This window comes from Psychrobacter muriicola 2pS (assembly GCF_904846535.1).
In the GTDB taxonomy this organism is placed as follows: domain Bacteria; phylum Pseudomonadota; class Gammaproteobacteria; order Pseudomonadales; family Moraxellaceae; genus Psychrobacter; species Psychrobacter aquimaris.
Window position 1 is genome coordinate 288,358 of sequence record NZ_CAJHBC010000003.1, and the last position, 115,343, is coordinate 403,700.

Here is a 115,343-nt window from a genome sequence, read left to right on the forward strand (position 1 = left end):
AGGTTTGCTTAGCTTGTTAGATTCTCACAACAAATCACTTTGCAGGATAAAAATAACAAGACCCATGCTATAGAGAAATGCTTTAAGTTATAAAGAAACACGATAGAGGGATATTATAAAACCAACCCTAACGCCTTTTCACGCTCATCTGAGATTGCCAAATAAGCAGTAATCCATTCTAAAACTGCTTTCACCTTATGCGATTGCCCCGAAGAAACAGGATAAGTCACATAATAGCTGCCGCGACCCTTTGCCGCATAATCCCACGCCATGACTAAAGCGCCTGATTGTAGTTCGGGTTCCACCAAACGTAACGGCACCAAGGCAATACCATAGCCAAGTAAGGCAGCAGAAATGCAGGCATGGAAGGTCTCAAAACGCGGGCCCACAAACGTGCCATCGACGCTAACATCTTGTTGTTTGAAATACTCATACCATGCACTTAGGCGCGAGCTTATTTGCAATAATACATAGTCATTTAAACACTCGGTACTCGGTGTTTTATCTTGCAAATACTGCGGCTGACAGACCGCAACACAGTATTCATCGAACAACTTTACGGCCTCCATGTTACCCCACATGCCATCGCCATATAAAAAAGCAATATCGACATTTTGGTCTTCAGAAAAAAACGGCCCCGCCAGCTCTTTAATATCCAAGTTAATAAGGGGATATTCTTGACTAAAGCCACTGAGTGCTGGAATCAACCAACGAGCACAAAATGTCGGATGCGAGACTATTTTTAGCAGCTCGGTATTACTGCTATGCGACATTAAGTTGGTGGTCGCCACCTCAATATGTTTTAAAATCTCTAAGACTTCAAGATAATATGTTTTACCAGCAGGGGTCAGTGAAATCCGATGCGGCGTGCGATAAAACAAAGAAAGGTTTAACATCTCCTCTAACTGCGCCACTTGCTTACTGATGGCGCTTTGAGTCATGTGCATCTCGTGCGCGGCATTGGTAAAACTCAAATGACGAGCAGCGGTCTCAAAACATTGCAGTGCCGTTGTTGAAGGATATCTTCTAAAAGCTAATGGTTTATTGGTGTCTGTTTTCATAGATTGTTTTTCTTTTATCCTATCTCAGTAAAATATCAATAAATATTTGAACTTACGCTATCAAGCATCCCTAGCCGATGGGGTCATCATACCCATATTCAAGCTTAAATAGCGATCTCTCACTATAAGTGCTATGTAACTGGCACTGATGCCATCATTAGGCTTATTTGAGCATTTATTTGACAATTCATTTAATTATTTAGTTGTTAGTTTTAAAGACTCTCCTACAAAAACAACATCGATTGCTGATAAAATACAGCTGTCTAATGATAGGCTCTGACATACTGCGATTGATTTGCTATCTTGCCCTCCTTCTCTTCATCATTACGACCTATTTCCGCCATTATTCTTAAGTTAATGAATTATTTTTAAGCTAATTTTTACTATTAGCGCCTTCTTTATTTGTATTGGATCATATGAAACATAACCTTGAGGTGAGCTCAAACGCTCGCCGAACTCAGTATTTCCAAGTATTTTTGATGGGCGTCAGCGCCTTTATTATGAATACCACCGAATTTGTCCCCGTTGCCCTATTAAGTGACATCGCCCAAGACTTTTCTATCACCACGGCTGAGACTGGCTGGATGTTGACACTGTATGCGTGGATTGTCGCGGCTATGTCATTGCCGTTAATGCTGCTCACCAGTCGTTTTGAGCGTAAAAGCTTGCTCTTGGGCTTGTTTGTGGTTTTTATTGCCAGCCACGTATTGTCAGTATTCGCATGGAGCTTTGATGTATTACTGATTAGTCGCGTGGGCATTGCGCTTTCGCATGCGATATTTTGGTCGATTACGGCAGCGATTGCGATACGTGTAGCACCGGAAGGCAAAAAAGCACTGGCACTTAGTGTACTTGCGACCGGTACTTCATTAGCGATGGTATTGGGTGTACCGTTAGGGCGCTTAATCGGTCAATGGTTTGGCTGGCGGGCGACATTTGGCGGTATCGGTGTGATTGCTTTTATCGTATTTATCCTACAAGCAAGGCTATTGCCAACGTTGCCGAGTATGTTTGAAGGCTCGTTTAGAAAGATTCCAGAACTGCTCAAAAACCCTTTATTGGTTTGTTTGTATCTGCTTATTTTACTGGTTTTTACCGCCCACTATACCGCTTACTCGTATATCGAGCCTTTTATGCGGCAGGTTGGCGCTATTAGTGAAAACGCCGCAACTGTCGTCTTGCTATTGTTTGGAGTGGCAGGGATTGCGGGCAGTGTGATATTCAGTCGCTGGGGTGATCGTTTTAATACCAGATTGATGCTGATATCGACGATATTGATGCTACTCTCTATGCTCGTGCTACTGTTTGCCGTCACCTCTATCTGGGCGCTAAGCTTGATTGCATTACTGTGGGGCGCGGCGCTTATGCTGCTGATTATCTCTATGCAAGCCAAAGTCATCATGGTTGATGTCACGGCGCAAGACATGCTGATGTCAATGTTCTCAGGTATTATTAATTTAGGCATTGGTGCAGGTGCGCTGTTCGGTGGTTATGCAGTGACGCATATATCCATATCGAGCGTGGGCTATGTCGGCGCGGCTATCGCAAGTGTGGCGCTGATATTGATGCTGTTTATGATAAAGCGCTTTCCTGAATTAAGCAGAAGGCTTGGATAGCTAAAAACCTGATAGTAAGTAAGCCTATAAAAAATGCCAGCCACTTAGATGGGCTGGCATTTTGCTGTTTGGTTCATTTAAAAATAGAAAATAAGTAGCCTATTTAAAAATCTACCTTACCACGTAAGGCTTTGGTTTTGCCGCGCTGAGTTTTCTGATCCACTCGTTTGCGTTTGGCATTTCTGCTAGGTTTAGTGGGCCGTCTGGTTTTATTGACATGAGTGGCTTTTGTGATAAAGCTTTGCAGTCGCTCAATCGCATCTATTTTATTGCGCTCTTGCGTGCGAAACTGCTGTGCTTTGATGACGAGCACGCCTTCTTTAGTTATACGGCTGTCCTTGCTGTCTAGTAATCGCTGTTTGTACTCGTCACTCAGGCTTGAAGTATGAATGGCAAAACGTAGATGGATAGCAGAAGATACTTTATTGACATTCTGCCCGCCTGCGCCTTGCGCGCGCATGGCGCTGATCTCCACTTCATTATCATTGAGGCTGATATGGTTGTTGATAAAAATCATAGTATGCTTTTATAGAGTTAGTTAGATTTATGATAGCTCATGATAAAGCATTATAGATTTGTCTGCTACTTTGCCAAGAGTTGACGGCTTCGCTCAATCACTGGCGCATCGACCATTTCACCATCTATTTTAAACACTGCTTGTCCGCTCCGCTCGTATTCCTCTACCACACGCCGAGCAAACGACAATGCTTCGTCGGTCGGTTGTAACGCTTGTTGGACGATCGCTACTTGCTTTGGATGAATACAAAGCATTCCTGACATGCCCATTTGTGACCACAGCTGTACTCGATTAGCTAGCCCTACTTCATCATTGAAATCAGGATAAATGGTATCGATAGACGGCGACAACTGATGTACTTTTGAAGTCAGAATAAACTGATAGCGAATCTTATTGGCAACTATCTCCGCTGATGGCGTCCCTACTTGTACTTGCAGATCATTGCACAGATCCAAAAACCCATAGCTAAACGCGACCAACCCAACTGCTTTTGCCATCTCATCAATTTGATACAATCCAATAGCGCTCTCTATTAGCGCAATGATAGGTAGATTGGTAAGCTGATGTACGCTTTCAATATCAGCTACTTGCTCAGCCTTAGCCAATAACACGCCAGCCAAGCTAGGCATTTTCTGACAGAGCACGATGTCTTTGAAAAATTCTTCGCTGCCGGCTTTATTGATACGTAGCCAAATGGGCTGATAAGTTTGTTTTTCATTCTGATCATCATAGTATTTTTTTAAAGCTTTTCGAGCCTCCGCTTTGTCTTTTTTGGCAACGGCATCTTCTAAATCTACGATGACTGCATCTGCACCACTGGCAAAGGCTTTTTCTATCCTGTCGACTCGCGTCGCTGGCACAAATAGCCATGTTTTATTGTGAGCAATGCTATTTATTTTATGATTAGTCAATGAGTCCACGATTCACTCCTTTTAATTATTTGGACTTATTATGCCACGTTGCAGCCTGTTCTTGCTTCCCACTAGCAGCCAATTCAATGGCAAAGTACGCAGAATAGCTATGCACTTCATTAAAAATAAAATCAAAAAAACCGCATGAAATTTACTCTCATGCGGTTTTCAATAGTAACTCTTATTTTGCGAATCACTTTCTATAAATTGTTTTTATAGATGAACCGATTAAGCCAGCATACCACCATCGACAACGATAGTCGCGCCTGTGGTATAGCTTGATGCATCGGACACCAGATATAATACAGTACCTGCCATCTCATCAGGCTCTGCCACCCGTCCTAGCGGAATCGAATGTAGTGCCATTTTTAAGACTTTATCATTGGTAGTCAATGCAGAGGCAAACTTGGTATCAGTCAAGCCTGGTAATAACGCATTCACACGGATATTAAGTGGACCACACTCTTTAGCAAACGCTTTCGTCATACTAATGACTGCCGCTTTGGTGATTGAGTAGATACCTTGCTTGTCACCTGCTACTAATCCGTTGACCGAAGCTGTATTTAAGATAACACCGCCGCCTTGTTCTTTCATCATCTTGCCAGCAGCGGTCGACATAAAGAAGTAACCACGAATGTTTACCTCCACCGTTTTATCAAAAGCGGCTAAGTCTGTGTCTAATATATGACCGTAATACGGGTTGGCTGCAGCGTTATTGACCAAGATATCAATTTGACCAAACTCACTTTTGATATGTTCAAAAATCGCGTCAATTTGTTCCATGTCGCCCACATGACAAGCAAATGCACTGGCCTTGTGACCGTCAGCTTTGATGCTATCTGCGACTGCTTGGCAAGCATCAATTTTGCGGCTAGAGACAATCACGTGTGCGCCCCTTGAAGCCAGCAAACGGGAAATAGACTCACCAATACCGCGACTGGCACCTGTCACTAGCGCAATTTTACCCGTTAAATCAAATAAATCCTTCATCGTTATTCCTTATATTTTTGCACACTATATACGTAAGCGTAAAAGTCAATCTTATGCCAACATGCCACCATCCAGGGTAAATGCATGACCATTCATAAAGCTACTCTCGTCGCTAGCTAACCATGCAATCGCTGCAGACACCTCATCCACCTCTCCCAAACGGCGCAGTGGGCTGGCCTTAACGGTTGCTTGCTGCGCACGTTCATTCATCATTGCCATGGTATTACGCACCATTGGCGTATCAATGAAGCTCGGACATACCGCATTAAAACGGATATTGGCGCGCGCATATTCATGGGCCGCAGATTTGGTCAGCCCCATCACCCCATGTTTAGCGGCACTATAGGCTGAGATCATAGGTGCGGAACGCAGGCCTGCAATAGATGCCACGTTAATCACATGACCACCGCCATTCGGTATCATACAATTGACAGCGGCACGCATACAGTGCCAGACCCCTTTTAAGTTCACAGCGACATTACGGTCAAAGTCATCATCACTTAGCTCATGCATAGGCGAGGGTTTATGGTCGATACCTGCGTTGTTTACCACCACATCTAGGCCACCTAATGTCTCCATCGCAAAGTCGAACAACGCACGTACCTCATCACCGCTGGTCACATCTACCTTTCTAAAAGTGATGCTGTTGCCTGCATCTTGACCTTGCTGGGCAACAGACTCACCCATTTCTTCTGCCATATCACCGATCACGACTTTAGCGCCGCGACTGGCCAATAGCAATGCGCTTGCAGCACCAATGCCTGATGCGCCACCAGTGATCAAAATACGCTTACCCGTTACATCTGATGCAATTCCGTTTGTATTCAGTGTCATGATTTATCCCTCTACCTTAAGTACCAGTTTGCCGAAGTTCTCACCTTTAAAGAGCATCATAAGCGTTTCAGGGAACGTCTCGATACCCTCAACGATATGATCTTTTACTTTGATATCGCCTGACTGAATCCAGCCAGCAATCTCTTTCATGGCGATTGGATATTCTTTGATATTATCGAACACCACGATGCCTTCCATGCGAGCACGATTGACCAATAGCGATAAATAGTTCGATGGGCCTTTTACCGCTGTCGTGTTGTTATACTGGCTAATAGCACCGCAAATAACGATGCGTGCACGTAGATTAATTTGAGTCAGCACGTCATTTAAAATATCACCGCCAACGTTGTCAAAATAGACATCGACCCCATTTGGACAGGTTTTCTTTAGGGCTTTTTTCACGTCTTCGTTTTTATAGTCTATCGTTGCATCAAACCCAAGCTCGTCGACTAAGAACTTACATTTCTCAGCACCACCTGCGATACCGACGACTCGGCAGCCTTTGATTTTAGCGATTTGACCGACCAAACTACCAACGGCACCCGCAGCGCCTGATACCACGACTGTCTCGCCTGCTTTTGGTTGACCTGTTTTTAATAGACCAAAATAGCCTGTCATGCCCGGCATCCCAAGTACGCCCAAATAGTAAGACAATGGTGCTAAGTTTGGATCGACTTTATGTAGACCTGTACCATCACTGACAGCATATGACTGCACGCCATTATGACCTGCAACATAGTCACCGACAGCAAATTTTTCATGCTTACTTTCAATCACTTCACCCACCGTACCAGCGCGCATGACGTCACCAATTTGTACTGGTGCGATATAAGATTTGGCATCGTTTAACCAACCACGCATCGCAGGATCGATAGAGATATAATCAATTCTAATCAGCAACTGACCATCGGTGATAGTCGGTAATTCTGTCTCAGTATAATCCCAAGTTTCAGCACTTGGTTCGCCGACTGGTCTTGCTTTTAGTCGCCACTGCTTATTTATTGTTGTCATTACTCTTTCCTTAGAGTTGTTCTTAAAACCAGTCCGCTTGCATATCAGTACAAACAGCATTGGTGTTGGTTAAAATTGCTATATCACGGTTGATCAACGGTAGTTCCCAATCAATGAAATATTTGGCCGCTTGTATCTTACCTTTGTAGAAGTTCTGTTTATCAGAATCTTGCGTGGTGCTGCCCTGCTCTGCAATTAATAGTTGCTCGGCTTTACTGGCTTGGCGAATCCAAATCCAACTCAGCACGATTGAGGCAAAAATATTCATTAGCGCTTGGGCGTTACCTGTGAGCGTAATTGCCTCTTCTGTCTGCAACACTTTGCTCAAATGCACCAATACTTCATGCAAATGACCCATATAAGGTGTTAATTTACCCGCGAGTGCAGCAGTCTCAGGCGTAGTGATACTTTCTAGATCTTGCGTAATTTCACGTTTTAGAATCTGAATACCAAGACCACCTTTTTGCCATAACTTTCGGAATGACAAATCTAATGCCTGTACGCCGTTTGTGCCTTCATGAATAGGATTCAGACGATTGTCACGCCAAAACTGTTCGGCATGATATTCACGTGTATAACCAGCACCACCCAATACTTGAATACCCAAATCATTGGCTTTTGGCCCATATTCAGACGGCCATGCTTTTAGTACTGGCGTCAGCAAATCCAATAGTTCGGTCAGCTCGTTTTTTAGGGTTTCGTCTTCACAGGTATTGATACGGTCAATTAGGTTTGAGCCGTATAAGCACAATGAAATACCGCCCTCAGAATAGGCTTTTTGTGCCAACAGCATACGCTTGACATCACCGTGCTGAATAATAGCCGTTGCATCATCTTCAGGCTTGTTGTTTGGTGCGATTCGACCTTGTGTACGGTCTTTTGCGTAATCGAGCGAATACTGATAACCGCGATAGCCAATCATTGCAGCGCCAAATCCCACCGCAATGCGTGCCTCATTCATCATTTTGAACATATAACGCAGACCAAAATGCTCATCACCGATCAGGTAACCGTAGCATTCGCCCGCATCACCGAAGCTCAATGCCGTCGAGGTCGCCCCTCGATAGCCCAGCTTATGAATCAGACCTGTCAAATGCACGTCATTGCGCTCGCCTACAGACATATCATCGTTCAAGCGATACTTAGGTACGGCAAATAAAGAGATGCCTTTTACCCCACTAGGGCCACCGGGAATCTTGGCCAATACCAAATGGACAATATTTTCAGATAGCTCATGATCCCCTGCTGAGATATAAATCTTGCTGCCTTTGACGCGATAGGAACCATCGTCTTGTTTAACTGCGGTGGTTTTGATGTCGGCAAGTGACGAGCCAGCGTGTGGCTCTGTCAGTGCCATGGTTCCAGTAAACTCACCTGTTAGCATACGCGGCATAAAGGCGGCTTTGATATCCTCACTGGCAAAATGTGAGATAACATTAATTGCAGCAGTGGTCAAAAATGGATAGGCCGTCGTTGATGGGTTGGCTGCCATAAAATAGCCTGCCACAGCTGTCATCACCGTTTCGGGCAGTTGCATGCCGCCATCTTCAAAACTATAACGGCCAGCGATAAAGCCCGACTCGCGAAACGCATCAAAAGCGACTTTGACATCGCTTATCATGCTGACTTTTTTGCCATCGAACTGCGGTTCATTCTTGTCTGCCAAGTGATTGTGCGGCAAAAATAAATCCGTCGCGATCTTATTTGCGGTATCTAATACCGCATCAAAGGTCTCACGGCTGTGCTCTGAAAACTTCGAGTGCTCAGTGAGGGTTTCTGTTCCCAATACATCGTAAAGCTGGAACGGTAATTCAAAGTCGTTGATCAGGGTATCTGCTGCCATAGTCGTCTCTTTTAGTAAAGTTCAAATATCGTAAGTCATGAAAATCCGTTTATCTTACTGCCATCTGTAATGACTCTATCTCTTCTATTTACTGCATCGTTGAGTAATGCAAAACAAAGGTCATAAATGCTTATCAATTGATATTAATCTAATTTAGCGCTTTGCCGTATTGTCATTTATGACATATTCATGGTCAAATGAGACAAAAATTTAAGAAAAATTCATTAAGAACACCCTATTTTTAACAAGCGCACCTAAAGACACGAGAGACTTATGCCTTATTTCAAACCGTTCAAAGTAATCATTCTTGGCTTCGATGGTGTGCTAGGTAGTGTGCTCGCTGGTGCATTAGACCTATTTTCATTCACAGGGGTGAGCTGGCAGCGATTTTTAGATGAAGACGTAGAGCCTAGATTTAAGGTACAGATCGCAAGCTTGGGTGGCGGTGCTATCAGATGTAGCAATCGCTTAATGGTTAATGCCCATTGTGATATCCGAGACGTGACAGAGTGCGACTTGTTACTGGTGCCAACCATTGGCGATTCCATTGATAAGGTGCTCAGGCAAAATAGTGAGCTACTCCCGCATCTAAAACGACTGGCCAATACCAACGCTGATATTGCGAGCAACTGTAGCGGGGCTTTTTTCTTGGCGGAAGCAGGATTATTAGACAATAAAATAGCCACAACCCACTGGGGCTATGCCAATAAGTTTAAGGCAGACTTTCCACTGGTGGACTTACAAGAGAACCAGTTTGTTACCCAATCGGATAACATATTTTGTGCGGCAGGCGGCAGTGCCTTTTATGACTTAGGATTGTTACTAATAGAGCGCTACTGCGGACGGGAGATCTCTACACAAGTGGCAAAAACTCAGATTATTGACAGCAAGCGAGGCAATCAGAATAGCTATACCAACGTGACTTTGCACAAGCCGCATTCCGATCAGTTGGTCAAACAAGTCCAAGAATTCATTGAGCAAAACTTCCAGCAGCCCATTCAAGTCAGTAGCTTGGCTGCCATGGCAAATATCACTCCACGCACCTTGAATAGGCGCTTTCAAGCCAGTGTGGCGATGCGACCAGTTGAGTATATTCAGGCCGTCAGAATTGAGCAAGCCAAACGCTTACTCGAGTTGGGTAATGTGACCATCAAATCGCTTGCCGATCAAGTCGGCTATGAGGACATCTCTTCATTCACGCGCTTGTTCAAACGTGCGACAGAATTGACACCCAAAGAGTATCAAGACAAATTTTCGCGGCTAGCGATTTAGTAACGGCAATCATTAGTGCTTAGCATTTAAGCAGTCTGCCATAAACCTTCTACATTGATAGCATCAGCCTTGATGGTTGGATAATCGGTAAATGACAATTGATAGCCGCTCACTGTATTAGGAATCAGCTGGCAAGTCGCCCCAAGCGGAAAGCTGTGTTTTTTCCCGATATGACCAAAACGCATGCCACTATAAATCGGTAACCCTGTCAGCTTATGCAATTGATGAATCACCGTGGCGACATCATAACGCTTGTCGTAGCTATCTTCGCCTGTACTGGACAACGCGCCAAACACAATTGCTTGTTGATCTTTGAACACACCTGCCAGATACAAGTCATACAGCATGCGCTCAATGCGATACGTTTGCTCGCCCACATCTTCTAAAAACACGATACCGTCATCAATACGTGGTAAGTACTCACTACCTGCCAGCGCCGATACGACGCTTAAGTTACCGCCCCAAATAGTACCAGTTAATACTTTGGGTTCACCCGTTGTCAGTATGGTAGGCAGTTGCTGACTGGTTAAAGCTGCATCTCGTATGGTGATAGTGAGGTTAGGATTGCTCAAGGCCTCAGCAAATTGCCGACAACTGACTTGATCGGGTGCTGTTTTGCCAAACTCACTATAGAGCATCGGTGCTGCAAGTGAGCTCATCGACCCTTTCGCCAGTAGCGCACATTGAATAGCGGTCACATCACTGAACCCTGCGAGTATCGTGCCGCGCTCCTTCATAATCCGTCCTAGCGTTGTCCAGTCAACCATGGGTAATATACGCATAGCGCCATAGCCACCGCGCACGCCTAATAGCAGTTTTGGGGCGGCTATCGCACCAGTAGCGAGGTTTTGTAAATCACTGGCTCGCTGCGAATCAGTACCTGCAAAACGTAAATACTGCCGCGTGGTAATCGTAGGATTATCGACTTTAAAACCAGCACAAACCATGCGATCCAATGCTAATTGATTGCGCTCGTTGCTACCACCGACATTGGAACTGGCAAAAAGCCGCGTCTCAATCGTTGGCGTTATACAACTTGTCTGTGTTGGAAGCGTTTGTGATGATGAGCGCTCATCCAATAAAGAAGTTGGCAGATCATCCTTGGTAAGTTGCGTACTATTATTTTTCTCAATGACATCGGAGGCCAGCGACTGAGTCATATTTTGGGTTATTAATAACCCTGCCCCTGCGCTGAGACCTACTAGACGTAAAAACTGGCGACGATTCAAGCCAGCTGCCGTTTCAATCGCTGTATGACCATTTTTATTTTTATCATCTGTTAATAACTGACTCTTGGAAACCATCTCTCGCTGCCACCTTATCGTTTTTATTTTGATATATTTTTAACCCATCTTTATCTTTGCAATCTGCTTGCTTAAACATCACAGCAGCATATTGTAGACGTTTTTTTGGCCATGATAGTTGCCCAACCCTTGCCTATATTTAATTTTTCGCTATGGTACATAGCAAAAACCTAGCCGTATTGGCACATCCCGCGACTTTGTTGTAGTATGAGAATACCGATTTCGGTTAAATAAGGATAATAATAATGGCTGAGAAAACGACTGATAAACAGAAAAAAGATGACATATTGGACACCGATTTAGAGTACCTCATCAACGAAGAAGAAAAACTGCAAGAAAAGCTAAAAGATAGCAGCCATCTTGAGCGTTTTGCCAAAGATTTGATGCTATTCATGAGCTTGATTAAAGATTATTATCAAGGAAACTATCGCGATATTCCCTACAAGACCATTTCAGCGGGCGTGGTTGGACTGCTTTATACTCTCAACCCGATTGATATCATTCCCGACTTCATTCCCTTTATCGGTCATATTGACGATGCACTAGTGCTAACCTTTTGCTTGAAGTTGGTCGAAAAAGATTTGCAAAAATATCAAACTTGGAAGAAAAGACAAGCAGCTGCTAAAACCGCTACTAACTTGAAGAAAAACACGTAGTCTTGTGCAAGCTATCATACTGAAATGATCATTCTAAAAAGCCACGACTGATAATCAATGTATAAGCCGTGGCTTTTTTATTCACTAATAGCAACTATCTACGTGCGTTAATCTGGAACATCATAACGCGCTTTTTCTGGATTGAGACCGAACGAATAAACAAAGGTTGCAACGATGCTATTGATGATAATAAAAGGCAAATCGATAGCAGCATGTCCGAGTAAATAACGCCCAATCAGCCACGAGACAATCAGCATGATAATAAAGAAACCACCCAAGTAAGCTAAGATGGCGGGATGCTTAAGATTATAAGGCTGCTCAGGTTCAGGCTTATTATCCAGTACATAGGTTCTGACGGCCCAGCCTGCTGCATAAGAAAATCCGCCCAATACCACATAACTAAAAAAATTCATATTGCTTAACTCTAATGGCATGTCTGTTTATGGCAAAATACTGTTTAGAAAAATACTATCGATCATAAATACTGTTTATGAGCCATGCTTATTTAGATGCTCTCATTAACATTATCAATCACAATATTGGCATGCGGATTGGCTAAAATATCGGTATTAACATCATCACACTCGACACGATAGATGGTATTTGCACCGCGATAAATATAGGATAAATATTCACTGTCTAATAATGGATCGATATTGGCATAGACAGGCTTAACATGAGCCAGTACTAGCACTCGATCAGGACGCCCAATGACTGCATCAACATTGTCAGGGTCAATAGAGAAAAACTGCGGTATATCGCTATTTTCAATCACTTCTAGCGGCTCAGGATCATCCCAAACACGCTTTGCACTTGCTGGCTCTTTCATTTGCATGACCCATGCACCATCTTTTTGACTGACTTTTATTTGGGCAGGCTCATCATGGCTGACAGTGTAGCAACCTTCAAATATTGATAAATCTGCTGCCGTCTCAACCTTGTTGGTATCGGCTTGAGTATTGCTATCATTACAAGCACTCAAAAACAGCGCACTACTCGCCGTTATAGCAACCATAAAAGGAGTCAATTTTTTATAAAAAACGTTTGAGCGTAAGGACATAATAGGGTTATCCTGCATTCGAGCGTATTGAATACTCACAAGTTGATTATTCACAAATAGGCACTGATGATTGAGTAAGCGAACAAAGATTTTCGCTATATAAATAGACGCTTTATCACAATCTAGCTTATTTTAACAGAAAATGGCAGGGTTACTATTATGATCTGTGCTTTTGCGACTTTGTGCATTACGATTGCCCACATCAACGATAGATTTGTTATACTCATTCTCAAAATATAAAGGGAGAGCCAGTGTAAAAAACAACGCTAGCAAAATCTCTCTAACTCTCCTTAAGTTTATCAATTTTCAGGTCAATAATTTTTTATGTCAGACAATCGCACCTCAGCGCAGCAATTCACCACCAATAACGCGATGAATCCGTTGGCCGCCAAATCAGAAACCACCGTGGCCTATACAGATGGTGCCTGTAAAGGCAATCCGGGCGCTGGTGGCTGGGGCGCACATCTCATTTTTAGCGATGGCCGTACACAAGATTTGTACGGCGGTGATAAAGAGACGACCAATAATCGCATGGAATTAATGGGTGCGATACAAGCATTAACCCATAGCCCGCATGAGCACAACCTCGAGATTTGGACAGACTCAAGCTATGTCAAAAAAGGCATTACCGAATGGATAGAGGGTTGGAAAAAAAGAGGCTGGAAAACGGCAAGTAAGAAACCCGTCGCCAATCAAGACCTTTGGCAACAATTAGATAAGCTATGCCAGCAGCGCGATGTTGATTGGCATTGGGTAAAAGGTCACGCAGGACATGCGGGCAATGAAAAAGCGGACGAGCTGGCAAACTTGGGCGTGACGTCCAGCAGTGAAGAATTATCGACCATAGAATCGCAAGACACAGCTAAAAAAAAAGGGCAAATAATGCCTAATACAGCTCAAAATGCTTCTCACGATGATTGGCTAAGTTTCGACCCACTGGGTCTGGATATGACAGATGATGAGCTTGACGAAGATGTCATAGACAGTGATAACGATACAAACTTAGCAGATGACATGATGAATAAAGAGGCTGTAATAGAAGCCGATCGTTATCAGCATAATGCTAGCAAACTAATGAGTAAAATAGAGATGCCAGAAGCCCAAACGTCCATGACTGAAGCAACGATAAATGACCATGTACCCGCTACCGTTACTGGCATAGAAGAAGCCGATACACCAAAATTCGACGGCGACACCAGCCGTGCCAATCCGCATTTCATACCGCTGCTGCCCAAACCTATCCATCGGCATGAGTCTGATCGCCAGCTCATTATGGATACTGAAACCACAGGTCTTGATCCGCTAAAAGGCGATCGTATTATCGAAGTCGGTATCGTAGAGATGGTCGGGCGTAAATTTACGGGCGAAAAACTCCACGTTTATATCAACCCACAGCGCGGCATGGATGATGAAGTCATTCGCATTCATGGTATTTCTGAGGCATTTTTGACCGACAAGCCAACCTTTGATCAAGTCGCTCAGTCGCTCTATGATTTTATGGACGGCGCAGAAATCATCGCTCACAACGCCACCTTTGATATGAACTTCTTAAATATGGAGTTTGCCAAAGTTGGTATGAATGACTTTGCTGAGCGCGTACAAGTGACAGACTCGCTGGTCATGGCAAAGCAGCAGTACCCTGGGCAAAAAAACACCCTAGATGCTTTAGTACGTCGCCTAGATGTGGGCAAGCAAGACCGTACTTTTCACGGGGCCTTACTTGATTCAGAGATTTTAGCCGAAGTTTATCTGGCGATGACTGGCGGGCAAGTGACACTTGCCATCGAAGAAGATACGCAAACAGACGGTGGACAGACAGCCCATGCCAGCTTTGCCAACTTAGCGTCTTTATTGCTAGAGTCATCGATAGATGAAAATACCAATCAAAAATGGTATGCATCGCTCGCAGAAGCGTATCCTGAGCTAAAAGCCAATATGTAGTCGCCATTTAAGCTGGTGATATCAACCTTTGTACAATAACATTTGTATAATATAGGCTTAATTATTGTTATATTAAGCGTTAAAACATCACCAGCAAGTGCTTTTTCGATCATCATTTAAACCCTCGCCATTATCATCAGTACATTATGGAAAAACACCTATGAACCAGTCTGCGCAAATGAAGTTAACGGCCCCAACGCTGAGTGTTACTGATTTCAACCTACCATCGTTACATTTGTTGCATGATGAGGTCATCGTAACCTTAAAAGATACTGAGATTCATCTGAGTGAATTTAATGATGATAATAGTCAAGCTCCTTTATTATTAGATTCTATCACTGTGCTAAAGCAGCTGTCTTGTATCTTTGAGCTGATATCTTTAGTTGGTGCAGAGGCTTTGAGTACCGCTATTGTCAATGGTTTACAGCGCCTATATGATAATGGCGATAATAATGATACCAGCTTGATTATGGACTTATCAGAAGCCATTATGACACTGGATCGCTATATCGAGTTTGTACTTTTGACAGAGTCGATAGAGCCAACGTTGTTACTGCCTGTCATCAATAAACTTAATGCTCACGGGCAAGAAACCCCTATCACAGCAGACTATTTTTCGGCTTTTGGTAGCAGTAGTGTCATCATTGCCAACCCTGAACAGAACTTCCAACCACTTAACGAGCTTAACCTAGACACTGAACTACTAACTTATGCTTATCGTAGTGGTCTTGGAGTCGCTCTGCTTAATCAAGATGGTAACGTTAGCCCAGACGATCAGCAGAAACTTGACGCCATGAGTGCAGCGTGTGCTTTGATAGCATCAAACACCAGCAGTCTATTCTGGCAAGCAGCTACTGCAGCTGTCACGGATATTGCCACGATATTACCGTTAAACCTGAGCCAAAAACACACACTGATTTATTTAGAGCAGCAGTTTCAAAGCTACTTGCCTGTGATGGACAAACGGTTTGCTGATTTGGTCAGTTTTGCTTGCCAGCGTGACAGTGATGCGGCGCAACGACTGCGTGAACAATACGCCAGCAACCAATTAGAAGGCTCGCAACTTGAGCAAATGAAGCGTTTCTTATTCGGTCCTAATCGTGCACTGACCGATACGCTGAACACCATCATTCAGACCCAAATCAATACCATCAAAGAAAATGTGGATAGCTACGCACGCGGTGATTCATTAAATCCTGTCGATATGCAAACGGCACAGATTATCGAAGAGCTAACAGAATTGAGCTCAGCGTTACGCTTGCTTGGTTTATCAAATGCAGCCAATAGTCTCAGCGTAGCAGCAGAAGCTGTTAGTCATTGGCAAACGCCCTCGCCTGACGATTTTGATCACTTGCTGCTGGCATTGATGCATGCGGAAAACGCCACCATTGCAATGGCAGAAATGCACACACCAGGGGCAATCTATTTGCCCCTGAATAACCCGCATATCTCTTTACATCAGCTCAATACGGCTAATGATACTTTGATACAAGAAAGTCGTTCCGCTATTGCCAGCGCAGAACAAGCCATTAACGATTATTTGGCTGAGCCAGAGCGCGATATGCTCAATATCCAGAATATACCTGAGATGATGCGTCAGGTAGCAGGGGCTGTACGCTTCTTACAGCTACCAACACCTGCAAGCATGCTCAGTCAATTGGCCAACTATCTTCAGCAGCGTATCGAATGTGGACAACGTATTGAAGACAGTACGCTCGCTTGTATCGCTGACGTCATTATGGCCGTCGATCATCATCTAGATGGTTTTGAGCATAATCGTCCGGTCAGCAAACAAGCGCTAGATGTAGGGCAGCAGAGCTTGAGTCATCTACTCGCAGCCTAATTTCTATCTTGCTTAAGCAGTAAAACGATATATTTGTGGTCGCTGCTCTGCTGCCACAAATACTTATTTATACACTTCAATTTAAAGAAGTCTGTATCAACACTGATGCGTACTTACCTTAATCGGTTTGGAATTTTATCTATGACCAGTGCTTTTATATTTAGTGATGACACTGTTTTATGCCGCCAGCTACCTAATGGATGGTGGCCGGTGCAGCTTGAATTACCACCGTCCGCTACACATTCAGACGAGGAAACCCAGCTTGCTTACCGAGTTGGTCATGTCACGCTACTCGAAAGCCTAGCACCGCGTCACTGGTCGTCTGATATTAATCCTACTAACGCGAGTGTAGATGCTCTGAAGTATGCCGACACTCTAGAAAGTGCCGACGGCTTGATTAACACTGCCCACACCTTTACTGCGCAAGCGGCTAGCGCCATTACTTATGACTATGCAATTGCACATCATATTGCATTGCCTATCATCGCTGAGGCCAGCGGCAATGCTTTTGTTCCTTACCGCCAGCTGATTACTCAGTTGCCCGTGGCTTTGTCCGATCAGCTTAGCCAAGCAATACAGTTATTGCGCTGGCAAACAGATACGCAGTTTTGTAGTCGCTGCGCTGCCCGAACCATTCATGCCAAACGAGATGAGCGTGCCATGGTCTGTCCAGTATGCCGATTGCGCCAATACCCACGTGTACAGCCCTGCGTCATCACGGCTATCACTCGACCGAATCCGCAAACTGGTGAAATGCAGATTTTGCTAGCCCATCATCATCGTTATGGACAGCAAAAAACCCCTTCACAAGCACTACAGTATGGTTTGATTGCAGGTTTTGTAGAAGTGGGTGAAAGTTTAGAACACGCGGTTGTGCGTGAAGTGGCAGAAGAGGTGAATATCAGCCTATCAGATATTCGGTACGTCAGCAGTCAGCCTTGGCCGTTTCCCTCTAATTTAATGCTGGGCTTTCGAGCTTCTTATGCAGGTGGTGAACTTATCATTCAAGAAGATGAGCTATCGCATGCGGATTTTTTTGATCTATCAAATTTGCCAAAAATACCTTCAAAAGGTAGCATTGCTTACGAGCTAATTGCACAAATTGCCAATGAGCAAGGTCTATCACTTTAATCTATAATATCAATGCAGCATTCAGCATTTACCAATATCGTTATTATCCTATTATTCTAATGTCAGCGCTAAGCGCTTAGCACTGATATGAAGGTTTTAAAGCATATGCAAAGCACCACTAGTAAAAATAGCACCCACATCCGTCTCACCAATTTGCCAATCTTGTTCGACACTTTGGATATAGAGCGCTTACCTGCGGATATACAAGCGAAAATCTCACATATTGATGCTTGTCTACCGCAAACACAATGTGGGCTTTGCGAGCACCCAGACGGCTGCTTGCCCTATGCCGCTGCTATCGTGCTAGAGAATGAACCATACAATAAATGTGTACCCGGTGGTCAACCCGTTACCAATGCCATCGCTCAAATTATCGATATTGGTAGTCATGAAGTGATACTGAGCGCTGCGCCTTCTCAGTGGCCAATAGATGCTACCTCTGAACGTCCGACCGAGGTACGTGCTGTTATCCGTGAAGATGACTGTATCGGCTGTACCAAATGTATCCCCGCCTGTCCAGTCGATGCTATTGTCGGTACTGGTAAGCACATGCATACTATCTTTACGGATTTATGCACGGGCTGCGAGCTTTGTATTGCACCTTGCCCAGTCGACTGCATCGATTTGGTCACTATTGAACGGGAGCTTTCTAGCTCTGAACGTACCACAGAGCAAGAAGATTTAAGACAGCGTTATCATACTCATTTAAGACGCGTCACCGAGCAGCTGGCTGATAGTAGCAACAGCAGACCTGTGGTCAGCATGGTCGAAGCAAAACTGAATAATGCCGCTAGTCAATCGTTGAACATCAGCGAAGCACAAGCAAAAAACACCATCGCCGCAGCGAAGCTTCGTAGTAAAATTAAAAAGCTAGAAAAGCAGCTAAGTGTCCGTGCAAATGAAAGCAAACAAGTAAAGCTTGACGCGTTACAAATGGAGTTAAGTCAGCTTTAACAGCGTAATTATCATTTGTTAGACAGTCTACCTAGCATCGCTAAAATGCATTTATTCCGATATCTTGTATCAATTATCACTTATCAATAGCCAAAAAATAGTAAGAATACCATGAGTAAAACCGTCAAACACAAAACTGCTGATACTCCGCCATCGAGGCGAATGCCCAATCGTGATGTGCGTCCATTTTTTGAAAAACTGGCAGCGACGATTGATGAGCCGGTTACGGAATTGAATTATAAAAGTAATTTTGAGCTACTGATCGCGGTAATCTTGTCTGCGCAGGCGACGGATGTGAGCGTCAATATCGCCACCCAGCAACTATATCCCGTAGCAAATACGCCCGAAGCAATCTTGGCATTGGGTGAAGACGGTCTAAAATCTTATATCAAAAATATTGGCCTATATAATGCCAAAGCCAAAAATGTCATCAAAACTTGCCGAGATTTGATTGAGAAATTTGACAGCACCGTCCCTGATAACCGCACAGACTTAGAGTCTCTCGCGGGCGTTGGGCGTAAAACCGCCAATGTGGTCTTAAATACTGCCTTTGGTCAGCCAACCATGGCAGTCGACACTCATATCTTTCGGGTGGGTAATCGTACGGGACTGGCCACTGGAAAAAATGTCTTGATCGTTGAAAACAAGCTGGTCGAGCGTATCCCAGAAGATTTTATCGTGGATGCGCATCATTATCTTATTTTACACGGGCGCTATACCTGCCAAGCTCGTACACCCAAATGCGGTGCTTGTCCTGTTTATGACGAATGTATGTTTAAAGACAAAGCCAAGTTCTTGGAGCTATAGTTTTTAGAACTATAACCACTCTATTTATAAAAGACTTTATGGATCTACTTTATATGAATAAAGACCTAATCTCGTGGTTACAAGATGCAATAGACGCCCTCTTACCTTTGTAAACGTTATTTTAAAAATCAGGAAGCCAGATGCATACGCTGACCGCGCTATTATTCGATAATTTTGAGACTTTAGATCTATTTGGACCTATCGAGATGTTTGGTTGCTTGCCTGAGCATTATCGTCTGCAATTTGCCTCTTTAAGCGGTGGAATCATTCATAGTAAGCATGGCGTTGCAATGCAAACAATCGCTGTCAGCGAGTTGGATCATCAGACTGATATCTTGTTGATGGTTGGCGGCATGGGTACTCGCCAGCAAATCAATCACAGATCATTTTTGCAGACGCTGACAACCTTGGCTGGCAATGCTAATTGGGTACTTAGCGTTTGTACAGGTAGCGCATTATTAGCTAAGGCTGGCGTCTTAGATGGCAAGCGTGCAACGTCTAATAAACTGTCATGGCAGTGGGTGATAGCACAATCTGACAAAGTCCATTGGGCTGAGCAAGCACGCTGGGTTGTCGATGGCAAATTTTATACATCCTCAGGTGTCAGTGCAGGTATGGACATGGCGCTTGGCTTTATCGCTGACAGACATGACATCGATACGGCACGTCAGATTGCCAACTATACTGAATATCGCTGGCAAGAAAATAGTGAGATTGATGACTTTTACCACGGTTAATCCATGTCTAGTTACCGCTTAGTATTATCCATCGCTAGAGTTTTACCTCGATACACGGTAAAATGTGCTAATTTTTTTATTCGTTTTCGCCTTTTATTTTTATATACATTTAATAATGACTGAGTTCATAGACTACAGTCCCTGCAATTAAGCGATCCCATTATGCGTGAATACAACTTATTTACCTCAGAATCTGTGAGCGAAGGTCATCCTGATAAAATGGCTGACCAAATATCAGATGCCATCCTTGACGCTATCTTACGTGAAGATTTGCATGCACGCGTGGCATGCGAAACCTTGGTTAAGACAGGTGCTGTGATACTAGCAGGCGAAGTCACCACGACGGCAAATATCGATGTTGAGCGTATCGTGCGTGATACCGTAAACGGTATTGGTTACCACCATTCAGACTTAGGCTTTGATGGCGAAACATGCGCGGTCATCAACATGCTCGGCAAACAATCTCCTGAAATCGCTCAAGGTGTCGATCGTAGCGACCCTGAAGAGCAAGGCGCAGGTGACCAAGGTCTCATGTTTGGCTATGCCAGTAATGAAACTGAAGTATTGATGCCTGCCCCTATCGAATTTGCTCATCGCTTGATGGAACGCCAATCTGAGCTGCGCCGCGCAGGTGAGCTACCTTGGTTACGTCCAGATGCCAAAGCGCAAGTGACTTTAAAATACGATGGTAGCAAGCCTGTTGCCATTGATGCTGTGGTGTTATCAACGCAACATGATCCAAGTATCTCGCAAAAAGATTTGCAAGAAGCGATAATGGAATCTATCATCAAACAAGTATTACCAGCTGATTTACTGCATGCTGGTACGCGCTATCATATCAACCCAACGGGTAAGTTTGTGATTGGCGGTCCTGTTGGTGATGCAGGATTGACAGGTCGTAAAATTATTGTTGATACGTATGGCGGTATGGCGCGTCATGGCGGCGGTGCATTCAGTGGTAAAGATCCATCAAAAGTAGATCGCAGTGCTGCGTATGCCGTGCGTTATGTGGCTAAAAATATCGTCGCTGCAGGACTTGCTGAGCGCTGTGAAATACAGGTCAGCTATGCTATTGGTGTCGCTGAGCCAACATCTATCTCTGTAAATACTTTTGGTACGAATAAAATCAGTAATGATGAAATTATCCGTCTGATTCGCACCCATTTTGATCTGCGCCCTTACGGCATTACCCGTATGCTAAATTTATTACAGCCAATGTATCAGCAAACGGCGACTTTTGGTCATTTTGGTCGTCCCGGCTCTGAAACTGCCTTTACGTGGGAAAAAACAGATAAAGCTGAGATCTTAAAAGCAGACGCTGGTTTGTAAAAATATCAGGTTGCACCCCTTACAAACCATCTTTATAAATTTAAAATTACCGACACTTATTAGGAGTCACTTATGTCTCAAGACAACAACACTCAAGACAACAATGTTGACGCTAACATTGAGATTACCCCTGAAATGCAGGCATTTTATCAACGTGCTGATGCCATCATTGGTGTCGCAAACAGTCAATTAGGGCCTGAGGCTCATTCAGGACAAGTAGGCGCTTCTTTATTATATGCAGCCGCACGCTATAGCGCGTCTGTCGCTTCTATCGGTTTCGTCAAAGGCGATGACTTTGCCAAAGAAAAAGATGATATCGTAGAGTTTTATGTCAAACAGTATCGCCAAATGCTGAGCGATAACTTGACTGATTATGCGCAGAACTTTGATAAATATGTTCAGCTTAATCAAGATGACAAAGCAGCCAAATAGTTCTATTGCCTTTAGCTAGCATGTCTAAAACTGATAGTAGTAACTCAAACCCAAGCTTAATCATAGGCTTGGGTTTTTTATTAACCATGATTTAGTAGATGACTGCTGATAAATAGGCTACTATCAATTAGAGTCGCCTTGTTCATCACATGGTTGCAACCGGCTATCGATAACAGGGATTTACCGAACACTATTTATAAGGACATATGATTATGAACCACTTATTCAAATCATGGCGATCATGCCTGTCGTTAGTAGGGTTATCAGTAACTATTGCCTTGACTGGCTGTAATAATATCCAAAGCATCGATACGCCTGACACCGCCCCTATTCATACCACTGGGCACAGCCAACAGAACAGCGACAACCCTTTTATCAAGTGTCCATCTTACAATCCTGAGCAAACGATGTGCACTGCCCAATATGACCCTGTTTGTGTCAAAGTAAAAACCAACTCAGGATTTAGTTATCGCACTGCGGGCAACTCATGTTCGGCATGTGGCACAACGGCGGCAGTGGGTTATGTCAAAGGACAGTGCTCATAACCTTGCTTCTTAATCCCCTTGCTTCATAACTTTGTGTAAATGCTCTATATAAAACTAAAAAAGACAGCCAAATCATATAAAAAAGCACCCGCTTAATCGTAAGCGAGTGCTTCTTTATCATCTTTTAGATCAATAAAATCTAACCTTCAGATTTTTCAATATCAGGTGGGCCTGTCAGCAAATTTTCATCACGAAACTCATTGGCTGAATTATGCTCTGCTGACTCTTCGGTGACAAACCATTGCTGGTTACGATACAGTATCAAACGGTCTCGGCTCAAGCCACGTAGTAATGAGTACATCATAACAACTATCACAATCGCAAAAGGAAAACCTGACACAATTGAAGCTGCTTGTAGCGCACTCAAGCCACCTGCTGCTAATAATACGGCTGCAATGACACCCTCTGTACCTGCCCAAAAAAGACGCTGTATTTTAGGTGGATTAGCATCCCCACCTGATGTCAACATATCGATGACAAAACTGGCCGAATCAGATGACGTGACAAACCAAAGCACAATCATCACAACGATAAGCAAGTTCACAGCCGATGTCAGCGGATAAGACTCCATGAGCTTAAAGATGGCGCTACCTGTATCCGCCTTAACAGCTTCTATCAAGCCAGGGCTAATGAGGTTGGGATCAGCAGCTGCCATTAATTCCATATTAACTGCTGAACCACCGAAAGCGGTAAACCATAAGAACAAGATAGTGATAGGGATTAATAACACCCCTAAGATAAACTCACGAATAGTCCGACCACGAGAGATGCGAGCGACGAAGACACCAACGAACGGTGACCAGCTTATCCACCATGCCCAATAGAAAATCGTCCATGACGCCTGCCAGTTTTCTTGACCATCATAAGACTCTGTCCAAAGACCCAATGGCACAATTTGATGTAAATAATTGCCAATGTTTTCTACAAAGCTATTAAAGATAAACTGGGTCGGCCCTAAGATAATTACAAAACTGAGCAATATCACAGTAAATAATATATTGGTATCACTTAAGCGCTTAATCCCTTTATCTAGTCCCATGAATAGAGACAGAGCTGCCAACATAGTGATTAAGGCAATCAAAATAATTTGCACTGTAATATTATTGGGTATACCAAATAACGTCTCAAGACCTGAGTTAATTTGCAATACCCCAAGACCTAAAGTGGTCACTACCCCAAACATCGTACCAAATACCGCCAGTGTATCTACCGTATGACCCCAACCACCATAGATTTTTTTACCTAATATAGGATATAGTGTCGAACGGATGGCCAAGGGTAAACCCACTCGGTAGTGGAAATAAGCCAATGACAACGCGACCATGCCATAGAGCGCCCACACATGTAAGCCATAGTGGAGGAACGAGATATTCATCGCTTGCTTAGCGGCAGCCACTGTTTCAGCTTCTCCTAACGGCGGCGCCATAAAATGATACAAGGGTTCAGCCGTACCCCAATAAAGCAGCCCAATACCGATACCAGCTGAAAATAGCATACCGATCCAAGATACTAGATTGTATTCTGGTTTCTCATTTTGATGACCAAGCCTGATATCGCCATAACGGCTAAATATCATGTAAATACTCATCACCAACGTTAAGTTGACCACTACAATAAAGAACCAGCCAAAGCGTAAAGACACGAATGCTTTTGCCTGACCAAATACCAGTTCAGCCTGCTCATTAAAAAAAGCACCAAAAATGATAAACACAAGAATTAATAGGGCTGAAGTTAAAAACACAGGTTTACTTACCCGTGGAAAAGGGCCTAATCGGCCAACTTTTACATGATCCATTTAGTCGTCTCAATTTTTGAAGGGGCTCACCTTACCAAGATACTACACAACTATCAAATCGAATCAGACACTTTATAACCTTGCTATTGGTCAACAAATAAAAAAATCCTAAGATAACGATGCATCTTAGGATTTTAAATAACAATTACTATATTGTACTTTTACGTAAAACCAATACAAGCTAACTGCATGATTAGTCTCATAAAAAACAGCTCTAAAACAGACATATAAAGCTTTTTAATCACCTTTCACAATTTTAGGTGGACCTTTCAACAAGTGCTCATCTGCGAACTCATTGGCTGAGTTATGATCTGCTGATTCTTCAGTAATAAAGTGCTGCTGAGCTCGATACAGTATCAATCGATCTCGGCTCAAGCCACGAAGTAGTGCATACATCATCGCAAATACCACCAAAGCAAAGGGCAATCCTGCTACGATAGCTGCTGCTTGTAGCGCACTTAATCCACCTGCTGCAAGCAAAATTGCTGCAATGATACCCTCGGTAGTTGCCCAAAATAAACGCTGGATTTTGGGTGGATTGGTATCACCACCTGCGGTCAACATATCAATCACAAAGCTTGCTGAATCTGATGACGTCACAAACCAAAGTACAATCATAATGACGATCATCAACGTGACTGGTTGAGCCAAAGGGTAAGATTCAATCAATTTAAAAATCGCACTACCAAAATCTGCTTGCACCGCTTCTATCAAACCCGGACTGACGAGAGCTGGATCAATAGCAGCCAGCAGCTCCATATGAACAGCAACGCCACCAAAGGTTGTAAACCAAAAGAACAAGATCATCATAGGAATGAGTAGCACGCCAAGCACAAACTCTCTAATTGTACGTCCACGGCTAATACGAGCAATGAATACACCAACAAATGGTGCCCAGCTTACCCACCATGCCCAATAAAATATCGTCCATGCTGACTGCCAATTTTCTTGACCTTCATAAGACTCACCCCATAGACCTAGAGGTACAACCACCGAAAGATAGTTGCCGATATTTTCTAGAAAGCTATCAAAGATAAAAAGTGTCGGACCTAAAATAACCATAAAGCCGAGCAAGATGGTCGTCAGTCCGATATTAATATCGCTCAAGCGCTTAATGCCTTTGTCTAACCCCATCATAACGGAGATAGCGGCTAAAATAGTCACAAAAACAATCAGCGCTATCTGTATCGTTAGATTATTAGGAATACCAAACAATCGCTCAAGCCCTGAATTAATCTGCATAACCCCAAGACCAAGCGACGTTACCACACCGAACATCGTACCAAATACTGCTAGGATATCGACAGCATGTCCCCACGGACCATAGATTTTTTTGCCCAATATAGGATAAAGCGTTGAGCGAATCGACAATGGCAGCCCACGGCGAAAGTGAAAATAAGCCAAAGACAATGCCACAATAGCGTACAGTGCCCATGCATGCAGACCCCAATGCAAGAAGGTAATGTTCATCGCTTGCTTAGCGGCAGCGATAGTTTCAGCCTCACCAAGGGGCGGTGCCATAAAATGATATAAAGGTTCTGCCGTACCCCAATAGACGAGTCCAATACCGATACCAGCAGAGAACAACATACCAATCCATGAGAACAGACTATACTGTGGCGTCTCAGTTTGCGCGCCCAAGCGAATATCGCCATAACGGCTCATCGCAAGATAAATACAAAGCAATAATGCTAAATTTACTAAAATAATAAATAACCAACCGAATTTATTGGTAATAAAACTTTGTAAAAAGCTAAATAATGCACCGGCGGTTTCAGTAAAAAATGCACCAAAAATGATAAATCCAACGATAAGTAGCGCTGAAATAATAAACACAGGTTTACTTACCCGTGGAAAAGGGCCTAACCTGCCAACTTTTACATGATCCATTTGTTTGTTAGCCTTAGTTTTTTAGGAGGGTCACCTTAACAAGATACCCTCCAACTATCAAATCTAAATAACTATCTACCATTTCATTATTGATAGAAATAGAGCAAAACTATTTGATGGCCCAACCTACAATAGTGCAAAAGTTTAGAAAATTAGAGAGCAATGACTACTGCGGTATCAGTTGTAATAATCCACTATTATTGCCATCTTCTAGTAGCCAAACTTGTCCATCTACATTTAACACACTACGAATACGCTCGCCCATATCATAACGATAGCGCTCAGTCGCGTTGTTATTTTCATTAAGGTCCACCACTATCAGCGCTTTTGATGATAGACCACTGATCAACACCTTCCCTTGCCACGCTGGGAAATCATTATATTTTCCAGCGTTATATATACTTATCGATGAGGGTGATATAACAGGTGTCCAGCTAATCTTGGGAGCAGAAAAATCAGGGTGCGTATCGTGATCGGGAATATCCGTCCCTGTATAATTACGCCCATTCGAGACGATTGGCCAGCCATAATTATTACCTTTTTCAATGAGATTGAATTCATCACCGCCCCGTGGTCCCATCTCGTGCGCCCAAAGCCTACCTTTCTCATCGAACGCCATACCCAATACATTGCGATGACCGATTGTCCAAAATTGCGCGGCTATGTCATTACTATTATCTGCAAAAGGATTGTCTGCTGGCACTGAGCCATCAGGATTCAACCTAATAATTTTTCCCAAATTGACGCTCATATCCTGTGCTGGCGTTTTTTCTTGGCGCTCGCCTGAACTGATATATAAATATTTTCCGTCAGGTGAAAAAAGCAAGCGATGACTATAATGCCCCTGCCCTTTTACTTTCGGTGTTTGCTCCCAAATGGGCATAGTATCTTGCAAACTTGGCGTGGCTGTATCCATTCCTATCAATGTAGCTTTGATAACTTTAGCACCAAAATTATTACTATCAGTACCATCACCTGCTTCAACGTAGCTGATATATACTTGATTAGACGTGACAAAATCTGGTGCAAGGATAATATCGCCAAGACCGCCTTGCCCACCATAAGCCACTTTCGGTATACCAGTAATGGTTGTCTTAGCACCTGTTGCCATATCAACAATGAATAACTCGCCTGTCTTTTGGGTAACAAGCAATTTTGATGACTTATTATTAACGGTAGGTAATGCTGTCATTGCCCAAGGCTCATCAAAAGTGGCAATCTTCTTGGTTACAAATTCAGGTTTTTCGGCACTTGCTAGCGATTCGTTAGCAGAGGCTTGCCCTTCTTTATAATCTGTCAGATCTTCATGGGTATTGATTGCAGTTTGATTGGAGCAAGCAGGAGCACTAAACAGCAGTGCTGTGATAATTATCGGTAACATTAATGGCGCGCTTAGGTGCTGCGTACTGATGATCGTCATTTTATCGTCTCCGTGAGTGTTGACATCTGATTCTTGATGCTTAGTTTATTTATAACATAGTCAAAGTTCTTAAACCGTAAATAATAATAGCGCACAAAAAAAACCCTTACCTGCCTGTATAAACAATAGGCAAGTAAGGGATTGATTTTAAACCACGGTTATTTAGCGTTGGATATTAGCTCATTCTAAGTTTCTCAAAAACCAACTCATCATCTGCGCTAACATCGACTTTGATGATATCGCCAGCGACAAAATCACCTGCTAACAGTTTCAATGACAATGGGTTTTCGATCTCTTGCTGGATAGCACGTTTTAGTGGACGCGCACCATACACAGGATCGTAACCAACTGCCACCAGCTTGTTCATCGCATCGGCTGATAGCTCGATATCCAACTCACGCTCATGCAAGCGCTGACGTAAGCGATCCAACTGAATCGAAGCAATACCTGCCATCTGTGACATACCAAGCGGATGGAATACCACAATCTCGTCAATACGGTTGACGAACTCTGGGCGGAAATGCTGCCCAACCGACTCCATCACCTCAGCTTTGATCTCCTCGTAGCTTTCGCCGACCATCTCTTGGATTTTATGCGAACCCAAGTTGCTGGTCATAATGATGACCGTGTTTTTGAAGTCCACCACGCGACCCTGTGAATCCGTTAAGCGACCATCATCCAATACTTGTAGCAAGATATTGAACACATCAGGGTGTGCTTTTTCAACTTCATCAAACAAAATCACACTATAAGGCTTACGGCGTACAGCCTCAGTTAATGCGCCACCTTCTTCGTAGCCAACATAACCTGGAGGCGCGCCGACCAAACGGCTGACACTGTGCTTCTCCATATATTCACTCATGTCGATACGAACAATCGCATCTTCAGAGTCGAATAGGAAATTCGCCAGTGATTTAGTCAGCTCAGTCTTACCGACACCCGTTGGTCCTAAGAATAAAAACGAACCTGAAGGACGATTCGGATCAGACAAACCAGCACGGCTACGGCGTACAGCATTGGCTACCGCTTCAACTGCCTCATCTTGACCGATAACACGCTCATGGAGTTTTTCTTCCATCGCTAGCATCTTATCGCGCTCGCCTTGCATCATTTTACTCACTGGAATACCAGTCGCTGCGGCAACGACTTCGGCAATTTCATTATCTGTGACTTTATTGCGCAGTAGTTTTACACCACTGCCTTCGCCTATCTGCTCTTTTTGTTCCGCCAAGTCAGACTCAGTAATGCGACGCTCTAGCTGCGGAATCGTCTCATACTGCAGCTTACTCATGGTCTCATAGTCGCCTTCACGACTGGCTTTGTCATAAGCGATACGCGCTTTATCCAGCTCGTCTTTTAGCTGCTGACTGCCTTTGACCAACGCTTTTTCTGCTTGCCAAATCTCATTGAGATCTGCGTACTCTTTTTCCAATTCTTCAATTTGTGCATCAAGCACTTTACGCTCTGCTTGTGCGCCAGTATCTTCTTCATTTTTGAGCACTTCACGCTGCATTTTTAACTGAATCAAGCGACTATCAAGCTTACCCAGTGATTCAGGTTTGCTGTCCATTTCCATACGCAAACGACTTGCTGCTTCATCAATTAAGTCAATCGCTTTATCTGGCAGCTTGCGATCGGTAATATAACGATGGCTCATCCGTGCAGCAGCAATAATCGCGCTGTCTTGGATATCAACCCCATGATGCAGCTCATAACGCTCTTTTAGACCACGCAAAATCGCAATGGTATCCTCGACCGTTGGCTCGTCGACCAACACCTTTTGGAAACGACGTTCAAGCGCCGCATCTTTTTCGATATACTGGCGATACTCATCCAATGTCGTGGCACCGACACAGTGTAGCTCACCACGTGCTAGCGCTGGTTTTAGCATATTACCGGCATCCATCGCACCATCGGCTTTACCAGCACCTACCAAAGTATGCAACTCATCGATAAATAGAATGACATTGCCTTCTTGCTTTGATAAGTCACTGAGTACCGCTTTGAGTCGCTCTTCAAACTCACCACGGAATTTTGCGCCCGCAATCAATGAGCCTAGATCTAACGATAACACTTCTTTGCGGCGTAGTCCCTCTGGTACATCACCATTGATGATTTTTTGTGCCAAACCTTCAATAATAGCCGTTTTACCAACACCAGGCTCGCCAATAAGTACAGGGTTATTTTTGGTACGACGTGACAGCACTTGAATGGTACGACGAATCTCTTCATCGCGACCAATCACAGGGTCAAGCTTACCAAGTTCCGCCTGTTCAGTTAAGTTAATCGTATATTTATTCAGCGCATCACGCTGATCTTCAGCATTTTGATTATTCACGGTTTCATTACCACGCAATTGTTCAATCACTGTTTTTAGTTTGCTCGCTGTTACGCCAGCACTCTCAAATATCTTTTTGGTCTCGCCTTGTTCAGCGAGTGCCAACATCACCCATTCAGTCGCGATAAAATCATCGCCTTCTTTTTGTGCTTGACGATCTGCCAAGTTCAAAATTTTAACCGAATTCGGGTTTAAATTAACGTCACCTGTTGGCTCACTAATCGTTGCTTGATTGTCGAGCGCCTTTGCCACGCCATTTTTTAGCGCAGGAATAGACGCGCCTGCCTGTTGGCAAATAGATAGATTAGACTCGTCTTGTAGCAATACTGCAAGCAGATGCACAGGGTCAATACCTGTATGGTCACGTCCTAATGCTAAGCTCTGTGCTTCTTGAATGGCAGATTGCAGCTTCTGGGTAAATTTTTCGAACCTCATAATTGTGTCCTTTTATAATTAGTATTTTCAGTCAGTTGATACAACATAAAATGATAAAAGAGCGACGTTTAAAACATCACGTTTATCATCAACTTTACCACGTATCAATCACCATTATTTGTTATCTATATAAGGTATAACGTACAAGATTTCAACCCACTTATTAAAGTTGTCAATCACTATTTATGACTTATTAGTAAATACCAAAAAAAACAGTAAGATTGCAGAGGTACAAAAACCTTACCAATACCAATGATATCATCATAAACTATCAATAGGCATGTTAAGAGGATATTTCAAGAAAATAAATAAAAAACAATAAAAGTAAGGACTTAATAATAATATAAGATAAGTAATAGTTGGGTATAGAAGATGTTGTAATACAGTTCTATCGCTAGATAATTTACTATATGATAGCCAAATTGGCTTAAAACTCACTCTACGATTTCTATCGATGTACCAACCTTAACTGCCCCCATAATCTCATCCATCTCACTATCAGTGACCGCAATGCAGCCATCAGTCCAGTCACGTTGTTGGTTCATCCACGCTAGATGCCCAAAGCCATTCATCTGCCCGTGAATCATAATATCGCCACCAGGATTGATGCCACGTGATCGCGCCCGAGCTTTATCCGCAGCATTGGGATAGCTGATATGTATAGAGCGATGGGCAATAGAGTTCTCATTCTTATAATCTAAGGTATACACACCAACAGGTGTGCGCTCATCGCCTTGTTGCTGTTTATGACCAACCGGACTATCCCCTAGCGCAATATGATAAGATTTAACCACTTTATCACCACTTAATAGCTGCAAAATACGATCGGATTTATCGACAAAAACTTTATCGATAACCACCGTACTAGAAATAGGCTGACCTTTATTACCTGTAATCTTCGCATCTGAAGAGGTGGTTTTGACATACTCTATTGCACTGGTGCTCATAATGGTAGCTAGCCCCAATCCTATCGCGACAAACAAACGATGCGGCTTTTTGCTAAAATTTAGAGAAAAAAATGACATAGGCTTTGATAACTCCGTTTGGCGTTCAAGAATGAAATGACAACATCACACGCTATTAACTTATCAAAGCACCATGCCAGCTTTTGTGAAAATTTAATGGATAACATTACACCATACGAATCGCGCCATCTAAACGAATGACTTCTCCATTGAGATAAGCATTATCAATGATGTGCATGACCAACTTGGCAAACTCATTAGGATTGCCCAGACGCTTAGGATAAGGTACGCCCGCCTCTAGTTGCTCGCGCGCTTTTTCAGGAATAGTCTCCATCATCGGCGTGGCAAATACCCCAGGCGCTATCGTCATGACGCGAATACCATGACGTGCCAGCTCACGCGCTAGTGGTAAGGTCAGACCGACAACCCCCGCTTTAGACGACGAATAGCTTGCCTGCCCTACTTGCCCATCAAACGCAGCAATAGAAGCAGTATTAATAATGACGCCGTTATCAGCGTTTTTTCCTGCTCCGCTGTCTGCGTTATTGGTATTCGCTACACGCTTCGCAATACTGGCTGCGACCAAACGTGCCACATTAAAAGAACCGACAAGATTAATATTAACGCCTCGACTAAAGGCATCAAGATCCGCTGGGTTGTTATCACGGTCGAGCAGCTTTTGCACAACAGCAATACCCGCGCAATTAATAGACCCTTGCAAACCGCCAAATTCTTTTTCAGCCGTATCAACAGCCGCTTGCACTTCATCACCACTGGTGACATCGCAACGTGTAAAGCGAACGTTATCGCCTAGTTCAGCCACCAACGCTTGACCAGCTGATTCATTCAGATCTGCGATGACAACTTTACCGCCTTGATTCACGATAGCCCGAACCACTGCCTCTCCCAAACCTGATGCACCGCCTGTGACCAAAAAGCTCTGTTGTTCAATTTGCATAATTATTCCTTTCATTAATATTTTTACTGTTATTTTTATCAGTTATCGATTTTTTATCTTAACCTGACGATATGAGTGCGTTGCTTTTTATCTATGCCGCAGACAAACTGCGTAGCAAAAAGCGCTGAATTTTACCACTTGGAGTCTTCGGCAATGCTGCCACAAACTCAACCTCACGTGGATAAGCGTGAGTCGATAGACGTTTGCGTACGAGCTCTTGAATCTCCTTGGCAATCTCATCCGTTCCTTCGATACCGTCTTTTAGCACTACATAAGACTTAATGGTATGACCGCGCACCTCATCTGGCACACCGACAGCAGCAGACTCTGCGACTGCCTCATGCTCAAGCACCGTGTTTTCGACATCGGTAGGGCCAACGCGGTAACCTGCCGTAATAATGATGTCATCATCACGGCCTGAGAACCAATAGCTGCCATCACTGTGACGCTCAACCACGTCGCCTGTTAAATAATAGTCATCCGCGAAGGCGTCTTTTTCGTTCCAGCTATAACCGCGGAAATAAAACGCTGGCGATTGACTGACCACTACGGCAAGCTGCCCTTGCTCGCCATCAGGTAAGATGTTCATGTCATCATCTAACACCACCAATGTGTGCCCTGGTAGCGCCATGCCCATCGAGCCAACCGGACATTTATGTGCTAACGCATGGTGCTCACAGCAAGTCATTCCCGTCTCGGTCTGCCCATACTGATCACAAACTTTACAGTTTAAATAGGTTTCAACCCAGTTGACCACTTCGGTATTTAAGGTTTCACCTGCTGAATTGGCACAGCGTAGGGATAATTTAGTGTCAGTGTCTGATTTTTCAAACACGCCACTCGATTTCATCATACGAAATGCCGTCGGTGAGGACGCTAAATTGGTAATCTTATGACGTACCATAAAGTCGCGGGTATTGGCAGCGTCAAAGCCAGCTTCGTTAAAATAGGTGGTGACACCTAATAATAAAGGCCCAGTAATCGCGTAATACAATCCATACGCCCAGCCAGGATCAGCCATGTTCCAGTAGTTATCATCCGCTCGCAAGTCAATCGCATAGCGCATATAGAGATAAAACGCTGAGAGCGCGCTTAATGGCACACTAACGCCTTTTGATTTACCCACTGTACCTGAGGTAAACATTTGCAGAAAGGGTGCATCGGTATCTAATAAAACCGCGTCTACTGTTTGCGGCTGCGTCGCCATCATCTTGGCATAATTATCATCGCCCCAACTGTTTTCACTATCAGCTTGCGCGTCATTCTCGCTGCCAACCATGACCATTTTGGTCTGCTGAGCCAAGTCTTCAAATTTTCCACGATTTTCTTGATTGGTAAAAACCACTTTGGTATTGGCTTTGTCCATCCGATACTTAATCGAATCATAGCCAAAGGCAGTAAATAACGGTTGATAAACCGCGCCAATCCGCCAAGTCGCTAATACAATGGTGAGCAGCTCAGGGGTGCGAGGTAGCATGGTCGCCACTTGGTCGCCAATTTTTACGCCATAAGACAGCAATAAATTGGCGACTTGCGCGCTTGCCTTATCAAGCTCAGCAAAAGTCATGCTCGTCATATTGCCCGCTGTATCTTCATGTACTAGCGCCAGGTTATCGCCACGACCGTCACGCACATGGCGACCACAGCACGCCATATAAGCGTTTAAACGATCATCTAAATGCTTACCAAATATCTCAGTTAATAGCGCATTCATATCAAAGTTATGATAGTAATCGCTGTAGCTCATTGGCGGCTGTGCAGGATGGTTTGAAGATGTATTTACAAATGATGGGTCTGAAGAAGAGGTGTTCATAAGCTAATCCTTTAGCAATATCAGGTAACTGGCGAAATAAGAGATTTATCAGCAGAAAAACAGTCATATCCTAGCAACTGTTTATTCTTCTTGTTCGCACATATTAATGTACATATACTCTATTAGTAACGCATTTTAATATTTATTTCAATACATAACGTATCATTTTTATAATCCGATCACAAAATTCTTAATGGCATTTTATGTTCAAGGACTCAGCAGCCCCTTAAAAATCCTAGCAGCGCTTTTTCTTCACAGCTTTGATACTGTTTAGTACGCCCCCGGCGCGCTTGCTTATAAGGCTCAAAGAACTGTCCCGCCAAAAAGCGCTCTATAATCACTGGATTGATATAAGACGATCGGCAGACAGCAGGGGTATTGCCCAGCTCTGCTGCCACACTTTTTACCATGTTAGTGACCAGTTGCTGGCGCTCATCGCTATTGGGATCACTGGCTAATATTGCTTTGCCCTGAGCGCTCTGTAACTCATCGTGCAAGTAACTGGCAGCAAGGACACTGGCCATCCAAGTACGAAAGTCCTTTGCGCTATATAAATTACCGCTATACATCTCACTGTCACGACCATGACCGCAAGTATGCGTGCGTAGATAGTCATTGATATCGCTACTGTCGACGACTTGCTTATGACCATCGTCATCTAAATATTTAAAAATCTGATAACCAGGTAGCTCAGAACATGCCTGCACAATCTCAATCAAACGCTCATCTTGCAATTCAATATGATGCTCTTTGGCACTTTTACCGACAAAATCAAACGCCAGTCCGTTATCGGTTTCGCTCACGTGCTTACTGCGTAAAGTACTCAAACCATAGCTTTTATTAAGTTTCGCATAGCGGCTGTTACCGATACGAATTAAGGTCGTTTCTAATAACTTGACCACTGCCGATAAGACATTGTCACGCGATAATGATTTAGCCTTTAAGTCTTTTTCGACTTGCAAGCGTAAATTCGGCAATGCTCTGGCAAAACCTATCATGGCATCGAACTTGGCTTGGTCACGTACGCGATCCCACTCAGGGTGATATAAATACTGTTTACGCGCTTTGTCATCGCGCCCCGTCGATTGCAAGTGCCCTTTATCATCTTGGCATATCCAAACCTCTGACCACATCGGCGGTATCACTAGCGCATCAAAACGCTGACGCAAGGCTTTGTCTTTGATCGTTTTGCCTGCGGTATCTTTATAAGTAAAACCACGCCCCCAACGCCTGCGCGTAAACCCAAGCTCATCATCACTGACATAGCGCAGATTAGCAAGACGAGCGAGTTTTTCATAATCATGGCGTATGTCATGCGTGGTGGTTTGGTCATCTAACGTCGCCATAATACATACTCGATTGATAAAATAGTCGTTTTAGCATAATGAATTGCGATTGTTTTTGCTGTTTATTTGCCACGAGCAAAGTGTAATCGATGTGTAAAAAAATACTCTTTGAAGGGTTCTAAATAATGAGCTTTTGAGGCATAGTTTAGAACTACTCACGACTTAAGTTTATAAAAAATGAACCATTCACCTGTGGAAATAAAGCCACTAGCTCTCGCCGATTACGATCTTTGGTTACACTTATGGCAAGATTATCTAAAATTTTATGAGACCAGTTTGCCATCAAGTACCATCCAAAACACGTGGCACAGTTTGCTCGATAGCGATGTACCGATTTATGGTTTTGGTGCTTGGCAGGACGATAAGTTGGTAGGTATCACACATGTGGTGCTGCATCCCAATACGTGGAATACCACTGAGTGTTGTTACTTAGAGGATTTATACGTCAATGAACAGGTGCGCGGACAAGGCGTAGGACGGGCACTTATTGAGCAGGTCTATGCCTTTGCCAACGACAAAGACTGCAACCGTGTGTATTGGACGACGCAAGAGGGAAACACCGCGGCACGCAAACTCTATGACGCGATCGCCACTCAAACAGACATGGTGCAATATCGTAAAAATCTATAACTTTACTAAATATTATACGACTGAAACTTACCTAAAAATGCAACCATAAAAAAACGCCAAGCGTTAAACACTTGGCGTTAATCTGTTGCCTATTAATCTAAAAATAATTATTTACCGTACAGGCACAAATAAGCAGTCTCTACTGCCACTTTTACTTGAAACTTCTGATTGGCTTCAACGGTAAACTGTTCGCCCGCATTAAAGGTTTGCCATTCATCACTCTCTGGTAGCTTGACCGTCAATGCACCGCTGACCACACTCATAGTTTCAAATTCGCTGGTGCCAAACTCGTATTCACCAATCTCCATCACACCGACAGTAGCTGGCTTGGTCGCCGTTTGGAAAGCAATAGAAGTAACTTTGTTATCAAAATAACTATTAACGCTTGGCATAATTTTCCTTAATTAAGTGTTGGTTGATATTTTAAATTTCTTTAGAGTAGTCTTTTTAGCCTTACAGTCCCGCTTTTAGGCTCGCTTCGATAAATTGATCGAGGTCGCCATCGAGTACCGCACCAGTGTTAAAAGTTTCAACGCCAGTACGCAAGTCTTTGATACGTGAATCATCAAGCACATAAGAGCGAATTTGACTGCCCCAGCCCACATCAGACTTACCATCCTCGACCGCTTGCTGAGATTCCATGCGTTTTTGCATCTCAAGCTCATAAAGCTTGGCACGCAACATTTTCATCGCCGTCGCCTTATTACCATGCTGGCTACGCTCGTTCTGACAAGTGACCACTACCCCACTTGGCTCGTGGGTAATACGTACAGCAGAATCGGTCGTGTTCACATGCTGACCGCCTGCGCCCGATGAGCGATAGGTATCGATACGCAAATCCGCAGGATTGATATCAATCTCGATATTATCATCAATTTCAGGCGACACAAAAACGGCAGCAAATGAGGTATGACGACCGTTATTGCTGTCAAATGGCGATTTACGGACTAAGCGATGCACGCCGATTTCGGTACGTAACCAACCAAAAGCATAATCCCCTTTAATCTCAATCGTTGCTGATTTAATACCAGCCACGCTACCAGAAGACACCTCAATGACCTCAACTTTAAAGCCATGCGATTCCGCCCAGCGTGTATACATACGCAAGAGCATCTCCGCCCAATCCTGCGCTTCGGTGCCGCCACTACCCGACTGGATATCCAAGTAGCAGTTATTAGGATCCATTTCTCCACTAAACATGCGACGGAACTCTAAATCCGCAACGCGTTTCTCCGCATTGTCGAGCTCTGCTTGCACATCTGCCAGCAAGGATTCATCCTCTGCTTCTACTGCCAGCTCCAGCATAGCAGACGCATCTTCTAATGTCGTCTCAAGTGATACCACGACATCAATGACGCCATCAAGCTGGCTTTTTTCTTTATTGATCTTAGTCGCACGCTCTGGATCATTCCATAGCTCGGGATTCTCTAGTTCCAAATTGACTTCTTCTAAGCGTTCTTGCTTACCATCGAAGTCAAAGATACCTCCGCAAGTCCTGCCCACGCTCTGATAAATCTTTGATTCGTTCTTGATACGGATTGATTTCCATAAAGTTTCCTGTCTTTTTAAATAAATATCTCACTGATATGGCGCTATTTTAAATGAGATTGACGATAAATAGTTGGCTAATTATGACTGGCTTTATATTAAATAATGTTAAACAGCCTAAATCGACCAATCCTCTACTGCCCAGCGATGCGCTAAAGCATGCGCATGCAGCGCCTCATCAGGAGATATACAAATAGCCACATCTGCCCACTCCAGCAATGGAATGTCATTTTTGGAATCTGAATACGCATAAGTTTTATCAAAAGTCGTGCCTGCTGATTGCTGCTTATCTAGCCATTTATTCAGATGGTAAATTTTACCTTCTTTAAAGTTTGGCTTGTCGGTAAGTTTGCCCGTATAGCGCTCATTTTTTATCTCAAGCGGTGTCGATAGCACATTGGCACCTTCGACACCAAAACGCTTGGCGATAGCCGAAACCACAAAATCATTGGTCGCAGAAATAATCACCACCTCATGACCTTTTTCAACATGCTGACAGAGCACTTCCATCGCTTTTGGGCGTATGTGCGGCTCAATTTCACTTTTAATATAGTCTTCTCGTAGCTCATGCAATCTATCCATCGGCAAGCTACTTAAAAATTGCGCCACAAATTCATTATATTCTGTCGCATCAAGCGTACCTTCGATATAGTCTTGGTAAAACTTTTGATTGGCCGTGCGATATTGCGCTTCATCGACGAGTTCGTGTTTGACGATATATTCGCCCCATAAATAGTCGCTATCGACGTCGAGCAAAGTATGATCTAAATCAAAAAGTGCCAGCTCTTTTGGAGAAATTTGTGCTTGTGTTGCCTGCATAATGAGACCTTACTGTTATTTGTTGGAAAATAGAAATACAAATCGTTTTTAATAACCGTCGCTTTGGAGACAAATAATGGTATGAAAAAAATTTCTTAATAATTTTTCGTGAATGCTACTGTTCACCAAACAAAATTATGGTAGCTTTATTTATATAACTTGTGATTAGGGCATGTCCCCAATCTGAACGAAAACGCCTAAATGGGCTAAAAATGGTGATACGCCCTAGTTGTTTTGCTTACTTCATAATAAAAATAGAGAATCCCATGGAAGCGCCTGATGTCAAAACTGTCGTGCCAAATAAGACGCGTCGCCCTGCCCGTTCAATCAAAGAAATCAGACAACGTCAGCTGGGTAAAAGCTATCAATCACCTTTGGACCGTATACTGTATGCGTTCTTAAATGGTTTGATGTATGGTGCTGGCGGTTTACTGATTGATCTTGCTATTGTGGTTATTCGCTCAATAGCTGGTATAGGTAATGGCGACGTTTTTTGGTTATTCACCCCGTTTATGTTGGTCGTGGGCGCAATCATGGGTTTTATCGTTGGTAAAAATGCTGGTGCTGAGAGCGTCAATGCTCTCAACATCAACGAAACAACCAATCATAACGCTTACCTTAATGACTACTCTATACGCCATGATATTTTTCGCGGACTGATTATTGGTATTATCATTTTTGCCATTATTTGGCTGGTCATGATGCTGATGGCATAAAGAGTCTCTATGTAAGGCGCGTTTGCATCATTTGCATAAACATAGAGAATAGTTCAATATCAGACAGTTCACTTATGTTTTATAAACTTGTTCTCAATCAGGCATCGCTACTTCTGTTAAGCCTGTTTTAAATTTTTGACAACGTTCCGCATAGTGTAGCGCCGACAGTTTTAACATTGCTGCTTGCTCATCCGTTAAGGTTTTGACCACCTTGGCAGGTGCGCCCATGACGAGTGAATTGTCTGGAATCACTTTGCCTTCTGTGACAAGTGCTTTGGCACCAACGATACAATTTTTACCAATTTTGGCATTATTTAATACCACCGCACCAATACCAATCAAGCTATTATCACCGACTTCGCAGCCGTGCAGCATCGCTAAATGACCAATAGTGACATAGTTGCCGATTTTGACCTCAATGCCTGCATCAGTATGAATAACGCTGTTTTCTTGCACATTGCTATAATCGCCGATGTAAATGCGCTCATTGTCACCGCGAATCACCGAACCGAACCACACGTTAGCCTGATGACCCAAATAGACATCGCCTATCACTCGTGCTGAGTCTGCGACCCAACCATTAAAAGGTACCGCGAATTCGGGCACCTTGTCTAAATATTGATAAATCATAACAGCTCCTTGTTATATACATAATCGTAATGGAACAGGTTAATCATGAAAATTAGTCATGAAAACCAGATATCTCGATTTGCTGTCCATTGTGGCAAAGCCAAAAGAGAAAATCCAGCGCTATTAACGGCTAATGATTAAAGGCATACCTTCAATCTAAAAATCGGCTGGCTATCTGTGGGTATATTGTATATAATGCGCAAAATCTGTGCCTAAGCGAGCGGACATGATGCAAGTTACCTATTCACTATCTAGTGGGTTTTGTAGTTTCCATCAATAATGTCTTCTCGCTTTTTTGTGGAAAAATTTTGGGTTTTGGTGTTTTTTAGTATTCGTCAATAGCAATTTTTGCGATATAAAAAACCATTTCTAACCTAAAATTTAATCATGAAAATCATGGCACTCACCAATAACAGCGGAGGCAACCCTTGAATTCATCGGCAGAAATACAAGCAATTTTGGCACTAGCAGACGGTACAATTTTTCGCGGTGTGAGTATCGGCAGTCTCGGTCATCGTGTCGGTGAGGTGGTGTTTAATACAGCCATGACAGGGTACCAAGAAATTCTAACGGACCCAAGTTATGCGCGTCAGCTGGTCACCCTTACCTATCCGCACATTGGCAATACTGGTACCAACGCTGAAGATACCGAGTCTGGTAATGGTCATCAGGTATGGGCAGACGGTCTTATCATCCGTGATGCGACGATGGTCACCTCAAACTTCCGTAACTCAGAATCGCTCGCAGACTATCTACAGCATAATGATACCGTCGCTATCGCTGAAATTGACACGCGTCAATTAACTCGTCTATTACGAGATAAAGGCGCTCAGAACGGTTGTATCATGACAGCATCAAATGGCGAGACCATCAGCACTGACGATGAGCAAAAAGCGATTGAGCTAGCACAAGGGTTTGCAGGCCTAGAAGGCATGGATCTAGCAAAAGAATGCTGCACAACAGAGCGCTTTGAGTGGACAGCGGGCACATGGGATTTATCAGATACCCTACTCAACCGTGATATCCCTGGTAGTCATGATAGCGGTACTGGCGGCTTCTTTAAACAACTAGGTACTCATATCGACTCTAAATACAATGTCGTCGCTTATGACTTCGGTAGCAAAACCAACATCCTACGTATGCTGGTTGATCGCGGCTGTCATGTAACCGTCGTTCCAGCACAAACGCCAATCGCAGATGTGCTAGCGATGAACCCAGATGGTATCTTTTTATCAAACGGTCCTGGCGACCCTGCAGCCTGTGACTATGCTATCGATGCCGTACGTCATATCATTGAAAAAACTGACGTGCCAACCTTTGGCATCTGCTTAGGTCATCAGCTGATTGGTCTAGCTAGCGGTGCAAACACCATCAAAATGAAAACGGGTCATCACGGTGCCAACCATCCGGTACAGGATTTGGCGACTGGTACAGTTATGATTACCAGTCAAAATCATGGTTTTGCGGTTGATGAAGACACGCTGCCTGACAACGTTAAATCTACCCATCGCTCATTATTTGACGGTACCAACCAAGGTATTGAGCTGACCAACAAGCCAGTATTCAGCTTCCAAGGTCACCCAGAAGCCAGCCCAGGTCCACATGATGCTGCGCCACTGTTTGATAAGTTTGCAGATATGATGGCAGCCGCTAAAGCTTAATGCATCAAAATTGGTAATGAATAATAAATATCAAGCTTGAATCACTGATGGTGGTTCAAGTTGAATCGACTAGAATACTGTCAGTTTTATTAAAAATATAGATTAATCAAAATATAACCCAAACGAAGGTAGCCCTAACTATGCCAAAACGTACCGACATAAAAAGCATTCTTATCATAGGCGCAGGTCCTATCGTCATCGGTCAAGCATGTGAGTTTGATTATTCGGGTGCACAGGCCTGTAAAGCGCTAAAAGAAGAAGGCTACCGCGTCATCTTGGTCAACTCAAACCCTGCGACCATCATGACTGACCCTACCATGGCTGATGCGACCTATATCGAGCCGATTACTTGGCAGACGGTTGAGCAAATCATTGCCAAAGAACGCCCTGATGCGATCTTGCCAACCATGGGTGGCCAGACAGCGCTAAACTGTGCCTTAGAATTAGACAAGCATGGCGTATTGACCAAATACAACTGCGAATTGATTGGCGCGACCAAAGACTCTATCGAGATGGCAGAAGATCGCAACTTGTTCGATAAAGCCATGAAGCGGATCGGCCTTGAATGTCCTCGCGCTGAAACGGCTGAAACCATGGAAGAAGCCTTTGCTACCCAAGAAAAAATGGGCTATCCGTGTATTATTCGCCCCTCATTCACAATGGGCGGTTCAGGCGGCGGTATCGCGTACAACCGTGATGAATTTATCGAAATCTGTGAGCGCGGTTTTGATTTATCTCCAAACCATCAGCTACTTATCGATGAGTCATTAATCGGTTGGAAAGAGTATGAGATGGAAGTGGTTCGTGACAAAAACGACAACTGTATCATCATCTGTGCCATCGAAAACTTTGACCCAATGGGTGTGCATACAGGCGACTCAATCACAGTCGCACCAGCGCAAACTTTGACCGACAAAGAATACCAAATCATGCGTAATGCTTCATTAGCCGTACTGCGTGAGATCGGTGTTGAAACAGGTGGCTCAAACGTACAGTTCGGTATCAACCCTGACACAGGACGTATGGTCGTCATCGAGATGAACCCACGTGTATCACGCTCATCGGCACTGGCGTCAAAAGCCACTGGTTTCCCGATTGCTAAAATCGCAGCAAAATTGGCGATTGGTTATACGTTAGATGAATTGCAAAATGATATCACTGGTGGCAAAACACCAGCCAGTTTTGAGCCTGCGCTTGATTATGTTGTGACCAAGATTCCACGTTTTAACTTTGAAAAATTCGCACAAGCCGATAGTGTTTTATCAACCCAAATGAAATCGGTTGGCGAAGTCATGGCGATTGGTCGTAACTTCCAAGAATCCATGCAAAAAGCCTTGCGCGGTATGGAAACAGGCAATGACGGTTTTGATGAGCAAATTGACTTATCAAAAGTGCCAGCTGATAAAGCTCGTAGCGAAATTATTAATCGCTTAACCATCCCAACACCTGAGCGCATTTATTATATTGCGGATGCTTTCCGCGTCGGTATGAGTGTCGATGAAGTGTTCAATTTCACTAAGATCGACCCATGGTTCTTGGTACAGATCGAAGACATCGTGAAAACTGAAGCACAAGTTAAAGCACTTGGTTTTGGCGGTTTGACCGAAAAGAACTTACGTAGCTTTAAACGTAAAGGCCTATCAGACTTACGTTTGTCCAAATTGCTGGGTGTCTCACAAAAGCAACTGCGCAAAAAGCGTTGGGATTTAAACGTCTATCCAGTCTATAAGCGCGTCGATACTTGTGCCGCAGAGTTTGCGACCAGTACCGCTTATATGTACTCAACATACGATAGCGAATGTGAAGCTAATCCAACAAATAACAAGAAAATCATGGTCATCGGTGGCGGCCCTAACCGTATTGGTCAAGGTATTGAGTTTGACTATTGCTGTGTACACGCTGCTCTTGCCATGCGCGAAGACGGTTACGAGACCATCATGGTCAACTGTAATCCTGAAACGGTTTCAACCGACTATGACACCTCAGATCGTCTGTATTTTGAGCCAATTACCTTAGAAGACGTGCTAGAAATCGTCCGTATCGAAAATCCTGATGGCGTGATTGTTCAATTCGGTGGTCAAACGCCATTGAAACTAGCCCGCGCGCTTGAAGCGGCTGGCGTAAAAATCATTGGTACTAGCCCTGATGCGATTGATCGCGCTGAAGACCGCGAACGCTTCCAACATATGATTCAGCAATTGAATCTTATTCAACCAACCAATGCTTTAGCAACGAGCTTAGAAGATGGCTTGGTGAAAGCGAAAGATGTGGGCTATCCGCTGGTTGTACGCCCATCTTATGTACTTGGTGGTCGCGCGATGGAAATCGTCTATAACGAAGATGAGTTAAGACATTACCTACGTACGGCGGTACAAGCATCAAACGAAGCGCCAGTATTACTAGACCGCTTCTTAGATGATGCGATCGAAGTCGATGTTGACTGCGTTTGTGATGGTACAGATGTGGTGATTGGCGGTATCATGCAGCATATCGAACAAGCAGGCGTGCACTCTGGCGACTCAGCCTGTTCATTGCCGCCTTACTCATTGTCTGATGAGCTATGTGATATGATGCGTGCACAAACCGTCGCCATGGCAAAAGAGCTTGGTGTCGTTGGTTTGATGAACGTACAGTTTGCTGTAAAAGGTGAAACGATTTATATCTTAGAAGTGAACCCTCGTGCCGCCCGTACCGTGCCATTCGTTTCTAAGTGTATCGGTACTTCTTTAGCGCAAATCGCGGCTCGCTGTATGGCTGGTACCTCGTTAAAAGACCAAGGCTTTACTACCGAGATTGTTCCGGCATTTTTTGCAGTAAAAGAAGCGGTATTCCCGTTTGCTAAATTCCCTGGTGTTGACCCAATCTTGAGCCCTGAGATGAAATCAACGGGTGAAGTGATGGGTGTTGGTAAAACCTTTGGCGAAGCATTCTACAAAGCCATTATCGGTAGTAATGAGCGTCTGCCAGGTCTACCGACCGAAGGGGAAACCAAGACCGTCTTTATCTCTGTACGTGATAGCGACAAAGCACAAATCGCTCCGATCGCGCGCCAGCTTGCCGACTTTGGTTTTAACATTGTATCAACCACTGGTACGCAAAAAGTATTGGCCGATGCCGGTATTGAGTGCAAGCAAATCAATAAAGTTACCGAAGGTCGCCCGCATATCGTCGATGCATTGAAAAATGGTAAAATCGACCTTATTATAAATACCACTGAAGGCAAACAGGCTCAAGAGGATTCATTCTCTATCCGCCGTAGTGCCCTACAGGGCAAAGTATTCTACGTCACGACTTTGGGTGCGGCAGATGCGGTTTGTAAATCTTATGCCATTGACCTTCCATTTGAGGTCTATAAGCTACAAGATTTGCACGAACAAGCAAAGACTATCGCTTAGCTCTATTGACTTAGCAGCATAATTTCAGTAGATTAAGCATGACTGCAACGCTTGTTTAAAAGCTGAGGCAAAACTTGTTATCGATTTTTATATAACAGTAGTGCTTTAAAAAACGTATTACTTTAGAAAAATAAAGTTTTAAAAAGATAGACCTAAAAAGCATAGTGGCTAAACTGCGACTATGCTTTTTATTACTTAAGGTTAATGTGCATTGTTTGTCAGTGTATCTATGCTCACAGATAAGCGCATGTTTAGTTGTTACGTAATCTAAAACCCATTCTTTTTATATCTCATACTCATTGCAACAACACTGACACCATCTCACTATTCACTAAGAGTAGGAGATGGTGTGATGTTATTGGTTTAAGGAAAAAACATGCAACGTTATCCCATGACTCCGCAAGGACATGCGGCTCTAGAAGCCGAATTAAAACAGTTAAAAAGTGTCGATCGTCCACGCATCACTGCTTCTATAGCTGAAGCCCGCGAACACGGCGATTTAAAAGAAAACGCTGAATATCATGCAGCGCGAGAGCAGCAAGGTTTTTGTGAAGCGCGTATTCGTGATATCGAAGCCAAACTTGGCGGCGCGCAAGTGATTGATCCTGCGACACTGCCCAAAGATGGTCGTGTGATATTCGGCGTGAGCGTCGTTATCGAAAACATGGACACCGGAGAAGAAAAACAATACAAAATTGTTGGTGATGACGAAGCAGATTTTAAAGCGGGTAAAATCTCAGTCAACTCGCCAATTGCTCGTGGTCTGATTGGTAAATCTGAAGGCGATGAAGTGCGTATTGAGACGCCAAAAGGCGTGGTCGAATACGAAATCATGAAAGTGATTTACGATTAATTTGACTGATTTGATAAATATCTGGATAGAAAGCCTTTGATAACAAAAGCTTTTTGACGCGAATAAGCCAGCAGCTTGCTTAGCTGATAAGCGTAGAAAATAGTACACAACCTCATTATTCATACAGCAGAAGTTACACAACGCTGCTTTTTTAGTCCGTTTGTTTTAGCGCATAATTGCTCGAGTATAGACGCTGAGCCTTGTGATTATTACGAGTTTTGAATTATAAGCATTTAACGTTAAGTGCTTAGCAACTGACTAAAATAATGATGGAGAGATAGCGGACGTTGGCTATCATTAGTACCTTTACCCTCGTTATTTGACATGGTTTACATGCTCATTTGACGGGGGTTTTTCTTTTCTAGGCGTTGTTTTTTCAGCCTTTTTTAAGCTTTGCTTTCTGCTACTGCGTTAGCGGCTTTATTTACTGTTATTTTAAAGGAATATATTATGACCTTACACATCAACATGCCAGCGTTACTGACTATTCATAAAAAAGCGCTTAAACCGCAAACTCTCGTTAAAAAAAGTGCGATAACTACTGCCATTTCAACAATCTTAGCAGGCGCTTTATTAACGGTATCTACCGCACATGCTGCGCCTGAAATCGCCATCACTTCGTCTGCTGGTAGTAGCACTACCGTCGTTGAACAGTATTCTGATGGTAAAACTGCGACCATTACAGCGACACCACACGGCATCACCATGCAAGATGGCATGCCGTATGCGGTGACTCAAGTAACTAACGTTCCACGCTATACGGTTCGCCAAGTCGCCAGTAATGGTGCGAGCAATACGGTCGTCACCCAAGGCAGCACCACGGTCACGAGCGTGCCTGTGACCGACCCGACTACCAATAATGTTACCAAGGTTGATGTCATAGCCGTGCCGACGACTAGCGTGACACAAGTATTGCCCGTTACAACGGTGACGCAATTGCCTGTCATCAAACCTACCACAACAGTAATCACTAGCCAGCCTGTAACCAACCAAATAAGCAGTCAAATAACCACGACGACTTCTTTGGATGCTCTGCAATTGACCCCAACTTTTAGCACGCCTGACGTGGTGAATGCACAAACCAAAGTGATGAAAATATTAAAAAATAAAGATGGTCGTGAAGTGGCCGTACCTGCGAACCATATCGCACCTGGCGACATCATCGAATACCACACTACTTATACCAATACCACGGCAAAACCCGTCACTGACATCAATGCCATGGTGTCACTGCCAAATGGCGTGCAATTGGTATCGTTGAATAGCCCACTACCAACGCTTGCGACAACTGGCGGCGACAGTTATCAGACTATCCAACAAGTGGGTAATACTGTAGTCATCACAGAAAATTACTCTGGACTCAAATGGAACTTGGTAGATCTTCCTGCTAACGCACCGCAAACGGTTGTTATACGTGCGAAGGTTCAGTAAAAATTAGATTTTAAAGTATTGTTATTTAATAAATCTTAAAATTAATAAAAGGTCTTGCCGGCTAATTTCCTAGTCAGCAAGACCTTTTTGATGAGTATACCTTATTTCTTAACAACCAACCTTTTGCTATAGCACTATTAATTCAAAACAAATATCCGGTAATTATTTGCATGCATAAACCCACTCCTCTCTATTCATTGGTTTTTATCATTTATAGCTGTATTTTTAGTTCTATATCTTTGGCTGAGGCTGCCGAACCAGAATTTGACGCTAGCTTTTATATGTCGAAAATTTGTACTGCATATATGAGTAAAGACGGTCATGAGTATTGCGATGATGGTTATATCCTTAAAAGCGAAACGTTAAATAATGGCGAAGTAATAGAAACCGTGCTTATGGATGGAATAGGTCGTTACGGCTGGAACCATACTTCGCTTAAAAAAATCGATAAAGATACTTATCATGTTTACGTTGGCTGTGGCAATACATGCGGTGCTAATATGCTATTTGGTCGTGGCAGCAAGGAGCAATACTTTGGCCGTTATTTCACCTTTGACCTAAACAGTCGATGTAGCGTTGGATATAATAATGATAAACAATTATGGACGGCTAGCCGATTTTTTTCAGATAAACAAATCGATTTTCCTTCGACCTATGACCCTGATGCTTTTGCAGCTTACCCCAAGTACAACGTCGAGTTTGATAAAAAAGGACGTCTCATTGTCAAAGAATACTTCTCAGAAGAAGTGGTTCAAACGTTGCCTAATCCCTGCTCTGCTAATTAAGAATACCCTAAATCGCACGACAACAGTTGTCGTATGAAATAAAAATTTTATCAATAATTACAATGACTTATAAACCAATTTGCTAAAATAATAACCTATAAATGAATTGGTAAATCGCGCTTATGGCCACCATCAATTATGAACGTCTGCAAGGCAAGCTCAATATCTTAGCGGACGCTGCGAAGTACGATGTTTCTTGCTCATCATCGAGTGGTACCCGTAAAAACCAAGGCGGTGGTCTTGGTGATGCCTCCGCCACTGGTATTTGTCACAGCTATACCGAAGATGGTCGCTGCGTCAGCTTGTTAAAAATACTCTTAACTAATCACTGTATCTATGATTGCGCCTATTGCACTTCTCGTAAAAGCAATGACACGCCGCGTGCCGCTTTTAGCGTTGAGGAAGTGGTCGATTTAACCATGCAGTTTTACCGCCGTAACTATATCGAAGGGCTATTTCTCAGCTCAGGTATTTTTAAAAGTGGCGACTATACGATGGAGCGCTTGGTCGAGGTCGCTAAGATATTACGTACCCGTGAGCGTTTTAATGGCTATATCCATTTAAAAACCATTCCCGGTGCGTCAAAAGAGTTGCTGTTAGAAGCAGGGCTTTACGCCGATCGCCTCAGCGTTAATATTGAAATTCCGACCAAATCAGGCTTGGCTTTACTAGCACCAGAAAAATCACATGATGAATTAAAAGCACCGATGGAAACGGTTAAAACTGAAATAATTACTATCAAAGAGAGCCGTAAAACCCATAAGAAGGCACCGAAATTTGTGCCAGCAGGTCAAACCAGTCAGATGATTGTTGGCGCGAGTAACGATACTGACTTGCAAGTTATTCAGTTATCGAGTCATTTTTATAAACAGTATGATCTCAAGCGTGTCTACTACTCTGGCTATGTACCGATGTTGTCCGACAGTCGCCTGCCAGCGATTGGAACGCCCGTGCCGATGATACGCGAAAACCGCCTTTATCAAGCGGACTGGCTGATGCGTTTTTATGGTTTTGGCGCGCATGAAATCGTCGAGCCTGACTCGCCATTTTTGGATTTGGACTGCGACCCAAAACTGGCTTGGGCAATCCGCCATCGTGAGCATTTTCCCGTTAATATTCAAACTGCTAGTTATGAGATGATTGTCCGTATTCCCGGTATCGGTACAAAAACGGCTAAAAAAATAGTGAAAGCACGCAAGTTTAATCAATTGACGCTTTATCATCTGAAAAAAATGGGCGCTGCGGTCAATCGCGCCAAATACTTCATCGCAACTACCGGAAAAAACGAACATTTAGCCCATTTAACGCGTGATAACTTCCGGCAATATGTATTGGCACAGACGCAGACTAAGTATAAAGACCAGTGTAATGGGCAATTGGCTTTGTTTTGAGCATCAAGATTATTAATAAAGTGAGCCACCACTATTAGAGCATCTTGAGACAGCAAATTAGGATAAATAATGTCGCAGTCATTGTCAGAAATAGCTGAAACCCAAACTTATCATCTGGGGCAATTAACACCCAGTATTGTACTTTATGAGCCAAGTCTTGAGGGTTGGCTAAGTGCGGTATTTTATGTCTATGCTAGTCGGTTACAAGACCATGAATCCTTACAATTAACTGCTCAAGATCGTTACGTTCCCTCACTAATTACCCAATCGACCAGCGTTAGCACTGATGAATACAAAGCCGAGCGTGTATTAGTAAAGCTCAATAAACTTTTAGGTCGCTCAGGTATGCGTCATGTCCTTTGGGGATTTTTATCAGAAAAAGACAATATTGGTACGATTTTATTTCAAGTAGTCAAATATGCCATCGACTACCCTAGCCGCCATATCATGGAAGATTTGGGTAATCTCGATGTCTTAGAGCTGGTGCAAACCGTCAAATCTGTCGGTCGTGAGAAACATCGTATGGAAGCCTTTGTACGTTTTGAGCATACTACTGATGATATTTATTTTGCGCGCGTTGAGCCAGATTTTAATGTGTTGCCTTTGATTGGGGAACATTTTCGTCAGCGCTACCAAGACCAACACTGGGCGATTTATGATTTAGCCCGTGGCTATGGCATTTATTATGATAAAAGCAAAAGTAAGCCATCGCGACCTGCTGCCCTGCAAACCATCACTGATTTAGATGATGCCGTACTGCGCAATCCTACCAGCATTCATAGCGAGGACGAGCAGCGCTATCAAAAATTTTGGCAAGGTTACTTTACCAACGTCAATATCAAAGAGCGTAAAAACCCGCGTTTGCATAAACAGTGCCTGCCACAGCGTTATTGGAAATACTTAAGCGAAAAACAAGTACTTCCCAATGCTGAGCATCTACAGAAACGTCGCTAATGGTTTCGAGCGATTCTCCTATCCTATTAATGCTTAGATTTCCTTGAAAACAACGCTTATCTAACGCTATCTTTTATCTTGATGGTTGAGTTTTGGCGGCTTTTAACTGACAATAGCAACTTATATTATGAACTGGTCACCAATGCCATTATGAAAGTTATGCGCTTATTGTCGTCTTTAAAGCATGATGAATCCGAGCGCGGTATTTTTCATCTTGGGCGCGCATTGGTCAAAAACGGCCATACCTCTATCATCGTCTCCAGCGCCGACGAAGACAACGATCTGGTCAAACGTCTAAAGCGTGATGGCAATAATTATCATCAGCTACACATGAATAAAAAATCTTGGTTATCGTTACTACAAGTCACGGCGCTGCGGCGTCTGATTGAAAAATACAATCCTGACGTCATTCATGTACACTCACGTACGCCAGCATGGATACTGCATTTGGCATTGCGCCGCGCCCGTGTCAAGCGGATACCAAAGCTAGTGTCAACTATGTATGGCTTTTATCCGATTAATAAATACTCACAAGCTCTACTCAATGTCGATACCATTATTACGGTATCTGATAGTGTCACCAATTATCTAAAAAAAGGTCTGCGCCGTGAAGATGCAGACCCTAAAGTAATCAAACGCATCTACCGTGGTATCGATACGCGCCGCTATCCTTATCGTCATAATCCGTCTGTTTATTGGCTACGGCATACCTTTGCTGAATATCCTGAGCTTGAGCATAAAAAATGGCTGGTATTTCCAACTATTATTGGCAACGAATATGGTCAGGAATGGCTGATTGATATTTTGGGTAACTTGCAAGAGCAATTCCCTAACATCCACGTCATTATCATGGATGATGATTATCGAGATGGTGATGTCGCGCATGAAGATTTCCGTCAACGCACCAATACACTAGGGTTGGCTGATCGCATTACTTATGTAGGCAGCAAACGTAATGACATGCGTGAATGGCTATCAGCGGCCAATATCGTGATGGCACTTGCTAATGAACCTGAATCAATCGGTATCAATGCCTTACAAGCGATTCATTTAGGCACGCCCGTTATTGGTTGGGATCAGGCCGCATTTAGTGAGATTTTACAACCGCTATATCCGCAAGGATTGGTCAAAAAATACAATGCCAATGCGCTATGCAAAGCAGTCAGAAACCAATTAGAAAGCGTCACGCGCCCTGAAATGACCAACAAATTCACCATGCGTGAAATGATTGAAGAAACGCTCGCTGTCTATCAAGGTCTACACGACGACTCACTCGCAGAAGAACAAGCTGCGAGCGACGCCGCTGCTGTCAGAAGAATCAAAAATACGCTCAAAAAATCCTCTAAACTCACTCATAAAAAACCTGAGTCTGCTTATATAGCGCTTGAACCAGCAGATAAGCAGACTAAAGTAAAACTTATTAAAGAAAAACCTAAAGCGATGAGTATCTCAAATCCGCTTACTGACTCAGAAAAGGTTCAAGAGCATAAAGACCTGTAGACCTATTACTGTGTTACTTAGGTTACTATCTAACAGCCTGCTAAGGCATGTCCTCATAACGACTCCTTTCGTACCAAAAAAAACGCTGCTTCTATTTTTAGAAGCAGCGTGAAAGATTACCATGACTATTTGAACATCAACTTAAACGGCTATTAAACGTTAATTTAGTAGGTCGTCGGGGTATGCGCACTAACAATGCGAGTCACGCCATCAGTAGGGTTGATAAAAGTATGCGGTCGAATGGTATCAATCACGTAGCTGTCACCTTGGTTTAATAGATATGTAGTTTCATCGATACGGATAAGAATTTTACCTTCAATGACCGTGCCAATCTCTTCACCTTCGTGGGCAATTTTTTCTTCAGTTGAGCTGTTTGGTTGATACACCTCAATCAAAAAACCCAAATTCTTGGTGGTGCTACAGTTATATACCTGTCTTAGTGACACTCTGCTACTCGGTTCGCTCAGCTCCAACAAATCCTTTGGCGTTACCACGACTCTTGCCTTTGGCTCCTTCCATTCATCACTAAAAAACGTGGTCAAATCAGAGCCCAACACCGCCAAAATTGCCTTTAGCGTATTCACTGCTGGGCTAACTTTATTGCGCTCGATGGAGCTGATAGAAGTATTGGTTAATCCTGACAATTTCGCGAGCTTACGTTGCGAGTAGCCTTTTGCGAGGCGCAGCTGATTGATCTTTTTACCGATATCCTCTTCTGCCGACTCGTCAGTTTCGGCTGACATCGCTGTCTCATAGTCTGTCAAATCATCATCACCACTGATATCATCCATGTCGATGTCAGTGGTGATGTCCGTGTCTTTACTGCTGGCGGCATCACTATCTGTACTACTATCGACGCTATTATTCGTCTCAGCCTCAGCGCTGGTAGTGTCTCTATGAGCTTCAGTAATGCTATTCCGTGTGTGGTTTGCTGGCATAGTGAATGAATTCCGTGAATAGAAATTTGGACAAGCTATCTTGTGCATAATTTAACTCAGGATGCCATTGTACACCAATCATAAATGGATGTTGCAATAAGCTGATGGCTTCGACTAAACCATCAGGCGCTAGAGCCTCAACCAATAAACGCGCACCTACTTTATTGATTGCTTGTTTATGTAGCGAGTTCACGTGCCATTTCTCACCAAAGGCGGCAAGCCTGCCATTTGGTTGAATAATCACGTCATGCACTGGCTGATACTGCACCTCAATTGGTTGTGTATTGTCCTCTAAATGTGGCTCATAAAACCCCTCTACTTCCCGCCAATCAGGATGTAGCGTGCCACCAAAATGCACATTCATCTCTTGCAAACCTCGGCAAACCGCCAATAGTGGGGTGCCAGTCTTGTCTGCATAATCCAATAACTTAAAGCTCAGCTCATCGCGACCCAAGTCTTGTTTCGCTTCGATATGCGTCGCGCCATAACGTGTTGGTGCCACGTTACTATAACTTCCCGTTAACAAAATCCCATCTGCGATGGTCAGTAGCGCTTCAAAGTTTTCGCTATCAGCAGCAGTGTTTGGCAGCAGTATGGGATTGCCCCCATAAAAATTCACGGCATCGATATATTTTTGATACACCGCTTGTGCTGGCTGCCCATCAACCATCTTATGACAAGAAACAATAGCAATAATAGGTCTAGAATTTTTCATACCGTCTTCCCTAGTTATAACAAACAGACCTCATTGTCTATATTGTTCAATCCTTTATTTAGCTAAAATTTAACACAGCATCTAACAAAATGTAAACTATAAATTTCAATATTGCCGATATTAATATTAATATCGTAAAAACGTATTAATTTAAGATAATTTTAAATAAAAATTGACAACTATAGTTTTCATCCATATATTGGAAGTTATCAGCGAGACACTAGAGCAGAGTGTAATTTTTACAGTTAATCGTAGCGCTCTAAAAAGATATATAGGTAAGTATTTAATATCATTAATAAAATTAACTTTTTATAATTATTAGATATGCGTCTTTTGATGAATATAGACAACAACCAAGCACCGTCTTACCAACTACTGCTCTATCAAGTGTTAGTTATAAATTTCATCACTGGCCCATACACACTCACTATCAACACGTAATAACAGTCGTAACCACAATCCCAGTAATTCTAAACATTCATAGGAAGAATAGACATGACGACAACCAATGGAATGGTCGAATCTGCAAACAACACAGAATACGTTTATGTTGCGGCAGGTGATATTAATGGCTTACTTCGTGGTAAGCGCATCCCTTTCAATCAAATGGAAAAAGCAGAAAATGGTGCGATACGATTGCCTTTATCTATCTTAGGCGTCGATATTTGGGGTGCTGATGTCATCGAGTCTTCTCAATGTAATGGCGATATCGATGCCATTGCCCGTCCTACTGGTCGTGCCGCCTATCCGCTTCTCAATACCAGTGCGCCTTCATCGCTATTGCCCGTTTGGCTTTATACAGAAAACAACGAACCTTATTACGGTGATGCTAGACACGTTTTGGATTACATCAGCAAAAAATTCCAAGATCTTGGTCTAACTCCTGTGATGGCCACTGAGCTAGAATTTTATTTGGTTGACTATACTGAAGGCGAAACCCCAAGACCACCTATCCGTCCCAAAAGCGGTCTAAGACTGAATAAAACCTCAATTCTGAGTATCAATGATCTATTACAATTCGATGAATTTTTAGACGAAGTTTATGCACAGTGTGAAAAGCTCGATATCCCAGTAGATGCTGCTTTGGCTGAAAATGGCTGTGGTCAGTTTGAGATTAATTTATTACACGTGGACGATCCACTAAAAGCCGCCGACGATGCTATTTTGTTCAAACAGGTCGTCAAAGCAGTGGCAGCGCGCCGCAAACTCACCGCGACATTCATGGCAAAACCTTTTGGCCTACAATCGGGGAATGGTTTTCATGTGCATTGCAGCTTACTAGATAAAGACGGCAATAATGTCTTCGATGATGGGTCAGATGAAGGCTCGGATATCTTACGCCATGCAGTCGCTGGATTATTAAAGACCATGTCAGATTGCACATTATTATTTGCCCCACATGTGAATTCTTACCGCCGCTTTACGCCCGGTACGCTCGCACCAAACAACGTGTCATGGGGTTATGAGAATCGCACAGCAGCCGTACGCATCCCTGGTGGCGATACCAAAGCACGTCGTATCGAGCACCGTGTCTCTGGTGCTGATGCCAACCCTTACCTGGTTTGTAGTGCCGTATTAGCAGGTATGTTATATGGCATCGAAAACAAGCTGGAAGCGCCAGAACCCATTAATAGTATTACTTACGACGAAGCAGAACTTAAGACCTTGCCACTAGACTGGCTCTCAGCCATCCGTAAATTTGAAAGCAGTAATGTGATTGATTCGCTGTTCCCAAGCGAGATGATTGAGCTGTTGATTGCCGTCAAAAAGCAAGAAGCCAAACGCTTTGCTCAGCAAGTAACCAACCTTGAATACCTCACCTATTTACAGGATGTGTAATATGTCAAATAGCAACGCGACACCGACGACCAACAAGCCGTCTAATAACACGCGCAATATCCCGCACTATTCAGACAAAGGTCAATATCCTGACAGCTATTACGCTGCCAGTCGTAACCCTAAGCCTGATAGACCGACGCTAGAAAATGACATCCAAGTAGAAATCTGTGTGGTCGGTGGCGGCTATAGCGGCCTATCCACTGCCCTACATCTCATTGAAACCGATCATGAAGTCGTGGTACTCGAAGGCGCGCAGATTGGTTGGGGTGCCTCAGGTCGCAATGGTGGTCAGATTGTTAATGGTCTCAATGCCAGCCTACAAAAGATTAAAAAATCTTATGGTCAACAAAACGCAGATTTCGTCGGTCAGCTAGTGACTCGTGGCGGCAAAATTATTCGCCGTTTTGTCAACGACTACGATATTAATTGTGATCTCAAAGAAAAGAATATCTTTGCGGCGCTAAACAACGGACAGCTAAAAGACTTACAAGAAACGCATGCACTGTGGGAGAGCCATGGTATGCATGATCGGGAAATGTTAGATAAAAATGGCATTCAAGAACATATAAAATCAGATGCTTATGTAGGCGGCGTCATTGACCATTCAGGTGGACATATTCACCCACTAAATCTTGCATTGGGTGAAGCAGCGGCTATCGAACAAGGCGGCGGAACTATTTATGAAAACACTCTAGTGGTTGATATTGAGTATGCCGACGACTCTATCAAAGTCATCACTGAATTTGGCTCTGTCACTTGTAAACAAGCGATTCTGTGCGGTAATGCTTATCTTAATAAAGTTATTCCTAAGTTGACTGACCGTGTCATGCCTGTATCGACACAAATCATCGCGACCGAGCCGTTAGGTGACTTAGCAGACCAGTTACTGCCCACCGATGTCTGTGTCGAAGATGTACGCTATATTCTTGATTACTATCGTCTGTCAGCAGACAAGCGCATGTTGTTTGGTGGCGGTACGGTCTACGGTGGACAAGATCCCGCCGACATCACGGCTAAAATCAGACCAAACATGAATAAGATTTTCCCAGAGCTGCGTGATGTCAAAATTGACTACGCATGGAGCGGAAACTTTGCCTTATCTTTTTCTCGCGTGCCGCAAATGGGTAAACTGCATGAGCGAGTATATTTCGCCCATGGTTATAGTGGTCATGGCGTGACGGGTTCGCACTTGTTTGGACAAATCTTGGCTGATGCCATTAATGGCAAGACCAAAGAGTTTGACGCTTTTGCACAAATTCCTTGGATTCCGTTCCCAGGTGGTCGAGCACTGCGAGTCCCTTACTCGGTCATGGGCTCATGGTGGTATGCGCTAAAAGATACCACTGGCATGTAAACGCATAAAAGCCTTGAATAATAAACACTGAATGAAGTGCTTTTATTTCAAAAGCTGTCGTTACATTGACCTGTCATAGCAATGGATTGTTGTGATGGGGCTCGATAGAAAGTTAATTCGCTACTGTCTATCGAGCGTCAACCATAGAATAGAGCTTGTTTAAAAAAACAATGATGTTTTACAGGGAGCGTAAATATGAACATGAAGCTCAATGATGCTGTCGAAGGACAGTATCATAATAAGCGAGTATTTCTCACCGTGCTAGGCGCAATCGCTATCTACTTAGCATTTGCGTGGCTATCAACTACCCGTGGCCCAGACGAATCGTGGGGAGCCCTATCCTTATTACCAACCTTGTTGGTGCTCGTCATCGCCATTGTCTCTAGGCGACCGTTCGAATCTATGATTGCAGGCTGTGTCGCGGGCCTCGTGATGCTCAATCCTTTTGATCTGGTTTCACCTTTTGCAGACAATATGTCAATGGTATTGGGTAATGAAACCATTATCTGGATTGTGCTCGTTTGTGGTCTGATGGGTGGATTGATTCAATTGCTTGAGATTAGTGGCTGCCTTGATGGCTTTAGTGAATGGCTACAAAAGATTATTAAGTCGCGACGTCAGTCATTGCTCGCGACGTTTGCATTGGGTGTCGTGGTCTTTATCGATGATTATTTAAACTGCCTTGCCGTCTCCACGTCTGTCAAAAAACTCACGGATGTCTATGGTGTTTCTCGCGAGAAACTTGCCTATATTGTCGACTCCACCGCAGCACCCATGTGTGTGATCGTTCCTATCTCTACTTGGGCCGTGTACTTTGCAGGCCTATTAGAAGAGAATGGCGTGGCCATAGAAGGTGAAGGTCTTGGCCTTTATATCAGCGCCATTCCTTATATGGCGTATGCGTGGTTTGCGCTTCTTATTGTATTCTTGGTGGCTTACGGCATATTAGGTGACTGGGGCCCCATGAAAAAAGCCGAGAAACGCGCCAAATCAGGCCACCCTGTCCCTGAAGCATTTGTAGAAGAACAGCTGGTCTCAAACGTCCAAGCCAAACGCAAATTATCATTCAAAGCCAATATCGCCAACTTTGCTTTCCCGATGATCTTGCTCATTGTCTCAACCATTTACTTCGAAGTCGATCTGTTGCGCGGTGCGTTGCTAACCTGTTTTGTGACCGTTATTGTCTATTGGATGCAAGGTATTTTGAGCTTTGAGACGCAAGTAGAGTCTATCTTTAAAGGCTTTAAAGTCATGCTTTATCCACTCTCAACGGTTATCGGCGGCTTTTTCTTAAAAGCAATCAATGATGAGCTTGGTATGACCACCTATGTGATTGAGGCGATTACCCCTTATATGACGATTGTTATTTTCCCTGCGGTCATCTTTGCGGTCATGGCGTTCTTAACCTTTGCCACATCATCAAGTTGGGGTCTGTATGTGTTGGCAATGCCGATTGTCTTCCCGATATCGCTTGCTCTTGGTGTGAGTACGCCACTTATGATTGGTGCGTTGTTATCCGCGTCTTCATTTGGTAGTCATGCGTGCTTCTTTAGTGATTCATCATTACTTGCCGCGCAAGGTGCTGGCTGCTCACCCATGCAGCATGCCTTTACCCAGTTCCCTTATGCCATGCTGGGAGCCGGTCTATCCGTCGCAGCCTTCTTGGGCTTGGGTTACATGATGGCGTAAGCCAAACCCAGTACTAAAATTATCATTGTTGCCTAACGAACCATCTCTAATTTTTTGTTGGGCAACAAAACCCATTATCTTTACACAGTATTATTCATCTGGTATTAAAAGGATTTAGATCATGCGAAACGTTACCGTTGCTACTACTCAAATGGCTTGTGGTTGGGACATACAAAAAAATATTGCCACTGCCACTGATTTAGTCACCAAAGCCGCCAAAGCAGGTGCCAATATCATCTTGCTCCAAGAGTTGTTTGAAACGCCGTACTTCTGCCAAGTTCATGACTTTGATTATTTCAAACTGGCAACAACCGTTGCTGATAATGCCGCTATCAATCATTTCAAACAATTGGCTAAAGAGTTAGAAGTGGTATTACCGATCAGCTTTTATGAAAAATCAGGCAATACCTTTTTTAATAGCGTGACTGTGATTGACGCCGATGGCGAGATACTCGGCACCTATCGCAAGACTCATATACCAGATGGCACTCCTTATGCTGAAAAATTCTACTTTACCCCCGGTGATACGGGCTTTAAAGTTTGGGATACCAAATATGCCAAACTTGGCGTCGGTATCTGCTGGGATCAGTGGTTCCCTGAATGCGCCCGTAGCATGGCATTGATGGGCGCAGAGCTATTATTTTACCCGACTGCTATTGGTGATGAACCAACCCTCGGTATCAATTCAAAAGGTCATTGGCAGCGCTGTATGCAAGGTCATGCCGCCGCCAATCTGATGCCTGTTATCGCCTCTAATCGTATTGGCACTGAGACCATCAGCCAAAATGGTAATGACAGCACGATGCAGTTTTACGGTGGCTCATTTATTACTGATGGTCGCGGCGAGATCATACAAGAAGCATCAGCGGATACCAGCGAAGTGATTAGTATGACCTTTGATTTAGATCAACTGGCTATCGAGCGTCGGCAATGGGGCGTTTTCCGTGACCGCCGTCCCTCTATGTATGGCACGCTGCTGACTCATGGATAATTGATGCCCTACTTTCAATTATCTCTTACTACTTTTATCGTCGCATGAATGCGATAAGGTGATTTTATGTCCAGATTACTGACTGATACGAGACCACAGCAAGACAACTTTTACATGCCAGCAGAATTCGAGCCGATAGAAAAAATATGGATGGTATGGCCATACCGTGCTGACAACTGGCGACAACAAGCCACTCCTGCTAAGAAAGCTTATGCTGATGTCGCATTGGCCATCCATAATTTTTGTAAAGTTGGTGTACTGGTCAATCCTAATGACTATGAGCAATGCCGCGATAGCTTGCCTGCCGATATCGACGTTATTGCGATGCCCAGCAATGATGCGTGGGCGCGTGATACTGTTCCGACATTTTTAGTTAATAATGCTGGTGAGCTGCGCGCTTGTGACTGGACATTCAATGCGTGGGGCGGAGATTATGATGGCCTCTACTCGCCTTGGGATAATGACGATAAAATCGCAGAACGACTGTGTGAGCAGCTAGATATTAGCCGCTATCGCACAGATGACTTTGTGATGGAAGGTGGTGCGTTTCATGTCGATGGTGAAGGCACAGTTCTCACCACACGTATGTGTCTATTGAGTCCTGGGCGCAACCCACACCTGACCGAAGCACAAATTGAAGATAAACTAAAAGCCTATCTCAATGTGCAAAAAGTGCTCTGGATTGATGATGGGATCGATCCTGACGAGACCACTGGTCATGTCGATGATATTGCCTGTTTTGCGCGGACTGGTGAAGTGGTTTGTTTATACACTGACGACCCTGAGCATCCATTTTATGAAGCAACGCAAAAAGCCTATGAGCAGCTCTCGAATATGACCGATGCAAAAGGCAGACGCTTAAAAGTCCATAAGCTTTGCTGCACCCAGCAGCCAGTGACCTTGCCTGATGACTATGACATTGTCCAATCTGACGATGCCAAACCGCGCTTGACAGGTGACGTCTGTATCGCCTCGTATGCCAATTTTCTCATTTGTAATGACGCTGTCATCGTACCCCAATATGATGATGAAAATGATGCACTCGCCATCGAGCAGCTTGAAAAAGTCTTTCCGCAGCATCAAGTAGTGGGAGTACGCACAAGAGAGATTGTCTATGGTGGCGGTAATATTCATTGTATTACTCAGCAGCAACCAAAGCCATTAATCAAAAGCACCCGCATAAAAATATAGATCCAAATGGATTTTGAACCCAATAATATTTTAAACTAAAGGACATAACTATGAGTGATTATCAAATCAACAACCCTGCCACTGGCGAACTAGAAGCTACTTATCCTACTGCCACCGAACAAGACATCCAGCAAGTCATCGAGCAAGCTGACAACGCCTATCAAGACTGGCGTCAAGTCTCATTGAGTGAGCGCAGTGCACTACTGCATAAAATTGCCGATAGCTATCTGGAACGTCAAGATGAGCTGGCTCGCATCGTCGCCAATGAGATGGGTAAGCCCGTCGCACAAGCCAAGGGTGAAATCGGTCTGGTCGCTGAGATCTATCGTTATTATGCAGACAACGCTGAGCAGCTACTAGCGCCCAACACCATTGACGTTGACTCAGGATCAGCTTCGGTAGAGAAACGCCCTGTTGGCGTCCTACTCGGTATCATGCCGTGGAATTATCCCCATTATCAAGTGGCACGTTTTGTCGCGCCAAACTTTATGGCGGGTAATACTATTATTTTAAAGCATGCGCCTCAATGTCCTAAGACAGCAGAAGTTATCGCTGATATGTTTAAAGAGGCGGGCGTACCTGAAGGCGTTTATAACAATATTTTTGCCACTAATGATCAAGCAGCGACCATTATCCATGACAAGCGTGTACAAGGCATCTCACTCACTGGCTCTGAGCGCGCTGGACAAGCAGTTGCAAAAGAAGCTGGCGGCGCACTCAAAAAAGTCGTGTTAGAACTGGGCGGCTCCGATGCCTTTATCGTTGCGGCTGATGCTGACATCGAACAAGCAATAAAAGGCGCAATCTCTGGTCGCTTTGGTAATGCAGGTCAAGCCTGTAACGCGGCCAAACGCTTAATTGTTCTTGAATCTGTCTATGACAAGTTCGTTGAGGGCTTTACTGATGCTGTACGTGCTATGACGTTGGCTGATCCTCTTGATGAAAAAACCTTTATCGGCCCAATGTCTTCAAAGGCTGCCGCGGTCAATTTACAAGAGCAGTTAGACAGTGCCATTCAAGCAGGCGCGACTGTACTAGTAGAAGGCGGTATGGTGAAAGACAAGCCTGGTGCATGGTTCAAACCTGCGGTACTGACAGACGTTACTGAATCAATGGATGTCTACCGTGAGGAGCTGTTTGGTCCTGTCGCCGTCATCTATAAAGCTCGTGACATCGATCATGCTATCAAGATTGCCAATGACGTACCTTTCGGTCTTGGTGCCTCTATCCAAACGCAAGATGCTGCACTAGCTGCTGATATTGCTGATAAATTAGAAGTGGGCATGGTGACTATCAACGCACCTTCTGGTACGGAAGCAAACACACCGTTTGGTGGCGTTAAACGCTCAGGATTTGGTCGCGAGCTTGGTACGCTTGGTATCACTGAATTCTTAAACTATAAGCTGATTCGCGATAAGTCGTAATCGACAAAACGATTTTCAGAATAATAAAAAGCCTAACATTCACTGTTAGGCTTTTTTTAGGCAATTTTATTAAAAAATAACCCATCGAAAAAACTATTGCTTAGGTTGGTTGTCTTTTAACCATAATTGATTGACAATTTTTAATTCACGTAGCTCTTCTGCCATAATTGACTCGCTAATACCTGGATATTTCACCCTTGCATAGCCATATAACGCAATACCTAAGACAGTCCAACCAAAGAAAATCCACCACTCGATAGCGGTTAGTGCTGATGGCATACCTGGCATATACAGCATGAGTATTCCAAAACTTAGCGCAATCGTAACCATGCCAACAAGCTTACCTGCTGGTATTCTAAATGGGCGTACCATATCAGGCTCGCGGTAGCGCAATACTAAGAAGGATATAGCAACACAGGTATAAGCAATAACGATACCAAAGCCACCTGCATCTACGATCCACACCAGCATTTTACGACCAAACAATGGTGCTAGTGTCGCCAAACCACCGATTAATAAAATGGCATTCGATGGCGTATTATACTTTGGATGCAGCTTACTCAAAAATGCGGGCAACATACGTGCTTTTGACATGGCATAAAGTAGGCGGCTACCACCAATCAAAAAGGCGTTCCAGCTTGATAAAATACCAAGCACACCGCCAATCACTAACAATATACCTGCCCACTTGCCATGCCAAGCATTGGTCATCGCATCAGCAGTGGCGAGCGTTGAGTTTTCGGCTTGTAAGAGTGGCAAGGTCGTGCCAACGCTCCAAGCGATACCCACATACCACATTACCGCAACGACAATGGATAAAATCAAAAACTTACCAATATTAGGACGAGTCAGATCAATTTCTTCTGCCGCTTGCGGAATAACGTCAAAGCCGACAAACATAAACGGCACCATGACAATAACGGCCATCATACCACCAATACCACCAATGAATGCAGGCGCTTGTACTGAGTTTGAGCCTTCAGGATTAAAGAGTACTGCACCAATGAACAGCAACGTACCAACAAATAAAATACCCAATACGGCCGTTTTTTGGAACCATGCACTGACTTCCATACCGCGGATATTTAGCCATGTGACAATCACTGAGCCCAGCATCCCGACGCCCACCCAAGTGGCATAAACATCCCAACCAGCGATGGTCCAGAGATACCCTTGATTGTAATTGGGGATAAAATACTCTACGACTGTCGGCAAGGCAACTGCCTCAAACGCGACCACCGAAAAATACCCAAATAGAATACTCCATGAGCAGATAAAGGAGACATTCACCCCCAGCGCACGATGCGTATAGGTATGCTCACCACCCGTAATCGGCATCGATGCGGCAAGCTCAGCATAAGTCACACCAATCAGTATCACTGCCAAACCGCCTATCAAGAACGCCAACATCGCGCCCCACGTCCCCGCAGATAAAATCCAACCACCAGCCAAGACTACCTAGCCCCAACCGACCATAGCACCGAATGCTAAGGCGATAATATCTAGCGTCCCTAACGATTTCTTTAATTCAGACATAACCTGCTCCTTGTCTGTGTGTCATCCGTGTTAACCCTTGACGGTTACACTATTTTTTGTTTAGTGGGATAGTACCCATCATAATTATCATATATACCTTTTGATCCACGCTGTTAGGCACTACTTGTTTACTATTCAAATAGTACAAACAGCAACGGCGTCTTGACTTGCAAGGCGCCGTTGTAAAAAATGTACTCAAAGCGAGTGCCATATGGGCAATCTTGCTGTTCTATTAGAGATAGCCTTTTAACCAAGATCGAGGCTTGATTAAAAGTGATGTATTTGACTATAAATAAATACTAAATACTTATTAAGCAGTTAGGATACCTTTGATGATATCTAGACCTTCTTGTAGCACTTCATCTTCAACCGTCAATGGCACCATCACGCGAATGGCGTTGCCATACATACCGCAAGACGCTAGTAATAAACCTTGCTCAAATGATTTTGCTTTCAAATTAGTAGTCGCTTCCACATCAGGCTTGCCTTCACTATCGATTAATTCAAACGCTAGCATGGCGCCTTTATGGCGAATATGACCGATACTACTTAAGTTTAAGCCCTTTAAGAAAGCTTCGATTTTGTCGCCAATCTCAATACTGCGCTCAAGCAGATTTTCTTCTTCGATGACTTCCATAACCGCTAATGCAGCCACACAAGCCAGTGGATTACCAGAATATGTACCGCCCAAGCCACCTACCTGCGGGGCATCCATGATATCAGCACGGCCGATGACCGCAGAGATAGGATAACCACCCGCCAAACTCTTTGCGGCAGTCATCAAATCAGGTTCAACGCCTAGCTGCTCAGTGGCGAACAACGTACCTGTACGCGCAAAACCACACTGTACTTCATCAAAAATCAAGACAATGCCATGCTCATCGCAGATATCGCGCAAAGATTTGGCAAATGATGGGGTTACTTGATGGAAGCCACCCTCGCCTTGTACTGGCTCGATAATCATCGCTGCTACTTCACTTGGATCGATATCCGCTTGGAAAATCATCTCAAGGCTATGCAACGCTTGTTCTTCGGTGACATTCAACTCTTCAGCTGGGAATAGCGCATGGAATACAGGTCCTGGCATTGGACCAAAGTTCTTTTTGTACGGCAGCACTTTACCTGTCAAACTCATGCACATAAGCGTGCGACCATGCCAGCCACCAACAAAAGAGATGATGCCTGGACGACCAGTTTTCGCACGAGCAATCTTGATACAGTTTTCGACCGCTTCTGCGCCAGTCGTCAAAAAGAAAGCTTTTTTCTCACCGCTGATTGGTGCTTTTTCACACAGCTTTTCCGCCAAATCCACATAGCACTCATAGTTGATCATTTGCGCCGCAGTATGCGTGAATTTGTCGAGCTGCTCATGGACACGCTGGGTGATTTTTGGATGACTGTGACCGGTGTTCAATACTGAGATGCCACCGACAAAGTCGATATAACGCTTGCCTTCGATGTCCCAGATTTCTGAGTTCTTTGCTCTTTCGGCAAAGATAGGATAAGCAACGCCAAGCCCTGTTGGCAATACAGCTTTACGGCGCTCAAGTAATGATTGATTGGTAGTCGTCATGGGAATGTCCTTTTCTATATTTTTAACATAAGAGCCATCTGATGATTGGCGGTTCATTTGAGACTTAATGATATCGAACGGCGTTTGTTTGAGATAAAACACCGTAGATATCTATTAGGTTTTGTTAAATTTTTTGTTAAATGCTGAGCGAGGCTATTTATTAGCTGATATCAGAGCACCAATATTTGGTCGTAATATAGTCTTCGATACCATATTTTGAGCCTTCACGGCCAAAACCAGACTGCTTCACGCCGCCAAACGGGGCAACTTCTGTAGAAATCAAACCAGTGTTATGACCAATGATGCCGTACTCAAGGCCTTCAGTCACGCGCCATGAGCGTGCATAGTCGCTACTATAGAAGTAAGCGGCCAAGCCATAAATGGTATCGTTGGCAGCACGGATTACTTCTGCTTCATCTTTGAATGTAAATATCGTCGCAATTGGACCAAAGATTTCTTCAGAAGCGATATCCATATCACTGCTAATATCAGTGATAACAGTCGGGTTATAAGTCAGCTCTGAGGCATCATTGGTACTGCCGCCAGCGATAAGCTTCGCGCCTTTGTCTAAAGCATCTTTTAGTAGCGCTTGCACTTTTTCTAGCGCCTTTTTATTAATCAAAGGACCAATATCCACGCATTCATCCATGCCGTTACCGACATTTAATTCAGCGACTTTTTTCACAAACACATCTAGGAATTCATCTTTGATGCTGTCTTGCACGTATACACGGTTGGCGCAAACACAGGTTTGACCAGCGTTACGGTATTTAGAAGCAATTAAGCCTTCAGCTGCTTTTTCTAGATCAGCATCATCAAAGACGATAAATGGCGCGTTACCACCCAGCTCTAACGATAGCTTCTTAATAGTCGGCGCGCATTGTGCCATTAGCGTACGACCGACTTCTGTAGAGCCCGTGAACGATAGCTTATGAATACGAGCATCACCAGTTAGAATTTCACCAATGGTTGATGATTTACCCGTTACAATCTGGAGCACACCTGCAGGAATACCCGCTTGCTCTGCTAAGGCACCCAGTGCCAATGCTGAAAATGGCGTTTCGGTGGCTGGTTTGACGATAATCGTACAACCTGCTGCCATAGCAGGTGCGACTTTGCGCGTGATCATCGCGGCTGGAAAGTTCCAAGGCGTAATAGCGGCGCAAACACCGACTGGCTGCTTAAGCACAACGTGACGTAATTGCGTACTATTGGCAGGAATGACATCACCATAAACACGCTTGCCTTCTTCGGCGAACCAGCGAATAAAGCTATTGGCATAACCGATTTCGCCGCGTGACTCAGTGAGCGGCTTGCCTTGCTCAGCGGTCATGATAATCGCGAGATCTTCTTTATTGGCATCAATGAGATCTGCCCACTTTTGCAGCAGTTCTGCACGCTCTTTAGCCGTTTTTGCCGCCCAAGCAACTTGTGCTTCATGCGCATAAGCAACCGCTTCGTTGACATCTTCTGTCGTGAGGCTAGGCACTGTGCCGATAAGGTCGTCGTTAAAAGGGTTGTTTACATCAAGCGAAGCATTGTCGCTAGCAACGTGCCAGCCGTCTTTAACGAAGCAAGATTGTTTGAGTAAATCTGGATTTGATAACTGTAGCGTATTTGACATGTTGACGCTCCTTGTCATATAGAGGTATGTGTATGAGAATGGATATAGCCGGAGCTATTAAATAATTATTGATAATTGTTTTTTTGTTCAATATACTGAACAGGTATTCTATATACGAGACATCATTATAAGAACGATATGACGCGATTTGCAACCCTTAATCGCATTATTTTGATAATTATCTTGTACTTTTTCATTTTATTTCACTTTTATAGGTTACTTATGAGCTCGACTGCCGTGCCTGCGCTAGACAAAACCTTTCAGATTTTGGACTTGATTACCGATAGCGCACAGCCGCTAACAGCCGCTCATATTGCCAAAGAACTTGGGCTTCCTCGCAGCTCTACGCATAATATTTTGCAGAGTTTGCTGACCAAGCACGTTATCTATAAAGATCCGGAAAGTCGCTTTTATTTGGGCTCGTATTTGATGTATTGGGCTGGAAAATACGAGCAGCAGCAAGGCGTCGTACAGTTGTTTAAGGATTTGATTGTGCAGTATCCGGTGCTACTTCAACACACGGTGACGTTGTCAAAACTGGATTTGGGAGAAGTGGTGTTCTTAGCTTGTCATGAATCGCCCGCCCCGCTTGGTTTTACTTTTCGTGCAGGCGTTCGTGTGCCTGCGGTATTTTCAGCGACAGGCAAAGCCATGCTATCCACGTTGTCTATGGACAGCATCAAATCATTGTATAAAGAGAAGTTCCCGACACCCATGACCCAACACGGGGTCAATAACTTTGCGGATTTATCCTCTGAGCTCGCAGCGATTCAGAAAAGTCGAGTGTCACTCGATGACGGGCAACTGCGTGATGGGATGTACTGCTTGGGTACCTATATCCGTAATGCATCCGGCACGGCGGTCGCTGGTATGGCAGTGAGTTTTTTGCAAGGAGAATATGAATCTAAGCGTGCTGAAGTTAGTGCGGTATTGATTGAATTGGCCGAACAGATTGAGCGACATTTAGGCTTTACTGCTCACTCATAACTGCTGACCTATAGGACATGGTTGTAGAGTTTATTACGACCAAACCCTGCAACCGATTTTCTTTAACTACAAAGCGGCTGAGATTTCAGCTACTTTGATGATTTCTACCATTCTAATTACTACTGCTATCAGCTGCCATAAGTCCTGATAAAAATGCTTGCAGATTATCATTGAGCTTTGGCAAGTAATAACCCCCTTCAACTAAGACAATCAATGGCTTGTTTAAAGCGATCATCTTTTTCGCCAATATCTCAAAGCCCTTTGTACTGACCGCACATCTCGCTTCTGGGTCAGCTTCATAAACATCAAAACCTAAGACATGAACAATAACGTCAGGATCAAATAGCGTCATCGCGTCAATGGATTTATCAACATACTCAAAAAATCCAGCTTCATCGGTGCCATGTGGCATTGGGAAATTAATATTGTAGCCTTCGCCCTCGCCAGTCCCTTTTTCAAACGCATGCCCTGTCACTGCTGGATAAAAATTAACAGGGTCACCATGTACTGAGGTATAGAGCACATCGCTACGATCGTAAAATATCTCTTGGATACCTTGCCCATGATGCATGTCAGTGTCTATGATAGCGATTTTTGCGTATTTCTGTCGTAAGTGTTCAGCGATGATGGCGGCGTTATTAAGATAGCAAAATCCGCCAGCTGCACTCTTACGCGCATGGTGACCCGGCGGACGCGAAAAGCAAAGCTGTATGCGATTTTGAGCGCGCTCAGTATCTGATGCATTATCGTCTAATAAAGCTTCGGCAGCATTAAGTGCGGTCTGCGCCGACCAATAAATCGATGTCCATGAGTGCTCACTAATTGGTGCGCTATCATCTGCCTGATACTTAGCGGCTTTTGCCATGATGCCAATACCCGGATTATCATACGGCACAAAAATTCCAGTCTGCACCTGCGCGCCTAAATCTTCCTCAACCGCCATCCATTCATCATAGCCATGCTTGAGAAACTCCACATAACCAAAATCATGAACGGCTAAGATTGGCGCGATGCCAATATCGATGGCAGCGGTCACTTCTAAACCCAACGCTGCTGGTGCTTTTAACAATTCCACCATGCGCTCTGGTATCTCTAACGGCTCGTGCATCTTGCCATAAGAAAAATAGGGTAACGGTCTATGCAAACTTAGATTTTCATGGCTGTATATTTTCATGCTCAACATTCCTTGTTTGACACTACTTGGTTTTAGATTGTGTTGTTTAAAAAGTTCCATTTTCTAGCTTTTATATTTAGCATTTATCACTGTAAAGATACTGTGGCAAGCACTGCACTAAACAATCCCATCCGCTTTTAGCTTGGCGATCATCTCGCTGTCATACCCTAAATCAGCAAGTGTGCCATCGGTATGCTCGCTCAACTTCGGTGGCGGCGTGCGATAGCTGACAGGTGATGCCGATAATTTGATGGGATTGCCAAGGGCGCGTACAGGACTACCTTGTGCCGCGAAATTGACGATCATTTCACGGGCCTTTGCTTGCGGCATTGCCAAGGCTTCAGCCACGTTATGAATCGCGCCGCACGGTACACCTGCCTGATCCAACACCTCTAGCCAATATAAGCGTGGTTGCTTGGCAAACTTCTTAGTCAGCTCATTGCATAGCAGTTCACGATTGGCAACGCGATTAGGATTGGTCGCAAAACGCTCATCAGTATGCCAGTCGACTGCTAATACGTCGCACAGTTTGGCAAACTGATGGTCATTGCCGCAAGCTAAAATAAAGTGAGCTTTCCCTTCAGCAGCAAACACTTGATAAGGCACAATGTTGGGATGCTGATTGCCCAGTCTTGGTGGAATCTTATCTGAAGCCAAATGGTTCATGCCGACATTGGCCAGCATAGACAGCGCACTGTCGAGCAATGCGACATCCACGTGTTGACCAACGCCAGTATGTTGACGCGCCAATAGCGCCGCTTGGATACCAATGGTCAGTTGTAAGCCCGCGAATAAATCAATCACTGCGACGCCAACTTTGTGCGGTTCGCCATCACTAGGGCCCGTAATACTCATCAGCCCTGACAACCCTTGAATAATATAATCATAACCGGGACGCTTGGCATCAGGACCTGTCTGCCCAAACCCTGTCAATGACGCATAAATTAAGCGCGGATTGTCTTGTTTTAGGCTGTCGTAATCTAAACCGTATTTTTTGAGACCACCGACTTTGAAATTCTCTACCAAAATATCACTGTCAGCAATGAGCTGCTTAATAATGGTCTGCCCTGCTGGCGTAGTGATGTCTACCGTGAGCGACTTTTTATTGCGATTGATGGTAGCGTAATAAGCGGAGGTGTCATCGCTGAATGTTGGTGGTGCCCAGTGGCGCGTTTCATCACCGATATGGGGACGCTCAACTTTGATGACTTCTGCGCCCAGATCAGCGAGCACTTGCGTACAAGAGGGACCTGCCAACACTCTTGATAAATCTAGCACCTTGATACCATGCAATGCACCTTTTGGCATATTAGTCATATCTGTCATGAGATTCCCTTACTCTGTGGCGTATGCTTCGATCTTCTGATTAGAAAATTGCTATTCATCATTTAGTTTTTTGCGTTGTTTAATGACACACTGATACATAAATGGTGAATAACAACTGAAAAACGTACGCTACTGTTAATGCTCTTTTTCAAAAAGCCAAGCAGCAACGTACGTAATAAAGTACAACTTTGTCAAACATTCTTAGCGAAAAATATTTAGAAGAACGCTTGAATGCCTGTCTGTGCACGGCCTAAAATAAGCGCGTGAATATCGTGTGTACCTTCATAGGTATTGACGGCTTCTAAGTTCATCACATGACGGATGATGTGGAACTCATCAGAGATGCCATTACCGCCATGCATATCACGGGCAATACGAGCGATATCTAGCGCTTTACCGCAGTTATTACGCTTAATGAGCGAAATCATTTCAGGTGCAGCGTTGTCTTCATCCATCAAACGGCCAACACGTAACGCAGCTTGTAGACCTAACGTGATTTCCGTCTGCATATTGGCAAGCTTTAACTGCACCAACTGCGTGGCGGCTAGTGGACGACCAAACTGTTTACGATCTAGTGTGTACTGACGAGCCGCTTTCCAGCAGAATTCAGCCGCACCCATCGAGCCCCAAGCGATACCATAACGCGCTTTATTCAAGCAGCCAAATGGTCCTTTTAGACCACGGATATCTGGGAAAGCATTGGCTTCAGGGACGAATACTTTGTCCATGACGATCTCACCAGTGACTGACGCACGCAGTGAGAACTTACCTTCAATCTTCGGTGCAGACAGTCCTTTCATGCCTTTGTCTAAAACAAAACCACGAATATCACCCGCATCATCTTTTGCCCAGACCACAAACACATCCGCGATAGGACTGTTGGTAATCCACATTTTATTTCCCGTCAGCTCGTAACCACCATCGACGGCACGCGCACGCGTTGACATCGATGCAGGATCAGAACCCGAATCTGGCTCAGTCAGACCGAAGCAGCCGACGTACTCACCTGTGGCAAGCTTTGGCAAATACTTTTCTCTTTGTTCTTCTGTGCCATACGCCCAGATCGGATGCATCACTAGGCTTGACTGCACGCTCATCGCTGAGCGATAGCCTGAGTCGACCGCCTCCACTTCCTTAGCAATCAGACCATAAGCAACGCTGGACAAACCAGCACAGCCATAACCTTCAATCGTTACGCCAAGTAAGCCCATTTCACCCATTTGACGCATGATATTACGATCGAAATGCTCATTGCGATTGGCCTGAACGATACCGGGCATCAATTCCTTTTGAAAAAACTGACGGGCGCTGTCCGTGACCATACGCTCTTCTTCAGTCAGCTGGTCGCGTAATAAAAAAGGATCTTCCCAATCAAAGCGCGGGCTGGTAGATGTTGCCATGTGGATCTCCTTGATATCAGTCATCCTGACTGACGAGTAGTGATGAATAAATCATTTGGTCTAACAAGTCATTGACTTCGTTATTCCGCTGTGCGAAACTTAGTTTCATAATATAGAACTATTTAAGCAAACTTTCGCCGCCCTGTAAACCTTTATCAAAAAAAGATGAGTATAAAATGACAACACCTGTATCGACAGCTGCCCCTTTATTGGAACGAATGCATGGCCTAATGGGCCAAAGCAAGGATGATAATGATCGACAGTTTGTGACGGCACTGGGTCGAGGATTGGTCATACTGGCTGCATTTGAACATCATGAGCGCCTTACCCATCAGCAACTGTGTCAGATGACAAACCTGCCAAAAGCGACCATTACTCGCCTGATTCACACCTTGACCACGCTGGGGTTTTTGCGTACAAATGAATACGGGCAGTATCAATTGGGCAGTAGTGCTGTGCGCCTAAGCGCGACCGCGTGGAGTCGCCACGACATGGTGGCGTATGCTGAGCCACTATTACGGCAGTTCGCCAGTGAAAATGAGGTATCGGTGAATCTAGCGACCGAAGTCGAAGGAGAGATGCGCTATCACGCCTGCTGTCGTAGCCCTGCCCGTCTATCAGTTAACTTGCAGGTTGGCTCAGCGGTGCCCGTTGCACGTACTGCCATTGGGCGGGCTTTTTATGCGGCAAGCTCGCCAGCAAGGCAGGCGGTAATCAGTAGCAATTTGAAAGAGAGTTTATCTGATGAAGATTACATTCATGCACAGACAGCACTCACTCAGGCAGCCCAGCACTATGAACAGTACGGTTATACCGTCTCTGATGGGGAGTTTTCTACTGACATATTGGCAGTCGCGGTGAGCGTATACGATGTCGCCACTGGGCAATATGCTTATTCGCTCAATGCCAGTGTGCCAAGTGCCAATTGGGCAGCGGATGAGTATGCAGCGATGATTGTGCCAAAATTGCAGGTATTGGCGGAGCGGATTGGGCGCGGGGTTTGAAACAGTAATATGATGAAGGTATAAGCCTTATAGCCATTCATAACACTTTTCTATTAATATAAGCTAAAGGGCCGGTTAATTGGCTGACTCTTTAGCCTCCAGTACCCACACCGCATCATGTCCAACAAAATACGTATGATGGTCTACCACTTTTATGTTGTAGACGTGGTCCTCATAAGGGTTAGGGCGGACATCGTTATAGCGTCGCATCTGCTTATGAATACTTTCATCTGTTAATCCCGTTGAATCGCCATACTTTTTGATACTTGCTAAAGCTTTTTTGAATAAACCTTCATCACCAATTCTATTTTCTTTAATTATTTCCCCTTCAAAGATTAGAGGTGAGTGCATCTCTCTTACAAACCTTTCTGCACTATGTGTCTTAGGCGCTATATCTTGACGTAATCTTACATTTAATGTTTTATAAAGCTCAGGATCTATAATAAAGGGTGCCTTTTCATTAATAACCAACTTGGCATCGAAAGTTTGCAGATTGACGGTTTTGATCTCTTCTTTGAACGCTTCTTCTGTATTGGCTAAACTCACAAACTGATAGCCATCATCTGTAAACTTCACAAACTGAACCAGACCGTCTGTCTCTCATAAGTCATGTTCCTCAATACTCTGAGTATACGCTGTACCTTCAGGGAAGTTAGGTAAGGTGCGTACAGGGATAAAAGAATAATCATCAAGCACAATCGTATCACCATGAGCAGACGTTAGATATCCAGCTGGCAAACGCTCCGCCGATAGCCATTCACCTTCCGTATCTTCAGGCTGGTGAGTTACCCAAAATGGGTGGTTACTGGTACATAAGATATAGTTTCTACCCTTTTCACCTTGTTTGGCTACTGTCTCGTTAAAGTATTCAACTTTAAAGATTCTTTCCTTTTTTGGTTATTTAAACGTACTTATGACAGGCTTATATTCTATGTCACCAATGCTACTTTCAAGCTTGGAGAGTACAGACTTTGATAAAATCAAGTCGCCCACTTTAATATCCTGAATCGGTACTAAGCCTTTATCGGTATGGACTAAAGTTCCTGCTACAAACCCTGAATAACTCATAATCATTCTCCTTTATTTTAATATTCAATTATCAAAAACAATGCCACCCTTCTACCCCAACTCATCAAACTTAAGCCCAAACTTTAGCAAATACTTGCGTAATCTATCGCTATCGTTAGGGCTTTTTAGCTTGTCGCGGGAGTTGGCATACAGATAACGCCCTGCTGCTGCTTGGTTTTTATGATTCATACAAACCTCAATCACGTATGCCAATTGAACAGCATCAAACGGATCAATCATTGCAAGAGCACCTTTATCAAGATATTGGCTTAAAACGTTATGGCTACCCTGCTCGATGGTTTTACTATCTAATTCGGTTCTAGATTTGGTTTTGCTTAGGCTATTTTTATTATTAGTCATCTGGTTGGATTGGTGTGAACCTGAACCCTTAGGTAAACCCCAAAGATGTGTTAAGCGCTTGATCTCTGATTGCACATCATCATTGCGAATGACTTTACTCTCAGCAAGTATCGTGAGGCGAATCATACTGGCTGTTAGATCACGAAAGTTTCCTTGCCATGTAGCGTCCACACTCGTGGCGAAATTTTCATACAGCTGCCTCGCCTCTGGGGCAAATCGATATTGCTGCTGCTGTTCGCTGCCCAAGCGCGCCAGCTCATAGTCGATATTGGCAGGCAAATCCTCAAGGCGATCTTTTAACGATGGTAAAAAAAACGTCCACGTATTCAATCGTGCAAACAGGTCTGCCCGAAACTCGCCATCAACGACCGCTTGGCGCAGGTCTTTATTGGTGCCGGCCATCAACTGAAACGACACGTGAATCGACGTATCACTACCCAACGGATAAAAACGCTGCTCCTCGAGTGCAGTGAGTAACATCGCCTGCTCGTCCAGTCCCAACTCACCGATTTCATCCAAAAACAGCAGGCCGCCATCGGCAGACTTGAGCAGCCCATCACGGCTAGACGCGGCGCCTGTAAACGCGCCTTTAACATGACCAAACAGCACACTCATCGCTGTATCGCCACGCAAGGTGGCGCAGTTGACTTCGACAAATGACCCTAGCGCGTATTTGCTGTGGGCGGTATTGTTGGCCTTGGCTTTTTTGAGCGCATAGATTTGGGTCGCCAGTTGCGATTTGCCCGCCCCTGTTGCCCCCATAAGTAGGATGGGCGCGGTGGAGCGAGTCGCCACTTTTTCAATATCAGAGATAAGCTGCTCATAAGCTGCGTTTTGAGTGACCAGATTGGCTTGTAGGGTTTGCCAGTGCTGCGCTTTTTCGGCTTCAAAGCGCGCCCGCAAGCTGTCATAGCGCGACACGTCTAAGTCAATGATTTGATAACGGCCTTGCGGATTGTACTGATCGGGCTTGGGACATGGCGAAGTTTGGATAAAGTCGGCAGGCATAAACCCCGCTTCTACCAGCAAAAACCAACAAATCTGCGCCACATGCGTGCCCGTAGTCAGATGCAGCAGATAGTCGGTATCGGTGTTAAACGCAAACCCTGTGACAAAGTCATACAGCTCGGCATAGACATCAGCAAAATCCCACGGACTGGTAAGCGCCACTCGATGCCCAATCACTTGCGTCTGCGGGCTGACCTGTGCCACATCATCACAGATCAGATGAAACAAGCGCTTATCACGCTTGCTATAGAGAATATGCAGCTCATCGACCAGCAACTCATCATGCAAGCCCAAGCTGACCGTCGGTCGCCAGCGTTGCCAACGCTTGTCATTAAAGCCGTTATCTAACGTAGTGCCAAGAAAGCCGATGACGGCGGTTTTGTTGGTGTGCGGTTTTTTAGTCATTGCTGGTTACTCGTTATTCATTACTCATAGTCTGCACAAAGTGTTGATAAATATTAGATCTGTTTATTTTCACCTTTAGTTTCTATTCGTCCATGACGCATTAGCATCTATAGACAGCATTTTATCCGCCATGATTTGTTGAGCAAGGTGGCGATTGAGCGGATACAGCACGCTAAAATGGTCGTGCCGCGGGATAAAGGCGCAGTGCAGCATCGGATTTTTGTTTTTATCACACATTGGCTTTAAATCTCGATAATTACTACCCAGATTTTTGCCTTCAATAATCCATGTCGGTACTTTAATATCTTGAAGCCAATTGGCAGGCGCACGTAAATCCATCTCTCGTTGCTCATCGCCAGCAAAGTCAACGTCTTGTAAAAACATCGTCTCTTGACTGGCACCAAAGCTAATGACCTCTTTAAATAAATCAGGGTGCGTACTGCTCGCCACTTCGCTGATCAATAGTGCCAGCGTGCCACCTGTACTGTGCCCGCCCAAATAAATGCGACTGCTATCGATATACGGCAGAGTCGCCAGATACTTGGCTGCCGCAATGACATCATCAACCTCACCATAATTCACTTCGATGTTACCTGTATTGTCATTGCCGCCGCGTAATGTGGGAAACATCATTATCACACCAGCATCACGGTAAGGACTGGCGGTTTGGTCATTTTGCTTAGAGCCTTTACGCCAAAAGTCTGCTAGCGTATTGGACTCGCCGCCTGTCAGCCAAACAATAGCAGGATACTTTTTTCGATCTTGCGGATCGGGCGTGACAAATGCGGCTAACGACATGCCGTCACTGTCATAGCGTACGCTATCAAATAGGGCTGCGGGCGGCTTGGGCAATGGCATTTGCATAGTGGGCGCGACTTGTATCGAGGTTTGATAATTGCCGCGTAGCGATGCCAAAGACGGCGCAGCAAAACAACTGCTGATGCTCACGCCTAATAAAATCGCCGTGCTTAATAGGCGTTTGTTAGAGACAACTTAATGCTTTGTTTTATATTGAACCTTCGCCATCATGCACAATCCTTTTATAGAATAAAAACTATATTTATAGAATAAATTATAGCTCTGTTTACTTAATTAAAGTTTATTATTTTATAAAAAAAGAATTTGAAATATTTTTTATTATTCAATATCAGATACTTATGAAAATAAAATTTATCTTTAGTAAAACTGGCACACCCTTAGCAGTATATAAAGTACAGGCAGAACAATCTTACAAAAAACTAAGGAACACATTATGCAACCCATGACACACAATATCATTCAAGATGGCGGAACCCCTATTCGACTATGGACCAAAGGCGTACCTGTCGATCCAAAAGCCCACGACCAGCTGATCAAAGCCTCACAGATGCCCTTTATCTATAAGTGGCTCGCGGTGATGCCTGATGTCCATGTCGGTATCGGCGCGACCATCGGTACAGTATTGCCGACCAAAGAGGCGATTATCCCAGCAGCGGTCGGCGTGGATATCGGCTGCGGTATGATGGCTGTGCAAACCACGCTAACCGCCAATGACTTGCCCGATAACTTGCACGGACTGCGCATTAAGCTGGAAAAAGCCATTCCGCACGGGCGTAGTAAGATACGCGGTCGCGGGTCACGCCGTGATGTGGGCGCATGGGCGAACCCTGATGAAACCGTGATGAATGGTTGGGGCACGCTGGTTGATGATTTTAACTACATTACCCAAAAGCACCCGAAACTTAAAAACACCAATAACCTAAAACACTTGGGAACGCTGGGTACGGGCAATCACTTTGTCGAGGTATGCCTTGATGAGACCAATCAGGTCTGGATCATGCTGCACTCAGGCTCTCGCGGTGTGGGTAACGCCATCGGGCGCTACTTTATTGAGCTGGCGCGTGAGGACATGCGTAAATGGTTTATCAATTTGCCTGATAAGGATTTGGCGTACTTTGCTGAGGGGACTGAGCACTTTGATGATTATTGGTTTGCGGTTGGCTGGGCACAACGTTTCGCCTTTAAAAACCGTGAAATTATGATGGAAAAAGCCATCAAAGCACTGCGTATCATCGTACCAAAGCCGTTCGATGCAGCAGTAAAAGCGGTCAACTGCCATCACAACTATGTGGCCAAAGAAGAGCACTACGGTGAGGAAGTATTTGTCACACGTAAAGGCGCGGTACGAGCGCGCGTTGGTGAATACGGTATCATTCCGGGGTCAATGGGCGCAAAATCCTTTATCGTCAAAGGTAAAGGGAATGAAGAATCTTTTTGCTCTTGCTCACATGGCGCAGGTCGTGTGATGTCACGTACTGAGGCGAAAAAGGTATTTACTATTGATGACCAAATCGCCCAAACCAAAGGCGTAGAATGCCGAAAAGACGCGGACGTCATTGATGAAATTCCAGCGGCATACAAAAACATTGATGATGTGATGAGCGCGCAAATTGACTTGGTGGAAGTGGTACATACCTTGCGACAGGTGGTGTGTGTTAAGGGTTAGGCGTAAGATGATTAGAGGTTATGTATCAGCTAGAAAAAGTAAAAGATTAAAAAGCATAGCCTCGACATCTGAGTTCTTTAAAAAGTGGGAAATATGCTTTTCATAACTCCATTTTATTTAAAATCTTGGCTCTCACCTCGTCCCTCGGCAAAAGCATAAACAATTCATCATTCAAGCATGTGTTAGGATTTACTTTCCTCTAAGAGGAAAATCTAAATATTATTAAAAGAAGGTTAAATATGATTCCTCAAACATTTATTGAAACAGCAGGCGATATTCTAGGAAATACCCAGACAGGTTTATCAACTTCTAAAATTGCTAGTTTATTGTCGGCGTATGCAGTTGACTATAGCATTAATATTCCCTATCCAAGTTCTCCATTCCCAGCATCAGTACCTAATAAAAGGCATGCTTTAAAGAAAAACTTAAGCTCATTTGATCCGAAACAACAATTTAAAATTATAAAAGAACTTTGCGAGCATTCGGAACTTAAAGACTTACCTGAAGTTAGAGATCTTAAGATAAAGCTATTGACACGCTTTAAAGGCTTGAATACCGACATAGACACGGTCAATGAAATTTTAGTAGATGAAACTAGATTCTGGTTAGATGACTATGCTAAATCCCTAGAACAATATAATAACGCTCTAGAAAAATATAAAGGAAATATATTTGAGAGAAACTTGTTGGATGATCTTCGACTATCGTTAGAATTATTGGTAAAAGAAATATTAGAAAATTCCAAATCTCTAGAAAATCAGTTTAGTGATATTGGTGCATTTATTAAGAATAATAACGGTTCCAAAGAACTAGCAAACATGTTTGTAAAGCTGGTTGAGTATTTTACTAAATATCAAAACGAGTATGTCAAACATGATTCACAAGTTATCGAAGAGGAAGTTGAGTTTATTCTTGAAATAACCTCTTCATTTATGAAGCATTTCATTAGAATGAAAAACAGAAATTAAGGACAAAAAAATGAAACTCGCAGAAGCCCTACTTATCCGTAGCGATATGCAAAAAAAGCTGGCGCAAATCAAAGGACGCATTCGCAGCAATGTCAAAGTCCAAGAAGGCGACACGCCGAATGAAGACCCAAACGCATTGATGGTAGATGCCAGCCAAATCATTACCGAGCTGAGCGTGTTGATTGAGCGTATTCATCGCACCAATGCCGTCGCTCAGACCAATGAAGGTCAATCGATGCTGACGCTGTTGATTGAGCGCGACACCTTAGAGATGAGTCACAAGCTATTGATGGAGGCGATTGAAGCCACCGATACCGAGGTTGATCGTTATAGCCCTCGCGAGATTAAGTGGCATGTCATGGTCTCAGTCGCAGGCTTACAAAAACAAGCCGATGATATCGCGATGAAACTACGCAAGATTAATCTTGTCATTCAAGCCAATAACTGGCAAATTGACCTTGTTGACTAATAATGTCGCGTAATAAATGTTAGACCAATAACACCAAATTCTCTGCGAGCTTAGCATAATCAGCAGACTCCCCTTTTGGAACCGACTGGGCGAGTGTCAGACCCCGCGTATCCACAGCAGGGGGTTGAAAATATACTGTAGTGGCTGCTACGCGTTGCGGGCAAACGCTTTTTTTACAACTTATGCCCCGTACCCGTCACTAAGCACAATGCACCTTTTAGACCTTACCACCAGAAACTGACAGTCGGTTTCAATCTTATTTTAAATGCGACCCGAAAAGTATTGGGAAGCATTTTATTATGTCCATTAAAAACATCACCAATCAATAGGCGTACTAACCATAAAGACATTTATCATGCCAGCATCAACACATAAAACCCTAAAAATCGATGGCAGCACAGGCGAAGGCGGCGGACAAATTATCCGTACAGCGTTGTCGTTATCGATGCTCACAGGCACACCGATTGAGATCACCAATATACGTGCAGGACGCGCCAAACCCGGATTGATGCGCCAGCATTTAATGTGTGTACAAGCCTCACAAGCCATATCGGACGCAGTGGTGACAGGCGCACAGTTAGGCAGTACGACCTTTACCTTTACACCAAGCACCGTACAAGCGGGCGATTATAACTTTGATATTGGTTCGGCAGGCAGTACCAGCCTTGTGCTACAAACGCTGCTACCTGCCCTACTATTTGCCAATGCTGACTCAAGCGGTCAATCAACCGTGACCATCATAGGTGGCACGCACAACCCACTCGCGCCGACAACGGATTTTTTACAACACGCCTTTGTACCGCTACTTGCCAAGCTCGGCATACAGGTCGATATTGAGTGCCTGCAAGCAGGATTTGCTCCTATCGGCGGGGGTACGATTAAAGCGACAATCACGCCGTTCATGCGCCGTGCTAATACACTGCCATTTAAACTTACTGAACGTGGCGAGTTGGTCAATATCGCTTTAGTCGCAAGCGTACTCAATCTAGAATACGATATTTGCAAACGTGAGCTTGCTAGCGCAAAAGCCACATTGATTGAGGCAGGTATTGATGAGGCGCTTATTACGACGCGCGGCAATAAATTACACGGCATTGGTGAAGGCAATACTTGCTATGCAAAAGTCACTCGTGAGACTAGTGACACACAAAACCATCCAGAATATCACTGTGAGATGTTTACGTTACTAGGAGAAAAACGCAGCTCAGCGGAAAAGATAGGTAGTCGTTTATCAGGCTTAGTCAAACGTTATGTATTTAACACCGATGCACTGGTCGATGAATATTTAACAGATCAGCTGCTATTGCCGTTGGCTGTAGCAGGCGGCGGTGCGTTTAGCGCGCGGGTTATTAGCGAGCATAGCAAAACACAAGCGTGGCTCATTCAGCAATTTTTGTCCGTTGAGATTACGCTTAAAGTGATCGATGAGCAGAAAACTTTGGTACAAGTTGCCTGTTAAAATCACACCAGTAGCAACACCAACAGTAGCACACTGTTACCCAATTACTGCGATGCGGTGATATCATATGTGTATGATGTAGGCGATAAATCTGAGCCCTTTGTCGGTGTCTAATAATGATGGTCATGTGAGGGTGGTTTTTGCCCTACTTTCTCTTTGAATCATTATCACCTTTTTAATATTTACGTATTACTGTTGAGTGTAGCTATGCCCCAATCTCGTACCAATCTAAATCCTGAACCTAAAACCAGCTCTCCATATTTGGTCGGCTTATTGCTGCGTTATAGCACCTTTGGTGCGGCCATATTAATATTTTTAGCAGGTCTACTATTGCTAAATTGGTGGTTGATTATTCTCGGCGGGTTTGGGGTTTGCTTGGGGGTTTATGACCTCATACAATCAAAGCATTCTATTTTGAAAAACTATCCCGTTGCCGGACACATTCGCTATGTACTCGAAGATTTTCGTCCTGAAATTCGTCAATATTTACTAGAAAATGACAAAGAGCAAGTACCGTTTTCACGCCAGCAGCGGGCGCTAATTTATCAACGTGCTAAGAACGTCAGTGACACCAATGCTTTTGGTACGCTAGATAATTTATACACAAATGGTAAAGAATGGTTTTTGCAATCAGCGATTAGCCAGCCTCTAGAAAATAAAGATTTTCGTATTATGGTAGGCGGCGAGCGTTGTCAGCAGCCACACGATATGTCGGTGTTTAATATCTCGGCAATGAGCTTTGGCAGCTTATCGGCTAATGCAATTATGGCGCTCAATCAAGGTGCAAAAATAGGTGGCTTTACCCACGATACAGGCGAAGGCGCAATCAGCCCTTATCATCGCAAGTTCGGTGGCGATTTGATTTGGGAGCTGGGTACAGGATATTTTGGTTGCCGTGATGAGCAGGGTAACTTTGACCCGCAGTCTTTTGCTGAAAAAGCCGTCGATCCGCAAGTTAAAATGATTGAAATCAAACTATCTCAAGGGGCAAAACCTGGTCAAGGCGGCGTGTTACCCGCCGAAAAAATCACCCAAGAAATCGCCGATACTCGTGAAGTACCGACAGGTCAAGATTGTGTTTCGCCATCGTCGCATACAGCTTTTAGCACCCCGCGAGAATTGGTGGCCTTTTGGCAGCAGCTGCGCGACTTATCCGGTGGCAAACCTGTGGGCTTCAAACTCTGTGTCGGTCAGCCTTGGCAGTTTATGGCCATTGTGAAAGCCATGATCGAAACCGATAACTATCCTGATTTTATCGTCATCGATGGCGCAGAAGGCGGTACTGGCGCGGCTCCTGTCGAATTTATGGACAACGTCGGTATGCCATTGGTTGAAGGATTTTTATTAATACACAATACTTTGGTAGGCGCAGGTATTCGCGATAAAATCAAACTTGGCGTGAGCGGTAAAATCGTCTCTGGTTTCGATATTGCCCGTATGATTGCTTTGGGCGCAGACTGGTGTAATTCAGCGCGCGGCTTTATGTTTGCCGTTGGCTGTATTCAATCACGCTCGTGCCATACCAACACTTGCCCGACTGGCGTTGCCACCCAAGACCCATATCGTCAAAAGGCGCTCGACGTCCCTAGCAAAGCTGAGCGCGTCGCAAGCTTCCATAAAAACACCCTCAAATCCCTAGCCAGTATCGTCGGCGCGGTCGGCTTGCAACACCCAAGCCAATTACAACCATATCATATCGCGCGCCGCCTCGATGACGGGCAGATAAAGCTATTATCGAAGTTCTTTTATTTTACGGATAAGGGAGCGCTACTTAATAATAGCGCCCGCGCAGATGTGTTTAATCAGATGTGGGTAATGGCGAACCCTGATAGCTTTTTAGCCAATGATGACGCCCTCATTGCTTATAATAAAGACTCACGAGATAAAGGCAGAGAAACCAGCACCTCGGTGGAGCAGAGCCTTGGCAACTTTGCGAGCATCACAGGCGGTGGGCAGTTAATAGGCAACGTCAACAATACTTTTCGCGACGTTCCGCTTAACAATGACTAAAAATAGTGATTAGTATTTTACTATCCATGAGCGCTTATATTTACTCTTTATCAAAAAGACAGATGATTGATGCCAAGTTTCACGCCTTCTTTACCTTTATGGGTCATTGCGCTGTTTTCACTCAGCATCAGTGCTTGCCAACCGATAAGCACTGATGCTGCTGACAGCGAGACACAAAAATGGTCGTGTCAGACTCAAGAAGCACCATTTTCTTATAGTGTTTGTAGCATTGACGCTCAAGCCTTAATAGATGGTCGCTACTCATTAAAATTTTTTTGGCAGCAGCCTGATAGTACGCAGTCATTACTTACCTTTGATACGTTATTAGCGACTTTACCAAAAAATCAAGCACTTAACTTTGCTATGAATGCAGGTATGTATAACGAAAATTATGCACCGATTGGTTATACCATCATTGATGGTGAAGAGATCAAATCGCTAAATCTCAAAGAAGGCGGTGGCAATTTTCATTTACTGCCCAATGGTGTGCTGTGGTGGGATAAAGCTGGAGAGGTACAAATTACAGAAAGTAATGCCTTAAATGAGCAGCTTAAGAGCGGCGAAGCGAAGCCTTGGTATGCCACCCAATCAGGTCCTATGCTGGTTATCAATAACGAGATACATCCGCAATTTAATCCTGATAGCACCTCACTCAAGATTCGTAATGGCGCAGGTGTTTGTGATGATGGCCACATAAAATTTGTCAATAGCGATGCGCCTGTGACATTTTATCAATTTGCATCGTTGTTTAAGGATGATTTAAGCTGTCCGAATGCCCTGTTTTTAGATGGCGGGATTGCATCAGCCTTATATGCGCCTAGCATGGATAAGCACGATAAAAAAGAGATGGGTGTGATGATTGGATTGGTTGAAAATAAAGATTAGGCGGTGGATCTATTTTGAAAATAGTGGTAAAAATGAGATAAATTAGATTGAATAAAAAGCACTTGAGACGACTTTGTCATCCAAGTGCTTTTTTTATTACTAGCAACAGTTAATGGCTAACAATAGCTAAAAATTAAACGCCAAGACTCATCTTGGGACCAAACGGTTCATAATGGACACTATCAACACCGTGATCTAATGTCACTAGACCATCAATCATACTTTCCATAAATGGCATCGAGCCACAGACATAAATATCAGCAGGCTTAGGTAATTGAGCAAGCCACGCCTCATTCAATATTTGTCCAGACTCAAAATAGAAGACTCGCTTCTCTACAGTTTCAGCCTTTTCTAGTAGCTTATTTACTTCAGTATTGAAAGCGTGATGCGCTTCATTTTGGCAAGCATAAACCCAGATAATAGGACGTTTTGGATTGGCTAATACTTGTGCCTCTAACATAGATAGCACAGGGGTTACACCAACACCCGCACTCATCAATACCAATGGAATCTCATTTTGCTGTACCAAATCTTGCTTGAGCGCAAAGTCACCTGCTGGCGCCGATAATAAAACCGTGTCACCCACTTCTAATTGGTCGTGCATATAGTTAGAAACCAAACCATGATGCTCATTGCGGTTATCGCGTCTGACCGCAAACTGAATACCTGCATCGGTACTAGCGGAATACAAAGAGTAATGACGTAGAGCAACATGCTCACTGTCTTTTGGATCTGCTTTCACCGTGATGTACTGACCCGCGGTTAAATTCAATTTACTCAGGTCAATCTCTTGATGACTTTCTGCATTATCATTGACTGGCACAACAGTAAAGGCAGCAATATCCGTAGCGGCTGCTACCTTTTTAGTCACGGTAAAAGGCGCAAAACCCTGCCACATCGCCTCTTCATACATACCATGTTCTATCTGAATAAATACTGAGGCAATCTCATCATAAGCTTCAGTCCAAGCATCGATGATATCGTCATTGGCCGCCTCTCCCAGTACTTCCTTGATTGCACCGATTAAATGCTTACCAACGATGGGATAATGCTCAGGCAAAATTTGTAAAGCACGATGCTTGTGGCTGATTTGCGTGACCTGTGGCAATAACGTTGCCAATTTATCCAAGTGCTTAGCAGCGGCTAACACGGTCGTTGCCAAAGCCGTCTGTTGACGTCCCAATTTTTGATTGGTTTCGTTAAATATGTCCAACAGCTCGGGATGCTCTTCAAGCATGTTTTTATAAAATACCGTGGTGATTGCCGTTCCATGCTCTTCAAGGACGGGAACAGTTGCGGTGACGATCTCTAAAGTCTTTAGTGAAGCCATACTGTCTCTCTTATTAATACCAATTCCAAAACATATGAGAAGCGGTGTCAAATGCGCTTAGTCTAATAAATGCAGTACTTGCACACACTTTTCTGCTACTCAAATGGTTAGAAATGGCATAAATTCATGATATTGGTTGGTTAATTGATTAATATATGAAAAACGAAGTGCTTAAATAAGCAACGACGACTGGGCTTTACAAACGATTATCAAATTCTTGTCATTAAATTTTTTGTCAAACCAGTCAAAACGCCTCTATAACATTCATTTAAAATGAATGTTATCACGTTTTACTGAGTATACCAATGCCGTATTACTACAAATACAGATTATTTCGACAAAAAAGTAGCCGCTATGCTGTCATAACGGCTGCTATTATCAAAAAAGATGAGGATTAATAAGTTTTATAAGTTAGGGCGTATCTTCATCCAGAATTCAAAATTAACGCGCTAGATAATTGGTCATCTCTTCTACCCCATGTAAGGTCATCGGGTACATTTTATTATCGAATAGCTTCTTAATTTCAACGATGGTTTGGGTATATTGCCAGTACGCGGGATCCTCAGGATTGAGCCAAGCGACTTTATCAAAATGCGCGAGCACCCGCTTGAGCCAAACAATACCCGCCTCATTGTTCATATACTCAACGCTACCACCCACTGTCATCAGCTCATATGGCGACATTGATGCATCACCGACGAAGATAACGCGATATTCGCGACCGTATTTATTGAGCAGCTCATACGTTGGCATCGGCGCACTATGACGACGGTTATTGTCCTTCCAAACATAGTCATAAAGACAGTTATGAAAATAAAAAAACTCTAAGGTTTTAAATTCATTTCTAGCCGCTGAAAATAGCTTTTCTAAGGCTTCAACATGGACATCCATACTGCCGCCCACATCGAACAACATCAATACTTTGACGCGATTACGGCGCTCAGCTTGCATATGGATATCGAGCACGCCTTTTTTTGCCGTGCGTTTAATAGTCTCATGAATGTCTAGCTCATCGGCGCTACCGGTACGAGCAAACTGACGTAGATTACGCAGCGCCATCTGAATTTGTCGAGTACCAAGCTGATTATCATCATCAAGGTTGCGGTATTTACGCTGCTCCCAGACTTTGGCCGCACTACGCTTACGTGACTCACCGCCAACGCGTACGCCTTCCGGATGGTCACCATAGGCACCAAATGGCGATGTGCCACCAGTACCGACCCACTTACTACCGCCTTGATGCCGCTCTTTTTGCTCTTTGAGACGCTCCTCAAGTGCTTTCATCAGCTCCTCTAATGAGCCGTATTTTTTTAGCAGTCGGCGCTGCTCATCGGTTAGATTTTTTGGGTCTAACTTTAAATCAAGCCATTCTTTTGGGACATCAGTCAGCTTAGCCAATAGCTCATCCATATCAAGACTGTCGACGCCTTCGAAATAATCAGCCATTGCCCGATCGAATTTATCAAAATGGCGCTCGTCTTTGACCATACATAGTCGAATCAGCCGGTACATATCCTCACGACTGGCAAAGGTAGACAGCTCTGGATTTTCAGGATGCGGCTGCATCATCAGCCCTTGATCTAACGCGGCATTTAGATCAAGCAGCTCACGCGTACTGACTGGCACACCATAAGTACGTAAGGTATAGAACAATTTAATAAACATAAGAGTCGCATCGCTTATTGGCTGATATGGTGACGAGTGAAGCCGTTTTATTAGGGCGTGTCCTCATTTTGAAAATGGTCTGGAGCTTAACGACGCATCATATTAGCAAAGCGTTGCAACAAGCTCACATCGGCTTCATTTTTAAGCAGCGCACCATATAACGGTGGAATAGACTTCTCACCGCGTAAGTTTTCTTCTAACTCTGCTTGCGCCATATCATCAGCCAGTAGCAAAGTTAACCAATCGACAAGCTCAGACGTTGATGGCGGCTTTTTAAGCCCTTGAACATTACGTAGCTTATAAAATATATCCAGTGCATCATTGACCAGCTTTTCTTGGATATTAGGGAAATGCACGTCAATGATTTGACGCATGGTTGCTTCTTCTGGAAAGTCAATATAATGGAAAAAGCAGCGACGCAAGAAAGCATCAGGCAACTCTTTTTCATTGTTTGAGGTGATAATTACTACAGGACGTTGCTCAGCAGTGATGGTTTCCCCTGTCTCATAAACATAAAAAGACATCTTATCGAGCTCATGAAGCAAGTCATTTGGGAACTCGATATCAGCTTTATCAATTTCATCAATCAATAACACACTGCGCTCGTTACTGGTAAATGCCTCCCATAGCTTGCCGGGCTTGATATAGTTGCCAATCTCATACACCTTATCATCACCCAGTTGCGAGTCACGCAAGCGAGATACGGCATCGTACTCATACAACCCTTGCTCTGCTTTGGTGGTTGACTTGATGTGCCACGTAATCAGCGGCATACCTAAGCTTTCAGCTACCTCCTCCGCCAACAATGTCTTACCAGTGCCCGGCTCGCCTTTAATAAGTAGCGGTTTTTGTAGCGTCATCGCCGCGTTGACCGCCAACTGCAAATCGTCAGTGGCGATATAGTTTTGCGTACCGGTAAAGCTTTTTTTCGTTTTATCAGTCGTGGTCATAATCAAGTCTCAGTTATTGTTATAGATTAAGGCTGTCAAGAGCCATAACAGGGATAAAAGCAATCCATGGTAAATAAATAATTATTTAGATTAGCACAGCATGATTGATTGCCAAAATACTCATGCGTTCGTAGTTGCTGACAAATAACCTATATAGTAAAAAGGTCTTAGCTCTTCGCCGTCTCAGTCAAAAACGTTTTTTCATAAAAAAAGACACGCATGGTGTCTTTTTTTATGGTGCTTTTTATTCACAATATTTTTTATTGATAATGTCTTTTATGTAACTATCATAAATCCAAAAACTATTCATCTCTAGCAAAATTTTGATATCACTTCTATAATATCACTTTACTGCTTATCAGACTTTTCCGTATTGGATTTTTTAGCTAAGCTGCTGTCTTTTTTTAAGCTAACGTCTGTTTGAGGATTAGCCACTAAAGGCTTTTTATTAGACTGTTCAGCAACAGTAGCTTGGTCGGTTAAAGTCGCACTTTCTGTCAAATAACTACCAGTCGTCAGCTGCATGGTCGCTTGCGTATCTTCTGCGGTACGACTACGCGCTTTATCTAGACTTGACTCAAAGGCACCGCGAATAAGCTGCCAAACGAAGCCCACAAACAAGCCGACCACTAACACGACAAGTATCGGCAGCATGTTAGTAATCGCGCCAGCCGTGTCTTTCATCATAATCGCATAAACCACGGCGATACTAGCGGGGGCAATCACACTTGGATCGCCAAGGGCTGTGCCAGGTGCCAATAACACAGCAAATAACATCATCCAACTTATACCGCCCAACGGCCGCGGTAGCATACGAGCGACCAGCAACCACAATACCAACACAATAACGACACCACCCAGATACGCATACATCGGTAAGTCTGCGGGTGGCACATCTTTTACCATCTGTCCCCACCAAATAGCAATTTCGCCGAGAATATCGCTTATGGCTTCCAGCGGTAAGCTGTTTATAATACCTTTTAACCAGTCCATGCGTGTATAGTTACCTGCGTTTATAAATTGTGCAGCGCATTTTCGCGCTTAACGATAAACAGTGTGTGCTGTTCTATTATAAATAATACTGTAAATATTATCGACAAAGCCTTTAAGACATGACACCTTGCCATTTTTCTTGCTGCTTATCTTACATAGCCTGCTAGTTTATCACGACTTTCGACCAAAATGCATGAGCGCAAATGTGTCGTAAGCTTTTTCTTGCTAACTTTTATGCAACATATCCAAAAGATGCCTATCAAAAATACACTTCAAAAACATCCATTAATCGTAAATATTGTCTTGTGCTTCGCGTGCACGTAATTCCGCTTGGCGGCGCATGACATCTTGCGGTGGCATTTGCACAAAATACCCTTGCGACTGTAATTTTGCCAGTACTTCTTCTTTATCAACACGTGCAAGCGTCGGCGTATTGGCTAAGTCTAAATGCATCACAAATTTGCTACGCCCTAAGCTGGCGCGGAAATCTTTTGGTAACACACCCAGCCAGTCTTTAATCTCGTCGGTATCATCAGGATAATCAGGGCGGGCAATATAGACATACATATCGTCGTGCTTGGGGAATTTATAAATATCACAATGCATAAAAATAACCTATCAGAAACTATCGCCATAGATTAGCATATTTTAGGTGAATATCAGTAGTCGCTTTACGTTTTGCGATGGGCATTCGTGCTAAATTGACTACTATCCACCAAATGCAAAACTATCGACTTATCGATACAGTATTGATTATTCTCACAAAAAGTCATTTTTGCCAAAATTATTCATTTTAATCGCGTAGATGGCTTGTAAAAGCGCCTTGAACCTTTCATAATAAAAGCGTTTTTCAGGAGAGAGTCTTGAGCAAGATATAAGGCGCGTTCATATTGATGAGCTGGCGCTGATGATTGTTACATGACCACCGAAGGCGCATCCACCCTGCCAATCGCTCAGGTAAAAGGACTGAAAAACACATGTCACGACTGTTTCGCTGTCTACCGTCAATCGCGTAGCACACCCAAACACAAGGCATAACAAATCTGGAGAGCGGTAAGGACGGACGACGCCTTACCCACCGAAGGGGAGAAAATGCGACATCATTTTATTTGGTTTTTAAGGCTGGTGCTTTTAAAAACTTGCAATGATGGTTCGTGTTGAAAATCTCAGGTTACAGGACAGATAGGGCTTTTGCTTAAACCGACGTTCAGCGTCTGTTTGGCGGATTGCGCTATTTTTCTGTGCTACCCTTGGTTGCAATGCTTGCGCCCTGCAATATTGCTTCTCGCTACTATAATAATGCACATCAGCCCTCATACTTTGATACTTGTTTTTAATACGGGTTATCGAATACAGCTGATGTTCACATAAGGATTTGTTATGACCGCTACTCAAGATAATACTGCTCAAATCGCCAACACTTCAGCCCCTAAACGCACACCTCTTTATCAGTCTCACGTTGATAGTGACGGTAAACTGGTGGATTTTTCTGGTTGGGAATTACCAATCCATTATGGTTCACAAATCGAAGAGCACGAAGCGGTGCGTACTGATGCTGGTATGTTTGACGTCTCACATATGGTCGTCGCTGATGTCAAAGGTGCTGACAGCAAAGCATGGCTACAAAAGCTACTGGCCAATGATGTCGATAAACTAAAAAATGTCGGTAAAGCGCTATATTCTGGCATGCTCAACGAGCAAGGTGGCGTCATTGATGACTTAATCGTTTATCTAATGAACGAAGACGCAACTGAATACCGTATCGTCTCAAACGCTGCTACTCGTGATAAAGACATGGCACAATTTGAGAAAGTCGCCGAGGGTTTTGACATCAGCATCACTGAGCGTCCAGAGCTTGCGATGATTGCCGTGCAAGGACCAAACGCTGTTGAAAAACTGGCACAAACCAAACCTAGCTGGGCAGATACCTTGGCGGGACTTAAGCCTTTCGTTGGTGCTGATCTAACAGACATCGAGGGCACAGACTGGTTCGTCGCTCGCACCGGTTATACGGGTGAGGATGGCGTCGAAGTCATCATGCATGGCGACGATGCACCAGCCTTCTTTGAGCAATTAAAAGCCCATGGCGTCAAGCCTGCTGGTCTTGGCGCGCGTGATACCTTGCGTATGGAAGCGGGCATGAACCTTTATGGTCATGACATGGACGACAGCGTCAGTCCTTACGAGTGCAACATGGGCTGGACACTCGCGCTTAAAGATGAGCGTGATTTTGTCGGTCGTGACGCTTTGGTTAGCAAGCGTCAACAGTCAAAAGACGATAACTCTGCCATGAAGCAAGTTGGCTTATTGCTAACGACACGCGGTGTATTGCGTGAAGGCATGACCGTAATCATCAATCAAGGCACAGACAATGAGCAAACTGGCGTTATCACCAGTGGCACCTTCTCCCCTAGCCTAAAAAACTCGATTGCGATTGCCCGTGTGCCTGCCAGCGTATCAGATGATGATAGCGTTCAGGTCGATCTGCGCGGTAAAGGCAAGTTCGTTGATGTGCGTGTTCTTAAGCTACCGTTTGTCCGTAATGGCAAGCAGCAGTTTGACTCGTAGGCATTATAAACTCTATTATTAACGTCCACTATTTTTGTTAACCATCCTCTATCACTTAGGAGAGAGACCATGAGCAATATCCCAGCAGAACTAAAATACATCGCCAGCCACGAGTGGCTACGCTTAGAAGACGACGGTACTATCACTGTTGGTATCACTGACCATGCTCAAGACCTATTGGGTGACGTGGTGTTTGTTGAATTGCCAGACGTGGGTGACATCATCGCCGTTGATGATGAAATTTCAGTAGTTGAATCAGTAAAAGCGGCCTCTGATGTTTATGCGCCTATCTCAGGTGAAATCGTTGCAATCAACGAAGCACTAGAAGACGATCCAGAAATCATCAACTCTGACCCATACGGCGAAGGTTGGTTCTTCAGAATGAAGCCTGACAATATCGCTGACTATGAAGCGCTGATGACAGCTGATGAGTATGAAAACGAGCTGTAATATCAGCTTCACTTTCTCTCTTAAAAGCGGTGTTTTATTTACATGCCGCTACTTAAAACCTTAAAAACGTAGCTTGTTATGACAGATATTAGCGTCAGCTTATATCTGTATGCTTTTCCTAAAATGCTTATCGCTCAATTTATTGCTTCCAATCGCTATCTGATTTATTTATATCAACCACTTGTCAGACGCTATTGAAGAAATGTTCTCAATAATGCCCCAAGTTGATCACTTAATCTCCAGCATGGATTCTCATATGACCCCTGACACTGATAATCAAGCAAACTTTGCCACGCCTGATAATACACCGCAGCTGCAAGCGTTTCGCGAGGTGGTTGAATCACGCCGTTCAGTCCGTCGTTTTACCGATACACCGATACCTAATGATGTGTTAGCAGACTGTTTGCGTTTGGCCATGCTTGCGCCAAACTCTAGCAATTTACAGCCATGGGAATTTTATGTGATTGATGATGCAGATAAGCGCCAACGCGCGGTGAAAAACTGCATGAATCAAAATGCAGCGAAAACCGCCGCTCGCTTAATCGCTGTCGTCGCTCGCACCGATGTGTGGCATGACCATGCCAAGCAAATATTGCGCGAATACCCTGATAAGCCAGTACCAAAAAAAGTCAAAGACTACTACACCAAAGTCGTTGCCATGGACTTCTTACGAGGGCCTGCCAATGTGGTATCAGCAGCTAAATGGGGTGCGACACAAGTGGTCAGACGGGTAAAAGGTCCGATTAAATCACCTTACTATACTTTTGAAGACACCAAAAACTGGGCAACCAACAATACCGCCCTTGCGGCTGAAAACCTAATGCTTGCACTACGCGCGCATGGCTTTGATAGCTGTCCGATGGGTGGCTTTGATGAGCCTGCCATGAAGCGCCTGTTAAATCTAAGCGATGATCAACATATCATTATGATGATTGGTGCTGGCGAGCGTGCTGATAATGGCGTTTACAACACTCAGTTCCGCTTTGACCAAAAGCAATTTGTCCATTACGTATAAAATCGTAAACCATTTTTTTATTTTAGCCATCCCTTTATTACTCCCTTAACCAAGGATTGTCATGACTATCTCGCAAAACCCAACGTTTGATACCTTTAAAGGTTTATTCAACGAAGCTGAATTTGTCTATCGTCATCTAGGCTCCAATGAGACCAAGCAAGCTGACCTACTCAGTGCAGTTGGCTATCAAGACATGGCGAGCTTCATCAACGATACCGTGCCTGAACCAGTGCGCTTGCATAAAGAGCTAGATTTGCCAGTCGCGATGAGTGAGCATGCCGCGCTTGCCAAATTGCGTACTATGGCAGATGACATCACCGTTAATAAGAGCTATATCGGACAAGGCTACTCGCCAGTACGTATGCCAGCGGTCATTCAGCGTAACGTCCTTGAAAACCCAGGCTGGTACACAGCGTACACACCTTATCAGGCAGAGATTGCCCAAGGTCGCTTAGAAGCGTTGCTTAATTTCCAACAAGTTTGTATTGATTTGACTGGTCTTGAGCTTGCTGGCGCGTCATTGCTTGACGAAGCAACCGCAGCAGCAGAAGCTATGGCAATGTCAAAGCGTGTCAGCAAAAGCAAATCAACGCAGTTTTTTGTTGATGACCGTATCTATCCACAAACATTAGATGTCATTAATACCCGTGCCAAGTACTTTGGTTGGGAAGTGGTGGTTGGTGATTTCGAACTGGCCAAATCAGGCGATTATTTTGGTGCTATCTTCCAATATGTCGGTGTTGAAGGCGACGTACAAGACTTAACCGACGTCATCGCTGCTGTGAAGAAAAATAAAACTTACGTGAGCGTCGTCAGTGATATCATGAGCTTGGTGCTCTTAAAGTCACCAGCCGATATGGGCGCAGACATAGCATTAGGTAGCACCCAACGTTTTGGTATCCCAATGGGCTTTGGTGGTCCACATGCCGCCTACTTTGCGTTCTCTGATAAAGCTAAGCGCTCAGCACCTGGTCGTATCATCGGTGTATCAAAAGACTCACAAGGCAATACCGCCCTACGTATGGCACTACAAACTCGTGAGCAGCATATCCGCCGTGAAAAAGCCAACTCAAACATCTGCACCGCACAAGTATTGCTCGCCAACCTAGCCGGTATGTATGCCGTTTATCATGGCCCAGGTGGCGTGAAGCGTATCGCTACTCGTATTCATGCTTTTGCTACTGCATTCGCTGATGTTATTAAAGGTGCTAACGACAGCAACTTAAATGTGGTACATGATCAATTCTTTGATACCGTCGTCGTTGATTGTGGTTCAGAGAAGCTGGCAACCCAGATTTTTGAAAATGCGGACAATGTTGGTTATAACTTATGGCGTTTAAGCGACAGTAAGCTTGCTGTTTCATTTAGTGAAATTAGCGATCAACAAGACTTTAGCGTTTTAACCCAGCTATTTGTTAGTAAAGCACATGACCTACCCGAAGCGGCGAGCGTATCACTCGATAGCGCACATCTGCGTACCGATGATATCTTAACCCATCCAGTATTTAACTCTCATCATACCGAACATGAAATGCTGCGCTACTTAAAGTCGCTTGAAGACAAAGATTTGGCGATGAACCGTAGCATGATTTCACTCGGTAGCTGTACCATGAAACTGAACGCCACCAGTGAAATGTTGCCGATTACGTGGCCTGAATTTGCCAATGTGCATCCTTTTGCACCGCGTGATCAAGTCACTGGCTATATCGCCATGATTGATAGCCTACAAGACCAACTTAAAGCGATTACTGGTTTTGATGATGTGTCTATGCAGCCAAACTCTGGTGCTTCAGGTGAATATGCGGGTCTATTAGCGATTCGCCGCTATCATGAGTCATTGGGCGAAACTGACCGTGATGTTTGTCTAATCCCTCAGTCAGCGCACGGTACCAACCCTGCGACGGCTATGATGATGGGTATGAAAGTAATCGTGGTTAAAACCGATGACAATGGTAACGTTGATATCGATGATCTAACCGCTAAGTGTGAAGAAAATAGCGCCCATCTAGGTGCCTTGATGATTACTTATCCATCAACACATGGCGTGTTTGAAGAAGGCATCCGTAAAATCTGTGACCTCATTCATAAGCATGGCGGTCAAGTTTATATGGATGGTGCCAATATGAATGCACAGGTTGGCATGATGCAGCCTGCCGACGTTGGCGCTGATGTATTGCACATGAACTTGCATAAAACCTTCTGTATCCCGCATGGCGGCGGCGGTCCAGGCATGGGCCCTATCGGCATGAAATCGCATCTGGCACCATTTATGGCCAATCATACATTGAGCCCTGTGCATAATGCGCAAAAAGACTGCTCGGCCGTATCAGCAGCACCTTATGGCTCAGCAAGCATTTTACCAATTTCATGGATGTACATTGCCATGATGGGCCGTGATGGCTTATTAAAAGCAACTGAGCTGGCATTATTGAATGCTAACTATGTCGCTGCTCAATTAAAAGACCACTACCCTGTCCTTTATACGGGCAAAAACGGTCGCGTTGCGCACGAATGTATCATTGATATTCGTCCGTTGAAAGAAGAGACTGGCATCAGTGAAAGCGATATTGCTAAGCGCTTGATGGATTACGGTTTCCACTCACCAACGATGAGCTTCCCAGTTGCGGGTACATTGATGATTGAACCAACTGAGTCTGAATCTAAAGAAGAATTAGATCGTTTTATCAGTGCGCTACAATCTATCAAAGCCGAAGCAATGAAAGCCAAAGCTGGCGAAGAGGGTTGGACACTAGAAGACAACCCACTGGTCAATGCGCCACATACCGCTGCAATGGTCACCAATAGCGAATGGACACATCCATACAGCCGTGACACAGCAGCATTCCCACTGCCTTATATCCGCGCCCATAAATTCTGGCCAAGCGTAGCACGTGTCGATGACGCTTATGGTGATAAGAATCTCATGTGTTCTTGTCCAAGTATCGAAAACTATATGTAATTGGTAGTCTTCGATAAATCATAAGTCGCTTTTTATAAAAAAATAAACCTCCAAGTCAGCAGCTGATTTGGAGGTTTTTATTTTGCTTACTTTTTATCTATCAAATTAATAGGTAATATGATTATTAGACTATAGTCTGTTCAATATAATGTGGATACAAGGAAGGCGCGTGAAAGTACTACAAATAGTAGACTAAGCGAGCCTGACACCGTATCCATATTATAGGGGATTGGCTATAAATTATAAAAAACCAATGTAATAAAATCTTGTACTTATAACAAATTTTTCATCTTAAAATAATTTCGAAGAAATTACTGGGACACTGCTATGCAACAAAAAAACCGCGTTATTCTTATTCATGGTCTGCACCAAACCGCTTGGATCATGCGACCGCTCGCCAAACGCTTGCAAGCAACAGGATTTGATACTCATCAATTCGGTTATCGTAGTATGCGTGATGGTATTAAAACCCATAGCGCACGTCTCAACATCTGGCTAGAAAAGCATCATCAGCCAGACCAACCGATCGATTTGGTCGGTCATAGTTTGGGCGGTTTAATTATTCGTGATTTTGTCACTGCTTATCCGCAATGGCAGATAGGACGCTGCGTGACACTTGGGACACCGCATGTAGGCAGTGTGTGTGCAGACTATATTTGGCGTTTGACCCCAGCCATGGTGGGACGCTCATACATCGATGCTTTAGATGGCACCGTAGCGCCATTACCAAAACACATTACTCTTGGTGTAATTGCAGGTAATCGCCCCTACGGTTTGGGTCAGCTGTTTTTACAGTATCATAATCTAAAACTGCGTCAGGCAGATGGAATGCCATCAGCAGAACATCTGCTACATGATGGCACAGTATATGTAGCAGAAACCAAAATAGAGGCTGCTACAGATCATATCGTATTGCCCGTGTCGCATACTGGGATGCTGGTCGATAAAACCGTAGCCGCGCAAACCAAGTATTTTTTACAACATGGACAATTCGAGCATAACAAGCTTACGTATTGAGAAAAGCATCATCTTTTATCAATGATAGAATCTTATGGCTTATCGAACATTGATACCCATACCCTGCTGCAACTCAGTTTTATGTTTTTCGATGACTGGAATCAAGGTGTCCATGACCCAGTCACTCCGCCAGCCTTTTAAACCTTCTGGCAGCTCGCTTAATTCCTTATCAAAAGCAATCACTTCATATAATTGCCCAAGCCACTTTTTACGCATCAATACATTGTCAGGTACGCCGATAGCTCGTGCGTGATCATCGATCGCTTGCTGTACTGCTTTTGACAATACTTTATTTTTTGAGCGATACGGCGGTAATAGGCAGTCAGGATATTCAGCAGGATGCAGATTTTTTGCTTCTTTGATTACCTTGAGCAGCTCTTCACCATACAGTCGCAACATGCTACGGTGCATCGTGGTTTTGTGCGCAAGCTCTCGCATATTGCTTGGTTTTTCGGTGATGATCTCACGTACTGCTTGTTTTTTAATCACAAACGTACGTGGCTGATTGGTCGAACGCGCCAGCTCCTCGCGCCATGTTGCAACCGCTTGCAGTATCGCCATCTGCTGTGAAGTATAACGATAATCTGCCATTGTTAGGTACATTGCGCTGTCTTCAACATGCTGAGCATCGTACAAATCACTGGCATAAAGCTGGCAGTCTGCCCAGACATAATCGTACAAACCTTGCTTTTTTAGCGCGTATTCAAGACTCAAATAGAGCGCTGGCAAAAAGCGTACGTCATCAATCGCATACTGCTCTTGCTCGTCTGATAATGGACGTTGTAGCCAGTCGGACTGGCTGTGTTCTTTATCAATGTGCATGTCTAGCTGGTCATCAAGCGCCTGCTGATAGCCCATTTGCAATTGACCGGTTAAGTAAGACAACGCAATTTGCGTATCAAATATATTGGTCAACGGCGGACAACCAGATAGTAGGTAAAAAATCCCTAAATCCTCGCCGCATGCATGCCAAATAGCCACATCAACTTTGGCCAGCGCCTGCCACAGTTCGGCTAGTTGCAACTGCGGAGCATCTAGTAAATAAACATGATTGCCAGTATTCAGCTGCACCAATGCCAAGCGCGGATAATAAGTATCACGTTTGATAAATTCAGTATCTAACGCCACCCGACCGCAAGTCGCCAATGCATCGATAACTTCAGCCAAACCATCTTGCTCACGCACCCACGTGACAGCAGCTTCGTCGGCACTATCTAGCAGTGCATCAATATCTGGCTCTGGCGGTAGATCTGCTGACTCTACTTCAGAATTGATTGATGGTTCTAATAAATCATCAGTAGCAGCAATGTTGTCTGCAAGGTTTGATTGGGTGGCAGCAGTCGACGCTGTTGAAGTATTGTTGGACACGGGCAGATACCTGCATAAATATGAAAGAATAAAACGCTAATCTGCGTTTTAATAAAATGAGAAATGAAAATAATAATAGTGCAATTATAACAATTTCATGAAATAAAATGGACAAGACTTGGGTTTTATAAAAAAGTGCTATGAAAAATGTCAGTGTGCTATAAAAATGAACGATTTTGCATGGCCTGACCAAGTGTCATACTATCCAAGTATTCAAGCTCGCCGCCCATTGGTACACCTTGCGCTAAACGTGTGACCTTATTGACATGACGACTGACTGCCTCGCTGATAAAGTGCGCGGTGGTCTGCCCTTCGACAGTCGTGCCAGTCGCCAATATCAACTCTTCAACAGGCTCTTGTTTAACCCGCCAAACCAGCTGATCAATATTTAAATCATCAGCACTAATCCCATCAATCGGTGATAAGTGCCCACCTAACACAAAGTAGCGACCACGGTAGCCGGCGGTCTGCTCTATCGCCATCACGTCTGCTGCCGTTTCGACTACGCATAATAAGTTATCATCACGGCGCGGATCTTGGCACAGCGGACAGATATGGTCATCACTAAAGCTGTGACAGCGATGGCATTCGACGATATCGCGCATCGCCTCATCAAGCGCTTGGGCAAGTGCCATACCTTGTGGACGTTTTTTGGTCAGCAGATGTAGCGCCATACGTTGGGCGCTTTTTTGACCCACACCCGGCAAAATACGCAGCTGTTTGACCAGCTGATCAAATTTGGCTGTCAGCAAAGCATCTTCCTTTATTTAAAAACCGTAGCTATGAAAATGGGGTCGTATCGTGTCGATAACAACCCCATTTTTTCTTTAATATGCAGCCTTTAGCGTTTGAAAACCAGCTACTTAGAACATGCCTTGCATACCTGGTGGCAGACCCATACCTGAGGTCGCGCCAGCCATGGTTTCTTCATATAGCGCATCTGCTTGACGCACTGCATCATTGATAGCAGCAGCGATAAGATCTTCGATCATATCTGGCTCATCTTCAAGTAAGCTTGGATCAATAGTCAAACGCTTGACCACATGGCGACCCGTCATGGTGACTTTTACCAGGCCACTACCCGCTTCGGCTTGCACTTCTTTATTGGCCAGCTCTTTTTTAGCGTTTTCAACGTTTGCTTCGACTTTCTTTTGCATCGTTTGTGCTTGTTGCATTAATGCTTGAATATTCATAGTTGCCTCTTTTGTTTTTTAATAATAAATGATTGATATTTTACTAATATAAAGTGCTAACCGCGATTATACCGTTATCTTTACAAACTGTCTAAACCACGTGCCAAATCTTTGATGATATCTTCTACATCTTCTAAGCCTACTGATAAACGGATAAGACCGTCTTTGACACCAGCTTCGGCACGAGCTTCGGCAGTCAGACGAAAATGAGTGGTGGTCGCAGGATGGGTAATCGTCGTTTTGGCATCGCCCAAGTTATTGGTGATAGAAACCATTTGTGTTGAGTCAATGACATGCCAAGCGGCAGCTTTTGAATCACGACTATTCGAATCAGTGTCATCAGAAGCCTTTACCTCAAAACCCATAATAGCACCATAGCCACCTTTCATATGATGTTGGCGCGTCGCCAGCTCATGAGCAGGATGATCGCTTAAGCCTGAGAAATGTACGGTACTAACATTGGGGTGATTGACCAAGAATTCTGCCACTTGATTGGCATTTTGACAATGCGCTTGCATACGCAATTTCAGCGTCTCTAACCCTTTGGTAAAGACCCATGCGTTAAATGGACTCATACTGATACCGCCTGAGCGTACCACGGTAAACGCCTCTTGCATGAGCTTATCGCTACCGACCAATGCGCCGCCGAGCACTCGACCCTGACCATCTAAATATTTAGTGGCAGAATGAATTACAACATCCGCACCCAAATCAAGCGGACGCTGCAATGCGGGCGTGGCAAAGCAGTTATCCACGACCAATAAGATATCGTTGGCTTTGCACAGCTGACTTAAATAGCCGATATCACAAATTTGCGCCAATGGGTTACTTGGGCTTTCACAATAAATCACCTTAGTATTTGGCTGCACCGCCTTTGCCCACGCCTCATTATCAAAGCAATCGACGTAGCTGACTTCCACACCAAACTTTGCCATATAATTATTAAATAGACCAATCGATGAGCCAAATAATTGATTGGCAGCAAGCAGATGGTCACCCGCTTTTAGATATGCCAAGCACATGGTTAAAATCGCCCCCATGCCCGAAGCTGTCGCCACTGCGCGCTCACCGTTTTCAAGCGCTGCCAAACGACGCTCAAAGGTACGCACACTCGGATTGGTATGACGTGAATACACGTTACCAGTCTTGTCTCCATTAAAATGTGCGGCGGCATCTGCCGCTGAGGTATACACGTAAGAGCTGGTGGTAAAAATGGCTTCTGAGTGTTCACCCTCATCGGTACGATGTTGCCCTGCCCGTACAGCAATGGTTTGCATACCATAATCGAGAGCTAAATTGAGCGCGTCGCTGCGCCAGTTTGGATCTAGTTTATCTACGTTGTTATCATCATGGGCTTGCGATTGACTCATAAATATTCCGTTGCTTGGTTGGTATTTTGATTGATATAAAATGACTGCTTATTCTTCTGATTATCGACCGAATTCATCAGCGTTATCATATCATGTCAACTTATTCCACACAGCTGGTTTCAAATGATGGCTAAATATTATTTTAGAATACTCATTTGCCCCTTCATTAAAACAAGATGAAAGAGAAACTTTATCTAAACGATAGATAAATAATGTCAGGATAGTTCGCTGAATCTAACAAAAATAACGTATTTATCATAGGCACGGATGGCGACAACTGATAAGCTTAGCGGCGATTTGACTTTTGCCTTGGGCGATAGGGTCATACGCTTCGTCATCAGTACTATCATCGATAAAATAAACGATGAACTAGGGTATGTCCTCAACGCAATTAATCGTCATCTAAATGGGCTAAAAATGAGGATACGCCCTACTGCTTATTTTCTAACAAATACTTCATCATATTAAGATTAAGGTTCACTAAGGTAATTCATTTATGTCGATGTTCAGTATAGAACCAAGCAACTTATCGTTGAGTCTAACACTCGGACTTACCTTAGGTCTTAGTGGATGTCAGGTCTTACCAAAGCAGCCGCACTTGCCTGAAAGCCAAGCTTTATCGGCACGAGTACATGCCTTATATCAACAAGAAGACGTTCAAGAAGCTGGACAAAGTGACACATCTGCAATCAACAACATTGATCTGGTAGCGTCCATTAGCGAGCAGAATGATATTCACCCAGATTTATCTGGCTATCATCCCATTGTAACTGGTGCTAATGCCTTTGCTTCTCGCAGTATCTTAACGGATATGTCCACACGTAATATCGATGCGCAATATTACATTTGGCATAATGACCAAGCCGGTCAGCTACTATTAAAAGATCTGTGGGAAGCGGCTGAGCGCGGTGTCATTGTACGCTTACTATTAGATGATTTTAATAATGATGCCACCTTCGATCAGCATTTATTACGTTTTTCCAGTCACCCGAATATCGCGGTACGGATCATCAATCCGCTGATGCACCGTAAGTTTCAAACATTAAACTACGTCACAGGTTTGCCACGTATCAATCGCCGCATGCACAATAAAAGCATGACTTTTGATAAGCAGATTACCATCATTGGGGGACGTAATATTGGTAATGAATATTTAAGCAATGACCAAAATAGTCAATTTGCCGATTTGGATGTTTTACTCATTGGTAAAGTCGTCGCAGATATTGACAACAGTTTTTCAAGCTATTGGTCGTCGCCCTTGTCATTCGATATCGAAACTCTAGTAAAGCCTGACAACAGTACAGCGCCTGATTTCCTAACGGCACTGGACAAGCTTGGTCAAGATGAAAAAAGTAGTGATAACCATTTGACGGTGTATAAAGAAGCGCTAGAAGAGTCAACGATAGACAGTGACTTGGTCAATAAGCGCGTGCCTTTTCGTTGGACAGATATGCAGTTCTTGAGTGATGATGTGGGCAAGCTGACCAAAACGGTACCAGCAGATACCAATTTGGTGCATCAACTACGTACTTTGTTAGGCAGCCCAACCAAGAAGCTGACCATCATTTCTTCTTACTTTGTACCCACCAAAGATGGCGTCAATACTTTAGTGCAATTGGCTGAAGCAGGCATTGATATCAAGATTTTGACCAACTCATTTGATGCGACCGACGTGACCGCTGTACATTCTGGCTATAGTCAATGGCGCCCTAACTTGCTTCGCGCAGGTGTCAAAATCTACGAGCTGAAATCCACTGCCTCTGAAGAACAACGTGAGAACAAGCTTTGGAAAGCTCGCAGTCAATCCTCAACCAGTCTACATGCAAAAACTTTTGCCGTTGATGATTATCAAGTATTCATTGGCTCATATAATGTCGATCCTCGCTCTGCCAATATCAATACAGAGATGGGTGTGATCATCAATGATGATGAGCTGGCAAAACAATTACATGGTGCACTGAGCGATGACCTGCTAAACCAAGCTTATGAAGTCAAACTATCAGATAATGGTAAGCTACAGTGGCATACCATGGAAAATGATAAAAAGGTGGTTTACGATTCAGAGCCTCGCGTCGACATCAGTGATCATGTCTGGCTGACCATCATGTCATGGTTACCTATTGATTGGCTACTATAGCTGTCACTATCACAAACACTCTATAACTCAGTCATATTTAAACAACACACCACCATTGAGTTATTTTTTCAACCCAATTTTTTTAATTTGAGCATCTTTCAGACCCTCTTAATTTCGATGCATTTTGCTCAACTATTTTAGCTCAGACATCTTTACTTTTTCGGCAAATCATTATTTCTTCATACTGATTTGTCGTTTTTTATTATAGTCGGTTATCCAGATAATAATCGGCTTAACGAATACTATTATATGTGGATGCGTGACTTATTATGCCTTCTCGTTCTCAATATGCACTGATGTCTTCTAAAGACAGAAACACAGTACTGTTTATCTGCTTTAGCAGCGCAGTCGCGTTTTTTGACTTTTTGATTTATTTATATTTAGCAGATATCATGGCAGCGGCTTTTTTCCCTGCTAATATCGACCCTGCTATTACAAAAATGCAGGGGCTTGGACTATTTGCGATCGGTTATTTAGCACGCCCACTTGGTGGTATCATCTTTGGTCGTTATGGTGATATCAAAGGCCGAAAACCCATACTGCTAATCAGTATATTAGTGACGGCGGTCAGCTTGTTGGCGATGGCATGCTTACCTACTTATGGACAATGGGGATTGATTGCACCAACCTTATTTATAGTCTTGCGACTGATACAAGGCATGGCATTTGGTCTTTATGTACCACTCGCTTGGGTTTTTGTGGCAGAGCATGTACCACGCCAATATTCGTCAGTAGCCTGTAGCTATGTTACCGCCAGTTTTTATGTAGGTGTACTATTTTCTAATGCCTTTTTTCTTTGGTTGACCAATTCCATGACGACTGAGCAACTGGCTAATTACGGCTGGCGTTTACCATTTTTCGTCGCGGCCATTCTGAGTTTAGTGCCATTATTGGCATGGCGATGGATAGATGAGTCACCGTTTTTTATTGAAATGAAGAACTCAAAACCGAATGACTATGTTGCTAAACCATTCAACTTACTCTTTAAGCATTGCAAACACTCGTTATTTATCGGTATGGTTCTCACGCTTATTATTTCTAGCATCACGACTGTTGTCGTGCTACTGCTACCCGATTTGATTGAATTACGTTTTACCTTAGACAGCGATTTATTTGGATTTTCACACAGTCTAGGTATTGTATTCATGGTTCTTGGTTGCATCTTTTATGGGATAATATCTAACCATCAAAATTTCGGTAAGATTCTGACAGTAGGCTCTATTCTTTTAATTGCTCAGATGCTAGCATTTTTTTACCATCTGCAAGCCAGTGGCGACTACATCCTCATTATGTATGCGCTTTTGGGCTTCTGTGCTGGCGTCGTTGGTATGATACCTGCCATCCTTATACAGTTATTTCCGACCAATGTACGGTTAACAGGAATGGCTTTTTGTTATAATGTCGCCTACGGTATTGTTGGGGTACTCGTGCCTTTCGGGCTGGGTTATGCCACGCTATATGTGAGTTTCTCACCAGCACTTTATATTACGTTTATCGGTTTTATCGGCATAATAATGGGGATTTATTTTTACAATTTGCCTGAATTCAAAAAAATCGACCACGTTATCTAGGACATATCCTCATTTTAAAAATGTGAATAAAAACGAGATAAATTGCAGCCAAACAAGAAAAATAGCGCAGAGGATATCGGGATATTGTCTAGATTTTTGACGTATTTTGGCAAAATTTAGCCATTTTCAAACCATTTAGTCGCTTTTTTTCAGAGTGAGGGTATGCCCTACTAATAGCTGTCTATTATCCGCATAACGATTAAAGTTACAAAGTTAAGGTGCAATGTCATGTCTCATACATTGCGCCTTATTCATTTATTTAAGACACCAATATTAAAATATTAAGGCTCAAAAACCATGGTTGATATGACCAACAAACGACTCTCAGTTGCACCCATGATCGATTGGACAACGACCGATTACCGTTATTTTGCACGGCTTTTTAATCCGCATGTTTATTTGTATACCGAGATGATCAGTACGGGCGCACTCATACATGGCAATCGAGCACGGCATCTGCGCTTTGATACGCTTGAGCATCCGCTCGTACTACAACTGGGCGGGGCAGATATTAGCGAGATGACACAATGTGCCGAATTTGCTCAGCAACATGGCTATGATGAGGTCAACATCAATGTTGGCTGCCCCTCTGATCGCGTGCAGCATAATAAAATAGGTGCGTGTTTGATGGCGGAGCCTAATACGGTCGCTGATTTGGTCAAACACATGCAAGCAGCAGTCGATATCCCCGTGACCGTGAAGCATCGTATTGGTATTGATGATTTTGACAGTTATGAGTTTATGGTGGATTTTGTAGAGAAAGTGGCAGCAGCGGGTTGCACACGCTTTATTGTCCATGCACGTACCGCATGGCTGCAAGGGCTTAGCCCCAAGCAAAATCGCGAGATACCACCGCTACGTTATGAGGATGTCTATCGTCTCAAACAAGACTTTCCACAGCTTGATATCGAGATTAATGGCGGTATCGATACCGTTAAAGACATCGAAGCACATTTGCAGCATGTGGATGGCGTGATGATTGGGCGCGCGTTTTATCACAACCCTTACCTATTAGCAGAAACCAATAGCTTATGGGACGAACCAGCACCTAAGCGTTCAGACATCCTAGCGCAGCTTTATCCTTATCTGGAGGCGCAGATTGCTAACGGTGAAGCACTCCCAACGATGACGAGACATTATTTAGGATTGTTTCAAGGACTGATGGGTGCGCGCAAATGGCGGCAGGCGTTGAGTGGTAAACCTCAGCTAACGATCGACGATATCAAACGGGCAGCGGATGAGGTATTACTACTAAATCCTGATGCTTAAGAAATCCATCATCATGACGGTGGCTATAAAAGTGCACTAATAACGCCGAAATAGCCATTATTCATTTAGGCGGTTTGCGCAAGATATTGCCACATCGCCGCCCCATTATTCACGATGTGCAACAATATCGGCAGTAACAGCGAGCCTGACTTGATACGCGCGTAGCAAAATATCAATGCTAATACCACGATGGTACTGATTTCATAAATACCATATTGCACATGAATCACCGCAAATATCAAACTGGTCACGACACTTGCTACGATTGCCCCTCGGTGCTTTGGATAAGTTGGCGAGGTAAATTGCTCTGCAATCGCCGACCATAACAGACCACGAAATACTAGCTCTTCATAGATTGGCGCAACAATGGCCATTGCAAATATCAACAGCCATACTGAGCTGACAGACTGATATAAAGGGTCGACGAAAAGCAGTGGCGATTTATCAAGCAAATAAGTCAATGCCTGACTGCCAATCATAAATATCAATAGCAGCCCAAGCATTCCCATACCCACAGCAAATGAAAACGGCTTTAGTGCTAAATACTGACGACTATCGCCGCCTTTTATATGAATAACCAAAAGGCTAATAGCAACCAGTAGCACGCAGCCTATCATAATAGAGAGGCTGACCACAGTGCCATCGTTGCTGCCGAAAAAGAAAATATCAGCCATGGTTGAATTTTTAGCAGCCGGTAATACCAGCTTGCCAGCGATATACACGCCTAGCAGCTGACTGATAAAAAATGCCATCAGCATGCCAACAGTCAGTAGAAACACACCCAATCGTGAAAATAGCGGCGTGCGCTTAGGCGGTGTATTAAGATTGTGCGAAACACTAGCATTTTTTAGCATAAAGTCATTACTCAAACGGATATTTCATCAGCTCGCATCTAGGGCGTGTCCTCAATTCAATCGATTACTTTCTAAATGGGCTAAAAATGGCTAAATTTTGCCAAACATCGTCAAATAGCTTATTAATATCTCGATATTATTTGCGCTACTTTCCTTGTTTGACGGCAATTTATCTCGTTTTTATCACCATTTTTAAAATGAGGACACGCCCTAGCATTAACATAAGCAATCATGAGCGTAAATGATAATCAGCGATTATTTTGGCAACTGTCGCTCAATCAATGATAATACTTGCTGCGAGACCGACTCTGGATGCTCAAGTGGGAACATATGACCACCGGCATGTGTCTCATAAGGAATACCCAAACGCGACTTTATTTGTTGTGGGAATCGGCGTTTTAGAAAGATACTATCTTGTCCGATAATCAAAGTAACAGGTGGCTTTGGGCCATGATTTGGTGCCAGCCAATACCAAGATGGATTGGTTCGAAAAACAGCGACTTCACTGGCTTTAGGAATCGCCAATGTCACCTTGCCATCCGCACGCTCATGTAGTCCATGCTCGATATAGCCTTGAAAGCTACGCTCATCAAAGTTTTTGAAAAAGCCTTTATGCCGCATCCTATCATACGCATCTGCTCGGCTATCCCACACATCACGGCGATGCTTAGACACGCCAGCTGGTGACAGCTTATCCATCAGGCGGTTATTCATCATAGGCAACCTATCCGCTGTCTTTGCCAAGTGCCATAGCAAGCTCACTTTGCCATAGATCCAAGGCGGATCCATGAGTACCGCTTGGGCAAAGTACTGCGGCGCACGATACAATGCCTGCAAGGTACACATCGCACCCAGCGAATGACCCACTGCCACTACTTGCGTCACGCCATGCTTTTCACATGCATTTTTGACACTATCAATAATCTGCTGTGTAAGGCTGCGCCAATGGTCATCGACTGGATAATCAGGCGTCGCACCCAGCATAGCAATATATTCAATGGTAAAAAATTCTGCTAAATTCTCAAAGAATGGCTGATAAACCGCACTTGGCATACCATTAGCATGAGCAAAATGCAGCACAGGCTTATTTGTTACTTTAGAGACAGGTAAAGCAGTAAAGATTGGCAGATTAATTTCATCACTCATAACAAGCTCTCTTCGATTTAAGTCGCTATCTAAGGTATTTAGGGTATTTTTTATAATTATTGAATCTTATATACAATTAAGGCTGAGCATAATCATACGCTCAGCCTCAACAATCATACACAGTATGTCTAAAATATTAAACGCTTAACGCATCTTTGCATTACCCTCTTCTTGGGGTAAAAAACCGTCAAGACTAACGCTAGAGCCAATGCCCGCACCCAATTTAACAGCAAAGCGGTCCATGAATAACTGGAACGGATCTGTTGGGCTATAATTGATAACATTATCCAGCTCTAATTGCTTTTCTAAGCTAGCGATGCTGCCTTTCTTATCGGCTAATCCAAGTTCAATAGACTGCTCGCCTGTCCAGAATAATCCAGAGAACAGCTTATTTTGTTCAGGATTTTTGAGACGATCACCGCGACCTTCTTTCACTGCATTAATGAAATGCTTGTGGGTATTGTCCAATACTTTTTCAACATGCTTTTCTTCATAAGGTGTTAACGGACGCGACAAGCTCAAGATGTCTTTGTATTCACCAGCAGTGATTGTACGATCTTTTACGCCGACCTTATCCATTAAGCCTTCAATATTATAGCTTGGCATAATCACGCCGATTGAGCCAACCAAACTCGAGGGATTCACATAAATCTCATCCGCCGCGGAAGCGACATAATAAGCACCAGAAGCACCCATATCACCAATCACCGCATAGAGTTTTTTGTCTGGATATTCTTGACGCAAATCCATCATAGTCTGCCAAATCTCATCAGACTGAACTGGTGAGCCGCCAGGTGAGTTGATATCCAATGCCACCGCTTTTGAATTACTGTTTGCAAAAGCGCGGGTCAATGCGTCATTGACATCATAAGCATTGGCCACATCGCCACTACTAATAACACCTTGTAGCTCAACCACGGCTAAATGTGGCTTGCTCGTGTCGACGCCATCTAAACCCGTTGGCGCGCTGCTGCTGCAACTACGACCAAGCGTCAGAAATATCAGTAAAATATAACCAAAGGTCAATAATTTAAAAAAGATACTCCAGCGACGGGCACGGCGCTGCTCAACCACACTAGCCAATAAAGTGTTTTCAAGCAATCGCCATTCTTGTCCACTCGGCTGGCTTGGCGGCGGCATCGGCGCTGGCTGATTTGCCGAATTATCAGGACGTTTGTTAGGGTCTGGTGGCCAGTTGGGCATATAACTTCCTAAGTCAGAAACAGTCTAAAGCGATAAAAAGATAAAATAGAAATAAAGTCAGTAATAAGGAGCTGATTCTCACTCCAAATACAATCCCAGTCATCTATATTAATAGGCTGCTAAGTATGGTCGTATTTCAGTCAGGGTTCAATAGTATAACTGTGAAATATCACTATATTGTAACACTGATCAGGTAAGCAATATTTTTAAGGCGTCATATCGGCAGCATCTACTGCCACATTTAGAGACAATGTTGCTTCTACCATTTTGTCATCATAGCCGATCATTTTATTTATTGTTTGCCGCTCTATCACATCGGTAGTTATCTGTGACGTGCTATGTCCAAGCCATGTCACATTACTAAAAGTGAGTGGTTGCTTATGTGGTTCAGCTGAACATAATAATGTCCACATTTGCCAAGTGCGCTGATGAGTATCTGCATTTAATATCAGGCGTGCCTGAGGCATATTGGCTTGATAAGTCGGTGGCTGGATACTTGATGTGAGTGTTTGCCCAGTGGCAGGTGATGATTTGAATGGATCAGCCGCATTATATTTTAATACCCTTATAGGCAAGCTGGCATCTATAGCCACTGTACAATCCCAAACGCTGGGACTGTCTATTTTGCTCCACCCTGTCAAGGCTTGTATGGACAAATCACTATTGCCCAACTGCCACGTTTTGCCTTGTTCACAGCGTTGCACACTGATATTCGCCATGTCCTTGGATTGGCTAGTGACTTTATACGCTTGCTGAAATGCAGACCAACGATCAGAGCGTCCTGCTTGCCAATACTGGCTAATAGGTAAACGCTGATGGAGTTGAAAAACCGTCAGAGGTAATAGCTCAGAAGCACTAGCATGAGAGGCCAAACGCTTCTTATCAGTAGTAAGCGTATCTGTCAATCCAACACTACTACTCTGTACGACAATACCTTCTAGCGTATCAACTGACAAACTACCCAGCTGCTGCGCTAATGTCATCGAAAGCTGATTTGCCGCTAGATTACTTGACATCGTTCGGGCAGCACTAGGTCTATGGTCAGCTAAAAATAGCCAGCTGATGTTTTTCTCATACTTATCTGTTGTGGATGGCTGCTCATCATTGACAATAGGATACTGCAACAAAGTAGCGCTTATATATGGGTCGCCTGTTGGCAAGATATACAAGGTCGGTATCGTCGTTAGTGATTGCTGATTGGCATATACCGCCATCATTAATAGGGTTAGCGGCGGCAGTGCCAGCCAACGACTGATAAACCCTCGTGGTAAAAGCCAAGGCAACATACTTAATAGCACCATCAGTAATATAGCGACATTAACGGGTGTATACAGCCATGCTTCTGACAATGCTGGTAACGAGGTTAGCCATGTTATCAGTTCATGCAATTTCGCGACAATGGCGCTAACGAGCAGCCAAATACTATCAGCAAGCGCAGGTGATAAAAGATAGCAAAGCCCTGCCAATAAATTAAGCGGCACAATCACCCAGCCAAATAAACCGATAGCAAATAGATTGATGACAAGACCCCATAGTGATGCCTTGGCAAATAATAGCAATGTAATAGGCAGTAAAGTAATAAATAGCCAAAATTGTAATTTGAATACACGTTTACCGATTATCCAAACACGCTTGAACAAAGTCGCTACTACACTGGCTCTGTGAGCAGATACCGTTTTTGATACGACAGCTGATTGCGTATATGACGCATCATCATATTTGAGTAATAATGCCACTGCAATAAAAGATAGCCAGTACCCTGCCTGCCATAATACATAGGGATCAAGCCATGCCATCAACACTGCCAATGCAAACAGCACCCGCATCGTACTAATAGGCAATAATGTTAAACGTACCAAACCTATCGCTAATAACATCCATGCCGTACGAGCAGCGGGTACATCAAAACCAGTAAATAGCGCATAAATAAAAGCAGCAGCAATCATCACCCACCAGCGCACTTGCCAACGTGGTACATAACGATAAACCCTTGGCCATAGCCGATCAAAAAGCAACACTACTGCACCCGCCAGCATAATCGCTAAAAACAATACATGTGTTCCGGAGATAGCAAGCAGATGTGAAATACCAGCCAGCTGATATAGATCTTTGGTCTCTCGATTGATTAAACTGCGGTCACCTGTAAGCAAACTTAAAGTGACCGCTTTTGCCTGTTGCTCTGCTGTGCTCTGTGTGGACCAATCTTGATAAAAATGCTGGCGTAATTGCCAACGCCCTTGGTTAATATAAGTCTGAAAATGCTGAAGGTTTAAAGAAGATGCAGGCGCTGGCTTTGTTGATGCAGCATCGGTGACAGTCGATGTGCCAACGGTCAATATATTAGCGACTCCATCAATATGACGACCTCGCAGCCAACGATAACTGTCAAAACCAGATGGATTGCTCAACGCTTGCTCAGAGGTCGCCAGTAGTGCAAGTGCTAAGCTCATAAACAGCTGATCACCAGGTTGCAAATAATTTAAGCGATCAAATTGATCATTGTCGAAATTTTTCTTGGACGATTGTTTTGATGACTTTTTTGGATAAGCATTAAGTAATACACGGTACGTGATATCTTTGCTGTTATTCTTATTTGAGTTATTTTTATATAATTTATTATTGCTTAGGCTATTTTTATCGGCTTTTAGAAAGTTACTGGTCATACCATCTAAATCTTCAACTGCCAACGCCGACACCAAGGGTGATATATCACTAATGATGGCAACTTGTCGATAACTACTGTCCGTGGCAACATCATAGACACTATCACTTATCCCTTCGATGGTTACTAATGCTTGTACACGCATTGGCTCAGTGATTGCTGTCAATTCTGCTTGCTGATGGCTAATCAGTGCTTGCAGGGCGCTGCCAATGATTAATCCAATCGCCAATACAGCGACTAAAATATGATTTAAGATACGAAAGAAGGATTTAGAGTTGTGTGAAGAGAGACTAGCAGCATCTTTCGATAAATGACTAGTTTGCGCGGAAGGTACATTAAACTGAGCAATAACTATCAGGATAGTGGCAAAAATAATGAGCGATAAGGATAAGATAGGAGTATTTAATATATCCACTAACGATGGACTAATGGGTATCGCCATACTATCCGCGACCGCCAAGACACCTATTATAGTGATAATAATCAAGCTACCAATCAACCAGTACACCAGCGCTCCTTGCTTGATGAGGTGAATATTACTTTTTGGCTAACTAAAGCCATCTAATGATTATAAATAGCCACTTAATATTATGACAATGTACCGGAACACTAAAACACAGATTTATATTCAAACCAGCAACAACAACTGACACGTCATGCAATAGCATTTATATCACTATTACCCTATACTGATTGACATATTGCGATAACGGTAGTCTGACATCATTATCCTATATATCCTCACCTGTATGTTTTATGAATAAATAATATTACTTTATAGCAGACCATCAATGCGATTGAGCGGACTGTAGCTAACGATTACAAAAGGCGATCCTGTGCCCCAAAAACGTCTGAAAGACCTGCTTCCTACGCCAGAGAAAATCCTAGAAAGTCGCACCTTAAAATTATTTGCACCGCATTTGGCTGATCCACGATTATGGCACTTTAATCGTCATAGCTTAAATAAAGCGGTCTATATTGGGGTGCTTAGTGCATTTTTCCCATTGCCGGGGCAGATGTTACTGGCTTTGATCGGATCATTAATTTTTCGTGCCAATGTTCCTATGGCGCTCGGTTTGACTTGGATTACCAATCCACTCACAAGCTTGCCTATCTTCTATGCAGGCTATTATATCGGTGCCAAAATTATAGATGTACCGATGATTAGTCTGCGACTTATTGGTCGAATGATTGCTGATTTTAGCTTATGGGCACTGTCAGATGGCGCAAATCCATTTATTACTTATCGCGGCACGGTATCGATTGCTGCGTTTTGTATAGGGTTAACGATATTAGCGGTTGTAACCAGCATCATTTGTGGACTAGCATTTAAGGCCGTTTGGCGCTACAAAACCGTCGTGAGCTGGCAAAAACGTCAACAAAAACCTGATGATAAATCGTCTAAAACCTAAGATGTATTGCCGTTATCAAGTTATGATCACCGTAACATAGCGAACCACTCTTTACCGATAATTACTCGCTAATGTCAATGATCTAAATTACTAGATCCCTTCGGCTGACGACGACCTATAAATAAAAGACATTTTCTTTATTTACACCAGTTACTCTGCTTCTTTATTCTTTTCTATGGCCGCAAGAATGTTATCCGTAAGGCTAGTGTCCATCACGAAAACATCAACCACTTTTTCATCTTTAAGTAACGTATAACGTTTGCCCGTTGCACTGTCTTGAGCTTTTAGATCGTAATCAACGCCAGCCAAAGTAATGGCATCAAAAACGGGCGTTAACAAATCTATTTGCGCCTGCTTATCAATTGTCTCGAATAACGTCGCATCCATATAGGGTTTTAAAGGTTCGTTACCTTCTTCAGCACTGCCAAAAGCAGCGATTAGATCGTCATCTTTATCCATAACAGTAGTCCTTCTTCAATAAATCGGCTACATTTTGTAGCCCTATTTTTAGTCCAATTTCTATTAAAATCTAAGCTTGTCGCTCTAGGGCGTGTCCTCATTTTAACAATGGTGATAAAAGTGAGATAATTTGCCGTCAAACAAGGAAAATGGCGCAGATAATAGTGAATATTAATCAGCGGTTCGACGACGTTTATCCCACGTAGATGTCCATCAATTTAATTAAGGCCACGCGTGACTGCTTAACAACAATAACCATTTACGCTATTACAAACCAAGCATCAAAAAACGCAGCATTTAAGAAAATGGTTTAATATTGTTCCCAATGACCATTACGTAGCAATAACTGACGATCCGCCAGTGCCGCTAAATTGCGATCATGTGTCACCATTAATAGTGCTGTTTTCATAGTGTTTTGCAGCTCTGATAATAATCCAAACACGCTTTGCGCATTGTCATAGTCCAAATTACCAGTCGGCTCATCCGCCAAAATGAGCGATGGCTTTGTAACCAGTGCACGAGCAATTGCCACACGCTGACGCTCACCACCTGACAGCTCACCTGGTCTATGCATCAACCGGTGCTCAAGACCGACATTTTCTAGAATCTCAATCGCTTGCTTACGAGCGTCTGTCGTTGACACTTCTGGACGCATCAACAAAGGCATCGCAACGTTCTCGACTGCAGTGAACTCTGCTAATAAATGGTGAAACTGATAAATAAAACCCAAATGCTTATTGCGCATTGCGCCGCGTTCAGTTTCATTCATGCTATTCAATAACTGACCATGCAACCAGACTTCACCGCTAGTTGGCGTGTCTAGACCGCCGAGCAAATGTAGTAAGGTACTTTTTCCTGACCCACTGGTTCCGACAATAGCGATGCGCTCACCAGCTTGGACAGTCAAATCAAGACCCGTCAATACTTGCGTACTAACCGCCCCTTCATCATATATCTTATTGATATTGGTCGCCTTTAAAATGGCAGACATAGCGCTTCCTTTATTTTATTTATTTCGATATTTGTGCGTTTAGATTACTCATAACGTAGTGTTTGGGCAGGCTGAATTTTAGCTGCTCGGCGTGCTGGATAAATGGTTGCCAAAAAGCTCAGTATAAATGACGCACCTGTAATCAATACCACATCTAGTAAACGCAACTCTGATGGCAAATAATTAACAAAATAAGCATCAAACAGATTCAGATTAAAGACTTGGTTAATAAAGCCTAAAATATCACTGACCGTGAGTGCAAATATTACGCCCAATATCGTGCCAGCAATCGTACCAATCACACCGATGACCACGCCTTGCACCATAAACACTTGGGTGATCAAACGAGGTGATGCGCCAAAAGTTTTTAAAATGGCAATATCTGCTTTTTTGTCGGTAACGAGCATCACTAGGCTGGAGACGATATTAAAGGCAGCCACTAAAATAATCAGGAACAGCAATAATCCTACCATCGCTTTTTCCATCTGAATCGCACCAAACAGGTTGCCATGCGTTTGTGTCCAATCATTAGGATACAATTGCTGAGGGGCAATAGCAGCGGCTTTTTCTGCTGCCATCGGTGCGGTAAAGATGTCATTGAGCTTCATACGTACACCCTGTGCGCCATCTGGCAGACGCAACAGTTTTGCTGCATCACCCATCGGGATAAACGCCATAAGGCTATCCACTTCTGGACTGATGGTAAAAATACCGGTTAAGGTAAAGCGCTTAAATCGTGGTATCACACCAGCTGGTGAAGGCGACGCCTCTGGCAGCACTAACGTTACTTTATCACCCAGTTGCAGACCTAG

At 43.8% G+C, this 115,343-nt stretch carries 95 protein-coding genes, 1 pseudogene and 2 riboswitches (1 of these 98 running past the window's edge); of the genes and pseudogenes, 45 read left to right on the forward strand and 51 right to left on the reverse strand.

The window, feature by feature from the left end; translation table 11 throughout:
* Positions 1-113 precede the first annotated feature (113 nt).
* On the reverse strand, positions 114-1,061 hold the full coding sequence (locus tag JMX93_RS05930; RefSeq protein ID WP_193013321.1) for a LysR substrate-binding domain-containing protein: 948 nt from the start codon (positions 1,059-1,061) through the stop codon (positions 114-116).
* Between the two features lie 416 nt (positions 1,062-1,477).
* Between JMX93_RS05930 and JMX93_RS05935 the strand changes: the two genes are divergently transcribed.
* Complete coding sequence (locus JMX93_RS05935) at positions 1,478-2,677, forward strand: sugar transporter (RefSeq protein WP_499204162.1); 1,200 nt, start codon at positions 1,478-1,480, stop codon at positions 2,675-2,677.
* Positions 2,678-2,780: 103 nt separating this feature from the next.
* On the opposite strand, the gene arfB is transcribed toward JMX93_RS05935, so the two are convergent.
* The 6 genes from arfB to JMX93_RS05965 form a co-directional block, all read right to left on the reverse strand.
* Positions 2,781-3,194: an alternative ribosome rescue aminoacyl-tRNA hydrolase ArfB gene (gene arfB, locus JMX93_RS05940; protein WP_499204163.1), complete on the reverse strand. Its 414-nt coding sequence runs from the start codon at positions 3,192-3,194 to the stop codon at positions 2,781-2,783.
* Between the two features lie 65 nt (positions 3,195-3,259).
* Positions 3,260-4,114 (reverse strand): HpcH/HpaI aldolase/citrate lyase family protein, encoded by an 855-nt coding sequence (locus tag JMX93_RS05945; RefSeq protein WP_499204164.1) that lies wholly within the window; start codon positions 4,112-4,114, stop codon positions 3,260-3,262.
* Between the two features lie 219 nt (positions 4,115-4,333).
* Positions 4,334-5,095 carry an SDR family oxidoreductase gene (locus JMX93_RS05950; protein WP_499204165.1) on the reverse strand — a complete coding sequence of 254 codons (762 nt, stop codon included), beginning with the start codon at positions 5,093-5,095 and terminating at the stop codon, positions 4,334-4,336.
* Positions 5,096-5,146: 51 nt separating this feature from the next.
* Complete coding sequence (locus tag JMX93_RS05955) at positions 5,147-5,929, reverse strand: SDR family NAD(P)-dependent oxidoreductase (RefSeq protein WP_499204166.1); 783 nt, start codon at positions 5,927-5,929, stop codon at positions 5,147-5,149.
* 3 nt (positions 5,930-5,932) lie between these two features.
* On the reverse strand, positions 5,933-6,940 hold the full coding sequence (locus JMX93_RS05960; protein ID WP_499204167.1) for an NADP-dependent oxidoreductase: 1,008 nt from the start codon (positions 6,938-6,940) through the stop codon (positions 5,933-5,935).
* A gap of 22 nt (positions 6,941-6,962) precedes the next feature.
* On the reverse strand, positions 6,963-8,783 hold the full coding sequence (locus JMX93_RS05965) for an acyl-CoA dehydrogenase family protein (protein ID WP_499204168.1): 1,821 nt from the start codon (positions 8,781-8,783) through the stop codon (positions 6,963-6,965).
* 273 nt (positions 8,784-9,056) lie between these two features.
* On the opposite strand from JMX93_RS05965, the gene JMX93_RS05970 reads away from it, so the two are divergent.
* Positions 9,057-10,055, forward strand: coding sequence for a GlxA family transcriptional regulator (locus JMX93_RS05970; RefSeq protein WP_499204169.1), 999 nt, complete (start codon positions 9,057-9,059; stop codon positions 10,053-10,055).
* 26 nt (positions 10,056-10,081) lie between these two features.
* Here the strand turns inward: JMX93_RS05970 and JMX93_RS05975 are convergent, their stop codons facing one another.
* Positions 10,082-11,359 carry an LD-carboxypeptidase gene (locus tag JMX93_RS05975; protein WP_499204170.1) on the reverse strand — a complete coding sequence of 426 codons (1,278 nt, stop codon included), beginning with the start codon at positions 11,357-11,359 and terminating at the stop codon, positions 10,082-10,084.
* 245 nt (positions 11,360-11,604) lie between these two features.
* On the opposite strand from JMX93_RS05975, the gene JMX93_RS05980 reads away from it, so the two are divergent.
* Positions 11,605-12,015: a YkvA family protein gene (locus JMX93_RS05980; protein WP_193010928.1), complete on the forward strand. Its 411-nt coding sequence runs from the start codon at positions 11,605-11,607 to the stop codon at positions 12,013-12,015.
* Between the two features lie 107 nt (positions 12,016-12,122).
* Here the strand turns inward: JMX93_RS05980 and JMX93_RS05985 are convergent, their stop codons facing one another.
* Positions 12,123-12,428 carry a hypothetical protein gene (locus JMX93_RS05985; protein WP_499204171.1) on the reverse strand — a complete coding sequence of 102 codons (306 nt, stop codon included), beginning with the start codon at positions 12,426-12,428 and terminating at the stop codon, positions 12,123-12,125.
* A gap of 92 nt (positions 12,429-12,520) precedes the next feature.
* Positions 12,521-13,075, reverse strand: a complete 555-nt coding sequence (locus tag JMX93_RS05990; protein ID WP_499204172.1) for a hypothetical protein — start codon at positions 13,073-13,075, stop codon at positions 12,521-12,523.
* A gap of 324 nt (positions 13,076-13,399) precedes the next feature.
* On the opposite strand from JMX93_RS05990, the gene dnaQ reads away from it, so the two are divergent.
* From dnaQ to JMX93_RS06035, 9 genes are all read left to right on the forward strand, one after another.
* Positions 13,400-15,016, forward strand: a complete 1,617-nt coding sequence (gene dnaQ, locus JMX93_RS05995) for a DNA polymerase III subunit epsilon (RefSeq protein WP_499204173.1) — start codon at positions 13,400-13,402, stop codon at positions 15,014-15,016.
* A 160-nt stretch (positions 15,017-15,176) separates the two neighbouring features.
* The gene (locus tag JMX93_RS06000; RefSeq protein WP_499204174.1) at positions 15,177-16,859 is read left to right on the forward strand and encodes a hypothetical protein; all 1,683 of its coding nucleotides are present in this window, start codon (positions 15,177-15,179) and stop codon (positions 16,857-16,859) included.
* A 141-nt stretch (positions 16,860-17,000) separates the two neighbouring features.
* Positions 17,001-17,990 (forward strand): NAD(+) diphosphatase, encoded by a 990-nt coding sequence (gene nudC, locus JMX93_RS06005; RefSeq protein WP_499204175.1) that lies wholly within the window; start codon positions 17,001-17,003, stop codon positions 17,988-17,990.
* A 105-nt stretch (positions 17,991-18,095) separates the two neighbouring features.
* Positions 18,096-18,944 (forward strand): RnfABCDGE type electron transport complex subunit B, encoded by an 849-nt coding sequence (locus JMX93_RS06010; RefSeq protein ID WP_499204176.1) that lies wholly within the window; start codon positions 18,096-18,098, stop codon positions 18,942-18,944.
* Between the two features lie 111 nt (positions 18,945-19,055).
* Positions 19,056-19,751: an endonuclease III gene (gene nth / locus JMX93_RS06015; protein WP_193010922.1), complete on the forward strand. Its 696-nt coding sequence runs from the start codon at positions 19,056-19,058 to the stop codon at positions 19,749-19,751.
* Between the two features lie 140 nt (positions 19,752-19,891).
* Positions 19,892-20,488 carry a DJ-1/PfpI family protein gene (locus tag JMX93_RS06020; RefSeq protein WP_499204177.1) on the forward strand — a complete coding sequence of 199 codons (597 nt, stop codon included), beginning with the start codon at positions 19,892-19,894 and terminating at the stop codon, positions 20,486-20,488.
* A 162-nt stretch (positions 20,489-20,650) separates the two neighbouring features.
* The gene (metK, locus tag JMX93_RS06025; RefSeq protein WP_193010920.1) at positions 20,651-21,817 is read left to right on the forward strand and encodes a methionine adenosyltransferase; all 1,167 of its coding nucleotides are present in this window, start codon (positions 20,651-20,653) and stop codon (positions 21,815-21,817) included.
* Between the two features lie 72 nt (positions 21,818-21,889).
* Positions 21,890-22,249 (forward strand): DUF3144 domain-containing protein, encoded by a 360-nt coding sequence (locus JMX93_RS06030; RefSeq protein WP_193010919.1) that lies wholly within the window; start codon positions 21,890-21,892, stop codon positions 22,247-22,249.
* 212 nt (positions 22,250-22,461) lie between these two features.
* Positions 22,462-22,794, forward strand: a complete 333-nt coding sequence (locus JMX93_RS06035) for a hypothetical protein (RefSeq protein WP_443541001.1) — start codon at positions 22,462-22,464, stop codon at positions 22,792-22,794.
* 139 nt (positions 22,795-22,933) lie between these two features.
* On the opposite strand, the gene JMX93_RS06040 is transcribed toward JMX93_RS06035, so the two are convergent.
* The 8 genes from JMX93_RS06040 to JMX93_RS06075 all read right to left on the reverse strand — a co-directional run bounded on the left by JMX93_RS06040 (position 22,934) and on the right by JMX93_RS06075 (position 35,754).
* A complete protein-coding gene (locus JMX93_RS06040; protein WP_443510657.1) occupies positions 22,934-24,589 on the reverse strand; it encodes a BCCT family transporter in 1,656 nt (551 codons plus the stop codon).
* A gap of 237 nt (positions 24,590-24,826) precedes the next feature.
* The gene (locus JMX93_RS06045; protein ID WP_443214451.1) at positions 24,827-26,479 is read right to left on the reverse strand and encodes a BCCT family transporter; all 1,653 of its coding nucleotides are present in this window, start codon (positions 26,477-26,479) and stop codon (positions 24,827-24,829) included.
* Positions 26,480-26,645: 166 nt separating this feature from the next.
* Positions 26,646-27,899, reverse strand: a complete 1,254-nt coding sequence (locus JMX93_RS06050) for a PQQ-dependent sugar dehydrogenase (protein WP_499204178.1) — start codon at positions 27,897-27,899, stop codon at positions 26,646-26,648.
* 175 nt (positions 27,900-28,074) lie between these two features.
* Entirely contained in the window at positions 28,075-30,672 is a 2,598-nt protein-coding gene (gene clpB, locus JMX93_RS06055; RefSeq protein ID WP_499204179.1) for an ATP-dependent chaperone ClpB, read from the reverse strand.
* A 434-nt stretch (positions 30,673-31,106) separates the two neighbouring features.
* Positions 31,107-31,697, reverse strand: a complete 591-nt coding sequence (locus JMX93_RS06060; protein WP_499204180.1) for a L,D-transpeptidase family protein — start codon at positions 31,695-31,697, stop codon at positions 31,107-31,109.
* Positions 31,698-31,803: 106 nt separating this feature from the next.
* Positions 31,804-32,595, reverse strand: coding sequence for an SDR family NAD(P)-dependent oxidoreductase (locus JMX93_RS06065; protein WP_499204181.1), 792 nt, complete (start codon positions 32,593-32,595; stop codon positions 31,804-31,806).
* Between the two features lie 91 nt (positions 32,596-32,686).
* The gene (locus JMX93_RS06070; RefSeq protein WP_499204182.1) at positions 32,687-34,408 is read right to left on the reverse strand and encodes an AMP-binding protein; all 1,722 of its coding nucleotides are present in this window, start codon (positions 34,406-34,408) and stop codon (positions 32,687-32,689) included.
* A 215-nt stretch (positions 34,409-34,623) separates the two neighbouring features.
* Entirely contained in the window at positions 34,624-35,754 is a 1,131-nt protein-coding gene (locus JMX93_RS06075) for a DNA topoisomerase IB (RefSeq protein ID WP_499204183.1), read from the reverse strand.
* Between the two features lie 177 nt (positions 35,755-35,931).
* Here JMX93_RS06075 and JMX93_RS06080 point away from each other — a divergent pair, with 177 nt between their 5' ends.
* Entirely contained in the window at positions 35,932-36,384 is a 453-nt protein-coding gene (locus JMX93_RS06080; RefSeq protein ID WP_499204184.1) for a GNAT family N-acetyltransferase, read from the forward strand.
* A 107-nt stretch (positions 36,385-36,491) separates the two neighbouring features.
* On the opposite strand, the gene ppnP is transcribed toward JMX93_RS06080, so the two are convergent.
* The 3 genes from ppnP to JMX93_RS06095 all read right to left on the reverse strand — a co-directional run bounded on the left by ppnP (position 36,492) and on the right by JMX93_RS06095 (position 38,751).
* The gene (gene ppnP, locus JMX93_RS06085) at positions 36,492-36,776 is read right to left on the reverse strand and encodes a pyrimidine/purine nucleoside phosphorylase (protein ID WP_499204185.1); all 285 of its coding nucleotides are present in this window, start codon (positions 36,774-36,776) and stop codon (positions 36,492-36,494) included.
* Between the two features lie 61 nt (positions 36,777-36,837).
* Positions 36,838-37,933 (reverse strand): peptide chain release factor 2 gene (prfB, locus tag JMX93_RS06090; RefSeq protein WP_193008945.1). Its coding sequence is split into 2 segments (ribosomal slippage): positions 36,838-37,860 and positions 37,862-37,933, totalling 1,095 coding nucleotides; the frame shifts between segments, so codons are not numbered across the junction.
* 116 nt (positions 37,934-38,049) lie between these two features.
* Positions 38,050-38,751, reverse strand: a complete 702-nt coding sequence (locus JMX93_RS06095) for an HAD family hydrolase (RefSeq protein ID WP_499204186.1) — start codon at positions 38,749-38,751, stop codon at positions 38,050-38,052.
* 266 nt (positions 38,752-39,017) lie between these two features.
* On the opposite strand from JMX93_RS06095, the gene JMX93_RS06100 reads away from it, so the two are divergent.
* Complete coding sequence (locus JMX93_RS06100; protein ID WP_193011212.1) at positions 39,018-39,467, forward strand: hypothetical protein; 450 nt, start codon at positions 39,018-39,020, stop codon at positions 39,465-39,467.
* A 93-nt stretch (positions 39,468-39,560) separates the two neighbouring features.
* Here JMX93_RS06100 and JMX93_RS06105 read toward each other — a convergent pair whose 3' ends face one another.
* On the reverse strand, positions 39,561-40,097 hold the full coding sequence (locus JMX93_RS06105) for a gamma carbonic anhydrase family protein (protein WP_193011213.1): 537 nt from the start codon (positions 40,095-40,097) through the stop codon (positions 39,561-39,563).
* A 428-nt stretch (positions 40,098-40,525) separates the two neighbouring features.
* Here JMX93_RS06105 and carA point away from each other — a divergent pair, with 428 nt between their 5' ends.
* The 8 genes from carA to JMX93_RS06145 all read left to right on the forward strand — a co-directional run bounded on the left by carA (position 40,526) and on the right by JMX93_RS06145 (position 52,067).
* On the forward strand, positions 40,526-41,758 hold the full coding sequence (carA, locus tag JMX93_RS06110) for a glutamine-hydrolyzing carbamoyl-phosphate synthase small subunit (RefSeq protein WP_499204187.1): 1,233 nt from the start codon (positions 40,526-40,528) through the stop codon (positions 41,756-41,758).
* Between the two features lie 140 nt (positions 41,759-41,898).
* The gene (gene carB / locus JMX93_RS06115; RefSeq protein ID WP_499204188.1) at positions 41,899-45,153 is read left to right on the forward strand and encodes a carbamoyl-phosphate synthase large subunit; all 3,255 of its coding nucleotides are present in this window, start codon (positions 41,899-41,901) and stop codon (positions 45,151-45,153) included.
* 376 nt (positions 45,154-45,529) lie between these two features.
* Entirely contained in the window at positions 45,530-46,006 is a 477-nt protein-coding gene (gene greA / locus JMX93_RS06120) for a transcription elongation factor GreA (protein ID WP_193011216.1), read from the forward strand.
* Between the two features lie 450 nt (positions 46,007-46,456).
* Positions 46,457-47,437, forward strand: a complete 981-nt coding sequence (locus JMX93_RS06125; RefSeq protein ID WP_499204189.1) for a hypothetical protein — start codon at positions 46,457-46,459, stop codon at positions 47,435-47,437.
* A 170-nt stretch (positions 47,438-47,607) separates the two neighbouring features.
* On the forward strand, positions 47,608-48,222 hold the full coding sequence (locus JMX93_RS06130) for a hypothetical protein (protein ID WP_499204190.1): 615 nt from the start codon (positions 47,608-47,610) through the stop codon (positions 48,220-48,222).
* Between the two features lie 122 nt (positions 48,223-48,344).
* Positions 48,345-49,613 carry a putative DNA modification/repair radical SAM protein gene (locus JMX93_RS06135; RefSeq protein ID WP_499204191.1) on the forward strand — a complete coding sequence of 423 codons (1,269 nt, stop codon included), beginning with the start codon at positions 48,345-48,347 and terminating at the stop codon, positions 49,611-49,613.
* A gap of 69 nt (positions 49,614-49,682) precedes the next feature.
* Complete coding sequence (locus JMX93_RS06140) at positions 49,683-50,567, forward strand: TIGR03915 family putative DNA repair protein (RefSeq protein WP_499204192.1); 885 nt, start codon at positions 49,683-49,685, stop codon at positions 50,565-50,567.
* 150 nt (positions 50,568-50,717) lie between these two features.
* The gene (locus tag JMX93_RS06145) at positions 50,718-52,067 is read left to right on the forward strand and encodes a glycosyltransferase (RefSeq protein ID WP_227685882.1); all 1,350 of its coding nucleotides are present in this window, start codon (positions 50,718-50,720) and stop codon (positions 52,065-52,067) included.
* 164 nt (positions 52,068-52,231) lie between these two features.
* Here the strand turns inward: JMX93_RS06145 and JMX93_RS06150 are convergent, their stop codons facing one another.
* On the reverse strand, positions 52,232-53,005 hold the full coding sequence (locus JMX93_RS06150; protein ID WP_443558777.1) for a cupin domain-containing protein: 774 nt from the start codon (positions 53,003-53,005) through the stop codon (positions 52,232-52,234).
* Positions 52,980-53,720, reverse strand: coding sequence for a gamma-glutamyl-gamma-aminobutyrate hydrolase family protein (locus JMX93_RS06155; protein WP_443558775.1), 741 nt, complete (start codon positions 53,718-53,720; stop codon positions 52,980-52,982). The genes JMX93_RS06150 and JMX93_RS06155 overlap by 26 nt, the downstream gene beginning before the upstream one ends.
* 495 nt (positions 53,721-54,215) lie before the next feature.
* Between JMX93_RS06155 and JMX93_RS06160 the strand changes: the two genes are divergently transcribed.
* From JMX93_RS06160 to JMX93_RS06185, 6 genes are all read left to right on the forward strand, one after another.
* Entirely contained in the window at positions 54,216-55,559 is a 1,344-nt protein-coding gene (locus JMX93_RS06160; RefSeq protein ID WP_499204193.1) for a glutamine synthetase family protein, read from the forward strand.
* A 1-nt stretch (position 55,560) separates the two neighbouring features.
* Positions 55,561-56,913, forward strand: coding sequence for an NAD(P)/FAD-dependent oxidoreductase (locus JMX93_RS06165; protein ID WP_499204194.1), 1,353 nt, complete (start codon positions 55,561-55,563; stop codon positions 56,911-56,913).
* Between the two features lie 195 nt (positions 56,914-57,108).
* A complete protein-coding gene (locus tag JMX93_RS06170) occupies positions 57,109-58,602 on the forward strand; it encodes a Na+/H+ antiporter NhaC family protein (protein WP_499204195.1) in 1,494 nt (497 codons plus the stop codon).
* Positions 58,603-58,723: 121 nt separating this feature from the next.
* Positions 58,724-59,593 (forward strand): N-carbamoylputrescine amidase, encoded by an 870-nt coding sequence (gene aguB / locus JMX93_RS06175; RefSeq protein ID WP_499204196.1) that lies wholly within the window; start codon positions 58,724-58,726, stop codon positions 59,591-59,593.
* 66 nt (positions 59,594-59,659) lie between these two features.
* Positions 59,660-60,784, forward strand: coding sequence for an agmatine deiminase (gene aguA, locus JMX93_RS06180; protein WP_499204197.1), 1,125 nt, complete (start codon positions 59,660-59,662; stop codon positions 60,782-60,784).
* A 50-nt stretch (positions 60,785-60,834) separates the two neighbouring features.
* Positions 60,835-62,208, forward strand: coding sequence for an NAD-dependent succinate-semialdehyde dehydrogenase (locus JMX93_RS06185; protein WP_499204198.1), 1,374 nt, complete (start codon positions 60,835-60,837; stop codon positions 62,206-62,208).
* 93 nt (positions 62,209-62,301) lie between these two features.
* Here JMX93_RS06185 and JMX93_RS06190 read toward each other — a convergent pair.
* The 3 genes and pseudogenes from JMX93_RS06190 to JMX93_RS06200 all read right to left on the reverse strand — a co-directional run bounded on the left by JMX93_RS06190 (position 62,302) and on the right by JMX93_RS06200 (position 66,941).
* Positions 62,302-63,744 (reverse strand): annotated as a pseudogene (locus JMX93_RS06190) (APC family permease).
* A gap of 310 nt (positions 63,745-64,054) precedes the next feature.
* Positions 64,055-65,317: a 4-aminobutyrate--2-oxoglutarate transaminase gene (gabT, locus tag JMX93_RS06195; protein WP_499204199.1), complete on the reverse strand. Its 1,263-nt coding sequence runs from the start codon at positions 65,315-65,317 to the stop codon at positions 64,055-64,057.
* Positions 65,318-65,477: 160 nt separating this feature from the next.
* Entirely contained in the window at positions 65,478-66,941 is a 1,464-nt protein-coding gene (locus tag JMX93_RS06200) for an NAD-dependent succinate-semialdehyde dehydrogenase (RefSeq protein WP_499204200.1), read from the reverse strand.
* A 222-nt stretch (positions 66,942-67,163) separates the two neighbouring features.
* Here JMX93_RS06200 and JMX93_RS06205 point away from each other — a divergent pair, with 222 nt between their 5' ends.
* Positions 67,164-67,928, forward strand: coding sequence for an IclR family transcriptional regulator (locus JMX93_RS06205; protein ID WP_499204201.1), 765 nt, complete (start codon positions 67,164-67,166; stop codon positions 67,926-67,928).
* 112 nt (positions 67,929-68,040) lie between these two features.
* On the opposite strand, the gene JMX93_RS06210 is transcribed toward JMX93_RS06205, so the two are convergent.
* From JMX93_RS06210 to JMX93_RS06220, 3 genes are all read right to left on the reverse strand, one after another.
* Positions 68,041-69,102: a histone deacetylase family protein gene (locus tag JMX93_RS06210; protein ID WP_499204202.1), complete on the reverse strand. Its 1,062-nt coding sequence runs from the start codon at positions 69,100-69,102 to the stop codon at positions 68,041-68,043.
* Between the two features lie 117 nt (positions 69,103-69,219).
* Positions 69,220-70,428: a CaiB/BaiF CoA transferase family protein gene (locus JMX93_RS06215; protein WP_499204203.1), complete on the reverse strand. Its 1,209-nt coding sequence runs from the start codon at positions 70,426-70,428 to the stop codon at positions 69,220-69,222.
* Positions 70,429-70,643: 215 nt separating this feature from the next.
* A complete protein-coding gene (locus JMX93_RS06220) occupies positions 70,644-71,828 on the reverse strand; it encodes an acyl-CoA dehydrogenase (RefSeq protein ID WP_499204204.1) in 1,185 nt (394 codons plus the stop codon).
* 176 nt (positions 71,829-72,004) lie between these two features.
* Here JMX93_RS06220 and JMX93_RS06225 point away from each other — a divergent pair, with 176 nt between their 5' ends.
* Positions 72,005-72,832 (forward strand): IclR family transcriptional regulator, encoded by an 828-nt coding sequence (locus JMX93_RS06225; RefSeq protein WP_499204205.1) that lies wholly within the window; start codon positions 72,005-72,007, stop codon positions 72,830-72,832.
* 75 nt (positions 72,833-72,907) lie between these two features.
* Here the strand turns inward: JMX93_RS06225 and JMX93_RS06230 are convergent, their stop codons facing one another.
* From JMX93_RS06230 to JMX93_RS06250, 5 genes are all read right to left on the reverse strand, one after another.
* Positions 72,908-73,408 carry a hypothetical protein gene (locus tag JMX93_RS06230; RefSeq protein WP_443214422.1) on the reverse strand — a complete coding sequence of 167 codons (501 nt, stop codon included), beginning with the start codon at positions 73,406-73,408 and terminating at the stop codon, positions 72,908-72,910.
* Between the two features lie 24 nt (positions 73,409-73,432).
* Positions 73,433-73,570: a hypothetical protein gene (locus tag JMX93_RS06235; protein ID WP_499204206.1), complete on the reverse strand. Its 138-nt coding sequence runs from the start codon at positions 73,568-73,570 to the stop codon at positions 73,433-73,435.
* Positions 73,571-73,729: 159 nt separating this feature from the next.
* Positions 73,730-73,900: a hypothetical protein gene (locus JMX93_RS06240; RefSeq protein ID WP_499204207.1), complete on the reverse strand. Its 171-nt coding sequence runs from the start codon at positions 73,898-73,900 to the stop codon at positions 73,730-73,732.
* A 51-nt stretch (positions 73,901-73,951) separates the two neighbouring features.
* On the reverse strand, positions 73,952-75,673 hold the full coding sequence (gene rtcR, locus JMX93_RS06245; RefSeq protein ID WP_499204208.1) for an RNA repair transcriptional activator RtcR: 1,722 nt from the start codon (positions 75,671-75,673) through the stop codon (positions 73,952-73,954).
* Between the two features lie 75 nt (positions 75,674-75,748).
* A complete protein-coding gene (locus tag JMX93_RS06250; RefSeq protein ID WP_499204209.1) occupies positions 75,749-76,621 on the reverse strand; it encodes an alpha/beta hydrolase family protein in 873 nt (290 codons plus the stop codon).
* A gap of 304 nt (positions 76,622-76,925) precedes the next feature.
* On the opposite strand from JMX93_RS06250, the gene JMX93_RS06255 reads away from it, so the two are divergent.
* The 6 genes from JMX93_RS06255 to JMX93_RS06280 all read left to right on the forward strand — a co-directional run bounded on the left by JMX93_RS06255 (position 76,926) and on the right by JMX93_RS06280 (position 83,949).
* Positions 76,926-78,158 (forward strand): RtcB family protein, encoded by a 1,233-nt coding sequence (locus tag JMX93_RS06255; RefSeq protein ID WP_499204210.1) that lies wholly within the window; start codon positions 76,926-76,928, stop codon positions 78,156-78,158.
* Positions 78,159-78,397: 239 nt separating this feature from the next.
* Positions 78,398-79,126 carry a hypothetical protein gene (locus JMX93_RS06260; protein ID WP_499204211.1) on the forward strand — a complete coding sequence of 243 codons (729 nt, stop codon included), beginning with the start codon at positions 78,398-78,400 and terminating at the stop codon, positions 79,124-79,126.
* Between the two features lie 10 nt (positions 79,127-79,136).
* A complete protein-coding gene (locus tag JMX93_RS06265; protein WP_499204212.1) occupies positions 79,137-79,595 on the forward strand; it encodes a DIP1984 family protein in 459 nt (152 codons plus the stop codon).
* 355 nt (positions 79,596-79,950) lie between these two features.
* Positions 79,951-81,054 carry an RNA 3'-terminal phosphate cyclase gene (gene rtcA, locus JMX93_RS06270; protein WP_499204213.1) on the forward strand — a complete coding sequence of 368 codons (1,104 nt, stop codon included), beginning with the start codon at positions 79,951-79,953 and terminating at the stop codon, positions 81,052-81,054.
* A gap of 207 nt (positions 81,055-81,261) precedes the next feature.
* Positions 81,262-83,064: an FMN-binding glutamate synthase family protein gene (locus tag JMX93_RS06275; RefSeq protein WP_198331253.1), complete on the forward strand. Its 1,803-nt coding sequence runs from the start codon at positions 81,262-81,264 to the stop codon at positions 83,062-83,064.
* Positions 83,065-83,133: 69 nt separating this feature from the next.
* Positions 83,134-83,949 (forward strand): phosphodiester glycosidase family protein, encoded by an 816-nt coding sequence (locus tag JMX93_RS06280; RefSeq protein WP_499204214.1) that lies wholly within the window; start codon positions 83,134-83,136, stop codon positions 83,947-83,949.
* A gap of 133 nt (positions 83,950-84,082) precedes the next feature.
* On the opposite strand, the gene JMX93_RS06285 is transcribed toward JMX93_RS06280, so the two are convergent.
* The 5 genes from JMX93_RS06285 to JMX93_RS06305 all read right to left on the reverse strand — a co-directional run bounded on the left by JMX93_RS06285 (position 84,083) and on the right by JMX93_RS06305 (position 89,493).
* Positions 84,083-85,279, reverse strand: coding sequence for a globin domain-containing protein (locus JMX93_RS06285; RefSeq protein ID WP_499204215.1), 1,197 nt, complete (start codon positions 85,277-85,279; stop codon positions 84,083-84,085).
* Between the two features lie 441 nt (positions 85,280-85,720).
* The gene (locus JMX93_RS06290; protein WP_499204216.1) at positions 85,721-86,944 is read right to left on the reverse strand and encodes a vWA domain-containing protein; all 1,224 of its coding nucleotides are present in this window, start codon (positions 86,942-86,944) and stop codon (positions 85,721-85,723) included.
* A gap of 86 nt (positions 86,945-87,030) precedes the next feature.
* On the reverse strand, positions 87,031-87,894 hold the full coding sequence (locus tag JMX93_RS06295; protein WP_443558726.1) for an AAA family ATPase: 864 nt from the start codon (positions 87,892-87,894) through the stop codon (positions 87,031-87,033).
* A 348-nt stretch (positions 87,895-88,242) separates the two neighbouring features.
* Positions 88,243-88,887 carry a hypothetical protein gene (locus JMX93_RS06300; RefSeq protein ID WP_193012703.1) on the reverse strand — a complete coding sequence of 215 codons (645 nt, stop codon included), beginning with the start codon at positions 88,885-88,887 and terminating at the stop codon, positions 88,243-88,245.
* Positions 88,888-89,172: 285 nt separating this feature from the next.
* Positions 89,173-89,493 carry a YcgL domain-containing protein gene (locus JMX93_RS06305; RefSeq protein WP_198331246.1) on the reverse strand — a complete coding sequence of 107 codons (321 nt, stop codon included), beginning with the start codon at positions 89,491-89,493 and terminating at the stop codon, positions 89,173-89,175.
* Positions 89,494-89,728: 235 nt separating this feature from the next.
* Positions 89,729-89,866, forward strand: a riboswitch (glycine riboswitch).
* 54 nt (positions 89,867-89,920) lie between these two features.
* A riboswitch (glycine riboswitch) is annotated at positions 89,921-90,079 on the forward strand.
* Positions 90,080-90,267: 188 nt separating this feature from the next.
* Between JMX93_RS06305 and gcvT the strand changes: the two genes are divergently transcribed.
* From gcvT to JMX93_RS06330, 5 genes are all read left to right on the forward strand, one after another.
* Complete coding sequence (gcvT, locus tag JMX93_RS06310) at positions 90,268-91,455, forward strand: glycine cleavage system aminomethyltransferase GcvT (RefSeq protein ID WP_499204217.1); 1,188 nt, start codon at positions 90,268-90,270, stop codon at positions 91,453-91,455.
* Positions 91,456-91,524: 69 nt separating this feature from the next.
* Positions 91,525-91,905 (forward strand): glycine cleavage system protein GcvH, encoded by a 381-nt coding sequence (gcvH, locus tag JMX93_RS06315; RefSeq protein WP_193012700.1) that lies wholly within the window; start codon positions 91,525-91,527, stop codon positions 91,903-91,905.
* A 256-nt stretch (positions 91,906-92,161) separates the two neighbouring features.
* Positions 92,162-92,920, forward strand: coding sequence for a nitroreductase family protein (locus JMX93_RS06320; protein ID WP_198331244.1), 759 nt, complete (start codon positions 92,162-92,164; stop codon positions 92,918-92,920).
* A gap of 61 nt (positions 92,921-92,981) precedes the next feature.
* Positions 92,982-95,879 carry an aminomethyl-transferring glycine dehydrogenase gene (gene gcvP / locus JMX93_RS06325; protein ID WP_443558719.1) on the forward strand — a complete coding sequence of 966 codons (2,898 nt, stop codon included), beginning with the start codon at positions 92,982-92,984 and terminating at the stop codon, positions 95,877-95,879.
* A gap of 327 nt (positions 95,880-96,206) precedes the next feature.
* Positions 96,207-96,896, forward strand: coding sequence for an esterase/lipase family protein (locus JMX93_RS06330; RefSeq protein ID WP_499204218.1), 690 nt, complete (start codon positions 96,207-96,209; stop codon positions 96,894-96,896).
* Between the two features lie 39 nt (positions 96,897-96,935).
* Here JMX93_RS06330 and JMX93_RS06335 read toward each other — a convergent pair whose 3' ends face one another.
* The 4 genes from JMX93_RS06335 to JMX93_RS06350 form a co-directional block, all read right to left on the reverse strand.
* Complete coding sequence (locus JMX93_RS06335) at positions 96,936-98,264, reverse strand: ribonuclease D (protein WP_499204219.1); 1,329 nt, start codon at positions 98,262-98,264, stop codon at positions 96,936-96,938.
* A gap of 158 nt (positions 98,265-98,422) precedes the next feature.
* Positions 98,423-99,016, reverse strand: a complete 594-nt coding sequence (gene recR, locus JMX93_RS06340) for a recombination mediator RecR (protein WP_193012697.1) — start codon at positions 99,014-99,016, stop codon at positions 98,423-98,425.
* Positions 99,017-99,127: 111 nt separating this feature from the next.
* The gene (locus tag JMX93_RS06345) at positions 99,128-99,457 is read right to left on the reverse strand and encodes a YbaB/EbfC family nucleoid-associated protein (protein ID WP_045445429.1); all 330 of its coding nucleotides are present in this window, start codon (positions 99,455-99,457) and stop codon (positions 99,128-99,130) included.
* 80 nt (positions 99,458-99,537) lie between these two features.
* Complete coding sequence (locus JMX93_RS06350; protein ID WP_499204220.1) at positions 99,538-100,827, reverse strand: O-succinylhomoserine sulfhydrylase; 1,290 nt, start codon at positions 100,825-100,827, stop codon at positions 99,538-99,540.
* Between the two features lie 496 nt (positions 100,828-101,323).
* Here JMX93_RS06350 and JMX93_RS06355 point away from each other — a divergent pair, with 496 nt between their 5' ends.
* From JMX93_RS06355 to dusA, 3 genes are all read left to right on the forward strand, one after another.
* Complete coding sequence (locus JMX93_RS06355; protein ID WP_499204221.1) at positions 101,324-102,964, forward strand: phospholipase D family protein; 1,641 nt, start codon at positions 101,324-101,326, stop codon at positions 102,962-102,964.
* A gap of 269 nt (positions 102,965-103,233) precedes the next feature.
* Entirely contained in the window at positions 103,234-104,535 is a 1,302-nt protein-coding gene (locus JMX93_RS06360; RefSeq protein WP_193012694.1) for an MFS transporter, read from the forward strand.
* 297 nt (positions 104,536-104,832) lie between these two features.
* Entirely contained in the window at positions 104,833-105,804 is a 972-nt protein-coding gene (gene dusA / locus JMX93_RS06365; protein WP_499204222.1) for a tRNA dihydrouridine(20/20a) synthase DusA, read from the forward strand.
* A gap of 65 nt (positions 105,805-105,869) precedes the next feature.
* Here the strand turns inward: dusA and JMX93_RS06370 are convergent, their stop codons facing one another.
* The 4 genes from JMX93_RS06370 to JMX93_RS06385 form a co-directional block, all read right to left on the reverse strand.
* Complete coding sequence (locus tag JMX93_RS06370) at positions 105,870-106,658, reverse strand: CPBP family intramembrane glutamic endopeptidase (RefSeq protein ID WP_499204223.1); 789 nt, start codon at positions 106,656-106,658, stop codon at positions 105,870-105,872.
* Between the two features lie 255 nt (positions 106,659-106,913).
* Complete coding sequence (locus tag JMX93_RS06375; RefSeq protein ID WP_499204224.1) at positions 106,914-107,804, reverse strand: alpha/beta fold hydrolase; 891 nt, start codon at positions 107,802-107,804, stop codon at positions 106,914-106,916.
* Between the two features lie 144 nt (positions 107,805-107,948).
* Positions 107,949-109,007, reverse strand: a complete 1,059-nt coding sequence (gene sppA, locus JMX93_RS06380; RefSeq protein WP_499204225.1) for a signal peptide peptidase SppA — start codon at positions 109,005-109,007, stop codon at positions 107,949-107,951.
* A gap of 206 nt (positions 109,008-109,213) precedes the next feature.
* Entirely contained in the window at positions 109,214-112,177 is a 2,964-nt protein-coding gene (locus JMX93_RS06385) for a ComEC/Rec2 family competence protein (protein WP_499204226.1), read from the reverse strand.
* Between the two features lie 328 nt (positions 112,178-112,505).
* On the opposite strand from JMX93_RS06385, the gene JMX93_RS06390 reads away from it, so the two are divergent.
* Positions 112,506-113,081 carry a DUF2062 domain-containing protein gene (locus tag JMX93_RS06390; RefSeq protein ID WP_443558704.1) on the forward strand — a complete coding sequence of 192 codons (576 nt, stop codon included), beginning with the start codon at positions 112,506-112,508 and terminating at the stop codon, positions 113,079-113,081.
* Between the two features lie 150 nt (positions 113,082-113,231).
* On the opposite strand, the gene JMX93_RS06395 is transcribed toward JMX93_RS06390, so the two are convergent.
* The 3 genes from JMX93_RS06395 to JMX93_RS06405 form a co-directional block, all read right to left on the reverse strand.
* Complete coding sequence (locus JMX93_RS06395) at positions 113,232-113,540, reverse strand: hypothetical protein (protein ID WP_198331233.1); 309 nt, start codon at positions 113,538-113,540, stop codon at positions 113,232-113,234.
* Positions 113,541-113,850: 310 nt separating this feature from the next.
* Positions 113,851-114,531 carry a lipoprotein-releasing ABC transporter ATP-binding protein LolD gene (lolD, locus tag JMX93_RS06400; protein WP_193012687.1) on the reverse strand — a complete coding sequence of 227 codons (681 nt, stop codon included), beginning with the start codon at positions 114,529-114,531 and terminating at the stop codon, positions 113,851-113,853.
* Positions 114,532-114,575: 44 nt separating this feature from the next.
* Positions 114,576-115,343: the 3' portion of a lipoprotein-releasing ABC transporter permease subunit gene (locus JMX93_RS06405; protein ID WP_198331232.1), read on the reverse strand. The gene runs 468 nt beyond the window's last position; 768 of the gene's 1,236 nt are visible here — the last part of the coding sequence; the start codon falls outside the window, past its right edge; the stop codon is at positions 114,576-114,578.

What these genes read in the sequence shown, in the direction of transcription:
- JMX93_RS05950 (WP_499204165.1), bottom strand. Translation starts at nt 5,095, where the DNA reads ATGAAGGATTTATTTGATTTAACGGGTAAAATTGCGCTAGTGACAGGT.
- JMX93_RS06125 (WP_499204189.1), top strand. Translation starts at nt 46,457, where the DNA reads ATGACCTTACACATCAACATGCCAGCGTTACTGACTATTCATAAAAAA.
- JMX93_RS06350 (WP_499204220.1), bottom strand. Translation starts at nt 100,827, where the DNA reads ATGAGTCAATCGCAAGCCCATGATGATAACAACGTAGATAAACTAGAT.
- JMX93_RS06290 (WP_499204216.1), bottom strand. Translation starts at nt 86,944, where the DNA reads ATGTTTATTAAATTGTTCTATACCTTACGTACTTATGGTGTGCCAGTC.
- JMX93_RS05930 (WP_193013321.1), bottom strand. Translation starts at nt 1,061, where the DNA reads ATGAAAACAGACACCAATAAACCATTAGCTTTTAGAAGATATCCTTCA.
- JMX93_RS06070 (WP_499204182.1), bottom strand. Translation starts at nt 34,408, where the DNA reads ATGAACACCTCTTCTTCAGACCCATCATTTGTAAATACATCTTCAAAC.
- JMX93_RS06140 (WP_499204192.1), top strand. Translation starts at nt 49,683, where the DNA reads ATGTCGCAGTCATTGTCAGAAATAGCTGAAACCCAAACTTATCATCTG.
- JMX93_RS05935 (WP_499204162.1), top strand. Translation starts at nt 1,478, where the DNA reads ATGAAACATAACCTTGAGGTGAGCTCAAACGCTCGCCGAACTCAGTAT.
- JMX93_RS05955 (WP_499204166.1), bottom strand. Translation starts at nt 5,929, where the DNA reads ATGACACTGAATACAAACGGAATTGCATCAGATGTAACGGGTAAGCGT.
- JMX93_RS06320 (WP_198331244.1), top strand. Translation starts at nt 92,162, where the DNA reads ATGACCCCTGACACTGATAATCAAGCAAACTTTGCCACGCCTGATAAT.
- greA (WP_193011216.1), top strand. Translation starts at nt 45,530, where the DNA reads ATGCAACGTTATCCCATGACTCCGCAAGGACATGCGGCTCTAGAAGCC.
- JMX93_RS06170 (WP_499204195.1), top strand. Translation starts at nt 57,109, where the DNA reads ATGAACATGAAGCTCAATGATGCTGTCGAAGGACAGTATCATAATAAG.
- JMX93_RS05980 (WP_193010928.1), top strand. Translation starts at nt 11,605, where the DNA reads ATGGCTGAGAAAACGACTGATAAACAGAAAAAAGATGACATATTGGAC.
- JMX93_RS05970 (WP_499204169.1), top strand. Translation starts at nt 9,057, where the DNA reads ATGCCTTATTTCAAACCGTTCAAAGTAATCATTCTTGGCTTCGATGGT.
- gcvH (WP_193012700.1), top strand. Translation starts at nt 91,525, where the DNA reads ATGAGCAATATCCCAGCAGAACTAAAATACATCGCCAGCCACGAGTGG.
- JMX93_RS06150 (WP_443558777.1), bottom strand. Translation starts at nt 53,005, where the DNA reads ATGCCAGCAAACCACACACGGAATAGCATTACTGAAGCTCATAGAGAC.
- JMX93_RS06105 (WP_193011213.1), bottom strand. Translation starts at nt 40,097, where the DNA reads ATGATTTATCAATATTTAGACAAGGTGCCCGAATTCGCGGTACCTTTT.
- JMX93_RS06155 (WP_443558775.1), bottom strand. Translation starts at nt 53,720, where the DNA reads ATGAAAAATTCTAGACCTATTATTGCTATTGTTTCTTGTCATAAGATG.
- dnaQ (WP_499204173.1), top strand. Translation starts at nt 13,400, where the DNA reads ATGTCAGACAATCGCACCTCAGCGCAGCAATTCACCACCAATAACGCG.
- JMX93_RS06275 (WP_198331253.1), top strand. Translation starts at nt 81,262, where the DNA reads ATGCCCCAATCTCGTACCAATCTAAATCCTGAACCTAAAACCAGCTCT.
- gcvP (WP_443558719.1), top strand. Translation starts at nt 92,982, where the DNA reads ATGACTATCTCGCAAAACCCAACGTTTGATACCTTTAAAGGTTTATTC.
- aguA (WP_499204197.1), top strand. Translation starts at nt 59,660, where the DNA reads ATGTCCAGATTACTGACTGATACGAGACCACAGCAAGACAACTTTTAC.
- JMX93_RS06360 (WP_193012694.1), top strand. Translation starts at nt 103,234, where the DNA reads ATGCCTTCTCGTTCTCAATATGCACTGATGTCTTCTAAAGACAGAAAC.
- JMX93_RS06035 (WP_443541001.1), top strand. Translation starts at nt 22,462, where the DNA reads ATGAACCACTTATTCAAATCATGGCGATCATGCCTGTCGTTAGTAGGG.
- JMX93_RS06210 (WP_499204202.1), bottom strand. Translation starts at nt 69,102, where the DNA reads ATGAAAATATACAGCCATGAAAATCTAAGTTTGCATAGACCGTTACCC.
- JMX93_RS06050 (WP_499204178.1), bottom strand. Translation starts at nt 27,899, where the DNA reads ATGACGATCATCAGTACGCAGCACCTAAGCGCGCCATTAATGTTACCG.
- JMX93_RS05985 (WP_499204171.1), bottom strand. Translation starts at nt 12,428, where the DNA reads ATGAATTTTTTTAGTTATGTGGTATTGGGCGGATTTTCTTATGCAGCA.
- JMX93_RS06370 (WP_499204223.1), bottom strand. Translation starts at nt 106,658, where the DNA reads ATGCTAAAAAATGCTAGTGTTTCGCACAATCTTAATACACCGCCTAAG.
- JMX93_RS06255 (WP_499204210.1), top strand. Translation starts at nt 76,926, where the DNA reads ATGCAACCCATGACACACAATATCATTCAAGATGGCGGAACCCCTATT.
- rtcR (WP_499204208.1), bottom strand. Translation starts at nt 75,673, where the DNA reads ATGACTAAAAAACCGCACACCAACAAAACCGCCGTCATCGGCTTTCTT.
- nth (WP_193010922.1), top strand. Translation starts at nt 19,056, where the DNA reads ATGAGTAAAACCGTCAAACACAAAACTGCTGATACTCCGCCATCGAGG.
- JMX93_RS06145 (WP_227685882.1), top strand. Translation starts at nt 50,718, where the DNA reads ATGAAAGTTATGCGCTTATTGTCGTCTTTAAAGCATGATGAATCCGAG.
- JMX93_RS06135 (WP_499204191.1), top strand. Translation starts at nt 48,345, where the DNA reads ATGGCCACCATCAATTATGAACGTCTGCAAGGCAAGCTCAATATCTTA.
- JMX93_RS06000 (WP_499204174.1), top strand. Translation starts at nt 15,177, where the DNA reads ATGAACCAGTCTGCGCAAATGAAGTTAACGGCCCCAACGCTGAGTGTT.
- JMX93_RS05975 (WP_499204170.1), bottom strand. Translation starts at nt 11,359, where the DNA reads ATGGTTTCCAAGAGTCAGTTATTAACAGATGATAAAAATAAAAATGGT.
- JMX93_RS06160 (WP_499204193.1), top strand. Translation starts at nt 54,216, where the DNA reads ATGACGACAACCAATGGAATGGTCGAATCTGCAAACAACACAGAATAC.
- JMX93_RS06200 (WP_499204200.1), bottom strand. Translation starts at nt 66,941, where the DNA reads ATGTCAAATACGCTACAGTTATCAAATCCAGATTTACTCAAACAATCT.
- JMX93_RS06040 (WP_443510657.1), bottom strand. Translation starts at nt 24,589, where the DNA reads ATGGATCATGTAAAAGTTGGCCGATTAGGCCCTTTTCCACGGGTAAGT.
- arfB (WP_499204163.1), bottom strand. Translation starts at nt 3,194, where the DNA reads ATGATTTTTATCAACAACCATATCAGCCTCAATGATAATGAAGTGGAG.
- metK (WP_193010920.1), top strand. Translation starts at nt 20,651, where the DNA reads ATGCGTGAATACAACTTATTTACCTCAGAATCTGTGAGCGAAGGTCAT.
- JMX93_RS06020 (WP_499204177.1), top strand. Translation starts at nt 19,892, where the DNA reads ATGCATACGCTGACCGCGCTATTATTCGATAATTTTGAGACTTTAGAT.
- JMX93_RS06065 (WP_499204181.1), bottom strand. Translation starts at nt 32,595, where the DNA reads ATGCAAATTGAACAACAGAGCTTTTTGGTCACAGGCGGTGCATCAGGT.
- JMX93_RS06330 (WP_499204218.1), top strand. Translation starts at nt 96,207, where the DNA reads ATGCAACAAAAAAACCGCGTTATTCTTATTCATGGTCTGCACCAAACC.
- JMX93_RS06080 (WP_499204184.1), top strand. Translation starts at nt 35,932, where the DNA reads ATGAACCATTCACCTGTGGAAATAAAGCCACTAGCTCTCGCCGATTAC.
- carB (WP_499204188.1), top strand. Translation starts at nt 41,899, where the DNA reads ATGCCAAAACGTACCGACATAAAAAGCATTCTTATCATAGGCGCAGGT.
- JMX93_RS06260 (WP_499204211.1), top strand. Translation starts at nt 78,398, where the DNA reads ATGATTCCTCAAACATTTATTGAAACAGCAGGCGATATTCTAGGAAAT.
- JMX93_RS06220 (WP_499204204.1), bottom strand. Translation starts at nt 71,828, where the DNA reads ATGGCAACATCTACCAGCCCGCGCTTTGATTGGGAAGATCCTTTTTTA.
- JMX93_RS06355 (WP_499204221.1), top strand. Translation starts at nt 101,324, where the DNA reads ATGTCGATGTTCAGTATAGAACCAAGCAACTTATCGTTGAGTCTAACA.
- JMX93_RS06300 (WP_193012703.1), bottom strand. Translation starts at nt 88,887, where the DNA reads ATGGACTGGTTAAAAGGTATTATAAACAGCTTACCGCTGGAAGCCATA.
- JMX93_RS06030 (WP_193010919.1), top strand. Translation starts at nt 21,890, where the DNA reads ATGTCTCAAGACAACAACACTCAAGACAACAATGTTGACGCTAACATT.
- JMX93_RS06075 (WP_499204183.1), bottom strand. Translation starts at nt 35,754, where the DNA reads ATGGCGACGTTAGATGACCAAACCACCACGCATGACATACGCCATGAT.
- JMX93_RS06100 (WP_193011212.1), top strand. Translation starts at nt 39,018, where the DNA reads ATGGAAGCGCCTGATGTCAAAACTGTCGTGCCAAATAAGACGCGTCGC.
- dusA (WP_499204222.1), top strand. Translation starts at nt 104,833, where the DNA reads ATGGTTGATATGACCAACAAACGACTCTCAGTTGCACCCATGATCGAT.
- JMX93_RS05960 (WP_499204167.1), bottom strand. Translation starts at nt 6,940, where the DNA reads ATGACAACAATAAATAAGCAGTGGCGACTAAAAGCAAGACCAGTCGGC.
- JMX93_RS06095 (WP_499204186.1), bottom strand. Translation starts at nt 38,751, where the DNA reads ATGCAGGCAACACAAGCACAAATTTCTCCAAAAGAGCTGGCACTTTTT.
- JMX93_RS06165 (WP_499204194.1), top strand. Translation starts at nt 55,561, where the DNA reads ATGTCAAATAGCAACGCGACACCGACGACCAACAAGCCGTCTAATAAC.
- JMX93_RS06060 (WP_499204180.1), bottom strand. Translation starts at nt 31,697, where the DNA reads ATGTCATTTTTTTCTCTAAATTTTAGCAAAAAGCCGCATCGTTTGTTT.
- JMX93_RS06225 (WP_499204205.1), top strand. Translation starts at nt 72,005, where the DNA reads ATGACAACACCTGTATCGACAGCTGCCCCTTTATTGGAACGAATGCAT.
- sppA (WP_499204225.1), bottom strand. Translation starts at nt 109,007, where the DNA reads ATGCCCAACTGGCCACCAGACCCTAACAAACGTCCTGATAATTCGGCA.
- aguB (WP_499204196.1), top strand. Translation starts at nt 58,724, where the DNA reads ATGCGAAACGTTACCGTTGCTACTACTCAAATGGCTTGTGGTTGGGAC.
- JMX93_RS06265 (WP_499204212.1), top strand. Translation starts at nt 79,137, where the DNA reads ATGAAACTCGCAGAAGCCCTACTTATCCGTAGCGATATGCAAAAAAAG.
- gcvT (WP_499204217.1), top strand. Translation starts at nt 90,268, where the DNA reads ATGACCGCTACTCAAGATAATACTGCTCAAATCGCCAACACTTCAGCC.
- JMX93_RS06240 (WP_499204207.1), bottom strand. Translation starts at nt 73,900, where the DNA reads ATGAGTTATTCAGGGTTTGTAGCAGGAACTTTAGTCCATACCGATAAA.
- JMX93_RS06185 (WP_499204198.1), top strand. Translation starts at nt 60,835, where the DNA reads ATGAGTGATTATCAAATCAACAACCCTGCCACTGGCGAACTAGAAGCT.
- JMX93_RS06285 (WP_499204215.1), bottom strand. Translation starts at nt 85,279, where the DNA reads ATGGCTTCACTAAAGACTTTAGAGATCGTCACCGCAACTGTTCCCGTC.
- JMX93_RS06045 (WP_443214451.1), bottom strand. Translation starts at nt 26,479, where the DNA reads ATGGATCATGTAAAAGTTGGCAGGTTAGGCCCTTTTCCACGGGTAAGT.
- JMX93_RS06130 (WP_499204190.1), top strand. Translation starts at nt 47,608, where the DNA reads ATGCATAAACCCACTCCTCTCTATTCATTGGTTTTTATCATTTATAGC.
- JMX93_RS06345 (WP_045445429.1), bottom strand. Translation starts at nt 99,457, where the DNA reads ATGAATATTCAAGCATTAATGCAACAAGCACAAACGATGCAAAAGAAA.
- nudC (WP_499204175.1), top strand. Translation starts at nt 17,001, where the DNA reads ATGACCAGTGCTTTTATATTTAGTGATGACACTGTTTTATGCCGCCAG.
- JMX93_RS06205 (WP_499204201.1), top strand. Translation starts at nt 67,164, where the DNA reads ATGAGCTCGACTGCCGTGCCTGCGCTAGACAAAACCTTTCAGATTTTG.
- JMX93_RS06280 (WP_499204214.1), top strand. Translation starts at nt 83,134, where the DNA reads ATGCCAAGTTTCACGCCTTCTTTACCTTTATGGGTCATTGCGCTGTTT.
- lolD (WP_193012687.1), bottom strand. Translation starts at nt 114,531, where the DNA reads ATGTCTGCCATTTTAAAGGCGACCAATATCAATAAGATATATGATGAA.
- JMX93_RS05965 (WP_499204168.1), bottom strand. Translation starts at nt 8,783, where the DNA reads ATGGCAGCAGATACCCTGATCAACGACTTTGAATTACCGTTCCAGCTT.
- JMX93_RS06305 (WP_198331246.1), bottom strand. Translation starts at nt 89,493, where the DNA reads ATGCATTGTGATATTTATAAATTCCCCAAGCACGACGATATGTATGTC.
- JMX93_RS06295 (WP_443558726.1), bottom strand. Translation starts at nt 87,894, where the DNA reads ATGACCACGACTGATAAAACGAAAAAAAGCTTTACCGGTACGCAAAAC.
- JMX93_RS06375 (WP_499204224.1), bottom strand. Translation starts at nt 107,804, where the DNA reads ATGAGTGATGAAATTAATCTGCCAATCTTTACTGCTTTACCTGTCTCT.
- JMX93_RS06395 (WP_198331233.1), bottom strand. Translation starts at nt 113,540, where the DNA reads ATGGATAAAGATGACGATCTAATCGCTGCTTTTGGCAGTGCTGAAGAA.
- JMX93_RS06010 (WP_499204176.1), top strand. Translation starts at nt 18,096, where the DNA reads ATGCAAAGCACCACTAGTAAAAATAGCACCCACATCCGTCTCACCAAT.
- ppnP (WP_499204185.1), bottom strand. Translation starts at nt 36,776, where the DNA reads ATGCCAAGCGTTAATAGTTATTTTGATAACAAAGTTACTTCTATTGCT.
- rtcA (WP_499204213.1), top strand. Translation starts at nt 79,951, where the DNA reads ATGCCAGCATCAACACATAAAACCCTAAAAATCGATGGCAGCACAGGC.
- JMX93_RS05990 (WP_499204172.1), bottom strand. Translation starts at nt 13,075, where the DNA reads ATGTCCTTACGCTCAAACGTTTTTTATAAAAAATTGACTCCTTTTATG.
- JMX93_RS06215 (WP_499204203.1), bottom strand. Translation starts at nt 70,428, where the DNA reads ATGACAGATATGACTAATATGCCAAAAGGTGCATTGCATGGTATCAAG.
- gabT (WP_499204199.1), bottom strand. Translation starts at nt 65,317, where the DNA reads ATGACGACTACCAATCAATCATTACTTGAGCGCCGTAAAGCTGTATTG.
- clpB (WP_499204179.1), bottom strand. Translation starts at nt 30,672, where the DNA reads ATGAGGTTCGAAAAATTTACCCAGAAGCTGCAATCTGCCATTCAAGAA.